This is a genomic window from Novacetimonas cocois (assembly GCF_003311635.1).
Classification (GTDB): domain Bacteria; phylum Pseudomonadota; class Alphaproteobacteria; order Acetobacterales; family Acetobacteraceae; genus Novacetimonas; species Novacetimonas cocois.
In genome coordinates this window covers 57,672-154,309 of the sequence record NZ_QEXL01000010.1, presented here as the reverse complement: position 1 = coordinate 154,309, position 96,638 = coordinate 57,672, and the positions used below count along the sequence as shown (strand labels likewise).

Genomic DNA, 96,638 nt, shown 5'->3' with positions numbered 1-96,638 from the left:
CACATCGCAGCAAGCTTCATCTTCTATCTCAAAGAATGAGTCCTGAGCCTAGGCCTTCTCACCCATGAAGAAAATACCCGGCTCGACGCTGCAGGACTAAAATCAAAAATGCCTGCCAACTGGAATTATTTAGACGTTTTTGCACGCTATCATAACGTTGGGATTGACGCTGGCTGACCGAAATCTCCTCATCTGAGACGGAAAGACACTGCGACATTATTCATTAAAACGGAAATGGTCACGACAGTGGGGCGATAGCGTCCGCCCCGGCTTGTCGTTTCATGCCCACATGATAGCGTACGGCGTGATCCACGATTTCAGGGCAGGCATGATGGGGAACGGGCAGGCGCTTTCCGTGAAAGAAAAGACGGCCTACGGCTGTGGCGATGCTGCCTCCAACATGATGTGGGGCATGACGTCCTCCTACCTGATGTATTATTACACGGACATATATGGCCTGCCGCTGGCTGCCGTGTCGTGGATACTGCTGGTGGCGCGTGTCGTGGATGCCTTCTGCGATCCGGCCATCGGCTATGCTGTTGACCGGGTCGGCGGGCTGATCGTGCCGCGCCTGATCCGCGCGCTTGCCATTCCCTTTGGCATCACGGGTTTCCTGTGCTTTCTGGCCCTGCCGCTTTCGCCTGCGGGGAAAGTCGTGTGGGCAGGCGCGACCTATATCGTGTTCGGCGCAATCTATTCCTGCATCAATACGCCCTATGGCGCGCTGGCGGTCATGATCAGCCGTTCCGCCACCGGACGCGTTGGCCTGAACGCGTTCCGCATGATGGGGTGCCAGGCCGGATCGCTGCTTGTGGCGCTGCTGACCATTCCCGCCATCACGTGGCTGGGTGGCGGGGAAAGCGCGGCGCAGCACCGGTATGGCATGGCGGTCTATGTGCTGGTCCTGTCGGTTCTGGGCAGCATCCTGTGGCTGTGCGTGGCGCGCGGCTGCACCGTGCGGCACCCGCCGGCCCCCGTGCGGCAGGACCTTGTGGTCACGCTGCGAAATCTTTTCGGGAACCGGCAATGGGTGCTGAGCAACCTGCTCTCATTCTTCTATTTCGTGGGGCAGGCGGCCCTGTTCGGGTTTGCCCTGTATTATGCCCGCATCGTCCTTGGGGGGACGGAGCAGCTTGGCGCCAATATCATTACCTTCATCACCGTCCTGCTGTTCGCGGGCGTGCCCGCGTGCCTGCCGCTGGCAAGACGCGTGGGAACCGTCCGCAGCGGGATCATGTGCCTGATCGCGCAGGGCGCGGCCTATCTGGCGATGGCCGTGGCGGGGGCGTCCATGACAGGGTTTTTCCTGTCCGTGGCCCTGCTGGCGCTGGCGCAGGGCGTGATGTCCCCGCTGTATTACACCCTGCTGGCGGACGCCGTGGATGATGGCGATCCGCGGACCTCGACCGGGTCGGCGGGTCTGGCGTATTCGATCAACACATGGGTCACGAAGCTGGCGATGGGCCTGACCGGCTTCGTCCTGGCGCAGTTCCTGTCGCAGGGCCATTATGTCGAGGGCGGGGACGGGGTTGCGCAGCCACCGGATCTGTCATTCTGGATTACGGCCGGATTTGTGTGGCTGCCGCTGGGGGCGGTATGCATGCAGGCCCTGTGCCTTCTGGCGTGGCGGGAGAGGCTTTCGCCCGGTACGCCGGCGAGGCATCCGGCAACCGAGAGAACCTAACTCGGAACTGGGGGCATATTGGGGGCAGGATCAGTCTGCCTGATAATCCAGCTATGATGAAATTCCTGATATTCATCACCGCATTCAAAGTAACCGCGCCCAATAAGACGGGCCTTATCCTTACAAATACCGAATATTTTTTCTGGATCATGTCTGTTTGACGTCTTGGTTGAGTCATGCATCCAATCACGATATTTCTTGGTGAAATATTTTGAAAACGTCAATTTTCCAGCTTTATCCTCGACCCAACAACCATAAACCCCTGAAACTTTTTTTTCCTGAAACAACTGGAGAATTTCTTTCGTCACTGGAAGAAATTCAGCGCTTCCTGTAACGCGCGCCATATAAGCTTTATTGATTATGGCATGACGCGCGAGTTTGCTATGCGTCTTTTCCAAATACGTGATGAATTCGTGTGTCGTAAACCCGAAATCCAAGAATGACCAGTAGGTCAGGAGTAGCGCAATCTTTGACACAGCACGCATTACGACAGGAAACTGTTCCTGTTTTAAGCCGGGATCATCCCCATGCGCGATTTTATTACGAACCTTCTTGGTCAGTGTGAAATCGTCATCCGACAGATTGATGATTTTCATTATATCATCATCGGCATTTAAAGTGGCTATTTTATACTTTCTTTCGAAACTGAAGTCATCCGACCCGAATGCTTTTCTGGCAATCTCAACGACTTTCTCTCGCTCCTCAGCGGATATGACCGGCAGTTCGCTCATAAGATTTTGGCGGAATTTCTTCATCTTCCTCCCAGAAGGTGGCTGAGGTTCAGATGACTTTACTCCATTAAACCCGATGCTCAGGTATCTATCCAAAAGACTGAAATATCCGAGTACCTTGTACTCCCAGAATCCTTCGTATCTCTGCATGCCCGCCAGACGTACCCAACATACCTTTCTGTACCTGGATCGGTAGTAGTGATCGAAGATCGACTGCCACCGTCCGTCCAGATCCGGTTGCCAGATCCGGTTGCTGGATAAAACATGAAGCCCAGAAAGCATTGTTATCTTTGGCACGCTCCGGGCGTTCAAACGTGGGGAAATGGACGCGACAGGGATAACTGGTTCCCTGCGAAACAACGACGTTTGCAATTGTAACTGGATAGGCAAGAAGAATGGAAAGCAAGCATGAAAGTTCATGGCTCTTTGCCTTCACATCCGCGAGGCTGAACCGATTTTCCTTTGCTGAAAAAATGAACACCACATGCTCATTCAGCACAAGATCTTCACCCCGCTGGCCACGAGAGCCATAATACTTGCTTCGTAAATCGAACTGTTCTTCATCTGTTTTGACGCTGACATTGATATCATTCGGCATTTTTTGCCAGCTGAGCGTTTCACCAACCGAGCCATCAATCACCCGCCAGCGGAGAAACCACTCCGATACCTCACTGTAGCGCACCGAAATTGTATCAAACGTTGCCTCGTTCAGGTCGCCATTGATTACATAATCTGCATAAAGATTATTGACGTCAACCTTGCAATCACAAAGACAAAACGTAGTTCCTTGGTCGGTTATTGCCTTGACGAGATCAAATTTTGCGTCGTTCCTGCTTAATTCTTGGGATTTGTCCAAGATCTCGAGAGCGACATAAGCCCATTGATTGCCTCCGAAATACAGGACCCCAGATCCTAGTCGTCCGAGTTGATCATGATATAATTCGACATTAAATTGCTTCTGTTCTGGAATATAATCAGTTTTAGGCACGCAGTATCCTCACTGAGAATTACTTTTCCATGTTGGGAATTAAGTTGATCCAGATCCTCGGGGGAATTCATGATAGCAATTTAAACGTTTTGAAATCGGAATTACTATGCTGCTTTCATGCGGCAACATGCAATGGTCAAATTGCCGCCCAGAGCAACGGCACGATGTGCTTAAGACACCAGATGCCGACTGCATATCCAGGCGCAGATTCCAGATACGGCTCTGCCAAGAACCTGCCAACAAGCTGCCCATTCGCACCAGTATATGTGTCAGTCTGTGCAGGCATAATGGCCCGCAACAGTCATAAACGCGGCATCCGTCGGGGACACCCGGACCGCAGGAATGAACCGGCCCGGCCCGGCACATCCCTGCCAGAAGGGGGGGGATCAGCGGTGGCGGGTGGTCCGGGTGGTCTTTTCCGGCAGGGCCAGCCAGTGGATGCGCGCGTCGCGCAGTTCGAAATTGCGCTTCCCCTGCACGCCCATGTCGCCGAACGGGTCATAGACGATGCCCGTCACCTCGGCCTTGCACTGCGGGTGCATGCCGGTGTCGCCGCACATCTGCTGCGCCCTGTCCAGCGACGCGCCCTCCATCGATGCGCCATCCAGCGGCACGCTGCCGTTCCAGTTCACGTGATCGGGCAGGTCATCGATGCGAAAGGCCGAACAGGCCGCGCCGCCCGAACTGGCCGATGCGATGTAACAGGTCAGCGTCACGCGCCTGCCCACCAGCGACGGCCCCTGCGACAGCAGGGTGGGCACGTCCATGACCGGCACCGTGGCGGGGGTGGGGGCGGCGGCATGGCGGGGGCTGGTGGCATGGGCCACGTCCGCAAGCGTCATCCAGCCCGCGCACAGCGCCGGTGCGACGCCCGCCACACGCCATGCGCGCCCATGAAACAGTCGATTCACCTTGTCTGTCCTCCGTGGGGGTCGATGCAATGATGGGCGGGATTTTTTCCCATCCCATCCGCATTGTCACCACGGGACGACGGGCGAGCTGTCATGCGCTGACCGCGCGCCACCCCATCGCGGCGCGCGAGACGTCAGGCGGGCGCGCCGTCAGAACGGCGTCGCGCGCGCGTCCGGGGCACGGCCAAGGTCGGCGAAGTGGTTGGTTTCCGCGCATCCACGGAAACGGTCCAGCACCGGCGCGCTGCCGGTCAGGTCCATGTTGACCACCGTGCGCGACCCATATTGGACCGAGGCATTCTGCCCCTGTTCCATCCCGTCCAGCAGCGCGGCCATTTCTTTTGGCTTCAGGTCCACCGACAGGGTGGTCGCGTCGTTGGCCTGCATGTGAAAGACATGCTGGTACGCGCCGATGCGCACCGTCATGTCGCCCTTTGACCCCGGCGTCAGGGTCCAGTGGTCATCCGCGCTGCGCAGCTGGAGGGAATCCGCGTCGGCGCGGACCATCAGCACCTCGTTTTCCGCGCCTGCGATGCACAGGTCGGTATGCAGCCCATGATCGGGGGAATGATGGATGGCCACCCATCCGTCATGCCGTTCGTCGATGGTCATGGCCGGGGGCGCGGCCTGCTGCTGTGGCGTGGCGAGGGCCTGCCGCGCGCCGGCGGGGGCCTGCGTCCACTGGGTGCTGTCCTGAAGCTGCCCCGCCTCCTGCGCCGACGCGACCGCCGGCAGCATGGACAGAGCAACAACCCCTGCGAGAAAGCCTGTATGTATCTTCACTTCGTAACAATCCCGTGATTGCGGTCCATGACGCGCGGACATTGACAGCAGGAGCCTGCGGCCCCCCACCGCGCCGTCGTGACATACATTGTCACTTTATCTTGACGGAAAAAGGGCATACCAGAGATAGCCTGCATCCTGCACATGTTTTATAGGTCACGAAACATTACACGTTTATGATGGACGTCGTCCGCCATGTCATTGGCCTGTGGATAAACGGGGCAACGCAAGACCGCCATATTGTGAACGTATTTCGGTCATGATCTTTTGCCATGAACAGGGCGATGAAAAATATTAAACAAGATTTTTCAATCCACGATCCCGTGGCGCATGCGGCCTCCATGATCCGCCTGTTCGGGGAAAAGGCCTCCGGCATTGCGGGGCTGCGTTCGGGGATGTGTTTCAGCGTCGGCGACCTGGAAATGGCCGTGATGTGGGCGCGGGTGCACAATTCCATCAACAACCTCACCGATACGGAAACGGGCCCGCGCTCCGGCGTGCGTCACTGATCGCCCGCGTCCCCTGTCCCGGCACGGGACAGGTTATCTGCGACCGGCGGCCCGCATCAGTCCCCTGAAATCCATGCTTTCCAGAGGTCCGCGACCTTTGGCGGGGTTCAGGGGCAGCGTCCCTGTCCATGATCCCCAACCAAATCACCGTTATACGCGGGCAGGAACCACAGCCCCCTGCGCCCCATGACATCAGGGGCCAGGGGCAGCGTCCCGCGCGGCCTTGCCATGACGCGTCCGCGCCCCACCCCCATTGAGGCATGGCGGGCGGCGGGGTATCATGCCCGCGAAACCAGCGGGATGCTGGCATGGCCACAACACGATCATCACGCGGGGGACACTGGTCAGGATGCGCATTTTATCTGTCGCGGCCCTGACCGTTGGCGTAACCCTGGGAATTGCGGCATCCGGCCCGCACGGTGTCGCCGTGCCGCGCGCGCAGGCGCAGTCCGCAAGCCCCTCCGCCGTCGCGACACAGGACGCGGGATGGTCGTTTTCGCCCGACGGGGCGCAGGGCCAGCCGATGATCATCTCCCGCCAGAAAGACCTTGAAATCATCTTCTACCGCTCCTCCACCTCCGGCTCGCTGGGGATGGCGGTGCATGTCCTGCATCACCGTTACAAAAACCCGTCGGGCGTGCGGACCGCCGGCGTCGTGATCGGCAAGTTCGAACTGGTGCTGCAGATCTTCTCCAGCGGGCGGAAGTGGGACACGGCGGGCGGCGACATGACGCCCGGCGCCGTGGCCGACCTGATGCAGCAGCTGCAGGGCGTCACCACCGGCAACCTTGTGCCGCTGGAACATGACGCGGTGCCATTCTCGCTGGTCGGGGCGGCCAGCGCCCTGTCGCAGCTGGGCAATTTCGCCACCGCCCATGCCCTGTGGATGCCGCCGCCACTTGGCCCCGCCGCGACGCCCGCCAACGCGGCGCCGCCGCCGGATATCGAACAGCTGGCGCATCATCCCTATGACACGCTGCACGGGCGTCCCGTTTCCCTGCCACATTTCGCGATCGCGCAGAACTGTGCGCATGAACATGTGGAGATGGAGGATAGCGGCAATGACTGCGTCGGTTCGGAACAGAAAACCGAGGCCGCGCTGTCCGCCTCGTGGCGTCGTTATGACAGTGACCTGAAGACCGCCTGCATCGCCATGGCGAACGACCCGGAACGGCTGGAGAAATATCAGGCGCTGGACATGTGCCTGTCGCGGTATCAGGATGACCGCACGCAGTGGCAGATCGTCTCCGGCTCCTCCGGCAGCGACGACATCATGCCCCACGACCATCCCAACGCCCCGGCTCAGGCACCGGCCACCGCCGCGCCAGCCGCCACCCATCCCTGATCAGGTACAGCAAAGGGTCCGGCGGGTCTTTTTCCGGGTGCGCCGACAGACGCCGCCTTTTTGAAAAAAGGCGGCACCCAAAAACTTCTGTCACTTTCATCAGCCTGAAAAAACCGGCCCGGCAAATATCCTGAAAGTTTTTTGGTGAAGCTTTTTGCAAAAGCTTCGAAAGACGTCGCCTTCCGGGAACAGGCAACATCTGGAAATCGCCTACGCATCTCCATCAGAATATTGTTTTGAAACAGATTTTTAATGAAGGTCGCCCCCGCCATCGGCACGCGGCGTGACGTCAAGCGACCCGCGCAGAACGCGGCGCACGCGCACCCACGCGATGGCACGACGGAAATCCCCGACGCTGAGGAAGTAACCCGCGCGGGTCGTCGCGACCTCCAGCGCCTGTGGCCCAAGGGTCTTGAGCATATCGGACGCAAATTGCATCGGATCGTCAAACAGCCCCGCGTCAGGTGACGGCTTGGACTGTCCACGATCCCTGGCGTGCTCGGTCATCGGCATCAACCCGGTTCCGCATCTGGGCAGGGCAACAGACCGGCAACCGGGCGACGGAACGCACGGGCCATTCCCACAAAGACACAGGATTGCACCCTGTCCCCACATCAAGTCTAGGGACAGGGGACGTCCATACGTTGATATGTATCAAAGGTGGATTTAAAAAAATTTAACCTCGGCCCCCGGTTGCATGGTCAGGCAACCCTGGCGTGCATCCGCGCCTTTACCATCCGCATCCTGATAAAAGGGCGGATCTTTTTTATTTCCGCGTCAGCGACATGACAAAGAATACCACGCCGATCGCCAGAAGCCCGAACAATACAGCCAGTGGTTGCAGGTAAAGCAGCAGCAGGACCACGAACAGCACAAACAGCGACGCGTATTTGAGACGCCGGTCCTCGTCCGAGAAAAGGTCCCCCACCCCAAGGCGGATCATCGCCAGCGCCTGGCGGGCCTGCGTCGCGGCGGGGTCGGAGGCGATGACCTGAAATCCGGAGCGTTCCAGCCGTTCCAGCACCTCGCGCGCCTGGGCCTGGCGGGCGGCCTCGTTGGTGGCGATGGCGGCGGGTGCTGCGCCCGGCGCGGGGGCAAGGGCATCGGAAAGGGCGGCGACGATTCTGCTATCCATGTGTTTTCCCCACTTTCACGGCGCGATGCCGCCCCGTTCCCACATCGTTTTCCACATTACTGACGGACTTATCCACACGGTTACGCGTATGCCTATCCACCAATCTGTGGGTAACCCGGATCAGGGGCCGCACGCAATGCGCCGCCCGTCCTCCAGCGAGGGATCGACCGTCATTTCCCCACGCGGAACCGGCCCGTCCGCCAGCCTGTGCCCCCGGCCCATATGCCCCGACCACGTGGAATAGGACAGGGTGCGGTAGGTATTGGCGGCGCAGTTGTACAGGACCGAAAACCGGACGGAGGCGAACGGCAGGCCGTGGCTTATCATCTCGTCATCGAAATCCTGCACGAACGTGGCGGAGGCATGGGTCCCGCGCATCCGGACAGAGGAACGGTCGATATATTCCGTCACCTTGTTCTGGTATGGCGGCAGCTTCTGCAGGTTCGGCGGCGGTTCCGCAGCACCGGCGCGCGGACTGGCCGGGGCGGCGGTTTCGACCGAAACGGGGACAGCGGGGACAGCAGACGACGTCCCCGCGATGGCCGGGACGGTGGACATCATCAACATCGACACCATGCTCAGTGCCAGACGATCGTTCATACGCTGCTGTCTCCCTGCGCGCGTGATGACGCGGCATGCCTCATTTATTCATCCGCGCTGTATATCCCATACCCCATCCGGTTCGCATAGGCCCCGTCCCGCAACGCAGCCGGACGGCAGGGGAAATGCGACAGGGGAAACGCGGCGGGGAAAACGCGGCGGGGGAAACGCGGCCGGCCGTCACGTCCCCGACAGGTCGCGAAAGCGCGTCCACGACATCTTGTCGCGAAAGATGAACAGGACATAGTAATCTTTGTGCCGCGTCCGCGTCAGGGCGGCATTGGCGTAAAAGGGAAAGACGTCGAACGGCCCGTCATACCCCGCCGGCACCGGGTCGGAACGCGTCTGGCTGTTGACGCGGAACAGCGGGGAATAGGCATGGCTTGGCCCCGCGTTGCGCCGGACGTGATAGAGGTTCTTGCGAAAGCGGCGCAGCCGGTCGGGCAGGACGAAGATCATGTTGCGTTCGATGAAGCTGTCCACCGGGTCGCGGTTGCGCAGGTACTGCATGTCCGGCGTCATGTCGCAGAAGAAGTTGTAGTCCTGAATGATCATGCCGCTGCCTTTCCCATGCCGCCGGTCCCATGCCACCAGGCCGCACCACGGCCCGGATCGCCCTTCATATATGGGGCGCGGGACGCAAGTGACAGGCCCCGGCGCGCGGGCGCGTGCAATCCGGGCGGGAAACATCATGGGCGACGCGGCACCGCGCGGCCATCGGGGGACGTCTGCGCGGATGCCTGCCTCAAGGGGCCGCCGGGTTCTGTACCGATTGCGCCGCCGCCTTTACAGGCGGACCACGTCTTCTTTCGCGCACGCGAAAACGCCGTCATGGAAATCGCGGCCGTTGAAGGAAATGTTGCGCAGGCAGAGCACGTCGCCCCCGTCCGTAATGTCCTGCGCAACCAGTCGCGTTCCGGGCCGGATGTCAAACAGGCTGGCATTCGTGTCCCTGTCGATCAGGATCAGGCCGTTCCTGAAAAGGACCTCATTATCCATGAACGCCACGCTGTTCGTCGCGGAGATGGAGACACCCCTGTCGAGGCGCCGTCTGAGGAACATGCTCCTGTGATTGTAGATATGGTCCCTGTCGTCGGTTCCGTTGCGGCAGAACCTCTGCACGGACACCATGTTGGAAAATGTTGATTTCGTATTCCCGATGAACCTGGAATGGTTGATGCACAGTTCCATGTCGAGAAGCGATCTTTCGTTCGGCCTGAGCGCGTCATATTCGGACGGCCCGATAAAATCCGATTTGAACATGGAATGGATCCCGTACTCGGCCGACCGTTTTTTTATCACGTCCTTGACGACCGGCATGGCCGGTTCATCAACGCAGATGAACAGGTTGCGGAGATCGGGAAATGTATTCCTGATTTTATACAGTATGGCGTCGTAACCGACGTAAAGTTCGTCGCAGTCGGATGCCGTCTTGCTCAACTCGTTGCGACAGTGGACGATCCAGTCCCGCTCGATCCTGAACTGGCAGGACGCGACCTCCCCCACCCTGTTGCCTATGGCCTCCGACAGCCGCGCGAACAGGTCGGAGCCCGAGATTTTCGGCATGAAGATGTTGATGAGATCCACGAAAATGTCGCGCATCCCATCCGGTCCTGAAAACGGGTCTGATTCAAGGATGTGGAAGGTTTTCCAGAAAAACGCCTCATAACTTTCGTCGAATTCGTTGCCTTCGTCATATTCGACCATCCCTATCGCATGCCTGCGGCAGAACTCCTCGATGCCCTGCCTGTGGAACAGGACGTCAAACCCGTATTTTTCATAGTTCCCGTTGACCTGGTCCATTTCGGAAATGAGCGGGACGGAAAAGGGGATGCCTTTCTCCCTCGCGTTCATGAGGGCGCCCATGATGGCCATTTTCTGGTTATTGATGCCGCCGCCGCCGATCTGGTTATAGGAAGAAACAAGCATGCGATATCCCAAATCCTTGCGCCCCGTCGCGCAACGGCATCGATGATTAGCCGGCAACCGTAAACGAACAGGAAACGGGGCGGCCGGGTCCTGACAGGGCGATCAGGGGAATGGAAGTTTTCGGATGCCGCCTTTTTTCAAAAAGCCTGCGTCCTTCAAAGCTTTTTGAAAAAATCTTCACCAAAAACTTTCTCATGATGCCTGCGCGCGGCATTTCATCCCCACATCCCCACATCCCCACGGCGGCGTGGCTCATATCCATGATGTGTTCGGCCCTACAGGCCGTCATGGTTGCCCGCCCCGGCGAAGGGCGGCATGATCGGCCCGCCCCGACGTGCCCCACGGCAGGCACAGGCATCCCAGGCACAAGCGCAGGAAACAGCCCCATGTCCCATCCCCTCCGTCCCGTCCGCATGGCGCTGGCGGCCCTCCTGCCGGTGGCGGGCATCACCTGCGCCACCCTTGCGCAGGCCGCCCCGGCCGTCAGTTTCGAACGCGCCCCCTTTGGCACGACCGATGACGGGCGGCCCGTCGAACAGTACACCCTGCGCAACGCGCACGGCATGACGGTGCGGTTCATGACCTATGGCGGCATCATCACCGCGATCGAAACGCCGGACCGCCACGGCAACGCTGCCGACGTGGTGCTGGGCTTCTCCACGCTTGGGGGCTATACCCATGACAGCGCGCGCGGCGGCCTGTTCTTTGGCGCGATGATCGGGCGGTACGCCAACCGGCTGGCGCGCGGGACGTTCACGCTCGACGGCCATACCTATCACATCGCGGTCACCGCGCCGCCCAATGCGCTGCATGGCGGCAGGAAGGGGTTTGACAAGCAGGTCTGGACGTTCGAGGGCGAAACGCAGGACGATCATGGCACCAGCGTCACGCTGGGGCTGGTCAGTCCCGATGGCGACCAGGGCTTTCCCGGCACGCTGCATGTACATGTGACGTACCGGCTGGATGATACCAGCGCGCTCAGCCTGCATTACACCGCAACGACCGACCGGCCGACGGTGCTGAACCTGACGAACCACAGCTATTTCAACCTGGGCGGCGAAGGCAGCGGCAGCGTGGAAAACCAGATCCTGCGCATCAGTGCCGATACCTATACCCCAACGGACGCGACCTCCATCCCGCTTGGCCCGATCGCAAGCGTGGCGGGTACGCCGCTGGATTTCCGCACGTCCCACCGCATTGGCGAGCGCCTGCGCGACAATGACCCGCAGATGATGTACGCGCGCGGATACGACCATAACTGGATCGTCAACGGACAGGCCGGGACCACGCCCCGCCCTGCGGCACAGATCAGCGATCCCGCCACGGGCCGCACGATGGAGGTGCTGACGACGCAGCCGGGGCTGCAGGTCTATACCTCCAACTCGCTCGACGGGGGGTATGCGGGCGTTTCGGGACGCGCCTACCGCCAGACCGACGCCGTCGCGTTCGAGGCGGAGCATTTCCCCGACTCCCCCAACCATCCCGACTTCCCGACGACGGAACTCCGCCCCGGCGAAACGTTTGACCAGACGACAATCTTCCGCTTTGGCGTGACGAAGGCCAAGGGCCACTGACCCGCGGGCATCCATCGCGCATGCCGGTATTCAGTACAGATCCGCACGGAACATCTTTTTCTTTTGCCCATGCCTGACTAAAAACGTCACCAGAACGTGAGCATGAGGGATATTCGCGATGTGGACAGGTCTGACACGCGCGCTGTGCGCGATGATGCTGCTGGCGGGACTGGGCGCATGCGCGTCGCACAGCCCCCCCAGCGATCCCAGCGAAAGCGGCGGCGTGGGCGGCATGACCGGATCGCCGGGACAGGACGCGCCGTCCGACGGGCCGGGCGGTTCGGGCGGTCCGGGCATGGGATCATAAGGCGCCATCCCCGGCGGGCCTGCCGGGTGGATGCGCCGGACGGACACGCCCGATGAACGCGCCGGATACCACACGCGACACGCACCCCGACATGTCCCCGGACGCGCACGCGCCTGAACCGGCGACGGCCCCGCCGCCCGCCCCGGCGTGGAGCGCCCTGTTCACCGGGGCGAACGCCCTGCGCACCCTGATCCTTGCGGGCGGCGTCGTGCTGCATGCGGTGAACGTGTATGTCGCGGCCACCATCCTGCCCTCTGTCGTGCATGATATCGGCGGGCTGGAATATTACGCGTGGAATACGACGCTGTTCGTCACGGCGTCCATCGTCGGGGCCGCGCTGTCGTCGCGCGCGCTGGCGCTGTATGGCGGGCGGGGGACGTATGGCGCGGGGGCGGCGATCTTTGCCGTGGGTGCTGTGACATGCGCCCTGGCGGGGTCGATGCCGGTCATGCTGGCGGGACGCACGGTGCAGGGGTTTGGCGGCGGCCTGCTGCTGGCGCTGTCCTATGCCATGATCCGCATCGTCTATGACCCGTCGCTGTGGTCGCGCGCGGTGGGGCTGGTGTCGGCCATGTGGGGGGTCGCGACCCTGATCGGCCCCGCCGTGGGCGGCATGTTCGCACAGGCGCGTTTCTGGCGCGGGGCGTTCTGGTCGCTGGTGCCGGTGGCGGCGGGCTTCGCGCTGCTGGCGATGGCCGTCCTGCCCCGGCGCGCGGCGGCGCGGCCCACGACGTCCACACTGGCGCTGGGGCAGGTCGGGCTGATGGCGGCGGCGGTGCTCGCGCTTTCGGCCGGGGGGATCAGCCATGACGCGCGATCGGCAGCCGTGGGGCTGGCGGCATTCGTGGCGCTGATGGTGCCGTGGGTGTGGCTGGAACGGCGGGGGCGACAGCCGCTTCTGCCGGCAGGGGCGCTGCAGCCACGCAGCCAGCTCTGCGCGCTGTACCTGTCGATGGGCCTGCTGGCGGTCAGCGTCACCACAAGCGAGATTTTCGTGCCCCTGTTCCTGCAGGTGCTGCACCGCCAGTCGCCGCTGACGGCGGGATACCTTGCCGCGTCGATGTCGGCGGGATGGTCCGTCGGCTCCATCCTCAGCGCGGGGCGGCACGGGCGCGCCGTGCCGCGCGCGATGATGGCGGCCCCCGTGCTGGGGCTGATCGGCATGGGCATGCTGTGGGCGCTGCTGCCGGTGCCAGCGGCAGGAGGGTGGCGGGATGTCGCGCCCATCTGTGCCGCGCTGGTGATGGTGGGCCTTGGCGTCGGGCTGGCATGGCCGCACCTGCTGACCCGGGTCCTGCGCATCGCCCCGGCGGGACAGCGCGACCTGGCCTCGACCTCGCTGACGACGGTGCAGCTGTTCTGCACCGCGCTGGCGGCCGCGCTGGCCGGGCTGGTGGCGAACGCCGCCGGGCTGGACGCGCCCGGCGGGATCGCGGGCACCGCCAGCGCGGCATGGTGGCTGTTCGCGGTGTTCAGCCTGTGCCCGCTGGCATGCGTCGCCAGCGTGGCGCGGGTGCTGTACCTGTCGCGCTGACCACACCCGCGCGGTCCCGCGACGCACGCTCATTCCCGTGGCGGCCCCAGCGCGAAGCCCATGCGGTCGAAGTCGATGGCGTATGAACCGAACGCCCCCAGCACGTCCTGACCGATATTGCCAAGCCTGTCCTCGTCCTCTCCCTTGGGCGCGTCCGTCGCAATGGCGAGTTCCGGCAGCGTCAGCGACCGCGCGCCAATCGTGATGGCCACCTGCCTCCATATGGCGGTGTGCCGCACGACGGCCCCGCCCCCCGCGCCCATCAGCGTGTCCACCCCTGTCGGGAATGTCGCGACGAACGGGTGCAGCATGGCGAACCGGCTGGTCAGGCCGCTGCGACCCGCCCCGGTGTCGAGGTGCAGCGCCGTGGCAAATCCACCCACCCGCGCCAGCACATAAAGGTCATTGCCGCTGACGCGCAGGTTGTCCGTATCCAGCGCCGGTCCCGCCGCACGCCCCGCCGCAAAGCCGCCCGCATTATCGAACCGCACGCGGCCAAGCGCGCGGAACACGGGAAAGCCGATGATCGCGCCGATCTGATACCCCCCCGCGACCGGAAAGCTGAGCTGACCGTCATCCATCACCAGGAACACGACATGCGCCAGCGTGACGCCCGCGATGTCCAGCCGGTCGGCAATCGCCACGCGGGTCGCGACCTGACGCGCGGTCACGCTGGCGACGCTGCCGGCCCCGCCCAGGATCCGCAGTCCCAGCCGCCCGGCGGTGGAGGCCGCGACGACCGGCAGGTTGGCGCCGGTATCCAGCACCGCATCCTGCGCCACGCCATTGATGCGCACCATCGCGCGCACCAGCCCCACCCTGTCGCGGGACGTGGGAACCGTGCCGGGCGTCCCGCCGATGACGGCCTGTCGCGGTTGCGCCCGCAGCAGCCGCGCGATGGTCAGGGTCTGCGCCATGCTGGCCTCCTCCCCCGCATGCCATCCCGCGCGGGGCAGGCGCTGCCATGCCTCGATCGCGGTGGCGGCGGCGGCGTAATCACCTGCGGCAAAGGCAGCCTCGCCACGGGTTGCCCATGCGATCGCCTGACGCCGCGGGTCCGTGTCATGCGCGGCGAAATAGGCATCAAGCGCACGCTCCACCCCCGCCCGGTCCAGCCGCAACGCCGCAAGCCGCGCGCGCAGCAGCGCGGCCTGTGCCCCGTGCGCCCGCACCAATGCCCCGGTCAGCGGCGCCGGATCGCCCGCCGCCGCGCCGTCGATCACGGCGGCCACGTCGGTGACGGCGCGCGGATGCGGCGGCCGGGCGGACGCGCACCCCGCAAGCAGCGCCAGCGCCGCCAGACCGCCAATCAGGCGCATGGGCGGGGCGGACCGGGTTGCACATTTCGACCGCATGCCATAATCTCCGAATCGCAATAATAACTTTTCGTAAAACAGAAAGAATGTTTGCGCAATGACGAACCCCGTGGCCCTTGGCCGCTTTGCCCGCCGGCTTCGGCTGGCTGTGATGGCGGCCGGTTTCGCGCTGGTGCTGACGACGCTGGCCGGCGTGCTGTTTCCGGGTGTCGCTGCCATCAGGGTGGAGGCAGGCGGCCTGCCGCGCCCGTGGGCCTGCGCCATTTCGGTCGTGGAGGTCGCGCTGGCGGTGGCAGGCCTTGCCGCGCTGGCGCGGATGCTGCGCGCGGTCGGGGACGGGCATGTCTTTGCCCCTGCCACCACCGGCTGTTTCCGGCGGTTCGCGTTGCTGAACCTGCTGTGCGCGGGCGCGAATATCGCGCTGCCCCCTCTGGCGCAGTTCGCCATCGCCCTGCGGGCGCGGGGCGGGCATATCGACCTGGGCATCAGTGACGGGGGGCTGCTGGCGCTTCTGGTCGGTGTGCTCCTGTTCCTCGTGGCCCGGCTGTTTGACGAGGCCGCCCGCCTCGAAGAAGACAGCCGTTCGATCGTCTGAACCGCCATGGCGATCATTGTCCGCCTTGATGTCATGCTGGCGCTGCGCAAGGTCCGTTCAAAGGACCTTGCCGCGCATGTCGGCATTACCGAAAGCAACCTCTCCCTGCTCAAGTCGGGGAAGGTGCGCGGCATCCGGTTCGAGACGCTGAATGCGATCTGCGCCTACCTGTGCTGCCAGCCCGGCGACATACTGGCCTTTGAACCCGACCCGCCGGAAGATGGGTGAAAACAATAGAAGTTTTTGGTGAAGCTTTTTGCAAAAAGCTTCGTAAGACGCCGCCTTATCCAGACAAAGGCCGGGCCGATTGCGCAGCACCCCCATTTCGTTTACGTTAAGTAACGAGTGCAGGCGCCGGGTCCTGCGCCTGATCCGGCTGCGGGGGAAAGGCATGCTGAAACAGCAAAGAACATCACTTCTCCTTGCCGCGCTGAAGCAGCAGTGGAAATCATTTCTTGTGATCGCCCTGCTGATATCCCTGACCACGCTGACAAATATTGTTGAGCACGTCATGAAGGTCGATAAAAACAGCACGGCATCGGCGATCCCGTATGCATGTATCTGCATCATCGCGATTGGCTGGATGTGGCATGGCCGGGCATGGAAATCAAAAACGGGCGGGCCGTCGGTGAAATAATGGAAGTTTTTGGGTGTCGCCTTTTTTAAAAAGGTGACGTCTTTCGAAGCTTTTTGCAAAAAGCTTCACCAGAAACCTTTATTATTTTCCTGTCGGCGGGTCATTTCCGGACGGTCCCTTGTGATTTCGGGACGTGGCCGCGCATGGCCCCTCGCCAACATGGGGAATGTGGGCTAACTGTCTGGAATGACAGGTGTACGAAAAGGGAACATCGCACGGATCGCCAGGTTGGTGGCCGCCCTGTGCCTGACGGGCGCGCACGGGGCCAGCGCGCAGGCGGCGGCGGAAACGGCCGTGGGCGAAGCGGGCGCGCCCTATCACATCGTCGCCCATGCGCCGGGATGTTCCACCGCCGCCGCCGCGCGGCATCTGGCCCACGGGGCGATGGCGGCGGGATGCCACCGCATGGACGCCACGGCGGAACGCTGGACGCTGCTGTCGCGGGAGGGTGATGTCATCGCCCTGCGTGGGGAAACGCCACGCGCGGGGGCCGGACGCCATGAACGCATCATGTATTTCCGCGCCCGCGATGTCGCCCCTGCCGCCCCCGGCATCGTGGAATGGGCGCGCCGGCGCTGGCATGATGGCAGTACGGCGATACGCGGCCTGCTGTTCCCCGCGTCACCTGCGCCCGTAATGGACGCGACGGCGCGCGCCGCGGGCGGGGGGCCGCGCCACGGGCTGTCGCGCTGGCTGTCGTACTGGCTGTCGTACTGGCGCGGGGTGCTGGCGGCGGGGCTGGCGATGATGGTGGGGTGGCCGGTCCTGCGGGGGATGGTCCGGTGGCGGCGCGGGCGTCGGGCGCGGGCCATATGCGCCGCCCTGATCGCGCGGCATGCCGATACGCTGCGCCTGCGACGGCGGCAGCTGCTGGCGCGCAACAGCTATGGCGTGGCAAAGCCGGAGAAATGGCATCGCGAACGTGACGAATTCGCCGCCACCATCCTGCGGCCCGCCCTGCGCGCGGCGGGGCTGATGGCGCAGTGGCCGCGACTCGGCCCCTGGGTGGCGGCGCGCACTGAACAGGCCGCCGACGGCCCGGTTCCGCGCCCCGATATCGTGGGGCCGGGGATGGACCCGCTGGATTATGAACAGCACTGCGCGGCGGAACTGCGCCATGACGGATGGCGGGCCGACACCACCATCGGCAGCGGCGATCAGGGGGCGGACATCATCGCCACGCGGCGCGGCCTGCGCATGGTGGTGCAGTGCAAGCTGTACAGCCGCACGGTCGGGAACGAAGCGGTGCAGCAGGTCAGCGCGGCGCGTGCCCATTACGGCGCGGCGGTGGCCGTGGTGGTATCGAACGCGCCCTATACCCGCGCGGCGCAGCAGCTGGCGCGCACCAACGGGGTATGGCTGCTGCATCATGATGAGCTGCGGGGCCTGTCGCGGCGGCTGAAGGATGGCGGGACGCGGGCCACATCGGCCTGATGGCCGTATCCGTCACGTCCCGGCCGTCATGTCCCGGTCATCACGTCCCCGTCGCCATGCGGCAGACCGAAGGACGGACGGACATACAACCCGCCAGCGGCAATGTGCCGCCATGCGCCGCGCCAATATGTCAAAGTATGTTTCCGCCCCCCGGAACGCGCGTTATAACACGCACCCCGGGTCCATGTGCCCCCCGCATGCCAGTTTCCCATCGGAACCGGCGGCGCGGGACAGGGCACAGGCGACGGATCGCCCGGTTTTCCGGGCGTCAGTCCTGTTTGCGTGTGGTATCCTTCGGCAGCGGCTTTTCACGCGGCGCGCGACGGATGTTGATAAGAAGGTGGGCAATCATGCGTGCTGAGTTGCTCATGGCTCATGTCTCCTATCTCCTCTATACATATAAAATGCGTGGACAGGAAAAGTTTCATGCGCATCGGGACAAAAAACTTCATCCCCGCTTTGGCGGCCCGCGCATGGCCTGCCGGGCGGCAATCCTGTAAAGCCGACGCGGCACGGGGGCATCGCGCGCCCGCCGGCCACGACGCAAGGATGCCGCAATGCCTTATCTGTACCTGGCCATCGCCATCGGGGCGGAGGTCACGGCCACGTTTTTCCTGACACTGTCGGACGGATTCACCCGCCGGCTGCCATCATGCGTGACGGTGGTGGGATACCTGACCGCGTTTTACGCCCTGTCGCAGGCGCTGCGCGCGATTCCCACCGGCGTTGCCTATGCCATCTGGTCCGGGGTGGGCACGGTCGCGATTTCCGTGGTGTCGTGGATCTGGCTGGGGCAGAAGCTGGACATGGCCGCAATCGTGGGCATGGCGCTGATCATCGCAGGCGTCGCGGTCATGAACCTGTGTTCAGGCATGTCCGGCCACGGCTAGGCCCGGGTCCCTGCATGGCATGCAGAAGATGACGCCTGCCGCAAGGCGGATGGCCGGGAGGCAGGGTGGGCGCAGCGCCCGATCGCCCCAGGGCCGGTCCAGGGCCGGTTCAGTACAGGATCAGGCCGATCGCGCCACCGAACAGGATCATGCCCCAGAGCAGCATGATCACCAGCCTGTGGATCACGGCCCGCTGCGCAAGAAGCGTCATGAGGGGATCGGTGCCCGCGCCGTCGGGGCGTCCCCGGCGCCGGGAATGGCGGTCCCGTTCCTCCACCCCGACGGCGTCCATCCAGCGCGCGCGAAGGGCGAGGAGGTCCTCCCTGCGATAGAGCCTCACGTTCCGCACCTTCAGGGACGGCGCACCGCAGCCCAGCAGGCCGAGCGTGCGCATCATCCGGGGTTCGATCCCAAGGACCCTGCAGGCTTCGGCGCGATCAAGCAGCATCCTTTCGGAAGCCCGCAGCACGACGAGTTTCGAGGTCTCCTGTTCCTCATGCTTCATGACGCGTCCTTCCCTGTCGAGCTTCCCTGTCGCTCTTCGCCCGGAGTGATGAATAAGATGGATGTCCGTTTGCGATGGCACCGTGGCGTGCGGGGGCAATGTCGCGCCGGCATGACCGGCGCGCCCCCATCTCCGGGCATCGGGCGGTTGTCGGCAATACGGCCAAAGGGGTAGGATCGCCCGTCAGGGGGCGCTGGTGGCCCCGGTGCTGAAAAGGGGCAGTAGCGGCCGATGGCTATTTCCGACATGATCGCCGACAGCACTGTGGCCGCCGTGATCAGCAATCCGCGATTGCCGGACAATCCGATCATCGACTGCAACGCGGCGTTCGAGGCATTGACCGGCTATCCCCGGGAGGAGGTCATCGGTCGCAACTGCCGTTTCCTGACCGGCCAGGGCACGGAACCGCAGCTGGTGGAAGCCCTGCGCGCGGGCATCCGCGAACAGCGCCCGGTCATGGTCGAGATCCTCAATTACAGGAAGGACGGCCACCCTTTCCGCAATGCCGTGATGGTGGCGCCGGTATTCGATGGCGAGGGGAAACTCCAGTATTTCCTCGGCTCCCAGATGCGGATTCCCGACGGGCCCGGCGAAAGCCGCGCGGTGGCCGCGCGGGCCAGGGTCGAACGGCTGTCGCCGCGTCAGCGCGCGGTGCTGCTGGCGATGGCGCAGGGGCAGCTGAACAAGCAGATCGCCCATGCGCTGGGACTGTCCGAGCGTACGGTCAAAATGCATCGTGCCGCCATGTTTCGCGCCCTGGGCGTGCAGACGACCGCCGACGCCGTGCGCCTTGCGATCGAAGCGGGATTCTGACGGACGCCTGCCCCTGCTGGCTTCACGCCGGGGCACGCCGGCAATGCTGTCCCCCGCCGGTCAGGTCGAACGTGACCGGTAACACCGTGGCGCCGAAGCCGCCCGCCCCTTTATCGCAGCCATCGTTGCAGGACCGGCCGCACCGGCAAAAACCCGCGATAGGCCACCTCAAGCCCCCACAGGACCGGTGGCAGCCGGGCAAGTTCGCCAAGCGGCCGCAGCGCCGGAATGGCGCGCCACATGGCCGCGAAAGCGGCGGCGCCGTCGTAAATCACGGTGCCTTTCCGCGCATGGAAACGATCGAGCAGCAATTGCCGGTCGAGGGGGCAGGCCTGCGCCGGGTCGGTGAGATCGACGAAGTGGATACGCTTCGCACGGTCCCACCGGCGCATCAGCGCGATTTCGCGCAGGCACAGCGGGCAGCCACCATCGTACCATACGGTCAAGGTATCGTCGGATCTGTCATTCATGACCACATCCTGTGATACCCCGCGCCCTGTGACGACCTGACATTTGGGGAAGGTGACGGGCGACCATGCCCGAAGTGACGTGTTTCCCCTGTTGCGCCCGTACGGGATGATGCGGGACAGGATGATGCGGGCACGAAAACACGATGGAGGCGGCGCGGTGGTTGTTCTGGTGATGGGCGGGTCGCGGGGGATCGGGCTTGAGGCTGTCAGGGCGGCGCTTGGCCAGGGGCACAGGGTCAGGGCCTTTGCCCGCCATGCCTCGGGCATCGAACTGACGCATGACCGGCTTGAGAAATGCCCCGGCGATGCCCTGGCGCCAAAGGACGTGGAACGGGCGCTCGTCGGGGTCGATGCGGTGATACAGGTGCTGGGGATATCCAACCGCGACCTCTTCGGGCCGGTCGATCTGTTTTCCCGGGCCACGGCGGTCCTGTTGCCCCTGATGATCCGCCACGGCGTTCGCCGACTGGCGGCGGTAACCGGCTTTGGCGCGGGTGACAGTGCCGCCGCCGTGGGGCCGTTCCAGCGCCTGCCCTTTCGCATGCTGTTCGGCCGTGCCTATGACGACAAGACCCGTCAGGAAGAACTCATCATCGCGAGCGGTCTGGACTGGACCATCTGGCGGCCGGGCGTACTGATGAATGGCAAGGCCAGCGGCAGGGCCAGAATCCTGGTCGCGCCGTCACAGTGGCGAAACGGCATTGTTTCGCGGGCCGATGTTGCGGCCAGTATGGTATCGCATCTTGAAGATGCCGCGCTGCTGCACCAGAAGCCGGTCATCATACGGTTCTGACAAGGCAGGAAGACACCCCCTGAATCGCGGGAGACCACTGCCGACAGCCATGCCGTCGCGGTCGGGTCAGCCCATTTATCCCACCCCATTTATCCAAGGGGGCAAAACCTGTTTCAGATCCCGTAAGGAGACTGGAAACAAGGGATCCTCATTGGCTGGCGGGCGCGCGGATATCCTCCGCCCGCAGACCCTTTCCCCGAAAAGCCGGCAGGACGTGCGCTGATGACCGCCGCGTCCTGAGCGGGGCCATCCCTGTCAATCGGAACGGTCCGCGCCGGGCGTCGATGCCCCCGTCCGGTACTGCCGGGTGAATTGCGGTAATGCATTTTACCAGACGCCGACATGACCAGCCGGAAAAGGATGGAGGTTCATAAATGCAGATTGGCAGGCACGGGTTCATCCGTGTTTTTCCGTGCCATATTTTAAATAAACAGATGAGGCGCAATCATCCTTACCATACCCCCCATAAACGACTTTAATGAAGTTTTTCATGACAGGGCTATAGATAAATTCATTCCGGGTAAATTCAGGATTTCCCAGCGCAAAAATATTCGTAATCATTTTGCGAGATAAACATTTTCCACTTTTCCTTCCCCTTATGGAAACGAAAACTTCGCTAACATAGGGAGGATTATGGACCTTTAATTCCATTCCACTTAAAATATACCCGTCTGTAGTGTTGATTGTCCTGCTGACACGAGCTATGCCGCCACCTTCATCCCTGTTTTCGTAAAACATGTAAGTACTGTTGGGGGTATGGAATGACAGATGTTCATCAAACTGTCGCGAAAAATCCTCCACCCTTCGTGGCAGGAAAGATCCAGTATCCTCAATAAATTGAGTAACATCCATTTCATTGAACTGAACATCGGAATGTCCGGGCGCAGCTTCAGCAAGGCCCATAAATGCGGATTCGGCAAAAATCAAAAACAACAGTATAAAGGGTTTCATTACGTCACCTTATAGGTCGTTTTAAAATAACCATCTGATAAAAGCATGAAAAGTTTCCGGGCATCGCCTTCTTTCAAAAAGGTGACGTCTTTCGAAACCTTTGAAAAATATTCACCGGAAACCTTCATGACCCGCACGAAAAGAATACGCGGCAAAGGGGACCCATGGAATTTTCCCGAAAACCGGAGGCCGCAAACAGGATGTAGGCGGCGAAAGGGATCAGCGCCCCGAACCGTTCTCCGCCAGCATATCGCATCCTGCGGCGTCTGGGGCTGCATCTGCCACCGCCGCAGTTCAGGGGGAGCGCTGATTTCCTGACCGGGGCCGCGTTCCCTTCGCCGTGGGAATGGCCATTGCGATGGCAGCCTGGGCGGCATCGTGTCCGGCGCCATAATGGCGATCTGTTACAGGCGCGCGCGCATCAGATATTCGCTTCCCCAATGGGATGAATTCCCGTCATCGTAATCCGCCCGCCCTCCAGACCGGACCATCATCAAGCGGCCCGTACTTCCGGGGCAAATCGACGGCCGGCGCGGACCGTTCCGATTGACAGGGATGATCCTGCTCAGGACGCGGTGGTCATCAACCTGCGGACTGCCACGACCTTTCGGGGAAAGGGCCTGCGGACGGGACATCCACGCATCCGTCAGCCAGTGTGGGCCTCTCATTTCCAGTTCCTTCGCGGAAGCCTGAAACAGATTTTTCCCCCGGATCAACGGGGCCTGCCCCTACGCCACGCAATGCAGGCCGGACCAGCACGGCCCGGACAGGGGACCATGCGCGGGTGCCCCGGCCCACGGACGCATGCGACCAGGGCCGGGAACAGGATCGGGACAAGGGGCCGCCGTGCCCCCCTTGCGGGGAGGACACGACAGGCAGGGTAAAGGTCGTCGGTCGCGCGGGATCAGCGGTGTCCACCGCCGCCGTGGCCGCCACCGCCGCCACCGTGGCCACCACCACCCCCGCCATGACCGCCGCCGCCACCGTGGCCACCACCGCCGAATCCGCCGCCACCCGGTCCACCGCCGGGCCTGCCGCCCGGACCACCACCGGGGCCGCCACCATGACCGCCACCGTGGCCACCCCCGCCAAAGCCGCCGGGTCCACCCGGACCACCCGGACCGCCGCGATGATCGCGACCGTCACGACCGCCCGGTCCACCGCGCCTGTCGTGTCCGCCGCCATAGACATAATAGGGGTAACCCCCGTAATAATCGCCGTTGTAATAGCTGCCGCCATAGGCGCCATAGCCGCTGTAATTATCGTATCCGCCGTAATAACCGTCCCCGTATCCATAAGGACCACCCGGTCCGGCACAGGCGCACAGCGTGCCAGCAACTGCCAGCAACTGCCAGCAACTGCCAGAACTGGCACAAGTTTAATGGGATTCATGTCAATATCTTTCTGCTGTCCGTCCCGTATCACTGTAATCATCCGACAGAATGGGGATCGGAACAAGGCACGGACGTGACCATCGCATGGCATTCCCGGGCGGGAAGGCCCGTTCGGTCCCAACGCGCGCCACAACCGCGCGTCGCATGCAATGGCCGCATCCCGCGCGGGTTTTCCGGGCCTGCCGACGCGGGTCTGTCGCGCCTGACGTCCCGCCGCCTGCCCCGCCGCATCGATTATACCGGGCGATTGCATCCGCCCCCCTGCCTGCGACCGGCCATCCCGGCATGCCGCATTGCCGGGACGGGCCACGACATGCCGGGATACAGGGATGCGTGGACCGTGCCATGCGGGACGTGCGCAATGCAGGTCGTGATTGCGATATTTACTGCCCTGACCACGGGTTTCGCGAACATCGCGCCATGCGATCCGCCCTTCACGCTTCGCGGCGGCAGGCGCGCGGGCGCTTCCCAGGGCGGCGGGGGTGTGCCACCCTTTCGCCTGACGGAATGGCGGGGCCGCCGTCCCGCGCCGTACAGGAAAAGGTTGCTGCAATGAAACTCTTCTACACACCGGGGGCGTGTTCGCTTGCCTCGCACATCATCCTGAACGAAACGGGCCTGCCCCATCATCTGGAGCGGGTGGACCTGAAGACCAAGAAAACCGCGAACGGCCACGATTACCTGAAAATCAACCCGCGCGGCGCCGTCCCCGCGCTGGAGATTTCGCCGGGCCAGGTCCTGACGCAGAACGTGGCGGTCCTGACCTATATCGGGCGGAAATCCGACGTCGCGGCCTTTCGCCCCGCGCCGGATTCGGTGGAATTCTTCCGCCTGCTGGAGGCACTGGGCTTTTGCGAGGACGTGCACGGCGCGATCGGCCCGCTTTTCGCGCCTGACGTGCCCGACGTGGTGCGCGAACGCCAGCTTGCCCTTGTCACGCGCCGCATGACGCAGGTGGAGGCGATGCTGAACGCGCGCGACCACATGCTGCCGGTGGGCTTTACGCAGGCGGACGCGCTGATGGCCGTGATCCTGCACTGGACAACGCCGCTGAAGGTGGACATTTCCGCCTATCCCCGCGCCTGCGCCCTGCGCGACCGGGTCTTTGCCCGCCCGGCGGCGCAGAAGGCGCTGAAGGAAGAAGGGCTGGCCTGACCCCACGCCCCGGACAGAGGGAAATGCCCGGATGCCGCCTTTTTTGGAAAAGGCGGCATTCTTTTCCCACCCCCTCCGCCAAGGGGCCGCCTGCAACGGCCGTCCCGACAACACCCTGAAGTCATGAAAGTTTTTGGTGAAGCTTTTTTCAAAAAGCTTTGAAAAACGCCACATTCCTGAAATAAACCCGACACCCGGCAGCTTCTGCCATTCCCTGGCGGCAGGTCGTTTCAGACAGTCTTAAAAACTTTACCTGATCATGACACGATGTCGCGGACAGTCTTGTTGAAACCGACCGGCACGGGGAGCGGGAAGATCGGACAGGGGAAATCCGGACGGGGGAAATACAGGCCGAAGCATCCGTGGCTTTTCGCGGTGGCGGCGGTGCCGGTGCTGGCGTGTGTCGTGCGATATGCGACCGTCCCCGCGCGTCCGCACGGCGCGGCGGCGCGGGAGGTCTGGATGCAGGATGCCTATGTCTGGCAGCGCCAGTGGACGCCCGCCGTCGCGCGCGCCATCGACGACAGTGCGGCGGGGGTGCATGCGTGGCACGTCCTTGCCGCGGAACTGGACCGGACGGGACAGTGGCGCGACAGCAGGGTGGAGGCCGGGCCGCTGCCGCTGTCGGGGCGGCCGGTGATCGCGGTGTTCCGCATGGACGGGCAGCTTGCGGATGCGGACGTGCTGGCGCGCCATGTCGCGACGCGCGTGGACGCATGGGCGCGGCAGGGATGGCAGGTGGCGGGCGTGGAAATCGACCATGACTGCGCCACGTCGCGCCTGTCGGATTATGGCCGGTTCCTCGACCGGTTGCGCCAGGCGATGGGGGGACGCCACGCGCTGTGGATCACCGCGCTGCCGACATGGATGGACGCCCCGGTGCTGCCGGACGTGCTGTCCCGCGCGGACGAGGTCGTGCTGCAGGTCCATGCGGTACAGGACCCGCGCCTTGGCCTGTTCAATGCCGCGCGGGCGATGCGGTGGATGGCGCAGTTCGCGCGCCTGTCCCCCCGGCCGTGGCATGTCGCGCTGCCTGCCTATGGGTCGCGCGTGATCTGGGGGGCGGATGGCGGCATCAGCGCGGTCGAAAGCGAGACGCCGGCCATGATGGGCGACGCACCCGGCCATGACGAACTGGTGGCCGACCCCGCCGATGTCGCCCGCTTCATGACGGCGGCGGAGGACGCGCCGCCGCGCGGGTTCGCGGGATGGGTCTGGTTCCGCCTGCCCACGGGCGACGACCGGCGCGCGTGGAGCCCCGGCACATGGCGCGCCGTCATGGCGCATCGCCCGCTGACATACGCGATGCGCACGCGGGCGCTGCGGGACGCGCCGGGACTGTATGACATCGTGGTGGAAAACACGGGCGACATCGACGCCGCCCCGCCGGGGATGATCCGCGTGGACGGGGCCTGCCGGGGGGCGGGGGGACGCGGCGGCTACGGGCTGGAATATGATGCCCGTGGCCCGTGGCTGCGCCGGCGGGAACGGATGCTGCTTGCGCCGGGTGTTCCGCTTCTGGCGGGATGGGTGCGCTGCGATGGACAGGGGCCGGATGTCCATGCGGCCCCATGACGTACCTCCCCCGGATGGGCGCGCCCCTGATGGACGTGCTCCTGATGGACGCTCCCCTGACGGGCATGTGCCCCGACCTTCCTTCTTCCCCCTCCTGCTGAAAGGCGATCCGTTGGCAAGGATACCTCATGCCGCCGTGGCAAAAGCCATTCCGTTCGTTGCCCTGCCGGCGCTGGTCGCGGCGGGGATGGCGGCGGTCCATGCCTGTGGACCGGCATTTCCGACGCAGCTGCTCGACGACCGGGCGCATACGCTCAAGACCCTGCCGGCCGGGTCGTTCGGTTACGAGGCATCGCGCCTGCTGCCCCCCGAAAATCCCCGCCGCGATACGCCCCCTCCCCCGGCGGATGCCCCTGCCCTCACGCCCGACCATGCGCCGGGCGACGCGCCCCCGCCGGATGACGGGCTGGGGAACACGCCCGCCGGCCGGCTTTATGCCCGGGGGGCGGCGGCCTACCGCGCCGCCCATGCCGCGACCGCCAGCACGGCGGCCCCCGGTGCGGCAACCCCGGATACGGCAGAGCCCCGCACAACGGACCTGGGCACGGCGGAACATGCCGCAGGCGACGCCGGGGCGCAGGCGTTTGCCGCGATTCTGGACCTGCCTGCGGCACAGGCGGCCCCCCGCGCGGTAAAGGCGGCCTTCATGCTGGGGAAAATCCATGCGCAGCGGGGGCTTTCCCTGCCGCCCGACGGGTGGCCGCGCGAACGTGACGCGGCCATCGCGATGTTTACGCGCACGCGCGCCCTTGCCGCGCAGGGCGATCCCGACCCGGACGGGCTGGCCCTCGCATCGTGGGGGGAGCAGGCGCGGCTGTTCACCCGGCCCTTTGCATGGACGGATTTTGCCAGGGACGACCTTCCCACCGCCGCGATCGCGCCCGCCGACCTGTTGCAGGCCATCCACCTGTATGCACGGCAGGCGGCCGAGGAGTCCGTGACGGAGGCAGGCTCCACCGGGGTTGATTCCCTGCGCCTGATCGCGCGGTGGGCGCTGCGTGATTCCAGCCGCGTCGCGATGCTGGTTGACGACCCGCTGGCCCGGCGGCTGATGGTCGCCTATGCGCTGGCGCTGGCGGACGAGGACGACGGCGGCGGGGGGGAGGACGGCGCTGATGGCGCGGATAATGGCGGGGCGGCCACGGCGCGGCCCGCCCCGGTGCGGATGCTGGCCGATGCCATCCGCGCGCGCGGGCTGGTCCATGTGCCCGACGCCGACCGGCTGTCCGCGCTGGCCTATACCGCCGGGGATTACGACACCGCCCTGACGCTGGCGCGGCAGGAGGAGACGCCGCTTTCGGACTGGGTGCGGGCGAAACTTGCCATCCGCGACGGCGACATGGCGGGGGCGGCCGGTTTCTATGCCGCCGCGACCCGTGGCTTTCCCACGCTGGCCGCAACGCCGGAGGCCACGCTGGAGCCGAAGAACGTGGACACCCTGAAGGGGGAACAGGGCGTCCTGGCCCTGTCGCGCGGGGAGTATGTGCAGGCGTTCGCGTTCCTGTACGACGCGGCACGCGATGCCGGTCCCTATGGCGACAGCGGGGTGAGCGGCGACGCGGCCTATGTCGCGGAACGGGTCCTGACGATTGCGGAGCTGAAGGATTACGTGGACGCCCACATCCCCGCGCCCGTCCCGCCCGACGGTCACGACGGCAGCGGGGATGACATGCCGGACCATCCCCGCACGATGCCCGACGCCATCCGCGCGCTGCTGGCGCGGCGGCTGGTGCGCGTGGGCGACGTGGATGGCGCGATCGCCTATTTCCCGGCGGACAACGACCCGCGTTACGCCACCGCGATTATGGACGGCAACGGGCGGTGGACGGGGAAGTACGAACCCTCCATCCGGTCATGGGCGCGGGCGTACGGGGCGGCCCTGCGCCGGGTCGGGACGGCATGGACCGACACCGGACGTGCCGCCGCATGGTTTGACGTGGCGAACATCGCGCGCGCCCACGGCATGGACATCATGGGCACCGAACAGGACCCCGATTACGCCGCCACGGACGGGAATTTCGACTGGGGTGTCGGGCGGTACCTCTATCGTTTCAGGAATGATGACACAGACCTTACCCCCCTGCCGCAGACGGCGGGGCAACGCGCCGCGCAGGCACTGTCGGGGCCGTTCATACAGGACGGCGAACGCAGGCGGTACCTGCACAGCGAGGTCGTCCCCTACCAGCGGTTCCATTACCGCAATACCGCCGTCACGCAGGCACAGCGCGCCGCCGACCTGCTGCCGCCGCGTTCGCAGGCATTCGCCGCCGCCCTGTGCACGGCGGCGGGATGGGAAAGCGGGGATGAGGCCGACCTTTACGCGCGGTATGTCCGGCAGGGGGCCTATGTCCCCTTTGCCCGGCATTTCGGGAAGGACTGCCCCGCCCCCGATTTCCGCGCCGCCGCGTATTTCCCCTATCGCCAGGCATGGCGCAAGGCCCGCCACGACATCCGCCATGACTGGCTGCCCTTCGCGGGCGGGGCGTGCATCGTGGCCCTTGGCGCGGCCTTCGCATGGCGGAAGTGGAGGTGGTAGGGGAGTCAGGTGGGGCTGTCGTGTTGTCGCGAGGGGGATCTGGCGGGGGCTGTTGTGGAGACGGCCTGCGACTTCTTTTCGGAAATACAATGAAAAAATGTATTCATTCTGCCCTGTTTTTCCTTCTGTCTATCTGGTTTGGCATCCCCTTGGCCCGGGCCGAAAAAACAGGGCCATATATCCTTATGCCCGGTCATGCCGCTGATTTTGAGAAGGTCGGTCACACAGGACTGCCGCATGTTCCCTCTTATCTCAATCCACAGTTCTTCGTTATCAAACAGGACAATATGCCAATAGGGTATATTTATTCAGTCGACCCGGATCCGGGAGATGAGGCACATAGGTCAGGCTATCTGAGTGATTGCCAGATAACCTGGCTGGACGCCAAAAGCGGAAAAGTAAAAACCATAAAAACTCTTATCCGCCAGAACTATAATGCAGCGGCCGACTGTAACAGTTTATCTGAAATTGGTATTGTTTATCAAAATAAAACCCTCATAAAGATCGGTTTTATTTATGATGTCTCTTTATTCGCTGCAACGGCCGAAAACCCTTCGGCGGAAGATAAAGAACCGATGGTGATGACGCTTGATCCCCAGACCGGCACATGGGCATTTGACAAAGAAGATGCGGATAAGGTTTTCATGCTACGCGATATAACACTTGCCGGATTGAGGAAAATTCTTGCGCATTGAATGAAATGACCGGGTATGCCGACAACAGGTTCAATCGAATGTAGCGGTATGCCGGTTAATGCTGTTATCTTTTGGGAAAGCGGACAGGCAGTTGTCGCCTCATGCAAGACGTCCCCGAACCTCCTCTGACTTTCCGAAAGCAGACATCGCCCACCTCTGGGCGCCATCCGGAAATGGATGGGGTTATAAAAGGCTGCACGAAACCCGGCATCTGGTATCCGGTTTCAGATCCTGATGTCGCCATTCTGTATGGCGGTGCGTACGGCCTGCGCTGTCGTGGACGCGCCAAGCCTTTTGCGGATGCGGCGCAGGTGGTTCTCTACCGTGCGTTCCGAAAGTCCCAGGATTGCGGCAATATCAACCTGCCGGCGCCCGGCCGCGATCCATGACAGGACTTCCCGTTCCCTCTTCGACAGCCGGATGGCGATCCTCTCGCTCGGGCCGTCAAGCAGGCAACGTATTTTCGTGAATGCGGCGCCCGCAATCATGGACAGGGCAAGACGCGCAGTGACCGAAGCATCGATCCCGATCCCCCCGAGGCTCATCGCGCCTTCCAGCCCGAGTGGCCCGAAAACCGGAATCTGGATACCGTGGATCCCCTCTCCATGCGGCGTATCAACCATCCGATAGCACTCTTCGCTCGCGCCGGACGTCTTGGTCCAGAAAAACGCTTCGCGTGCCTCAAGCATATGGTGCGTGACAGGACAGCGCCGGACATAGCTGGCAGCGTCAACTTCCCTGCCATCGCCAAACCAGTCACCTTCGAGCCAGTAAATGCGATCAACGATTTCCTCCCGTGCGGAAGACGCCGCAAACAGCACGAAGCGATCATAGCCCAGCTTCCGCCCGAACGAGCGGACCTCGTCTTCGACAGCATCCTGCGTTTTCGCACGCAGGATCGTCAGCGCGGTTGTGAACGCGGTCCCGGCGACAGAACCGGTCATGGTTGCGCTCTGTCGTGATGCGGCCCGACCATCATCATATTGCCTTGCGGATAAATCATCACGGTGTTCCACATCGGAATATCCGGGCCTTGCGCCATGCGGATACACCGGGAGCATGCTGGAGGGTCCCACGGTCGCAGGCAACGGGATCTGCCTGCGACCGCGTGGGCGGGTTTATTTCTTGGCAGCCTCAAGCAGGACCTGGGCCGCCAGCTTGCCGAGATTGTTCGACGCCAGCGGGCTATCGCCCGTCAGCAGGTGACGATCACGGTGCACCTGGCCGGTGATCCCCGTATTGACAATCTTTACGTTGTATCCACGAAGTTTTTCACCGACCAGCCACGCCAGCGGACCCGGGATGTAGCCGATTTCGATATTGGCCCCGGTATCCAGACTGTCTGGAAATACGCACATCTCATAGCCTTCGTATGCGAACCTGCCACCATCGACCGCTGTAGCCAGCAGGCTGGCAGGTCCATGACAGAGCGAGATCGTGAAGCGCCCGTTGGTCTGTGCCCAACGCAGGATATCACCGACCTGCCTGCTGAATGGCACACCATTGAGAACGCCATGACCACCCGGAATGAACACGCCGAGATACGGCGTTTCGGCGGTGAAGCCTTCGCCTGTCACGTCAGCAAGCGCCTTCGGCGCCTTGAGCTGCTTTTCGTATTTCTTGTAGATTGACCTGACGGCCTCATCTTCATGCGGGAACGCCCACCACTCGAACTTCACCGGATCGCCGGAGATGGTCGCGATATCGATCTCAAACCCCGCCGCGTCCAGATGATACATGGGCAGAAGCATTTCGACCGGATGATTGCCCGTCGAGAAAAACTCGCCGTCTTTCATCATCAGATACCGCTCCTGCGTGCCGATCATCAGGATCTTCCACTTTCCGCCCGTATAGGGTTCAGGATAGGTGGTGCCATCAAAATCGGTCCTCGAAGACGTATATTGGGTCAGGGAATATTCCGACGGGAAGAAGGCGTTGTCCTCTGCCCGGTCGGGCACCGGCCTGCGGCTCGGCTGTTCATCATTCATGGGTATTCTCCTGTTGTCAGCCTGTCGCGGGCGCCCGGCTTACGGCCAGACCTTGCGGCGTCTCCTCAATCAGAAAGTGCGGCAGGGTATACAGGGAACCATACGTTGCTTCGCGGAAGAGATGAATGAGGGAAATCCCTCAACACCGGATTGTCGCAAAGGGCGCTCATATGACTGTCCGATAGCCGACAGCCTGATCGCCCATGTGCCTTCCAGAAATCAGGATCAACACTATCGCATTGAAACCCTTCATGATCTCCCGAATTCCCTGCGGGTCCGGGGTCATGAAACGCAGAGCGCGTCAGCGATGCCTTGCGGGACGGGACACGGTCGAAACCGGGGCCGCTTCATGGTCCGCCATCCGTTCGCGCGACAGCGCCCCCGGCAGGGCAAGACAGGCCAGAAGTCCCGCCAGCAGCAGTAGAAACAGGCCGGACCACCAGCCATACAGGAACGCCCCGGCAATACCGCCCAGCGTGAAGGAAAGGACGATTGCGGCATGAAGGCCCAGCCGTTCGCATGTACCCGCCCGCCGGGCCGGGCTGACCGGATGAAAGAACCCATCCAGCCAGTCCGCCAGTTCCAGCCCGACATCGGTCAGCATTCCCGTCATGTGGGTGGTGCGGACGCGCGCGCCGGAAATACGCGTGACCGTGGCATTCTGCAGCCCCATGAGAAAGCTCAGCCCATAGGCCAGCGTCGGGCCGCGTGGCTGGACCGAGAACAGCAGGTCCACCGCCCCCAGCAGCCCGAGCAGGCAGCCCTCCAGAAGGATACTGCGGGCATAGATCGACGGCAGGCGGCGACGTCGCCCCGCATTGACCAGCAGCGCCGACAGCACGGCGCCAGCGACAAAGGCCACAACCAGACCACAGCAGGACAGGACCAGTCCCATGCGGCCTTCATGCAGGCCGCCTGCCAGGGCCGAGACATTTCCGGTCATGTTGGCCGAATAATAACCGACGGCAAGAAACCCGGCGGCGTTCACCGCACCGGCAATGGCAGCCAGAGAGCAGCCCAGACGCCTGTCGATGATGGCGTTGCGCTCTTCCGCTTCATGAACAAGCACCCGCCCCTCCCGCTTTTGCCAGCCACGACCGAAGACACCGTGCATATCCGCCCTGGCCGGCACAATGCCCCGTTTTACAAATCCATTTTACAGAAGCATTACCCGCGTATCCGCACACGGCAGGACCGCCAATAAAAAACGGGGCCGGACCCAGTGGATCCGACCCCGTTCGCGTCATGCCGGAAAAGGCATTCAGGCGACGGTGCGACCGTCTTCCTTCGCCAGTTCCTTGATGCGGCGCAGGAACGACACCGCGTAATCCTCGCCTTCCATCTTGGAGGAGAAGCCGCCGATCGTCGCCGTCACGCCACCCACGCTGACCGCGAGGGAGAACTTGCCCTGGGCGTCGGGGCCCTGTGTCTCGGCTTTTGTGCTCATGTCCGTTATCCTTGCAACTTAAGGTGCCGTATCATTCACGGCGTCGGTCATAGTATGGGGATGATCCCACCATGCTTCCATAGGCGCGTGCTGCATGACTGTGCGGTGGGATGGGCATGCGCATGTTTGACCGAAATCATGGCACGGGGAACCGGACACCCGGTACCCGCCGCCGTCATGGCGCACGGCGCGCGCCTATTTCCACACCCACTTGCCCACAACGCGGCCATTGATGACCAGGTCCTCGGCATTGACCTCGTCCATGGGATAGGTCTGGTTGACGCTGATGATGCGGATGCGCGGCGGGTTGGAATGCGGCACCAGCATCAATTGTTTCAGCACGACGCCCAGCCCGTTCCACAGCACGTACACCCCGTCGGGCGAGGGCACGCGGTGCGCGGTATCCACCAGCACCCGGTCGCCCGCCATGAAATCGGGCTCCATCGAATTGCCCGACACCCGGATGATCGCAAGCGATGACGGGTCGGAGACATAGTTTTCGACAAACGCGCGCGGCATGTGCCACGCCGCCACGCTGGGGTGGCTTTCGCCCGACCCGCTGGCGGTTTCCTCCACGATCGCGCCGCTGCCGGCGTGGGGGGTGATGTCGTATTCGTTGATGGTGATCGTCCCGTCGGCGTTGCGGCGCGGGGCCTGCGCGCGGGTGGCGCGCGCGATGCCGTCATTCAGGTCCGACCCGCCGGGAATCACCCCCGACAGGGCCCAGACCTCGCTTGCGGTAATGGGCGGGTCGCCGCGTTCACACAGCAGCGGGACAAGCCGGCGCACCAGGTCAACCGGCAGGTATTCCTTCTTCAGCTTCTGTTCGTAAAAGGAATAGCTGGAGAATTTGTGCCCCATCCCCAGATCCTGCGCCAGCGCGCGGATGCTGTAGCCGGCGCGTTCGCGCAATGCCTTGAGCCGCGCGGACACCGGCTGCTGTTCAGGGAAAGGCGGGGGGGATGAGGATACGGCCATGGGCAATGTCTTGTCGGCAGGGGGCGGGAAATGTCCAGACCTTTGTTGCGGTACAGGGTTCGGGCCTTCGCGCATCCTTTCACCCGGCGGCGTCCTTCGCAAGGGTCATGGCCCCGCGCCACGCCCGTCCGGGCGGCGGGCGGGCGTGGCGCGGCGGGGGATGAACTTTCTCCCCGCCGGGGGGCGTGATAGGATGGGACGGCCCGCCACCGGCACGGCGCGCGCCTTGCGGACCGCGCATGGGCCGCCCGCCTGTCCCCCTGAACCCCAGCCCCCTTTCCTCCCCAGAGTCCCAGACCCCCGTTCCAAGGATTGGATGCGCCCGATGATGACGCGCCTGCCCGGCCTGTTCCGGATTTCCCACCTGTTCGACCTGTTCGAGGAAGGCGTCATGCTGGTGCTGACGCTGCTGATCATCATCATCGCGGGCACGTCGCTGGTGCATGTCGTGATCGCGGTGGGGGAAATGCTGCTTGGCACCGGGCTGACCCCCACCAGCCCCGAAGTGATCCAGAGCATATTCGGCATGTTCTTTACCGTGCTGATCGCGCTGGAATTCAGGCATTCGATCCTTGTCCTGCCCGATGCGCAGCCACACAGCATGATCCGCATGCGCTCCGTCCTGCTGATCGGCATGCTGGCGACGGTGCGCAAGTTCATCGTCCTTGACCTCAAGGAGGTGAACGTCATGGAAATGCTGGCGCTGTCGGCCTCCATCCTGTCGCTGGGCATCGTTTACTGGCTGGTGCGCCCGCAGCCCGCCCCCGTGGTCGAGGACGCCCCACACGACCCCGCGACACATGAATGACGGGCCGTGACGAACCGGGGGGCATGCCTTCCGCCGCCGCGACATCGACGCAGGGACGCCGCCGCTGATCCCCTGCGGAAAAGGGCACGGCCCCCTGGCTGACCCTGCCCCATGCGGGGGCGCGATGGGGAAATGGCCCCGCGCCTGACCGCCACGGGCGGGGCGCGGCCATGCGATCACGCCTTCTTGACGCGGCGGCGGGGGGCGGCTTTCCTTGGGGCAGCGGATCAACCACAGATGAGAGGGACAGGATGGCTTTCAAGGACGGGGATGTCGTCGTGGTGCGCAAGGATGCGGTGTCCGACCCCCATTGGGAGGGCGCGCGCGGCACGGTCGTGGAAATCATCGATAACGGACAGATGCGCGTCCGCAGCGACCAGACCGGCGATGACAAATGGTTTACCCCCGATCAGCTCGCGGCGGGCTGAAGGCTGCCTTTCCTGCCCCGCCCACAGGGTCGAGCACTGCGCCGCGCGGATGCGCGCCATGTTGCGCATGCGGGTCGGTTTGGACGTGGGCCGCGCCGTGGTGATAGGGTGGTCGAGGTTGCCCGGTTTCCGGGCCGACCGTCGGAGGCGTAAGGCAGGAATACAATGAATCGCGGCAAGATCGTAAAATGGGGCACCATCCTTTCGCTGTTGCTGATGGTCGGCAGCATCGGCGTGCTGGTGCGCGGCATGACGGCCGAAGGCATCGGCCCGATGGCATGGATGGTGGCCGAGGGACTGGCCGGGCTTGGCCTGCTGGGCCTCGGGATCATCAACATCACCGGCGGCCGCGACAAGCAGTAACGCCCACCCGTCATCGCGTGCGTTTCAGGGGTGGGCCGGGGATGCCCCAAGGCATGGTCCGCCACACAGCCCGCTGTCCATATCCTGCAAGATATCGTCGCCATGTCCCGCCATCGCGCCACGCGGGTGCGCAGCGTGCGTTGCAGGGGTGGCCTGAAAATATCCTGCCGATAAAATAACAACAGTTTTCTGCTGTCGTCCTTTATCTAAAAAGGCGATGTCCTTTCGAAGCTTTTTGCAAAAAGCTTCACCAAAAACCTTTATGATTTCACGGTATTCCTGAGGCTGTCTTTCCGAACACGGATCGGTCGGCGGCCTAGACCGCCATGCCCGCCGGGTCGTCCGACAGGATGGCCCAGCGTTCGTGGTCGCGCCATGCGCCGTCGATGAACAGGTAGCGCGGCGAAAACCCCTCGCACCGGAACCCCACGCGCCGCACCAGCGCGATGGAGGGCTGGTTGGCGGGCTGGATGTTGGCCTCCAGCCGGTGCAGGCCCAGCAGGTCAAAGGCATGGCGCACCGTCATGCGCAGCGCCTGCGTCATCAGGCCCCGCCCCGCCTGCGGCTGCATGGCGTAATATCCCAGATAGGCGCTGCAGAACGTGCCGTGGGTAATCTGGCTCAATGTCAGGACGCCGATCACCGCCCCGCTTAGGCCATCGCCCGGACCATCGGCGGCCTGCGCGTCGGCGCGGCGGGCCACCAGCGCGACATTCGCCCCGGTCACCACCTGCTGGAACCATGCGTCGAACCCGTCGCGGTCGGTAAACGGGGCGACCCACGGGGCGTGGAAATCCCGGCTGGCGCGGTTGCCCGCGATCAGGTCGTCCGCATCCATGCGCGTGACGGGGGACAGCATGACCCCCACCTCCAGCGCATCGGGGCGGACGGATTCAGCCACGGCCGCCACACCCCGCGCCACTCCCCTTTGCGGCGTCCATGTCCGGGCCGGGCGTTTCGCCGGACGGGGCGGCATCGCGCCGTGGCATCGCGCCCAGGTGGGACTGCCCCCGCGCCGCCGCCAGACGGGTCTGGCGTTCGCGTTCGGCATACCGCGCGCGGCGGGTCGCGTCGCGCCGGTCATGGCAGGCGGGACAGCTGACGCCCGGCACGTAATGGGGGGATGCCTGGTCCGCCACGCTGACGGGCATGCGGCAGGCATGGCACAGTTCGTGCGTGCCGCGTTCAAGGTCGTGGGTGACCGTCACGCGCTGGTCAAAGACGAAACACTCGCCCTCCCACAAACTCTGCGCCCTTGGCACGGTCTCGAGGTATTTCAGGATGCCGCCGCGCAGGTGGAACACGTTGTCGATCCCTTCCGCCCGGACAAAGGCGGTCGCCTTTTCACACCGGATCCCGCCGGTGCAGAACATCGCGATTTTCGGCACGCGCCCCTGCGACAGCAGTTCCGCGCGGCGGGCGCGGAACCAGTCGGGGAATTCGCGGAACGTCCGGGTGCGCGGGTTGATCGCCCCGGCAAAGGTGCCGACCGCGACCTCGTAATCATTGCGGGTGTCGATCACGATGGTATCGGGGTCCGAAATCAGGTCGTTCCACTGCGCCGCCTCCACATAATGGCCCGCGTCGTGGCGGGGGTCGATGCCGGGCACGCCCATCGTCACGATCTCACGCTTGAGCCGTACCTTCATGCGATGGAACGGCAGGTTGGCGGCGCGGGTTTCCTTGACATCCAGATCGGCGCAGCCCGGCAGGGCACGGATATGCGACAGGACATGGCCGATGCCCGCATCACTGCCCGCGATGGTGCCGTTGATTCCCTCAGCCGCCAGCAGCAGCGTCCCGCGCACGCCCTGGGCGACGCATTCGCGTTCCAGCACGCCGCGCAGGGCCACGGGATCGGCCATGGGGGTGAACTGGTACAGCGCCGCGATCCGCACCGGCAGGTCCGCGTCCGATGCGACGTCATGGAGGGCGGCGTCATGGGGCGCGGGGCTGTGGGGCAGGGCTGGCGCAGGGTCGCGCGCGGGGTCAGTCACGGGGCAAAACCATCCGAACGGTCTGTGGGGCACGGTCCCCCGCCATATCAGGGCGGGGGACGATCGCCAAGCGGCGACATGCGCGTAGGCGCCCCGACACCCGCAAAACATGGCGCGTGATGTAAAAAGGGTTTTTGGTGAAGCTTTTTGCAAAAAGCTTCAAAGGACGCCGCCTTTTTGGAAAAAAGGCAGCACCCAAAAACTTTTATTCCTTTTATATCAGTTTGTTATGACATCCCCACCCCCGCATGCCACACCCCGGCGGGACACCATCGCGCCGGGCGGGCGATATTGCGGAACGTTTCAGTCCCCCCGTCCCCATTGCGCATCCGTGACGACACATGCTGTCCTGCGGCAAACTTCATCGCCGGGTCCATGACAGCCGCCTCCATCCTTCGCAGGTTCACGCACGCACGCCATCGGGATTTCGGGTTCTGGATCCTTGTCACGCTGGCGCTTTCGCCCTCCGTCCTGTCGCTGCATGGCATCATGCGCAGCGTCGCGATGGAGATGCTGCTCATGGCGCTGCTGGGGCGGCGGCTGGTGGTGGCGGCGATGCTGCCGGCGCTGCTGCTGCTGCCGATGACGCTGTATTACGTCCACCTGACCGGCCACCTGCCGGGGGTGCAGCTGTGGCTGGTGCTGTTCTACTGCTCCGTCCCGGTCATCATCGGCTACCTGCATACCTTCGCGCCGTGGCTGCTGGCGTGGGCGGTGGTGTGCCTTGGCGGGGTCGGGGTCTATCTGTCGCGCCCGCGCGGGCCGGTCCTGCCGGGGGGATGGGGACGCCATGGCTGGCTGCGGTGGTTCACGCTGCTGCTGGCGCTGCCGATGGGCGCGCGGGTCATGCAGTTCAACCGCGAGGATTTCCACAGGGCCGTCAACTACAACCCCTTTTACGGGATGGAGGATTACTACGACCATTCCTATCCCTGGAACCTGGCGACGGGATACATGGCCGGGCGGCACGAGACACGGCGCGTGACCGACATGGCGCGGCGGATGAACCACCAGCCGGTGCGTTTCGCGGCCCCGCCCGAAAGCGACCCGCCGCATGTCGTGGTGCTGGTGATTGGCGAAAGCGCGCGGCGCGATCACATGCACCTGTATGGTTACGGCGTGCCCGACACGCCGGAGATGGAGCGCGAGGACGGACTGCTGCGCTTTGGCGACATGGTGACGCCCTTTGACTATACGGTCGGGGCGGTGCCGGTCATCCTGTCGCAATATGACCGGGTGCTGACGTCGCGCATCACGGAACATGACCTGATTTCGGTGTTCAACGCGGCGGGATACGACACATGGTGGATCAGCAACCATCCCCGGCTTGGCCCGTATGACAGCGTGATCGGGGCCTATTCCGAACAGGCGCGGCACATCATCTATACCACCGCCAGCGGCGGGATGATGAGCCGCCCGCAACTTGACGAAGTCCTCCTCCCCCACGTCGCGGATGCCATACGGGGGGCGCGGGGCAATACCTTCATCGTCGTGCATGTCTTTGGCAGCCACGAATATGTGGGCGACCGCTATCCCCCGTCCTTTGCACATTTCGGGTCGGAATATGACAACAGCATCGCCTATGGCGACCATATCCTGGCGCAGGTGACGGACATGCTGCGGGCCGCGCCGGGGGAAAACATGCTGTTCAGCGTGGCGGACCACGGGGTCCGGGTGGATGAATGCACCCCCGGCCACCCGCAGCATGGCGACCTGAAACAGTCCTATGCCGTGCCGTTCCTGATGTGGCTGTCACCGCAGTGGATCGCCCGCCACCCGGCGCAGTACGACACCGTGCGCACGCATCTGGACGCGCCGCTGATGACGTGGAACCTGCCCGACAGCATCACCGAGGCGGCGGGACTGCACCTTGCGGACGCGGATGCGACGAAATCCGTGTTCTCGCCCCTGCTGGCGCGTCCGCGCCGGATGGTGCATGGCGATGGCGACAACCTCAATGTCGATTACGACCACAGCCACAACACGGCGCAGTGCCATATCATGCCGGACTGATCGCCATCATGCCGGGGTTACGGGCGCGGTGGGCATCGACGCCGGCATAACGGACGCCGGGGCGCGCCTTACGGCTGGTGCGCGGCCTCAGGATGGGTGCGGACATAGGCGTCATAGCGACGCTGGTCCACGCAGAAGGCAAGGTTCTTGTAAAGCTGGATATGGCGCTGCGTCGTGACCTGCTTCTGGCAGGCCACCTTGTCCGCGTCGCGGTATTCGTCCCATACGCCGCGCAGGACGGCGGCCTTTTCCTTTTCCGCCGAAACGCAGGCGTACTTGATTTCATCGCCAAATTCGTTGTTGCAGTCGGCGTCGATGTCATATTCGGGAAAGGCCGGGCTGGCCGCCGGCAGGTGGACCGACGGGTCGATATACAGGGAATCCAGCATCGCCTCCGACACCGCATGGGCGGGATGCGCCCCCGCCATCAGCGAAACCGCCACAACCGACAGCACTGCCGCCACGCCACCTGTTTTCCTCATGTCCGCAACATCCCTTTTACGCACATTCCGGCTGACCCCATGCGGGCCGGCCGCGCGGCGCACTGTGATGGAGTTCGGGGAAATTGAAAAGCCCAAAATCCATCCGGCGGCCCATGCCGCCATGATGCCCGCCACGGACGGGACCCGCCCCGTCCCGGCGAACACGCCCGTCAATGCACCCGTGGACGCGCCCGCCACGCGCGCGGTTGCGACTGGACAGCGCGGGGCGTTGCCGCGATGATGCTGGCCGCCCGGGGTGGGCCGGAACCATGCGATGGAAACCATGCAGTAGCCGGGGCCACGACCCGGCCCGCGCCATGAGGGAGCCGACCGCAATGACCGCATCCCCCCGACCGCCGCCCTCCGCCATTCCTGCCGCGACACCCACGCGCGCCGCGCCGCCCATCCGCATCGCCATCATCGGCACCGGGACGATCGCCCATACGCAGCATGTGCCGGTCATCCGCGCCCATGCGGGATTCGAGCTTGTGGCCGGGGTCAACCCCACGCCCGTCGCATGGTGGGCAGAGGCGACCGGCGGCCTCAAGCTGTTTTCATCGATGGACAGCCTGATACGATCGGGCATGGCGGTGGACGCGGTGGCGATCTGCACGCCGCCGGCCACCCATTACGCGCTGGCGGCGCAGGGGCTGGCGGCCGGGTGGCACGTGATGCTGGAAAAACCGCCCACCCCCATCCTGGCCCAGGCGATGGACCTGCACCGGCTGGCGCACGCGGCGGGGCGCACCCTGATGACGTCGTGGCATGCCGCCTGCGCCCCGGCCATCGACCCGGCGCGGCAGATCCTGGCGTCGGGCGGCGTGCGGGGCATGCGCGTCACGTGGCGCGAAAACGTGCGCAAATGGCATCCGGGCGCGGACTGGTTCTGGAAACCCGGCGGCCACGGCGTGTTCGACGCGGGCATCAACGCGCTGTCGATCGCATGCGCCGTCATGGACGAACCCCTGTTCGTGACCGGGGCCACGCTGGACATCCCGGCGGGGGCCGCCACCCCCTGCACCGCGCAGGTGCGGTGGGCCACGCCGTCCCTGCCGGACGGGGTGGAGGGGATATTCGACTGGACCCATCGCGGGACCGAGGTCTGGGACATCGCATGGACCCTGGACAATGGCCGCAGGCTGCTGCTGTCGCAGGGCGGCGGCGGGCTGTCGCTGGACGGGGTGGCGGTCACGCTGCGCGGGGCGCATGAATATGAATGCGTCTACAGCCGGTTTGAAAAGCTGGTCCATGCGGGCGCGTCCGACATCGATTACCGTCCCGTCGCCCTGGTGGAGGATATCCTGTCGGCGGGACAGCGCCGCCCCGCCGACCCGTCATTCCGCATCCTTCCCTGACGGCGGCCCCCGCCATCGGGCAGGGCGCGCGCGCCCACAGCCATAACGCCGCGTGATGGAGGCCCTGCATCACGGGTGCTGCCATGTGGGGGAAAACCGTTCTATAACCCCGCGTGCGATACGCGTACGACACTGCGGACCCAACTGGCGAAATGGACGGCAATTCAGGTGACTTGGGTGACATGGGGAGAGTTCCAGGCAATCGTGCAGCTTTCCGCGGGGCTGAACATGGCGATCCTGAGCTTTGTGGACATCAGCCTGCCCGCGATAAAGGAACGCCGCCGCGTCTTTGAAAAGGCGCAGCAGGAACTGGAACGCCACAAGAAGACCACGCGCCACCAGGACGAGGAATCGCAGGCCGCGCACGTAAAACGCGTCAGCGAGATGGACCAGAAGATGTACCTGCTGTGGAAGGAGGCGTCCGCCTTCAGCAACGAGGAGGACTCCCTCCTCAAATCCACGGGCGTGATGGGGGTGGTCGGTTCCGTCGTCAGCCTGGTGCTGCTGTGGTATTCGGCGCAGCATTACAATGACCCGATCTCCACGCTGGGCAAGGTGCTGGTCGCGCTGTCGTTCGGTTCGCTGATCGGGGCGTTCGTCATCAATTTCATGACCGCATCACAGGCGGGAATGCTGACGCGCAAATGCAACGCCATCCGCAGCGAAATGCACGACCGCCTGTAAAAATCACATCAAAACAACCCACTGACAAAAAGAATAAAAGTTTTTGGGTGCCGCCTTTTTCCAAAAAGGCGGCGTCCTGCCCCCCACTTTCCACACATAACGCCCCCCGACGACAGCCCTTCCCCACGGGCCGGGGTGCGCAAATTCGCCCCGCGCCGCCGGACGTGGTATCGCCCTGTCACCGCCCGCGCGGCATGCGCCGCGTGGCGGACGACCATCCCCGCCCCAAGAAAGGCATTCCTGATGAACGCAACCGAAATCCGCACGCGCTTCCTTGCGGCGCTGGACAACATCCTGTCCGATGACGAGGTCCCGGCCGAAGGCCGCGCCCTGCCGACCGCCCTGTCGGAGGCGCTGATCGATTACCGCCTGTCGGCCGCAAAGCCGGGGCAGGACCTGACGGTCGCCGACATCACCATGCCCGACATCACGCAGATCGACCGGCTGAAGGCGGGCACCGACGCCACCGCCGCAACCCTGCGCAAGATCACGCAGGGGCAGGATGACCGCGCGCTGCGCCTTGCCTTCCTGTATTACTGCCAGGCCATCACCCGCATGACGTCCTGATCCCCCCGTTTCGTATCCCGGCCGGGGCCGCGACCGGTGCGCCCCCCTCGCCACGCGCGGCCAAAGGGACTAGACCGAAACGACATGAGGGAGGGCAGGCACGCCTGCGTGCCGCACGGACAGGACTTTCGCCAAGATGACGCATTTTCCGCACAGGGCGCGCCCGTCGCGCATTTTTCCACGCTCCCTGGCGGGGGGCATGCTGGCCCTCGGGCTGGTGGCCGCGACGGGTCTGGCCACCGGCACCGCCCATGCGCAGCAGGCGCGGCAGGTCCAGACGCGTTTCGGCACCGTCGCCATCCGCAACGACCGCATCACATGGCGCGGGCATGTCGTCCATCCCACCCTGGCGGGCAACAGCGGCCTGATGCTGGCGCAGGTCCTGCCGATGGGCGACAGCGACATCGTGCTGGTGCAGAGCATCGGCGGTTCCCTGTGTCCCGCGACCTATGCCGTGATGCAGGTCAGCGGGAAAAAGGAACGCCACACCAATTTCTTCGGCACCTGTTCCGACACCCCGCGTGCCAGCGTGCAGGGCGATACGCTGACGATCCGCATGCCGTCGGTGCATCATGACGGCATGCAACACACCTATACCTACCACGCCGGGCTGGTGAGCAAGGACGGAGTTCTGCTGAATTCGCAGTGTACCAAAGGAACATGTGAAAACTACTTTGGCGATGACTGAGGATTCTTACATTATGGCAACATAAAGTTACAGTCAGTTACATAGCCACGTTTCCCCGGACATGCGACAAGACGCCGTCATCATGCACGGAGAACCCGATGAACAAGCTTGTCCCGCTGCTTGGCGGTATGGCGCTGCTGGCGGGATGCGCCGCCAGCCCCAAGGACGTCCAGCCCACCTATGTTCCCGATTCGGCCTATTCCAGCCTCAGCTGCCAGCAGCTGGGCGAGGCGGAACTGAAGGAAGGCGACGTACTGCAGACCCTGACGGACAAGCAGCACCGCGCGCACAAGACCGACACGTGGGGCGTCCTGATGGTGGGGCTGCCGCTGTCGGAAATGACCGGCAGCGACGTCAAGGGACTGCTGGCGCGTGAAAAGGGCAAGATGGAGGCCCTGCACCGTGTTCAGGAGGCCAAGGGATGCGCGGGCACGACAGGCGCGGGCATCACGGGCGCGCGGACGACGGGCACGGGCTTTCCCGGTTACGGGTCCGGCGTCACCACGGGATACGGCACGACGGGATATGGCGCCACGGGATACGGCACCGGGACAAATGGCACCGGCGCCGGGACGGGTGCGTATGACGGCGGCGGCGCGTATGGCGCGGGGTCGTCGGGCGCGTCCACCACAGGTGGCATGATCAACGATCCGGGCGGGATCGGCACGACCACCACGCCGGCATCGAACCTGCCGGGCGCGGCGGACTTCCGCCACTGATCCGTCGGGGGCAGGATGGCCCGGTTCCCCTGCCGGACAGGATCCCGGCGGGCCGGACCGGCAGGCATCCCCGCCCCCTGTTCGCGCAGGCCCCGACGCCGCGATACATCACGTCGCAACAGGCCGGGGCGGTATTCACGTCCGGGATTTGTATGAAAATGAGGAAATATTTCCTGCTCCTGCTCTCCGCATGCGTGCTTCCCACGCTGGCGTCGTGCTCCTCCGGCCCGACACAGCAGCAGCGCGTGCAGGAACAGCTGTCGATCATGCGTGGCAAGACCATTGCGTGCAAACAGCAGTTCCCCCCCATCAAGGGCAATTTCGAACGCCGCGCAACGTGCGAGGCATCCGCCATGTACGAGGCCGGGGCCAATGCGGGGATCAGCTATGACGCGATCAACGAACTGGCCGGGACGATGAAACGGCTGGGGGCGGAGCTGGATCAGGGCACCATTTCGCGCGAGGACGCGAGGAACCAGCTGAACGAGGCGGTGCACAAGGCCTATGCCCATGCCGCGTCGGATGCGCAGGCGCAGAACCTTGAACTGCGCGAACATCAGGAACACTGCACTTCCATGCCGCTTGCCGACGGGCTGGTCACAACCGACTGCTCCCCCTGAGCAGGGCCCGGGGGGCAGGATTCCCTGAAGCTTTCCGGGGAAAGGGTTTCACCAGAAACTTTTCTGGATCTGTCTGGAAAGAAGTCGCTGACAGAACGCAGTAAAAGTTTCCGGGTGTCGCCTTCTGTCTGGACAGGGCGACATCTTTCGAAGCTTTTTGCAAAAAGCTTCACCAAAAACTTTTATGATTTCAATGTATTATCTGGGCTGCCTGAAAAGGCAGCCTTCTGGATGACGTGGCATGGCGGGCGTCAGGCATCCGGGTCGTCGGGATCCGCGATGTCCTCGTCGCCGTCCACGTCTTCGTCCTCGCCGCCTTCGTTATCCCACGTATCCACGTCCGTATGTTCCGGCAGCTGCAGGGGCTCGGGCAGGTCGTCGTCCTCCCCACCTGGCGGAAGGGCAGGATCCTGGTCTTCGGGATGCGGGTCGGGCGGGGCCTCCGGCGGGATGCCAAGGCCGGGACCGGGACGGTTCGCAAGAAAATCGATGGATGATGCAGGGCGCATGGGCGTTGTCCTTACCACTGTGCCGGGACAACCCGCCATGCGCGGCAAAGTTCCCGCACGACCGTGCGCGTACCGGACGGTTGGCAATACCGCCGCCATGACGTGAATCCTTTGGCACGGGACCGGGAACTTCGCCGTTCCTGTGGGGTTATCGCGGGACGAGGTCGCCACGCATGCCGATGCGGCGACGCCCCCATCCCGAAGGTCCGAACAATGAACAACATCCTTCTTGTCGTCATCGTCATCCTGCTGATCGGGGCCCTGCCGACATGGCCATACAGTTCGGGATGGGGATATTACCCCTCGGGCGCGCTGGGCCTTGTCGTGCTGGTGCTGGTGGTGCTGATGATCATGGGGCGAATATGACGCCCGCCGCCACGGCGCGGACAGGCAAAAGGCGGCGGGACCATTCCTGCCGCCTTTTTTCGTGACAGGCCACGCGATGACGGCGGCCGATCCGGTGTGTACCGTTCGGGACAGGACGGGGCCGCGCATCAGGCACCGCGCGTCCGGCACAGGGGGCATGTCCGGACATGATGCAGGCTTCCCGATGCTTTCTGGCAGGGAGGCTTCTGCCGGAAACTTCCTTGACGATCATGGGACATTTCGTGATTACATGACAGCGGCGGGTGCAACCGGGCGGCGGAATCGGTTATGATTGCGTATCATGACCGTGACATGCGGCCAGGACACCCGGACGGGACCGGGCGGCGTGTCACGACGCCGACGCGTCCAAACCATGCCGGGAATGCCAGCACCGATGCCACAGCCCATCACACTCCACACCAGCGCGCCAATCCCCGCCCCCGTGTCGCTGCCGGACGGGCATGTGGAATTCGTCATCGGCGACGTGCATGGCGAACGCGCGCACCTGACGGCGCTGCTGCGGTTCTGCGCCGAACATTTTCCCACCGCGACCTGCACCTCGCTCGGCGATGTGATCGACCGGGGACCGGACAGCATCGGCTGCCTTGTCGATACGCTGGAATACGCGCGGCGCGGACGGCTGCCGGGGACGGACATCGCGTTCTTCGCCCTGCCGGGCAATCATGAACAGATGCTGTTCGCGCCGATGTTCAACCGCGATTATCCCAAAATCTTCTTCCGCAATGGTGGCGGCTGGCTGACACCGTGGATCAGCACGCCCGACGACCGGCGCGGCGCACTGATCCGTGCGGCGGTCAGCACCGGCCTCGGCGCGGAGGAGGCGCGTTCGCTGATCGATTATGGCATTTCCCGATGGCGGCCCGGCGCGGACGGGCGTCCGCCCATCGCCGTCTTCCGCGCCATCGGCTCGCTTCTGGTGATGCATGCCGGCATCGACCCCACCGTGCCCGACCCGGTCGCGTGGGCGCGGGCCTATAACCCGCTCCTCCTCGATGACGAGGACAATCCCCTGTGGGTCCGCGAGGCGTTTTACGATGCCCCCACCCCGTGGCCCGGCAACTGGTTCGTGGTGCACGGCCATACGTTCGAACACCGGATTCCCGTGGGGCCGGACCATGTCTGCAAGGAAATCGGGGACCTGCGCCCCGAAGGCCACCGCCTGGGCCTGGATGCGGGGTCGAGCGTGACGGGAATCGTCGCCGCCGCCGCGATCACCAACGGCGCGGTGCGGATCATCACCGCGCGGGGCGGCGGGACGAATCTGGAAAAGAAGCGCCCCCACGCGGGCTGAAACACCCACAGAGAGAGACTGCCGACAACAGAAATAAAAGTTTTTGGTGAAGCTTTTTGCAAAAAGCTTCAAAGAACGCCGCCTTTCCAGAAAAAAGGCGACACCCAAAACCTTCATCATTTCAAGGAATGACCGGGACCACCTTTTCCAGACAATCCCTGAATCGCCGCGCCGCCGTCAGGCGCCAGAGGGCGCGGCGCAGGGCCGTTCGGCGCACAGCGCCTGTTCCATCACGTCCTTGACCACGGTACGATTCGGCCATTCCCGCAGGGCGGGCCGGCCGGTGCGATTCCAGGCATGCACCAGCGTCTGTTTCCATTCGTCGCGGATTTCGCGCGGAATCTGTCGGATCGAGCGTTTCATGGCGTAACCTCCGTCATGCAGCGGTAACCAGCACTGTATGAAAGGCAGCATATCGCAATCGCCCATCCTACAATGTGGATTTTTCATGAATTCGCGTCGCCGCCGATCATAAGAATGTCATGGCGACAGTGACATAAGCCGCATTGACAGGGACCGCCACGCCGTGGGCGCGATATTGCGGACGCCGTCATCCGGTCATCCCCGCCGCACGCATGTTTCCATGATGCAGGGCCCCATCACACGGGGCACATCCGGCCGCATCACATTCCGGGGCCACCCGCGCTACCGGGGCCGCCGCCCGCCTGCTGTGGCGATCCGCTGACGCCGCCCATGCCGTTGGGGGCGCTGCTGCCACCCGGCGGGGCGGCATGCCGTGCGGAACAGGCGGCCACCCCCACCAGCATGAGGATACATACAATACGCGTCATCGCGTGGTGCATCGGGGCGTGGCGCATGGGGACATGGCGCATCGGGCACTCCATAATTTTTTACTGACCGGGAAATCCCGCCGCGCAGCGCGTACGCGCCATCCATCGCCGGATACCGCCTGTCGCGATACCGGACGCGTCGAAAGCAGATGGGGACGGGATGAAAGCAGGATGGAAAAGGGGGGGGAAAATTATCCCCTATTGCGGCGCCGTGCCGCCATGGGTGCTGACGCCGGGGCCGCCCCCGTCATCGGACCCGCCGCCATGCGGCTTGGGCTTGTCACACGCCGCCAGGGCGCCCAGCAGGGCGAAAGCCGCCGTGATTTTCGTGATGCGTCCCATAAAACGCCTCTCCTTCAACCGTGTTGACATGGGTAATTGCTCACCCCATCCATAAGGTGCCAACAGATCGCGCCGGGGGGAGTTGCGTATAAAATCCGGCCGGTTTCACAAAGGACATCTTCATGACAGGACAAACCCACAGATTTTCTGGCAAGGTGGCGGTCGTCACCGGGGCGGCAGGCAATATCGGGCTGGCATGCGCAAAACGGCTGGCGCAGTCGGGCGCGGCGGTGGCGCTGCTGGACATGAATGCCGACGCGCTGAAATCCGCCGTGGCGGATGTCGCGGCGCATGGCGTGGCGGCGCGTCCGTACATCTGCGACGTGACCGACATCGGGGCGGTGCGCGACACCATCGCCGCCGTCGTGGCCGATTTCGGCGCCATTGACTTCCTGTTCAACAATGCCGGGTACCAGGGCGCGTTCGCACCGGTACAGGATTACCCCGAGGACGATTTCGCCCGCGTCATGGACATCAACGTGCGCGGCGCGTTCCATGTCCTGCGCACCGTGGCGCGGCACATGATCGACCGTCGCTTCGGGCGCATCGTCAACACCGCCAGCATGGCCGGCGTGCAGGGGCCGCCGAACATGGCGGCCTATGCCGCGTCGAAATTCGCGATCGTCGGCCTGACGGAAGTGGCGTCCAAGGACCTTGCGCCCTACAACATCCGCGTCAACGCCATCAGCCCCGCCTTCATGGGGCCGGGCATGATGTGGGACCGGCAGGTGGAACTGCAGGCGAAGGTCGGCAGCCAGTATTTCTCCACCGACCCCAAAGAGGTCGCGAAACAGATGATCGGCAGCGTGCCGATGCGCCGTTATGGCAATATCGACGAAATCCCCGGCGTGGTGGAATTCCTGCTGGGCGAGGATTCAAGCTACATGACCGGCGTGAATCTGCCGATCGCGGGCGGCATCCTGTAAGAGGCTGTCTGAAAACAGCCCGCTGATGAAAAGCGATACGAGCTTCCACGTGTCGCTTTTTCACGAAAGGCAATGTTTTACGAAGCTTTTTGCAAAAAGCTTCACCAGAAACCTTTACAATTTTCAGGATATTGCCGGATCTGTATCCCCAGACGATTTCCAAGGATACAGCCCGGCAGTCATGTCGTGACGAAAAGCCGGTAAAGGTTTTCGGGTGCCGCCTTTTTTCAAAAAAGCGGCGTCTTCGCAAAGCATCACCAGAAACTGCTTTTCCGTTTTCACCCGCCCCCGGAACAGGGAAACCGGTTTTTCGAAACCTTCCGTCCATAACGGGAACGTTTCCTTCTGTGCCATCCTGTCCGCATGCCCGTCGAACCCGCTGTTGCGTTATGCGTTGGGCACCCGAACCCAGTGATTGTGACCTGATCGGGACGGGCATGCGACGATTTCCATTTCTGATGACCGCGATGCTGCTTGGCGGCGTGCTCGGCACGTTTCCGGCAATGGGCAGGGACAACGCCACCCGCCAGCGACAGGCCAGCGCGTGCCAGGGCGACGCGCTGCGCCTGTGCGCGACGTCCATCCCCGACGAAGGGCGGATCGCCGCATGCCTGCAGCGCAAGAGCGATCGCCTGTCACCGCGCTGCCGCGCCATGTTCCATCCCGCCACCCCCGACAGCACGATGCCCCCCGCCCCGGCGCAGAAGGCGCCCTCCGGCGATCACGTCTGACGTGACGGGGGGCACGCGAAAACCCCGCCCCGCAGGCAACCGGATGTCAGGGCAGGCGTTTTGCGTACTCCTTTATCTGGAGCCAACCCAACCATGAAAACCACACGCGCCATGACCATCCTGACGCTGTCGCTTACGCTGGCGTGTACCGGCCTTGCCGGATGCAAGCGGCATCATGAAACAGCGGGGGAAAAGGTGGACCACTTCGGAAACAAGGTTCAGGACACCCTTGACCCGCCCAAGGGACCGGCGGAAAAGGCGGGGCGCAGCCTCGACCGCGCCACAGGCAACGACTGACCTTCCCCCTCCCCCACCCGCGCGCCGGATATCGCATTCGATGGCGGGGCGACATCATGGACGGTCGCGACAGCCTTTTGGCATCATCGCGGCCATCCATCCCCATCCGGCCTGGCGTACCGTCCGTTCCGGCGGTTTTTTCATCGCGCCATCAACATGGCCGAAATCCGCCACATTTCCCCGGCACCTCATGTTCCTGCCCCGTTCGTCTCCGCCCTGTGCAAGGGGGGAACGGGGCGGACCCATGCCACGAAAAGGGGGAATGGAGGATCATGCGCAGGACAGGCAACCCTGCATCCGGCCATCCGTTCCCTTTCATGAATCCGGGCGCGTATCCACATGCGCCTGCGTTTGGGGCCCATGACGGGCCACGGGACATATCATCATGACAACATCCGGCCCATTCCCCACCATCGCGCAACGCCATCACGCTGTCATGCGCGCGCATGTCCGCCGGGGAAGCATTTTCATGACATGGCTGCGCCCGATTGCGATTTTCGCGTGCTTCATGTCGCTGGCGGGCTGTTACGGCGGCCGCGACTGGCATCACCACCACCGCGACGGATATTATCGCGACGGGTATCATGGCGGTGGCCAGTATGGCGGCCGTCCCGGCGGTCCCTCGCCCGGCCGGGGGTGGTAGGGCACGGCCCGCCGCACCGCGCCCCACCGGCACATGACGACCCACCGGCAATACCCCGCCTTGTCACCTGTTTCGCGCGACCTTAATGATCTGCTGAAAAAACCTTCGGCAGATCGGGAAGGAAACAGGGATGAAGGAACAGCTTATCGAGGGGATGGTTTCCCTTGCCGTCGCAATGGCATTCCTGGTGGCGCTGCGCCTGATGCTCGGCTGACCGCCATCAGGACCGTGCCCCGTTCCCTCCCCACTGTTGCCGCAATCGTTCTGTCGGATGGCACATGACCGACCCGTTGTGGAGATTGACGATGAACAGGAAAATACTCGGCGCGCTGGCGCTGCTGCTGGTCGGGATGTCGCCCGTCCTTGCGATGGCGCGACCCCCCGGTTATTACTACGGCCCCCGCCATGAACGGCGATGGCACCGGCCCCCGCCGCCAGTCTGGCGCAGGCCGCCGCCGCCCATCTGGGGCTATGGCCCGCCACCGCCTCCACCGCCGCCGCCGGTCTATCCCTACTGGTAAGGAGGCATTGCGACGGGCGAAGCATCCCGCCCGTCGCGACGATGTTCCCGCTGTGGGAATTTTCCGGAAAACCGATATGGACGCCGTGTTTTTCAAAAATATGGAAACCGGGAACCTCCGCCGTTTTCCTTCATGACGGCCACCGGGCGGGCGGGATGGATGTTCCGCCCGCCCTATCCGCACAGCGGCATGGTGCTGCATGAACAGACATTGTCATGTTTCAGGTTTTGTCCTGAAACAGGCTGCCGATCGAAACAGATGTTTCTTTTTTGAAAGATGTCATGTCTTTCGAAGCTTTTGCAAAAATCTTCACCAGAACCTTTTATGATTCCGGGATACTGTCGGGTTCAGTATCGCAGATATGTGTAAATAAATCATGAATAAAGATTCATGAAATACATGGAAACGGACAGTAAATTCGGATTATTTTTTGTCGGTCCACATGCAACCCCGCATCGGGCACGACGTTTGAACCATATGGCCGACCGATCCGGTCCGGTCATCGGACATACTGACCGACGTATCGGCGCGAACGCGCTGGCACGGGCAGGCCCGGTCCGAACATAATGGAATCAGGAATCGCAATCATGGGTGAATTCACCGACAAGATGAAGGGCACGGCCGACAGGACCGTTGGCTCCATCAAGGAAAGCGTCGGCAAGGCAACCGGCAACGAGGAACTGGAGGCCAAGGGCACCGCCCAGAAGCTGAAGGGCAGCGCCGAAAAAGCCGTCGGCGGCGTCAAGGGCACGATCAACAAGATCTAGCCCCCCTGCGACCGGAGGAGACGGATCGTCAATTCCGTCCCCCCTGTTGCCCGTGTCCCCGCCATCCCCCACGGTGCGGGACAGCAGGGCCGGGTCCGGCCAACCGGGGCGCAGAAATTACTTCACGCATGTCATGGTCCCCCCCCGTGGCATGCGTTTTTTATGCCCTCCATCGTCGGGACGTTCCGGACACCACCCCCAAAAACCCCGCATCATCACAAAAGAAGTTTTTGGTGAAGCTTTTTTCAAAAAGCTTCAGAAGAACATCACATTTCCAAAAAACGGCAACACCCGGAAACCATCCCCCCCTTTTCCACCAGGCTCAGGCCCGCGCGACGCAGGCACTGCCCGATGGCGCGGGAACATCCGTCGCCCCCAGCCATTGCCCGTCCCGCGCCACCCGCCCGGCGGACACGTCCAGCGCGCAGTTGACGACAATGCGCCCGTCGCCCGGCGGGATCACCGCATCGAGGCGGATGGTGTCCGGTCCGCTCATGACATCGAACGTACCGATCGGTCCATGCGCCTGACGCAGCCACGCCGTCGCAGCCCCCTGCCCCGGCAGCAGGCGCACGTCCCCCGCCCGCACCAGCAGTTCCGCCACGCCATCCGGCCCGCCCGCCATGACGGGCCGCACATCGGGCAGGTCCGCGATGAAGCGTCCCCCCACAACCCGCCCGGCAAGGCGCGTGACCTCGCCCATGAACTCCATGGCAAAGGGGGTCGCGGGCGTGTCGAGCAGCTGTTGCGGGCTGCCGGCCTGCACGATCCGCCCGTCGCGCATCAGGGCGATGGCATCCGCCAGCTCGCACGCCTCGTGCCGGTCGTGGGTGACAAGGATGGTGGTCAGGCCCAGACGGTCATGCAGATCACGCAGCCAGCCGCGGATCCGCCGCCGCACCAGCGGGTCCAGCGCGCCGAACGGTTCATCCAGCAGCAGCACGCGCGGCCCCGTCGCCAGCGCGCGGGCCAGCGCCACGCGCTGCCGCTGTCCGCCCGACAGTTCGTGCGGATACCGTCCCCCCATGCCCGGCAGGTGCATCAGTTCCAGCAGTTCCTCCACCCGCGCGGCGATGCCCGCGCGATCGGGCCGCAGGGCGCGGGGACGGATCGACAGGCCGAATCCGATGTTGCGCGCGACCGTCATATGATCGAACAGGGCGTAATTCTGGAACACGAAACCGATGTTGCGCGACCGTGCCTCCATCATGTCCACGCGCTGCGCATTGATGAACACGCGCCCGTCGCAATGCGCGTCCAGCCCGGCGATGATCCGCAGCAGCGACGTCTTGCCCGCGCCCGACGGCCCCAGCAGCGCGGTAAAGCTGCCGTCCGCGACCTCCAGCGAGACGTCATCGACAATCGGGCGGCCATGCCGCGCGACGCGGCGCGTCAGATGTTCAAGGCGTAAGCTCATGCCATGTCCCCAATCCCGCGGGCCGCGACGTCCCCGCCGCTCCTGCCCATGCGCCCGACCACGCCGCGCGCCGCGACGACACCCATCGCCATAAGCGCAAGCAGCGCCGCCATCGCAAAGGCGGCGACCGTCTGGTACCCGTTATACAATGTCTCGATATGCAGGGGCATCGTTTCCGTCAGGCCGGGAATATGGCCCGACACGACCGACACCGCGCCGAATTCGCCCATCGCCCGCGCCGTGGTCATCAGCACCCCCGACAGCAGCGCCGAACGCGCCCCCGGCAGGGTCACGTGCCACAGGACCCGCCACATCCCGGCCCCCAGCATCACGGCGGCCTCCTCCTGCGCGCGGCCCATGTGGCGCAGCATCGGCATCATCGTGCGCGTGACATAGGGGAAGGTGACAAACAGCGTCGCCAGCAGGATGCCCGGCGGGGCGAACATGACGGGAAAGCCCAAGCGTTCCAGCACCGCCCCCCACCATCCCTGCGTCCCGAACACCAGCAGCCACACCAGCCCCCCCACCACGGGCGATACGCTGAGCGGCAGTTCCACCAGCACGATCAGCAGCCCGCGCCCCGGAAAGGAAAACCGCGCCAGCGTCCATGCCGCCATCACGCCAAAGAACGTGTTGATCGCCACCGCCAGCCCCGTCATCACCAGCGTCAGGCGGATGGCCGACAGCGCATCGGGATCGCGCAGGGTATCGAGCGCGGCAACCAGGCCGTGGCGCAGCGCGGTGGCGAACACCAGCGCGGGCGGCAGCACCACCATGACCCCCACCAGCAGCCACACCAGCGCGGCAAAGGCCCAGCGCCCGGCCCGCGTCGTCATGTCGCCCGTCCTTATCATACGCCACCCCCCGGCCCGCCCCGCGCGACGCGCCGGCGCAGCCATGCGATCCCCCCGAGCGAGGCCAGGGCCACCGCCACCAGCACCACCCCGATCAGGCTGGCGCCCCGCGTGTCATATTCCTGCAGGCGGATGACAATCAGCAGCGGCGCGATTTCGGTATGGTACGGCTGGTTCCCCGCGATGAAGATGACCGACCCGTATTCGCCCACCCCGCGCGCGAACGCCATGGCGAACGCCGTCAGCAGCGCGGGATACAGCGCGGGGACGATGATACGCGCGATCACCTGCACCCGCGTCGCGCCAAGGGTGCGGGCCGCCTCCTCCGCCTCGCGCGGCAGGGCGCGCAGCACGGGGGCCACGGTGCGCACCACGAACGGCAGGCCCACGAACATCAGCGCCACGACAATCCCCGCCGGGGTGAACGCGACCTTCAGCCCCAGCCGCGCCAGCGGCCCGCCGATCCAGCCATGCGGGCCATACAGCGTCGCCATCGTGATGCCCACCACCGCCGTCGGCAGCGCAAAGGGCAGTTCGATCAGCGCATCGATGACCCGCCGCCCCGGAATGTCCCCACGCGTCAGCGCCCATGCGATCACCACGCCGGGCAGCAGGTCCGCCGCCGCCGCCACAAGGGCGGAGACGAAGCTGACCCGCAGCGCGGCGAGCATCCGCCCGTCATGCAGCATGTGCCAGAACACGGCGAGGCCACTGCCCATCCCATCCGCCCACGGCCGCGCCAGCAGTGCCGCCAGCGGCAGGACCACCAGCGCCCCCAGCCACGCCAGCGTCAGCGACAGCCCGACCCGCAGGCCCGGCAGGCCATCACGCCCGCGCGGGGCGATGCGGGCCCGCGCCCACGCCGCCGTGGCGGTCATGGCGTTACGCGCCGTCATCGGGGCGACATCATCGGGCATAGATGCCGTCAAAGACGCCGCCTTCGGCGAAATGCGTCCTGTGCACCTGCGCCCACCCGCCCAGCGAGGCGATGTCGAATGTCGCGGTATCGGCAAAGGTCGCGCGGTTTTCCGACAGGATGGCGGGCGTGACGGGCCGGAAATAATGTTTCGCCCCGATCCGCTGTCCCGCGTCGGTGAACAGGAAATCCAGGTACGCCCCCGCCAGTTCCGTCGTGCCATGCGCCTTCGCATTGCGGTCCACCACCGCGACCGGCGGTTCGGCAAGGATGGTCAGCGGCGGCACCACGATATCGAACTGGTCCGGCCCGATGTCGCGCGTCGCCATCAGGGCCTCGTCCTCCCACGCCAGCAGGACATCGCCCGATCCGCGCTGAACGAAGCTGTTGGTCGCGCCGCGCGCGCCGGTTTCCAGCACCGGGACATGCGAAAACAGCGACCGTAGGTACGCCCGCGCCGTGTCCGGCGTGCCGCCCGGCTGGCGCAGCGCCCATCCCCACGCGGCAAGGTAGTTCCAGCGCGCCCCGCCCGATGTCTTGGGGTTGGGGGTGACGACCTCCACCCCGTCACGGATCAGGTCGGGCCAGTCATGGATGTTCTTCGGATTGCCCTTGCGCACCAGAAAGACGATCGTGCTGGTGAACGGCGTCGAATTGTGCGGCAGCCGCCCCTGCCAGTCGGCGGACAGCAGGCCGCTGGCAGCCAGCATGTCGATGTCATAGGCAAGGCCCAGCGTCACCACGTCCGCGGGCGCGCCCTCCAGCACGGAGCGGGCCTGCGCGCCCGATCCCCCGTGGGAGGTCCGCACCATGACCGCCGCGCCGCCATGCGCGCGCGCCCACTGCGCGGAAAATGCGCGGTCAATCTCCTGATACAGTTCGCGCGTCGGGTCGTAGGAGACGTTGAGCAGCCCCGTCGCCGCCCGCGCCGCGCGCGGCCGCCACGCCAGCAGCGCGGCCCCGCCCAGCCCCGCGCCAAGCACATCGCGACGTGTGAAAAAGGACGATGGTTTCATGATAGGATTTTCCCGTCGGCATCCCGCGTGGCGCGTCCCGTCCCCGCGCGCCGCCTATGGGCCGCGCCACCGGGATCGGGAGGGTGGATAATAAACCATATTCAATCGTTTAATACCCTAATTTACACGCCGGAAACCTGTCAATAATCATCTTTCAGGTTCGTGTTTCGTGTAAATTACATATGTATGTGTGGTATATGCGCCACGGGGATGGCGGCCCAGATGTTCATGTTTATTGTTATATATCATATAGTTATTTTCATTTCATGATTCCGGCCTCGGTAGCGTTTTACGTAATTACTTTCATTGTGTTGTGTTTCATAAACTAACGTCGTTGACCGTATTATAAAAACACATTACGGATATCCCTGCCTTTCCATTCCCCCTTCGCAAAGATGGCCCGTCCCCCCATGGCACCTTTTCCACGGTCAGCAGCGACAGGCCCGCAGGCCATCATTTCCCACACCGCCAATGGTCCCGTCGCCAATGGGGGCATCACCAGTGGGGACATCGCCAGCAGACACATCGCCAGCGTCCCCTTTGCCGGCGTTCGCGGCGCGCGGGGCCTGCTTGTCCGGCCGGCGGCGGCCTTCGCGCTGGTCCTGCCGCTGGGGGCCATGGGCACGATGGCGGGCACGCGCGCCCACGCGGCCACGGACGTGACGCCCACCCACCGCCTGTCCACCCATGCGGCACCGGGCGCACGCGAGGTTGCGAAAACATCCGCCACGGCGACGCCCGCCCCCGCGACGCCGGGCACGTCCGCCGGGACACAATCCACCGGGGGACAGCCCGAAAACCTGACGGTGCATGTCGGCCCACGTCCGCCGATCCAGACCTATCCCCACGCCAACCCGGTGGGACAGCCGATCGTCATGACCGGGGCGCAGAACCGCATCAACGGCCATCCCTATGACTGGGGCGTGTTCAATCGCGGCAATGGGGAGGCCGCGGGCTTTGGCCCGGTGGGCCAGTACGGCGTCGCCCCCTGGGCCGAGGACTGGAGCCGTCTGCGCAACAGCACGAAACATGGCGACCCGTTCGACGTGCTGAAATACATCCCCCTCAATTCCAGCGGGTCGGTGTGGATCAGCTTCTCGGGGGAGACGCGGCTGCGCAACTGGTTCGAATCCCGCCCCAACCTCGGCACGCAGAAACCCAACGATTCCGGGCGCTTTGGCGTGCGCAACCTGTATGGCGCGGACCTGCATATCGGCACGCACCTGCGTTTCTTCGGACAGCTGATCAATGCCGATGCGGCCGGGTGGGGCGGATACGGCTATGGCTCCACCTATCGCAAGCGGCTGGATGCGCAGCAGGCGTTCGTGGAGACGAAGTGGAACCTGCTGGGGGCCAAGACAGGATTCATGTTCGGACGCCAGCAGTTCCTCGATGCGCCGTCCTACATGCTGTACAACCGTGAAACGCCCAACGTGCCACTGTCATGGGACGGGTTTCGCGCTTATGCCATCTGGAAACGCATCCGCATTGATGCGTGGGATTTCGTGCAGACGAACGACAGCGAAAACAAGATGTTCCATGATACGGAAAATTACGCCACGCGCCTGTACGGCTTCGACACCACATGGGCGCCGCCGGATTTCCGCTTCCTTGGCGAACGGGGCTATTCCTTCGTCGATGCGTTCTATATCGGCTACAAGCTGTCGGGCTCGGCCGGGGCGATTTCAACGGCGACCGGCACGGCGCAGGGATCGAACACGCGCAACAATTTCGGCGTGCGCTGGCACGGACAGGCCGGGCCGATCGAATTTTCAGTCGGCGGCATATGGCAGGGCGGCGTCTTCCGTTACGCCGGCACCAACGTCGCGCGCAATGTCAGCGCCTATGCCATCAACTCCATCGTCGGCTACCGCGTGCCAAAGGACCACCTGCATACGTTTGCCGGGATCCAGACGGACGTGTATTCGGGCGGCAATGACGCCCGGAAAAGCGGGGATATCGGGACCTACATCTCGCCTTTCAATCCGCAGACGAACTACCTCGACACCACGACCTACATGACGGCGTCCAACCTCATCAGCTTTGCGCCGCTGGTGCGCATCACGCCCTTCAAATCCGTCAGCATCCAGATCAAGTATCCCCTGTTCTGGCGCGACAGCACGAACGACCGGGTTTACAAATCCTCTGGCGCATACAGCTTTTCTGGGAATTTCGGGGGAAAGTTCATCGGCATGGCGCCGCAGGCGTCGCTGGCGTGGCAGATCAATACCCACCTGTCATGGACGCAGTATGTCTCGCGCTTCATGACCTCGCGCGCCCTGAACGCGGCGGGCGGGTCAAGCGGAACCTATTACCAGTCCAACCTGGTGTTCCGGTTCTGACGGCACGGTGACAAAGCATCGTGTCATCACAAAAGTTTTTTGGAAAACTGCCCGGAGACCGCCTGAAAAGATCGGCCTGACAATACCCTGAAATCATAAAAGTTTTTGGTGAAGTTTTTTCAAAAAAACTTCGAAGAACGTCGCCTTTCTGAAAAAAGGCAACCCCCGGAAACTTTTGTCGTTTTTATCTGAGGCCGGTATCTGGGGCCGGTCATCCGCAGCATGACTGGCAGCGGATGACCGACACCGTACATTGATTTCATGTTGCGCCGGACAGGGATTATCCTGAACGGGACAATCCGGCCCCGCTCAGGGCGTGGTGGCGCGGAACAGGCGGGCCACGCGCCGGCGCAGGCTGCCAAGGTCGGGCAGCACGGCGTTATGCAGGGCGCGCACCCGGTCGTGGGTGGCGTAAAACCGTCGGCCCGCAACGTTCGCCAGCACGATCGCGGTTCCGACAAAGATGCCGTCAATTTCAATGATTGTTGATTCAAGCATGATCTGTAATCCGAAAAAATCCTGTGCCATTCCGGGACGATTCCGACAGATCCGATGACTGCCTATCGCGCCGGGGGGGAATATCCGGGGTGTGCCCGCATGACGGGTCCCCAACATCGGCCATAGCCACGCATGCATATCGTCATGATGCTGATCCCTGGATGGAAAATACCGTCCTGATGACGTCCGCACCCTATCAGCGGGGGATGGGATGTCAAGCATAAAACGAATCTGTGATGTTTTATTTAAAAACAACTATTATTTTTGTTGTTTTTGAAATCATGATTTTATTGTTTATATATAACAATATATCAGAAACACGTGTTTCATGACAGACTTGTGCCCGACAGTCATTCTGGCGGGGAATGACGAATCCCCCATCACGGGAACAAACATACAAAATGCGGCGTGATTTCGTGGGGTCCCGCCGCGATACATGCGCGATGATACATTCCCTGACATCCCGCCCCCCTGACAGGAACGGGCGGAACGGGTATGCATGTCACCGTGCGCTGTCCCGTTCCTGCGGCGGCGCATCCGTCACCATCATGGAATAAATCTGTATATCATAAGCATGTTTTACTTCTCGCATGTTGCGCTAGACTTGCCACGCATGTCCATGAACCCATCCCCCCGCGCCGGAACTGATCGCCCGTAATGGCCGCCACCCCGATGCAATCCGCCACCCGTCTGCTGCTGCTGGAACAGGCATGGCCCCTGGTCGCGCAGCGGGGCTTTGCCAGCACCAGCATCAATGACGTGCTTGCCGCAGCCCACGTGCCCAAGGGATCGTTCTATTACTATTTCGCGTCAAAGGACGTGTTCGGACAGGAACTGCTGCGGCACGGCATTGCCGAACATGTGGCGACGCTTCGCGGGTTCCTGTCGCGCACCCACCTGTCGGGGCGGGATCGGCTGATGGAATACTGGTCATCATGGGTGGCGTGCGAAACCGGCCCCGACCCGCGGCAGAAATGCCTGATCGTCAAGATCGGTGCGGAGGTCAGCGAGTTTTCCGAAGACATGCGCAGGGTGATGGTGGACGGGATCGAAATGCTGGTCTCGCTCCTCGACGGGGGGATCCGCGCGGGGGTGGCGGACGGATCGATCTGTCCGGTCACTGACCCGGCGGACGTGGCGCGCGAACTGTTCCATTACTGGCTGGGAAACGCGGTGGCGTTCAGGATCCACCGCGAACCGGGCCGCCTGGCCCGCGCGTTGCGGACAACGCGGGACATCCTGATGGGCGTGCGCCCCTATCGCACGTCGGCGGTGGCGGGCTGAACGCACGCGATGTCGCGACATTCGCCATGCCCCAGCGTGGTGAAGGCATCGGGCGGCAGTCCCGCCGCCGCCACGGCGCGCGCCAGCCTGCGCACGGGTTCGTCCATCGGTTCGTCCGTCAGGCGGAACGTGCCGAAATGCATCCCCACGCCCCGCCGCGCGCCCAGTTCCATGAACCCCGCGCATGCCTCCTCCGGTGTTGCATGGACGGACGCCATCAGGTCGCGCGGGTCATAGGCCCCGACCGGCAGCAGCGCCACGTCCGGCGCGTCCAGCCGGTCGCGGATCATGCCCCAGTGACGGCCATGCGCCGTATCCCCGGCAAAGAATGCCTGCCGCACGCCCTGCGGCCCCGCCACCCGCAGCATGAAGCCCGCCCACAGGCTGCGGTTGCGGTCGAACGGCGTGCGGGCGGCGGCATGACGCGCGGGCGTCGCGGTGATGCGCGTATCCGCAAGCTCCACACTGTCCCACCAGTCCAGTTCGACCACGCGCCGCAGCCCGGTGCGGCGCAGGTGCCGCGCGTTGCCCGACGGCACGACCACCAGCGGGTCATCCCCCCGACGCGCCAGCGCGCGCAGCGACGGCAGGTCCATATGATCGTAATGGCAGTGGGAGACGAGGATGACGTCAACCGGCGGCAGGTCCGCCATCCGCCGCCCCGGCGCGCGCACGCGGCGCGGCCCGGCCCATTGCACCGGCGAACAGCGCATGGAAAAGATCGGGTCCGTCAGGACCGTCAGCACCGACCCGTCGGCCCGCGCGATACGCAGCAGGAAGGTGCTGTGGCCGATGAAGGTCACCTGAATCGCGCCTGCCGGCGGTGGCTGGCGCGGGTCGCCGGTGGGAACGGGATTGTCGATCCATGCGGGCCAGTCGGAGGGCGGGCGATTGCGCTGCCATTTCCAGATGTCCCACGCCCGCAGCCCGCGCGGACGCCATCCGGGCGGCAGAATGCTGGCGGGGTTATAAAAACGGGCTCCGTCACAATGGTCGGACACGCGAAACAGGGACATGCAGGCACTCTCCGGCGAAGGGGACAGTATGTCGCCTGCATCGGGGGCATGGCAAATCCTGTCGCCAGCCCTGTCCACAAAACCCTGAAATCATGAAAGTTTTTGGTAAAGCTTTTTTCAAAAAGCTTTGAAAGACGTCGCCTTTTTGAAAAAAGGCGACACCCAAAAACTTTTATCATCAACAGGTTGTTTTGAAATAGCCCTTCCCAGCCGGGCGCGGCCGTCAGTTACGCGCCGGCTGCATCAGCCATCCACCGACGCGTTTCCACACCGTTTCCGACAGGACCCAGTGCCCGTGCTGCGACGGATGGGTGTAATCCGCGAACCAGTACGTCCGGTTGCCCACGTCGGCCATCGGCTGCCCCGGCGCAAAGGGGTCGATTTCCGCGTCCACCGTGATCATGTGGCTGTCGATCGCCTTCTGGATCTCCGCGCGCGGCGCGCCGGTGGTGTTCGCCTCCGCGATGATGACGACATGGAATCCCGCCGCCTTCAGCCGCCGCGTGATCTGCGCAAGGTTGCGCAGCGTCTCGTCCACCGGGATGTGGTTGTATGGCAGGTGGTCGTTCACCCCGCCGAACACCACCGCGACCCTGGACGACGCGTTGCGTCCCGCCGCCTCGGCCGCGGGCAGCATGCCCACCATCTGCCGCGTCGTCGCCCCCGACACCCCGAAATCATAGCTCTGGTACCGGCCGTGGCGCTGCATCAGATAGGGCCAGTTGCGGCCATCCGCCAGCAGGAATCCCTCCGTCCGGCTGTCGCCGATCGCAACGAACACCGAACGCAGCTGCGGCATGTAATCGCCCGCCACGGCGGCGGCGGCCTGAAACGCGCGGACCTGCTCGCGGCGCGGCGCGACATCGGCGATGACGATGCCCGTCCACTGCCCGGTGTTGCGGCCCTGCACGAACCATTCGCCCCCGTCGGCATTGTATCCGACATACCCGCCCGACAGCATCCCCGTGGGCATCGCGCCGCGCATGTACGTGCCGGCCGAGTTCGCGGCATCGAGGTGATAGCCGTCATGGTCGCCATACACGCTGACGGCGGCGGGGGAGTTCATGACCACAAGGTCCGTGCGGTGGTCGGGGTCCATCCCGTCGGCCACATGCGCGAAGCCGTCAAGGCTGTAGCTGCCGAAAAACAGCTTGAAGGTGTTTTTCTGTCCCGCCTCGCCCAGCAGGACCGGCACGGGAAACGCCGAGAACCCGGAATTGGAGGAGGCATAGGTCCCCGTCGTGCCGAAAAAGAAGCCATCGCCGCGCACCCGCACCCCGGCAGGCAGGATGAAGCCGCCGGGGCCGTTGGCCTCCCCCCACGAAATGGCGTCATGGCCCGCGATGCGGACCTCCCCCACATGCACGACATGCTGCGGCGTTGCCACCAGGTGGTTGCCATGCCCCGACTGGTCATACACCCGCACGACATTGGCGAACGTCCCGCCGTCGCGCCGCGCCAGCGCCGCGCGCAGGGCGGCATGGTCCAGATCCCCGTCCGCGCCGATGCCGATCGTGACCACGGCGGGCTGTCCGCCCTGCGTGACCTCCACATCCAGCGCGGGACCGTGATAGCCCGAGACCATCTGCATCGGCCCGCCGGCGAACAGGGCGTGCGCGCCGAACGTGTCGGCGGGGCGCGTGGGCGTCATGCGGGTCCAGCGCGCCTGCCCCGCCGTCACGGTTTCCGCCTGCCAGACCTGCCCGTGCGCCTGCCACAGGTCACCCGCGCGATATCCCGCGCGCGCGTCGTCGCGGGCAGTCGGCGCACGGTCCATCCCGGCGGATGCCGCATCGGTGGCGGGCATGCACAGGCCCTGCGTGCCATCGCCCGCGTCGGGGCATGCCTGCGCCCACGCGACCTGCGGCAACGCCGCCAGCGCAAGGGCTGCGAACAGGGTGGTGCGGCGTTGCGCCATCTTTTTCATCGCGGTGGCCTTTTTACGCGTCCGTGTCATGCAGCAGGCTCCTTACTGTCCGTCGAATGCGTAGTGGAACAGTAGCATCCCGTCCGATTCAGACCATGTTCCCGCGCGGGTGTATCCCCCCTCCAGCCCGATGCGGAAACGGTGGTCCACCTGATAGACCACGCGCCCGCGCACATTGCCCGCCAGTCCGCTGGCCCCGTACCCGCCATAGGAATTGGGGGTCGAAACCGTCGTCTGCAGCAGGGAGCTTGTCGGGTAATAGGGCGCGCCGTTGCTGTGGTAATTCTGGTATCCCGCCTCCCCCCGCAGGAACCAGGTCCAGTGTTCGGTGTGGCCCGACCATTCGACCGGCACCATCGCCCCGAAATAGTCACGCGGGGAGAAGTAGCCCCCCTGCCCCCATGTGAAGAAGTAGCTGTCGCGCTTGTAGCCGAAATACATCAGGTCCCCACCGACACGCAGGCGCTGACGACCCTTTTCCTCCCACACGGTGGCGCTGCCGCCGGCCCCGGCCTCGGTCTCGGTATTGCCGATGACGTTATGCCCCTCCAGATAGGCAAAGCCGCCCCCGGCATAGACGTTCCATCCCGCCTCGGACCATTCCAGCGCGCCGTGGCCGAAATTGCGCGTCACCCCGCCCCATGTCCGCCCGGTGCCGGGGTCGCGTTCCCCGGCATAGGACAGTTCGCTGTCGGTCACCATGCGCCGCCCGCCGCTGACACGCAGCGTCAGGTTACGCGTCAGGTGCGGGGCGAATTCGACCCCGCCCACCACGTTGGTGATGGGGAAGCCAAGGGGTGAGGACCCGACATCCGCGCTGAACCAGCGGTTGAAATAGCTGAGGTTCAGGCCCACGCCCTGCGTATAGTAATGATGGTATCCCCACGGCCGCGCGCCGTTGACCGCCACGGTCCCGAACTGCCGCGCCGAATTGGGATTGCGCAGCGGGTCGCCGGTGAACAGCAGCGTCGGCGTCACGGAAAATGACAGCCGGTGGTCCCACGTCCCGAACGGGATGGTCCCGGTGATGGGAACGGCGAATTCCGTCAGCTGCCCCAGCCCCACGCGACCGGTGCGGCTGCGCACGAAGGTGTTGGCGTCGATCTGCGGCGACACCGAATCCCGCAGATAGACCATCTGCCGGGTGGTCGCCTGTATCTGGTCGTCCTGCTGCAGGTAATGGTACGTATCGGGCAGCGTCGCGCCACGCAGGTTGACATATTCGCTGTCGATGTCGGGCCAGCGGTAATCGGCGCGAAAGTTTTCATGCGGGGCGCAGTTCACGGTGCCGGGCATGTCGCACTGCTGTTCATGCACGTGGTCAAGGTCCGCCAGCTGCGTGCGCGAATCGCGGTCGATGCGGGCCATTTCCGCGCGGATTTCCCACGTGACGGGGGCATCGGGCTGCAGGTCGGACAGATGCCGGGCATAGCCGCGCGCTGCCGCCAGTTCGCCCGCGCCGCCCGCGTCGCGCGCCGCCGACGCCAGCGCATAGACGTTGTTGGGCCGGATCGCCAGCGCGGCCCGGTCTTCGGCCAGCGCGCGCTGCGCCTCGCCCCGGGCCTGGTACACGCGGCCCATCGCAAGGTGCACGTCCACCGAATCCGGATACCGCGTCATCAGCGGCGCCAGCACCTCTTTCGCGCGGGCGGGATGGCCGTGATTGTCCATCTGGTCCGCCGTCAGGATCTGCGCCGCCAGACCCAGCTGTTCACGCAGGCGCGCCTGATCGGCGGTGACCTGCGCGCCAGGCTGCTGGCCCAGCCGGTCGAACGCGTCAAGGCAGCGGCGCGCGTCGGCAATGTCGTGTACCTGAAGGTACAGCCCGGCATAGGACAGCATTTCCTGCGGCTGGGGCGCCTGTGTCATGCGTTCTTCCGAAAGCAGCACCTCACGCACGGACTGGGGCATGTTGTGATCGATCAGGGCGTTGCCGATCATCGTGCCGCGCACGCCGGTCGGGTCGGCGCGGTCCGCCAGCCCCATCAGCGCCTTGCGGTCGAAATGGTGGGCCGCCTCGATATCGTGCACCTCCTGCGCAAGGTCGGCCTGCTGCGACAGCGCGTCGATGTCCACCGTGCGCTGGCTGTCGGGGATGCGCGCCAGCAGGCGCTGCGCCGTTGCGGTGTCATGCTGGCTCAGCGCATAGATCACGCCCGCCTGCAACGCCTGCACGCCCGCGCGCGGCGGGGCGGTCAGGTCGTTCATGATGCGCGCGGCCTCCGCCCGGTTGGCGGCGTCTTCGGTGTTGTACAGCGTCTGGGCAAGGCGCAGGCGCAGCCACGGGTTGCGCGGATCGGTCGCCACCGCGCGGCGCAGCAGGTCGATGCGCGCCGCGTCGGTGGGGGCCTGCGCCGCCTCCGACGCCAGAAGCTCGGCCTGCAGGTGATCGACCATCGCGCGATGCCCGCTGCCAAAGCGCGGCAGCATGGCGCGCGCCTCCTCCCCGTGGCCGCTGGCGATCAGCAGGTCGGCAAGGTTGAACAGCGCGTCGGTATTGCCCGGCCAGCGGGCAAGGATCGCGCGATAGGCCATCATGGCCTCCGCCGTGTTGCCCTCGCGCCGTGCCAGCGCGCCCTGCAGCGACAGCAGCGTCAGCGCGCTGTTGCGGCGACGCGCCAGACGTTCCAGCCCGGCATGCGCCTGGGCGAAGTCCCCCACGGCGATGTCATGGGCGATCCCCGCCACCAGCGGGTCGCTGCGCATGCCGCCGGACATCTTCCAGCTGTTCAGCCCCTGGATCGCCTTCTGCCAGCGGTCGGCATGGTCGGGATCAAGGCTCAGCGCCTTTTCGAAATAGGCCCGCGCCTGATCGCGCTGCCCGCGCGCCTGCGCCACGAGGCCCATGCCGCCCAGCGCGTCGATATCGTTGGGATCGACCGCCAGCGCCTTGCGGAACAGGGATTCCGAATCCCCGAACCGCCGCTGCGCCATCAGGGTGTATCCCTCCATCCGGTCATTGGCCGCATCGAACGTGGCCTGCGTCTCCAGCGCCTTGATCAGGCGGGCATGCACCTCCGCGTCGTCGGGATGCCCCGACAGCCATTCCTTGTACAGCGGGACCGTATCGCCGATGATCGGCTCCCACAGCAGCGCCTCGCGCCAGGCGCGCAGGGCCTCTTCATGGATGCCGGTGGGCACATGGCCGTTGATCAGATGCTCCAGCCCGGTCATCCCCTCGGTGCGCGAGGTCACGCGATAGGTCAGCACCCGGTAATAGGTCAGCGCCGCGTCAAGATCGTGCGGATTGTGCGCGACATAGGCCGCAAGCTTGGTCCGCGCCTCCTGATAGCCAAGGATGGTCGCGCCAAGGACGCGGTAATATTCCAGCGCCATGTCCGGCGGCGGGTCGCCGTTCTTGAACAGGGCCTTGTACTTGAACATCGCGGGCATCATCTTGCCCGACGCGGCCAGTGCCCGCGCCTCCGCCAGCAGCTTGGGATCCACCGGCCCGGCCTTGATCATCCCGCGCAGCTGCGCCACCTCGTCCGACATGCGCCCCGACTGCGCCAGCCGGTCCGTCAGCGCCTGCGCCTGCGCCATCTGCCCCATCGAAATGTCGATCCGCGCCTGAAGGTACAGGGCCTCCGGGCTGGTCGGGTCGATCTGCAGCGCGCGGCTGACCGCCTCGTGCCCGCGGCGCAGGTCGTGATGCGTCAGCCAGTAGCTGCCTTCATCGAGCAGCAGGTCGAACACCTCCGTCGCGTGTGCGAGGCGCTGCACGCTGGCATCGACCGCCTGCGTTTCCGACGGGTTGGACGGGACAAGGTCGGTCGGCGGCGCGGCCACGGGGGCGTCGGCGGGTTCATCCACGTCGGACACGGCATAGGGATGCGCCGCCTCCTCGTCCTGGGGCGTGGGATGGGCGGCGCGTTCGATCGCCTCGTCCTCCGCATCGGGGGCGGCGGGCGATGCGACCGGCGGGGCGGCCGCGGGCTGCGAGCGCGCCCATGCGCCATGCGGCACGCAGAGCAGCCCGACCGTCGCCACCCCCCACAGCGCCGTAACCCCCAGCAGGCCGGCACGGCCAGGCATGGACCTTATGCAGGGCAGCCCTGTCATGGCTTTATGTTGCCGCATCATGTCCCCGCCCGCAGGCATTGCACGATAGAAAGATGTGTTTCAGTGAACACGCGAAACATACGAAACATACGCAAGCACGCTGGCGAGCAGCCCGCAGGCCGCAACCAGCGCGACCGCGCCGCGATTGCGCACCGCAGGCGTCACCCTGCCTTCGTAATCAAGGAAGACGCGCTCGACGAAAACGTAGCTCAGCAGGCTGATGACCATGACAAGGCCCAGCACGCCGGCCATCGTCGCGCCAAACACCTGGAACGACAGCAGGTAGTTCGCCATCACGATGGCGGGCCAGTGCCACAGGTAGATCGAATAGGAAATCACCCCCACCGGCGATACCGGCACAAGGGTAAAGCGCGCGACATCCGTCTGCGGCAGCATGATGATCCCCACCACCGCAAGGCAGGGGAACAGCATCATGTACGACGGACAGGCGAATTCCAGCACATAGAACAGGCACGATCCCACCAGCACCGCCAGCGCCAGCAGGTACAGCACGTTGGCCAGCGCCCGCGACAGCTGCGGACGGGGGAAGATCCAGATCATCGTCCCCATGGAAAACTGCCACATGCGGTCAAGGATGTTGTAATATCCCTGCGTGTCGCCAACCACATGGCTGTAGATGCTGTAGCCCAGCGACATGGCGAAGATGCCGCTGATCGCAAGCTTGCGGTGCCGGGTGAACGGCAGCACCAGCGCCATGAGGAAAATGATCGTATAGAACTGCATTTCCAGCGACAGCGACCATGTATGCAGGAACGGATAGGCGATGGCCTGCCCCTGGAAATATCCCACATGGCCCGATGCCCAGAAATTGGACAGGTACACCAGCGCGTACGCCCCGTTGATCGCGATGTCGGCGCGGTCGCTCTGCAGCACCCACCACAGCATGCTGGCCGATACGATGGCGATCATGCAGAACAGCGCGGGCAACAGGCGGTACAGGCGGCGGCAGACAAAGCGCGCGGGCTGGAACGGCTGCTGCATCAGGGCGGAGCGCCCCATGAAATAGCCTGAAATGACGACAAAGATGTCAACGCCGACAAAACCGCCCTTCAGCCAGCCGGCATGAAACAGCACGACCGCGATGATCGCGAGCGCACGCAGCCCGTCGATGTCGCGGCGGCGGTCCTTGGGAAAGAACTCATGCTGGAGCATATGTTGCCATTTGCTCTGGGCGGGCATGACGGCTGTAGTCTGTTGCATCGGGCAGTTTTCCACGTGTGATGCCGTAAATACCACCGGCATCTGCGTGGCGGCATATCGATACCGCCACACATCTCTGTTTTATTGAATGATTACTGCGCGGCAGCCGGGGCCGCGTCCTTCATCTTTTCCAGTTCGGGGGTCGTCGCCTTGACGATCGCGTCACCCCATTCCTTGTAGCTGGCGGGCGTCGCATGGATGCCGTCGATGGTGTTGACGCTGCCCTGCTTCATCAGCTGCGTGCCGTCGATATAGGTGCACGGCGCGACCTCGCTCTTGAGCAACGTCGCCATTTCGGTCGCGCGCTGGTCGGTCTTGCCATAACGGGGGCTGTACTGGCCCCATGTCGGGCCGACCCAGATGCATGACGTCTTGCCGATGGCATAGGTCAGGGTCTTGACCTGTTCATCCAGCCAGTCCTTGGACACCGCGTTCTGACCGTAAGAGGCCATCGTGTCGCCAAGGATGACCATGACCACGTTCGGATGCCACTTTTCAATCAGGCCGGTGACCGGCGGCGGCGACGCGGGCTTCATGTTCGGCGCGCCGATCGGTTCGTCACCGATGCGCTGCGCCGCGCCACAGCCGTTGTTCGGGTTCGGGACCACCCAGTCCGCCGCCGTGGACGAACACACGCCATAGGTCACGACCTTGGCGCCCTGCTTTGAAAATTCCTCAGGCAGCACGGACAAAAGCGAGTCCTTGAAGGTGACATGGCTGTCGCCAATAATCAGCAGCGTAAGGCCGGCAAGAAGTGCACTCATTTCTATCAAAACTCCACAATACGTACGAATAACGTCAGTTCTGGCGGCAGCCATTTCTTCGGAAGTGGCAGGGATACTTACATCCCCGCGCCACAATTCCGGTGGCATGCCGCCCCTGCACCGGTTTCTAGTCCGTTTCGGACGGGGTTTCCTTGATCTGTTCCCCTTCTTCCATCCGTTTACGGGCACGACGACGCAGCATGCGCACCACGGCTGCGGCCAGCATTCCCGCACCGGCAAGGCCCAGCACATAGACGGTCAGTGGACGCGTCCCGAGGTACCAGTCCATCCACATCCACCACGGCAGCGAGCCCATCGTGTAGGTCGGCGCCGTGCGGTAGCTGGTCAGCTTGTCACCGTTGCGCAGCACGAGGTCACCCTGGATGTGCGGGACGTCGTCCTTGTTACGCAGGCCCATGACAAGGTCGTGCATGCGCGCGGGCGTGTCGCCCATCAGCGCCACGACGGAGCGGTGCGACTGGAACGGCGACTGCGCGCCAAGCAGCACGCCCGCCCCCGCGATCGGCGCGTTCAGGTTGGCCTGCACGCCGTCCTTGACGCCGTTATGGTCATGATCCTGGAACAGGTACCAGATCCCCTGCAGGCCCATATGTTCGCCCACGCGGATGTGCCCGTCCGACAGGACATAGGGAGAGCGCGACAGCAGGTCGTCGAATTTCGGGGCGTTCGACGCGGTCGAAAGCACCAGCACGTCGCCATCGGGCGGGTGGGAGGACACTTCGTTCACATCCATCAGCTGCACGCCGGCGGCCGGATACCATGTCGTCGCGCCGAAAAAGCCCATCAGGTCCATGAAGGTGCCTGCCGTGCCCGCATCCATCTGGTGCGGCAGGACCACCGTGGTTTCCGACAGGTCGGCCATGCGGGAGAAGGGAAAGCCCGCCTCCGCGAAATAGGACAGGTTCGGCAGCGTGGTGAAGTGATAGGCGCGGCGGAAATCCAGCGTCGAATCCGAATCCACGCTCATGTGGATGTCGCCGGGGGTGCGGCGGCAGACGCCACGGTCGATCGGGCGGGCGTCAAAGCCGAACTGGACCTGGTTCTGCCCGAACAGAAGCCATGACGGCAGGGAGGCCATATGCTCCACCGCGCCCGCATGCTGGTTGACCATGCGTTCGGACCACGAGGTCCACAGCCCCGGCGGCTTGAGGGTGAAGCTGGTGAGGTAGTTGTTGTTCAGGCTGACATCCAGGCGCGACGTCTCCAGGTCCACCACGGGACCACCCGGCGCGCGGATCCACAGGTCCATCGGATACGGACGGTTGCGCCAGGTATAGAGGTCGGGCGGCATGTGGAACGGCAGCGCCATGACCGGCGGGGCGAAACCGCCCGCCTGAAGGTCGCTTGCAGCCACCAGCTCGCCAAAGCGTACCGGGCGGTTCGTGGGCACGAAGGCGGGCGCGTCATAGGGCTGGCGCGGCTCCAGCGTCACGTCGTTGACCACCTTGCTCGACACCGCGCCCAGCGTATCGGACGAAAAGGCCAGCACGCGGGCCGCGACCTCGACCTCGGCCGCGTTGCGCCCCGTCACCACGAGGATGGTGCCCAGGCGGTCGTTGGGGTTTTCCACTTCCGACAGGGTCGGCCCCGCCGGACGGTTATTGTGCGCATCCACCGGCAGGTTCTCGCCAATCGCGATCGCGTTGCCCGATGCCGGCAGCGTGGTGGAAACGGGGAACGACACCTTGCGGAAATCGGCCAGCTTGCCAAACCACGACGCCACCAGCGCGGATGCCTTCAGCGCGCCGTGCGAATTGGGATTGGGCATGACCACCGGCACGCGCAGCGGCGTGCGCAGGTTGGGGTCATAGAACGGCGCGGGCAGGTACGACAGCTTGCGGTCAGGCGCGATGCGCGTGGTCGTCAGCGTCACCGTGGAAAAATCCGAAATCCGCGCCCACAGGACCTCGTTGTACAGGTCGTTGCAGTCACGGCGGTATTCGCCGGCGAAATGGAAGTTCAGCTTGTTGTCGCCGGTGAAATACAGCGGATCGATGTCAAAGGTGATCGGCCCGAAACGCGGGTGGTCGGGATCGACCCTGATCGTGCCGACATACTGTTCGTTCAACGTAACGCTGACCGCGCTCGCCTCCGGCAGGAGGGACGGCGACAGCGCGCCCGACAGGGTGATCTTGGCATGCGTGACGACGCGGTTGGCCGGCACGATGACATCCAGCCCCTGCAGCGGGGAGAAGCCGCGCAGCGTCAGCGGCCCGGTGGACAGGCCAAGGTCGCGGAAGGTGGAGGTCCGGGTGATTTCCCCGTCCGCGACGCGCGCCGCGTCCGCCGGGTCGATCGGGGGGGCCGTCGGGTCGGCGGGCAGCGCGCCGGTATTGGTGTCGCCAAAGGGGGCCGCAGGCGACACGCCGGTCCGTTCGGACAGGCGTTCGCGCGCCTGCAGCGTCGCGGGGCCGGGCGGCAGCACGACGGCGGGCGACGGGGCCGGCGCCGCGTCGGTGGCAGCGGCAGCAGCAGGAGCCGGCGCATCCCCGCCACCCGTCGCGGCAGGCGCGGCGCCCGGCGTCGCGGCCACGGGCGCGTCATGGGAAGGAACCTGCGCAAAGGAAGGCGCACTTGCGATCGGCAGTCCCAGCAGCACGATGAGGGAGGCCGTGGCGCCACATTGAGCGCCCCGTCGGACGGGTTTCAGCACGAGGCTCTTCTTCTCCAGTTTCTCTTCTTTGACTTGGGGGGCTGCCGCCGCGGACGGCGCTTCCTGCGGGGCCTGCCAGCGGAACGGCCTTTCGCCCCGGCGGAACAGGCCACCAATGCTGCGCAGGACCATCAGGAAACTGCGCAGGGGACGGTCGGGCTGGAAATCGTCCCAGTTGCTCCACGCATCGTTGCGGCCAAACATGAACTCGACGATCTGGCGTTCGACTTCCAGGTTGTCCACGCACCACTGCAGGTGAAGCTGGTCGGCCTTGGCAAACAGGATGACGGCCGGGATGCGCACGTCGATGCCGTCCTTTTCATCATGGAACAGCATGGTGACGCGCGAATGCGGCGTCAGCCCGTGCTCCACCGACACATGCGCCGCGATGCCGCCAAGCGAGATGTCGCTTGTATGGGCGTGGTAATGCTGCCCGTCCTCATCCACCAGGGTGATCGGCAGGCGGGCGCGCACGCGCGGCTTGTGGCGGATCTGGCGCGTCTCGCGTCCCACGGCGATGGAGGCGAGGACGATGATCAGGCTGATGGCGACCCACAGCGTGTTGAGGATGAAGGACTGCAGCGCCAGCCGGTCGTGGAATTCCCAGAAGATGCCGCCAATCCCGCGCAGCATCGCAAGCCCCAGCACCCCGGCGAGGAAGACGTTGGGATAAACCGCGTTCAGGTCGAAATACCCGCTCTGCAGCAGGCCGCCCTTGTCCGTCACGTTGAACTCCCCCTTGTGAGGGTTCAGCAGCGTCATGATCGTCACGCGCACAAGGAACAGCGCCAGCGTGGTCTCGTAAATCTCGCTCCAGAAGGAATAGCGCCAGCGTCCCTCGATCCGCGAAAGCGTCGCGATGGAGTGGTAGATGTGCGGCAGCGCATAGACCATGATCGCAAGCGGAGAGGCGGCGATGATGTTCTGGCCCAGGAACAGGTAAGCCAGGGGCGAGGCGAGGAAGACCAGCCGCGGGATCGCGAACAGGAAGTGCGACATCGCCGACAGGTAGCACAGGCGCTGTTCCCACCGCAGTCCGGGGCCCAGCAGCGGGTTGTCCACGCGCATGATCTGCAGCATACCGCGCGCCCAGCGCACGCGCTGCCCGATATGCAGCATCAGGCGTTCGGTGGACAGGCCCGCCGCCAGCGGTTCGCGCAGATAGGCCGTCCGCCATCCCTCGCGCTGCATCTTGAGCGCGGTATGCGCGTCCTCGGTCACGGTTTCGGTGGCGAACCCGCCGATGCTCAGCACCGCCGAGCGGCGGATCGCGGCACACGACCCGCAGAAGAAGGTCGCATCCCAGAAATCATTGCCGTCCTGCACCAGCCCGTAGAACATGTTGCCCTCTGGCGGGACATGCTGGCCGGATGCGAGGTTACGCTGGAACGGGTCGGGGGAATAGAAATGGTGCGGCGTCTGCAGCAGCGCCAGCTTGGGATCGGCCATCATCCAGCCGATCGTCTTTTTAAGGAATCCGCGCGTGGGAATGTGGTCGCAGTCGAAAATGACCACGAATTCCCCCTCCGTCACGCGCAGGGCGTGATTGAGGTTGCCGGCCTTGGCATGATTGTTCTGCGAGCGGATGATGTAGCCCGCGCCCGCCTCCATCGCGAATTCGCAGAAGCTTTTGCGCCGCCCGTCGTCAAGGATGTAGACGTTGAGCTTGTCCTCCGGCCAGTCGAGGGCCAGCGCGCCCAGCACGGTCGAACGCACCAGCGACAGTTCCTCGTTATACGAGGGGACATAGACGTCGACCACGGGCCAGTCGGCCGTGTCCTCCGGCAGTTTCAGCGGCTTGCGCCCCAGCGGCCAGGCCATCTGGAAATAGCTGAGGCACAGCGTCATCAGCGCGTAGAGTTCCGCCAGCACCAGCAGCAGCGACAGCACGGCCTGCAACGGTGAATGCAGCTGCAGCGTGGAACTGAGCCGCCAGAACATGTAGCGCAGAGACACCATCAGCGACAGCATCATCAGGAAACAGGTGATGCCGCGCCCCTTGCGGCGGTTCAGCACAAGGAACAGCCCGACGGTCCCCACCGACACCATCGCCTGACGTTCGGGCGACATCGTGACGCCGCCCACCATCATCAGCAGGAAGATCCCGCCCGCCATCAGCAGCGCCGTGCCCCCGACGATCGCCAGTGACGATTGGGCCAGAGACTCAAGACCCAGGCGTTTCAGGATCGCCTTGTACATCGTTGCGAAATTCCAATAATCCAAAACAGACGGTCGCTCCCGGTCCATCATGGAGATGACGGCCGCTTTGCACGACCGGGAACACCCCACACGGCACCGGCGGCGCTTCCCGGATCAGCCAAAAGGTATCATGCTGGAATCAGGGACGATTCCATCACCAGAAATCTCAATTACAACAGGACGTCGAAACGGGTTGGGGACGGTCACAATCAGCATGACAGATGGTTGTGAACATCGTTAATATTGCACGCAAAACCATCTACCGATCGTCTCGAAACGTGTCAAGCACCACACCCCCAAAAAAGGCGCCTCGGTCATAGTGTGAACACAATTCGTCATCATTCTGAAAGCATCTTTATATCAGGCTGCCCCGTGCCGCATGGGGCAGCCCCATGTTCACGCACAATTTGAGGAATATATTCCTCTTCCCCCTCATGGACTTAGGGGCGATGACCATGCTTAAAGGATGAATAATCATGTTTCAGGATTCATCTCTCCCCCTTGCCGACCCGACCTTTCCTGTTCCGCGATCGCGGGACGTGCGTTCGTGGCGCCGGCCCGCCACAATTCCGCCACGATATCCGTCCGGGAAAGTATGGGGCATGCCACAGATCAAACTTAACCATTTTTTACAGGAATAAGGCGTAGGAACCATACACGCGCCAGAAGCAGACGACGGCCGCGCCATATGCTGGCATATAAACAGGACAAGGCGCAGGCAAACATCCGTTCCCGCAGGCGTTACAGGATACCCGGACGCAAGGTCACGCAAAGTTACCAACATGCAAAAATCCGCTGCCAGAGATGTGATATCTGAAAAAAGCCCGGCTTCCTCATGGCCGCGTCCGATGGTGCGCGCCTATCACAAGGGCAATGTGGCGGAAGATCTGCGGCTGACCACGCTGCGCATCCTGCAGACGGAACGGCTGGAGGATCTGTCGGTCCGCCGCCTGACGCGCGAGGTACGGGTCGCGCCAGCCAATTTCTACAATCATTACGATTCGCTCAATACGCTGCTTCTGGAAATCGCGGCCGACTGCCTGGAGGATTTTGCCACCACGATCGGCCATATCGCCCGCCGCAGCCCCAACCGCCATGACGCCCTGAAGCGCACGGTGACGCATTATGTCGAATTCGCCTGCCGCCATACGCAGCTCTATCGCGTGGTGTTCGGCTACCTGACCGATTCGGCGCAGCATTCCCGTTATGACGCGGCGACGCAGCGCACCTTCGACCGCCTGCGCGCGCTGGTGGAGGGGGAGGAATTCCCCCGGATCGAATCGGACGAGACCGACCCCGAGCCCCCCGCGCGGGACACGGCCCATATCGGGCACTGCATTTTCGCCATGGCCCACGGCCTTGCGGGAATGATCGCCCACGGCCATGTCAACGTGCCGCATGAAAACGACACGAGGATCCAGGACTTCGTCGAACGGATCATCGACCTGTTCACCCACAATCCCCTGACCCGGCGCCAGACCACGGCCTGCGCGTTCGGTCACTGAGGTCCGCAGGCAACCGCCACCCCCTGCCATCCGTGCGGGGTCGCGCCCTGATAATCATGCCGATGTAACAGCACGTTACCGGGCGGCGGCTGGAAAAACGGCTTTTTTCTTAAAATCCGTTTTACCCGGGCAGGTATGTTCCGAAAATCCTTAAATAAAAATACATATTTTATTGACACATTACAGGCACGATGCTGATATCCAGAGGTCTGTCCGTGGTCGATTTCCTCCCTTTCCTGCCGCCAGTGGGGCGACAGGGCGCCCAGGATGCTTGCGATGTCCGGCATGGCGCGGCCCGCGGGTCCGCATCATCCAGCGACAACAGGAACAGAAGACGCGCCACCGCCATGAAAGGCATGCTCCCCCTTTCCCCAGGCAGAAGAAGACAGCATCGTGACGCCTCCCCTTTCCCATCACCATTCCCCGGCGGATCACACCGGCCTGCCGTCGCTTTCCCCCATGCCTGACCGCCTGTGCCACGACATCGTGAATTTCTGCACCAAGCACCACGCCACCTGCCGGGAGGCACGCTTCGCCCCCCGAAGCATCATCATCGAGGAAAGTGCCACCGCCCATTACACCTTCCTCGTGCGGCGCGGCACGGTGAAACTGTCGAAATCCATGCCCAACGGGCGCAGCCAGATCGTCGGCTTTGTCGGCGCGGGGCACATCCTGGGCACCAGTTCGCAGGAACTTTACATGTTCCGGGCGGAGGCGATCACCGATGTCACGGTCAACCGGCTGAGCCGCACGATGTTCGAGGACATACTGGTCAACGCGCCCGACATCCTGTCGCGCCTGCTGGAGGAAACGACGGCGCAGCTGGTGACGATCCAGGAACGCCTGCTGGCGCTGGGGCGCAAGACCGCGCGGGAGAAGCTGGCCTCCTTCCTGCTGCGCGAGGCCACGCGCAATAACGGCGCCAACGTCCACCTTCCGTTCTCGCTCCAGATGTCGCGCGCCGACATCGCGGACTATCTGGGCCTGTCCACCGAGACGGTGTCGCGGCTGATGAGCATTTTCCATCAGGAAAAGATGATCCACCGTTCCCGTCAGGAAGTACGGCTTCTCGCGCCCTCGCGCCTTGCCTCCATGGCCTGCACGATCCTGTAGGCAACGCGGCTGCCGCGCGCCTGTCGGGCCGTCCACGAACACAGGTGGAACACCGCCGGGGAACAAAGCGGGAAATACGGCGCGATACCCCCCGCGATCCCCATGACCGACAAACTATACACAAAGTTATCCACAGACCTCTCCCGGAATCTGTGGGAAACGGATGGGCGGCGGCTGGAAACGCGACTCTGAAAAATGGCGGAAAACAGCCAAGGAATCGTATCGCCTGCGAAAAAGGGAACGGTTATATGGCCTGACAGGCCAATATACGAGTCCCCATTGTCAAAAAGAATCCACACCCGTGGCGCGACGGCTGGCGAAGCGGCAACGACTCGTGATGGCAGCTATGTCCACCCCCTTTCGTGCGGGGTGGAATCACATGACCCGTCACCCGTTTTCCCCATCCCCGGTCATCGGCGTCCGCACGGGGCGCGCCGCCCGCGCGCATGGCCCGGATGGCATGGGCGGGGCACGCGCACGTCACCCCACATGCACGTCACCCCTGCCGCGACGACGCTGGCGAGGGAGCGGGGGAATCGGGCATCCTGTTCCCGACGCGCAGGATGCGCATGACAGAAGGAAACACATGATGAACCACGACGTCAGTCACAGCTTTGGCGATACCCGCCTGCGCGCCACGGTGAACCTGCACGGGGCGGAACTGTGCGCCCTGCGTGACGCGGTGGCGGGCTGCGACCTGCTGTGGGATGCCGGGCCGGCCTGGAAACGCCATTCGCCGGTGCTGTTCCCCATCGTGGGGCGGCTGGACAATGACACGGCGGTGTTCGATGGCCGTCCGTATCGCATCACGCAGCATGGCTTTGCCCGCGACATGGATTTCCGCTGGATCGAACGCAATGCCGACAGCTGCGTGCTGGAACTGTCGGACAATGACCGCACGCGCGCCCTTTTCCCATCCGCCTTCAGGCTGAAGATCGGATACCGCATCGCCAATGGCGGGCTGACGGTGACGTACCGCGTCATCAATCCCGACCCGGCGCGCACGCTGTCGGCGTCGCTGGGGGCGCATCCCGCCTTTGTCTGGCCGCTGCGTCCCGGCGTGGCAAAGACCGACCATGTCATCGAATTCGACCATCCCGAACCCGAAAAGGTCCGCCGGATCAGCGGCGGCCTGCTGTCGCCCGACCTGTTCCCCACCCCGATCCGGGGCCGCGAGCTGCCCCTGTCCGAGGATCTGTTCACGGCGGACGCGCTGATCCTGGACCATCCCGCCAGCCACGGCCTGACCTATCGCATCATCAACGGCCCCGGCCTGCGCGTGACGTGGAAGGGATTCCGCCAGCTGGGCCTGTGGATGAAGCCGGGGGCGGATTTCCTGTGCATCGAACCGTGGTACGGCATGACCAGCCCGCAGGATTTCAGCGGCGAATTCGCGAAAAAGCCCGGCCTGTTCCACCTGCCGCCCGGACAGGAATGGCACGCGGAATGGTCTGTCGCCCCGGTCTGAGAAAGGGTCCGGCGACAGCCCTGCAAAAACATCATGGGACGGGGCCGACCGCTGCGAAAATATCATATTGCGCGGGGCTGAATCAGGCGTAGCGTCCGCCGCAGGAGCAGCTTGCGGCAATCGTGCCCGCCAAGGCTCATGGAAATCACTCAGATGGGTACTTTTCACCTTGTCCCCGCCACCGGCCTCCCCCCCGGCACGCAGCAGACCCGCCATGCGGGCGACAGCATCGCCGCATGGTTCGCCGCCGCCTTCAAACGTCGCGGCATGATGGAAATCGCGACGCTCAACAGCGTCGCGGTGCCGGAGTCCGCCCGCACGGCGATCGAGGCGACCGGGCGCGCCTGAACGCCGCGTCCGGCGTCCCGACGGGCACGCCGGCGCGATATGGCGCATCGGATAATGCTTTTCCCTGTCCATGATGCCATAATGGTGGCGGCGCAGCGATGCGCCGCCACATCTGTTTTTGCAATCTGCATCGGGGGAGGAGAAAACCGGCGTGACCGATCGAAACAGGCACGGGCGCACCTGATGGGACAGCCCTTTCGCCGCCGCCCCGCTGCGGGCGCGCTGACGCTGTTCATGGGGAGTGTCCTGATCACGGGCGTGACCATGCTGCCTTCCCCCGCCGCCCGCGCGGCGAGCGAGATCCCCGGACTTGGCGAATATGCGCAGTTCGGGATGAGCGTGACCGGCAACGGGACGTTCGGGCGCTGCACGGTGCGCGTCAGCTTCGACGCCGGGCGTTTCGCCGGCAGCGCCAAGGTGCTGGACAGCATGGGCATCCTGGATAACGTCGATGCCACCATGCTGCGGCGGCGGACGAATTACTACATGCGCGTCACGGCGGAAGAGCTGGCCCCCATCGTGGTCGATCACGCCTTTCAGCGTTTTGGCCATTCCGACCTCTGCCACTTCGAATTCGCCTCGCAGGACAGCTGGATGTATGGCGCGGGCCAGAAGACGGTCTTCATGAAATTCACCATCACCGGCCGCACCGCAACGCAGGTGGACTGGTACAAGGCCAGTTTCGACGAACTGCATGAGGTGGCGAGCGGATTCTGGGAGGACGTGGGCTTCACCGGCCCGGCCCCGAATGACCCCGCCCAGGGGGAGGAGACGTCCTATGCCCATCGCGGACTCACGGCGGAGGATCCGCTGCAAAGGATACGGCCATGACCCCGCCCGGCTTTTCCCCCGCCTTTGACGCCGAATTCCACGACCTGCTGCGCTGGCGGCGCGACGTGCGGCATTTCCGGCGCGACCGCGTCCCTGGCCCCGTCCTTGACGGGCTGCTGGCGACGGCCTGCCTTGCCCCGTCGGTGGGGCTGAGCGAGCCGTGGCGCTTCGTCCGGGTGGACGACCCGGCGCGGCGGCGCGCGGTGCGTGACGATTTCGCGCACTGCAACGCCCGTGCCCTGGCCGCGCGCGACGGGTCGGACGCCAGCGATTACGCGCGGCTGAAGCTGGCGGGGCTGGACGATGCGCCGCACCATGTCGCGGTATTTTCGGACAACGACCCGGCACAGGGACGCGGGCTGGGGCGTGGCACCATGCCGCAGACCACCACATGGTCCACCGTCATGGCCATCCACACCTTCTGGCTGGCGGCGACGGTGGCGGGCGTGGGCGTGGGGTGGGTTTCCATCATCGACCCGGCACGGGTCAGCGCCATGCTTGACGTCGATCCGGGCTGGGAACTGGTGGCCTATCTGTGCGTGGGTTATCCGCAGGACCCGTCCGATACGCCGGAACTGCAACGGCGCGGGTGGGAACGCCGCGCCCCCGAACGCCAGCACTGGATCGAACGCTGAACGCGCCGCGCACATGCCGCGCCGGACGTCACGTTCCCTGTTCCATCGGCACAATGTCCATCGGCGCGATCGCGGCCCTCGCCACGGTCCTGTCGGCCTGCGCCACCGCCGCGCGGGCACAGGCATGGGGAAATGCCGGATGGCCCGGCGCGGTTTCCTCCCCCATGGCGGGCATCATGCACCAGCAGTCGCAATCGGGCGCGGGCGCGTGGCACGACACGCTGTCGCACATGCGCGCGCAACGTGACGGCGCGCGCGCGTCATGGGCCGCCGGGGCCGCCGCCGACCGCGCGGCCCGCGCGGACATGAACCGCCCCGCGCCCGAGCTGGAGGACCCGCACGCCACCGGCGCGGAAAGGCGCACGGAAGAAGGCGGCCCGGTGCAGCGGGGCGAGGACCCCTATGCCCGCGACTGGTCGCATTTCGAGCGGGAAGAGGCGCGCGTGCGCCAGCAGATGCAGGCGGGCCATCCCGCGCCATGAGCGGGGGGAGCGGAATAACCTTCTGATATGAATAAAAGTTTTTGGGTGTCGCCTTTTTTCAAAAAGGTGACGTCTTTCGAAGCTTTTTGCAAAAAGCTTCACCAAAAACTTCTTTACAATATAATGGATGTTTCATGGGCGACTGTGACGCGATGCGGGTGGGCGCGACGCCATCGCATATCGATCACAGGTATGATACGCTGAAATGCTCGCGCCCGGCCCCCGCCGGTCCTGCCCCAGTCTGGAGAGTTCCCGCGTGTCGGCTGCCGTTCCGTCCTGCCACCCGCCTTCATTCTCATCATCGTGCCTGCCTGATGTCGCGGCGGTCTATGACAGGCGTCCCGCGCTTGCGGCGTTGCGGCGCAGCGGGGCCATCGCGGACGCGCACGCCATCACCGCCGAATTCTGGGCCACCGATTACATGATCGGGTTCATGGGCCACAACGACCCCTTCATGGAACGCGACCCGCGTGGCCGCACGACACATGATGGACCGTCCCGCAGCCGGCTGGGCGCGATCGAGCGGTACAAATACATCCGCGCCGCCATCGGTGGCCGGTGCGAGAAACTGCTGATCCTGCTGATGGTGGAGGGACGTTCCATGCCCGCCATCGCCAGCCATTTCGGCACGGAACAGACACATGTCGCCGGCGCGCTGGCGCTGCTGCTGGACATGCTGATGGACCATTACGATGAAATGCCCGGCCCCCTGTGGAAGGGATAGGACACAACGCCATGGACACGACCATTACCGGAAGCTGCCTGTGTGGCGGCGTCGAATACGAAATCACCGCGCCGCCGCTGGATTTCGTGCTGTGCCACTGCAGCCGCTGCCGCAAGGCCAGCGGTTCGTCCTTTGCCGCCAACCTGATCGTCCGCCCCGCCGACCTGCACTGGCGCACCGGCGCGAAACAGGTGCAGCGGTGGGACCTGCCCACGGCCCGCAGCTTCGCCACCGCGACATGCGCCACCTGTCACACGCCACTGCCACATCGCACGCGCGACGGAACGCGCATGATCGTACCGGCCGGTACCCTGGACACCGATCCGGGCCTGACGCCGCGCCACCAGATCTTCAGCACGTCAAAGGCACGCTGGTGCATCGACGTGGAGGATATCCCCGCGACGTCATGACACGCCGTCGGCCTGCTGCGGGGGATCGTGGTGTTCGCAGGCATGGCGGTTTGGCGGTAGTGAGCGGAAGGTCGGCTATGGGATTCCTGAATACCGGAAGCTGACAGGTAGCATCGCACCGCAGACAGCAAACGCCTTCCAGCAACCGGGTTCAGGGTCGAGATGTCTATTTGCCCGGTGCCATATTGTTCCTGATAATATTACAGGCGGCCTCGGGACGGTTATGATTTTCAAAACCACCCGCGCACATACTGGCGACATAGTCAGTATTGGCATGTTCAGCCTCGGTTCTGTAAAAAGGGGCAACTTTTTCTGCACAGTGGCCGCCATTGCGCAGGTCCATATCAACCGCGCTCAGGAATATTTGGGTGGGAACCATACCAGCATAGAGTGAGTCGTAGGGTTCCTTGCCTTTCCTGATGATATCAAGATATTTTACAGAAAATGCACAAAATGGCGCATAGAGTCCACGATGATTGAGGAGATGTGCATCAAGCCGCTTTCCTGCCCTTACAAGCCGACCTGTTCCCGTAATGCTGGCAATACCGTTTGCCTCGCCTGCCTGATAAAGTGCTGCATTACGGACAAGATAATCGAGAAGGATCATGGACTTGCAGTCTTCCGTCCTACAATGCAAGGCCTTGGCTTGTGCTGCGGCCCCTTCCAGCGCTTCGAACGTGGAGGGGATGGGAACATTTACCGGCGCAGGGGATAATGTGTCTGCGAGGGCGGCAGGCATTACCATCAGAAATGACAAAAGAAGGAATAGATATCGCATATCTTGTTACTCTTTATAGAACTTGAATTTGTATTCTGGAATGCCTGGCGTAAAGATGCGTCTCGCGGGATAGGCCCAGCTTGGAACATAATTCCTGATGGGTTTTCCGTTTTTGCTTACCCCATCAACTGTTTCCAATCCTCTTTGAGTATCATACTTGGAGAGATCTGTTTCTTTCTCCTTTGGCATACTGATTGGCGAATAGAAAAGGGTCGCGCCCTGGCTGATATCAGGTGCCTGACCAGACAGCAGGCTTGCTGCGATACGTCGACTCATGGCCGTGCCGGACTGATTGTGTGCATAGTTGCCGTGCTGCCAGACAGTTGACACCGACTTGAGATGACGGCGCTTCATCCTGTTGATGACTGTCCACCCGACCATGAGTTGTGCTGTCTCATTCGAATTACTGGCTTCCGAAGCGATAATACGGGCGAGATCCTCAATATTTTTCCTGGCAAGTTTTTCATCATGAGAACAGGACAGAGAAGAAGACGAACGACCAAAAGCAGGTTTTAAGGAGGACATGCCGCCTGCCTTTCCCGAATGTTATTGCATCTTCAAATGTTTCTAATTTGTTCCTGATAAGGTATCAAGAATCATCGTATATGTACTCCTGAGTATGAGAATGTTTAGCCGACAGGCGGTTACCATGTCCGCTTTAAGGAATAATGCCGAGGTGTTTTCCATCTCAGATGAAGGCGCAAGCAGACATCCCTGCCGATGGTATATGATCCCCACCTCCCTTTCCCATGACAGGACCTTCTTTCATGACCATGTCCCCCATGGATGCTCGCCCGCCGGGCCATGTCGCCATCGTTGGCAGCATCAATGTCGATTTCGTCTGCCGCGTCGCGCATTTCCCCCACCCGGGGGAGACGATGCATGTCCGCGACACGACGACCGGGCCGGGTGGCAAGGGCGCGAATCAGGCCATTGCCGTGGCGCGTCTGGGCATGCCGGTCGAACTGGCGGGACAGATGGGTGATGACCCGCTGGCGCAGGTGGCGCGCGACGCCCTGTCGGATGCGGGGGTCGGCACCCGTTTCGTGCGGGTGCAGCAGGGGGGCGGGACAGGACGCGCCTTCATCACCGTCAACGACGCGGGCGAAAACCAGATCCTTGTTCATGGCGGCGCCAACATGGCCCTGCATCCCGATGACGTGCCCGGCCTGGCCCGCGTGCTGGACGGGGCGCGGGTGCTGATGGTGCAGATGGAAATCCCGGCCGACATCGTGGTGCGCATCTGCGATCAGGCACGGGCGCATGACATCGTCATCATTGTCGATCCCGCCCCCGTCCCGCCCGATGGCATCCCCGACGCGCTGTTCACGCTCGCCACCGTCATGACCCCGAACGAGACGGAGACGCAGGCCCTGACCGGCGTGCTGCCCACCGATGCCGACAGCGCCCGCGCGGCGGCGGATATCCTGCACGGGCGGGGCGTGGAATGCGCGATCATCAAGATGGGCGCACGCGGCGTGTTCCATTCCACCCGCGACGGCGCATCGGGGTTTGTCCCGCCCTTTGCGGTCACGGCCATCGACAGCGTCGCGGCGGGCGACTGTTTCGGGGCGGGGCTGGCGCGGATGCTGGCGGCGGGCGCGCCGATGGACCGGGCCGTGCGGTACGCGGCGGCCTGTGGCGCGCTGGCGACGACACGCCCCGGCGCTGCGGACGCCGCCCCCACGGCGGCCGAGGTGGAGGAACTGCTGGCGCGGGAATAGGCGGCCCCGTGGCCCGATGTCGCGGGCGGGTTGCACGCCAAAGTGAATTCCCTGCCCCTTCCCCGGTCGGTAGGCTTGACGGGATGAAGCACGCACCCGCCGCATCCTGATGCAACGGACCGGACGCCCGATCCGCGCATGGCGGTTACGCCGCCGTCGGCCCCGCCAGCCCGGTACGGGCGGCACAGATGGGGAGGGGCAGGCATCCACTCCCCTTTCCCACGCACGAACCGCCGGAACGCGCGGTTGCCGGGATGTCCACCATGCACGACAGGGCGACGCGGCGGCGGGCAACATTGCCATGTCCCGACCGGACCGTCGCCATGATGGCGGCATGGCGGGAAACCGCCATGGACGTGCCTTAACGATGTCCCGCCCGGCCACGCGCGGGCGGGATCGCAACCACCCCGACCACCAGAGGAACAAGCCCCATGATGATGGACTGGAACACCTATCGCACGCAGCTGGAACAGGGATTTGGCAAGGTCGCGACCCTGTCGCCCGGCACGGTGGAGGGCGTCGTCACCGCCAGCGAGGCCGGGGCGAAAACCGGGCATCTGGATGCGAAAACGCGGGAACTGATCGCCCTTGCGGTCGCGGCGACGACGCGTTGCGATGGCTGCATCACCGTCCATTCGGCCGAAGCGGTCAAGGCCGGCGCCACGCGGGAGGAAATTGCCGAGGCCCTGGGCGTGGCCGTGGCGATGAACGCGGGCGCGGCCCTTGTCTATTCCGCGCGCATCCTTGATGCGGTGGACGCGCTGAAGGGCTGATCCCCTCGCCCTGAAAACCGTTTCAGGACACCGCCTTTTTTCATGAAGGCGGTGTCCTGCCGGGGAACCGTTTGAAAACAACAAACAAAAGTTTCTGGGTGTCGCCTTTTTTTAAAAAGGCGACGTCTTTCAAAGCTTTTTGCAAAAAGCTTTACCAAAAACTTCTTTACGGTCACGGGATGAACCCGCCGGTCCCGTCCTGCTATCGCGATCGTGCGGTCATAAACATGGCGGCAGGTGCATATGGCCGGTTGCCTGCGGGCGGGCGCGGGCATATCCCTGTGCGCCATGACCATACGCCTTCGCCATCCCCGACTGGTTGCCCTGTGGGCCAGCGTGGCCCTGCTGTCATGGGGCAGCGCCTATCCCATCGTCCGCATCGTCATGCACGATATCGCGCCGGTGCCCCTGGCCGCCGTGCGCTATGCCATCGCCGCGCTGCTGTCGGTGGTGTGGCTGCTGGCAAAGCGCGCGCCGCTGCCGCGCATGGCCGACATCCCGCGCCTTGTCGCGTGCGGGGGCATCGGCATCAGCCTGTACAACGTGCTGTTCAATACCGGCGAACTCAGCGTTTCCGCCGGGGCGGCCAGCCTGCTCATCAGTTCCGCGCCCCTGATGGCCGCCGCCATCGCCGTGGCGGTGATGGGCGAACGGCTGACGCCGTGGGGATGGGCAGGCTCGCTCATCAGCTTTGCGGGCGTCATCACCATCGCGGGGGGCGAACCGGGGGGACTGTCCTTTGGGTCCGGCACGACGCTTGTCCTTGGCGCGGCACTGGCAAGCGCGCTTTACACCACGATGCAGAAACGCCTGATCCAGACATATGGCGCGATGAACACGACGGCATACGTGCTGATCGTCGGCGCGCTTGTCCTGCTGCCGTGGCTGCCCCGCGCGCTGGCGACCGTGCCGCACATGCCGGTGATGGGCAGGCTCGGGATCCTGCAGCTTGGCGTCCTGCCGGCCTTTGTCGGGTACGCGGCATGGACATGGGTCGTGGGCGAAATGGGCGTCGCGCGGGCGTCGGGGCTGCTGTACCTGCTGCCGCCTGTCACGCTGGTGGAATCGTTCGTGCTGGTGCACGAGGTCCCGGAACCGCGCACCCTGCTGGGCGGCGGCGTGGTGATGGCGGGCGTGTTCCTTGCCAACACGCTGGGCCGCGCGCCGGTGCGACGGCTGCCGCCGGGCGGGGAATGACGCGCCCCGCCATCGCGGTCGGGCCACAAGGCGATGCGCGGGCGATGACAGGTCATTCCGGATTGGAATGACTACAGTTCCGAATATCGTTTTGCACCGCATCCGATCGAAAATACCCTCCCCCCGCCGCGGCCATGAAACCGGCGGGGCCACAGGAAAACCGGCCCCCGGAACTCATGGCCTGAACATCACGGCCACAGGGCGACGGCCACAGGGGGAATGTGCATGCAGAACGACCCGCGCAGTCACGGTCTTTGGGAACTGACCGCGCCACCCGCGCCATCGACGACGCTTCTGTACGGACATGTGGATACCGATGTCGCCATCATCGGCGCGGGCTATACCGGGCTGTCGGCGGCGCTGCACCTTGCGCAGGAATCGCACGATGTCGTGGTGCTGGAGGCCGAGGAAATCGGCTTTGGCGGGTCGGGTCGCAATGTCGGGCTGGTGAATGCGGGGCTGTGGGTCATGCCGCAGGACCTGATGGCGACGCTGGGGGCGACGATGGGCCGGCGCGTGCTGGACCTGCTGGGCAACGGGCCGCGTCTGGTGTTCGACCTGGTGGAAAAACACGCCATCGCGTGCGAGGCCACGCCGACCGGCACCCTGCACTGCGCCGTGGGGAATGGCGGGCTGGAAAACCTGCGCGAACGCGAACGCCAGTGGCAGGCGCTTGGCGCGCCGGTGCGCCTGATGGACGCGACCGAGGCCGCGCGCCATATCGGCAGCACCGCCTATACCGGCGCGCTTCTGGATGAACGCGCGGGCACGATACAGCCGCTGGCCTATGCCCGGGGGCTGGCGCGCGCCGCGATCGGGGCGGGGGCGCGCATCCACACCCATACCCGCGTCACCGGCGCGCAGCAGGCGGGCGAATGGTGGCACCTGCGCACCAGCGGCGGCGGGTCGGTGCGCGCGCGCTGGATCATCGTGGCAACCAATGCCTATACCACCAACATGTGGCCCGAACTGCGCGCGGAACTGGTCCACCTTCCGTATTTCAACCTTGCCACGCGTCCCCTTCCCCCCCGGCTGCTGGAGACGATCCTGCCCCAGCGGCAGGGCGCATGGGACACGCGCGAAATCCTGACCTCGTTCCGGCTGGACCAGGCGGGCCGCATGGTCCTTGGCAGCGTCGGCGCCCTTGACCGCGCGGGGCGGGCCATCCACCATGCGTGGGGACGCCGGGCGCTGGGCCGGATTTTCCCGCAGCTGAAGCACGAACCCTTTGAAACCGAATGGTACGGCAGCATCGGCATGACCACCGACGCGGTGCCGCGTTTCCATCAGCTGGCGCCCAACGTGGTGTCCATCAGCGGCTATAACGGGCGGGGGATTTCACCGGGGACGGCCTTTGGCATGGTGCTGGCGCAACTGATATGCGGCCAGATCACCATGGCCCAGATGCCCCTGCCCCGCAGCACGACGCAGCCGGCCCGCGCCCGCGCGGCGCGCGAGGCCTTTTATACCGTGGGCTCGGCCGTTGCCCACGCCGGGACGGGATGGCTGTAGCCGCCGCGCGCACATCCCGCACAGGACTGAAGAAACAGGAAGACATATGACCATCGTATCCGACGTACATGCCCTTTTGCAGAAGCTCGGCGTCCCGCGTGAGGCCTATACCGGCGGCGACCTGATCGTGCGCACCCCCATCACGGGGGAGGAGATCGCGCGCGTTCCCACCGTGTCCGTCAAAGAAGTGGAGGGCGTGATCGCCCGCGCCGCCGACGCCTTTGTCGCATGGCGCAGGATGCCCGCCCCCCGGCGTGGCGAACTGGTGCGCATCCTGGGCAACGTCCTGCGTGAAAACAAGGAGGCGCTGGGCCGTCTCGTCTCGTTCGAGGCGGGCAAGGTCGTGTCGGAAGGACAGGGCGAAGTCCAGGAAATGATCGACATCTGCGACTTCGCCGTCGGCCTGTCGCGCCAGCTTTACGGCCTGACGATCCAGTCCGAACGCCCCGACCACCGCCTGATCGAGCAGTGGCACCCCGCGGGCGTGGTCGGCATCATCTCCGCCTTCAACTTCCCCGTCGCCGTGTGGTCGTGGAATGCGGCGCTGGCGCTGGTGTGTGGCGACCCGTGCATCTGGAAGCCGTCGGAAAAGACCCCGCTGACCGCCCTTGCCACCCATGCCCTGTTTGACGAGGCCCTGCGCCGCTTTGGCGCGGATGCGCCGGCCGGGCTGTCGGCGCTGGTCATCGGTGATGGCGCGATCGGGCAGATGCTGGTCGATGACGGGCGCCTGCCGGTCATTTCCGCCACCGGATCGACCCGCATGGGCCGTATCGTGGGCGAACGCGTGGCGCGCCGCTTTGGCCGTTCCATCCTTGAACTCGGCGGCAACAACGCCTCCATCGTCACGCCGTCGGCCGACCTTGACCTGACGCTGCGCGCGGTGGCGTTCGGCGCGATGGGCACGGCGGGACAGCGCTGCACCACGCTGCGCCGCCTGATCGTGCATGAAAGCGTGTATGACGCCCTGATCGGGAAGCTGAAGCAGGTGTACGCGAACATTTCCGTCGGCTGCCCCGTCACCGGCGACGCGCTGGTCGGTCCGCTGATTGATCAGGCCGCGTTCACCGCGATGCAGGACAGCCTGAAGGCCGCGAAAGCCGCCGGCGGCACCGTCCATGGCGGCGAACGCGTGGACGTCAACGGTCCGGGATCGTTCTATGTCCGCCCCGCGCTGGTGGAAATGCCCGCGCAGGTCGGCCCGGTGGTGGAGGAAACCTTCGCCCCGATCCTGTACGTGCTGAAATACAGCGACCTTGACCAGGCGATCGCGCTGCAGAACGACGTGCCGCAGGGCCTGTCCTCCTCCATCTTCGGCACCAACCTTCTGGAGGTGGAGCAGTTCCTGTCCGCCGCCGGGTCCGACTGCGGCATCGCCAACGTCAATATCGGCCCATCCGGCGCGGAAATCGGCGGGGCGTTCGGCGGGGAGAAGGAGACCGGCGGCGGCCGCGAATCCGGATCCGACGCATGGCGCGGCTATATGCGCCGTCAGACGAACACCATCAATTACGGCCGCACCCTGCCGCTGGCGCAGGGCGTGAAGTTCGACGTGGGCTGAGGCCATACGCAGGGGCGCTGCCCCTGCACCCCGCCAGAGGTCGCGGACCTCTGGACACCATGACCTGAAACGGCAGAAACCTCCGGGCGTTGCCTTTCGATGCCTTTCCCGGGCCTGCCCTTCAGGTATCAGGGTGCAAGGAGCCGCGCTCCCTGCCGGGTCCGGGCAGCGCCCGGATATCCCCGCACGCAATGGCGTCACACATTCAGGGGCTTTGCCCCCGAACCCCCACCAGAGGTCACGGACCTCTGGACACCATGACCTGTCGGGGATCCGCCGCTTCGCCGCGAAGCCAGTCGCGGAACGCCACCAGCGGGGCGTAGCGTGCGCGGTTGACGGGCCAGACGAGGTAATAGGCTTCCTCCGCCATGTGCGGCGCGGGGGGCGCGACCTCCACCAGTTCGCCGCGCGACAGTTCTTCCGCAATCAGGAAGCGCGGCAGCAGCGCCAGCCCCGCGCCCGCGCGCGCCGCCTGCGTGATGGTCGCGAACTGATCGCACAGCATGCCATGAATCTGGCGCGCATCGACATCATGGGCATGGAACCAGCGTTCCCACGCATCGGGCCGCGACACCAGATGCAGCAGCGGCGCGCGCAGCAGGTCCGCCGGGGCGCGAAAGTGGAAATGTCCCGCCATGTCGGGGCTGCACACCGGGACGACCTGTTCATGCATCAGGAATTCCATCTCTGCCCCCGGCCAGTCGGCAAGGCCGTAATGGATGGCCGCGTCCAGCATTTCCGCCGCGAATTCAAACGGGACGGGACGGGTGAACAGGTTGATGGTGATGTCCGGATGCAGCCGCTGGAACACGGGCACGCGCGGGGCCAGCCATCGCGCGCCAAAGGTCGGCAGCACCGCAAGGTTGAAGGTGCCGCCACTGGGGCTGGCGCGAAAGCCCAGCGTCGCGGTGGAGATGTGTTTCAGCGCCTCGCGGATTTCACGGGCATAGACCTCGCCCGCGATGGTCAGGCGCACGGTCTGGCGTTCGCGGATGAACAGTTCCGCGCCAAGCTGTGCCTCCAGCGCGCGGATATGGCGGCTGATGGCGCTTTGCGTCAGGTGCAGTTCGGTCGCCGCCGTGGTGAAGTTCTGGTGACGGGCCGCCGCCTCGAACGAACAGAGCAGCGAAATCGAGGGGAGAAACCGTCTTGCCAGCGCCACGTCGCCACACCGTCCACGTCAGGAACACCGGCGGCGATGATATGGCATTCCCGTCCGCCCGTCACGCCGGACCGTCACGGGAACGCCGGCGGCGCATCGGCTGGCGCGATGGCTGGTGCCATTATTGCACACTGTTACCCCCTGCGCCGATGGGATATAGGTGCGCCCCATCATGTCACTGCCCGCCCTGCCCGCGCATCACAGGAGACGTTCCGGCGCCCCTGGCACCGCCGCCGGAAAATGCGCGGCGGCCATCGGGTCCCTGCCCGCCATGCCAGCCGCCGGGACACGCCAGAGGTGAAACCGCGCCCATGACCCGCCGCCTGCCCCCCTGCCCGCGCGGCGGCATTTCCCGCGCCGCCCTGCTGACGATACTGGCGGCCGCAGCCTGCGTGCTTGCGTCGCCGGGCGTGTCCGCCCATGCGCAGGTCCCGCGCACGCAGGTTGCGCAGGGACGCGCACGGCTGGGCAATTCCACCCCCCTGATTTCGCAGATCGATCCCGCGACGGTGCACGATTCGACCGCCGCCCCGGCGGAAGGGGACGTCGACACGCTGGATACCAGCGGCAACCTGCTGGGCAACATGGGCGGATTGCGGCCGTGGCTGTACAAACATGGCATCACCTTCGGCCTTCAGGACGTGGAGGAGCTGTGGGGCAACGCGACCGGCGGCGCGCCCAGCGGCAACGACGCCGGCAGCGGGTCGGGCACCGGCCCGGCCTATGACGCGGTGACCGCGCCGACCCTGACGGTGGACCTTGAAAAGCTGTTCGGGCTGAGGGGCGGGCTGTTCAATGTCAGCGCGCTGCAGACGCGCGGCCGTTCGATTTCGCAGGACCATCTTTACGACTACAACCCCGTCAGCGGGTTCGAGGCCGACCGTTCCACCCGCCTGTTCGAGCTGTGGTACCAGCAGTCCTTCCTGAACGGGAAGCTCGACGTCAAGGTCGGGCAGCAGGACCTCGATACCGAATTCCTCATCAGCGATTACGGGTCGCTCTACCTCAACGCCAATTTCGGCTGGCCGATGGGGCCGTCGCTCAACCTGTATGCGGGCGGCCCGTCATGGCCGCTGGCCTCCCCCGCGGTCCGGCTGCGTTACCGGCCGACCGACGCCTTTACCTTCATGTTCGCCGCAGCGGACGACAACCCGCCAGGCAACCGGCGGGACTCCTTCACCATCCAGAACGGCGGCAATACGGCCGACCCGACAAGCCAGACCACCAATGACGGCAGCGGCACCCGGTTCAACATGGGCACCGGCGCGCTGCTGATCACCGAACTGCAATACGCGCTCAACCCGCAGCCCGCCGACATGGCGCACGCCACGAAAAATCCCGGCCTGCCAGGGGTGTACAAGCTTGGCGGGTATTACGACACGGCGAAATTCCCCGACTACCGCTACAACACGCAGGGGGGATCGCTGGGGGGCGCGGTGCTGGCGGGGGGCGATACCACGCCACGGTGGGACCGGGGGAACTGGCTGATCTATGGCATCATCGACCAGATGCTGTGGCGGCCGTCACTGACCTCGCCGCAGTCGGTGGGGGTCTTCGCACGCGCCACCGGCAATGGCGGTGACCGCAACCTCATCAGCTTTGCCATCGACGCGGGCGTCAACCTCAAGGCCCCGTTCAGGGGACGCGACAACGACACGGTGGGACTGGGCTGGGGCATCGGGCGGGCCAGTCCGGGCATGCGCGATTATGACCGCGCGTCCCACACCATGAAGCAGGGAAGCGAGAACCATCTGGAACTGACCTATCAGGCGCAGGTGACGCCCTGGCTGGTGCTGCAGCCCGATTTCCAGTACGTCTGGCACCCTTCGGGCGACGTGCAGGACCCGCGTTACGCCACCCCCCACCGGGTAGGCGACGAAGCGGTCTTCGGAATCCACACGAACGTCACCTTCTGAGGGGATGCCTGAAGACTGCTGATAAAAGACATGACAGTTTTTTTGGTGAAGCTTTTTGCAGAAAGCTTCGAAAGACGTCGCCTTTCTGAAAAAAGGCGACACCCGGAAACTTCTATGGTTTCAGGGTATTATTGAGCCCGCCTTGTCAGGCAGCCCCCGATATCACCGGATCGGAAACAGCCGGAACCGGGGGGAAACGCCCCAGTTCTGGCACGTGCGGGTTCTAGTTGCGCAGGCGAATGGTCAGACGTTCCACCGAGAAGGCAAGCCGCGCGCCCGTACTGCGGGAGGTGAACTTGATCCGCACGCCGTTATTGTTTTCCATGACCGCGCCGCCCGTGCCCGCGCCCATCGTGGCCTCCCCCTGGACGGACCAGTACGTACCCTCCAGATCCTGCGCGCGATAGAGGTTGAAGACGGTCCCCTTCGCATGGATGTGTGAAAACCCGATGGCCGCGCCGGACCCGCCACGAATGCCGAAATTATAGGTATGTCCCTGGAATGTCAGGGTTCCCTTTCCCCATGACATGCCCGCGCCAAGGTCGGCGGCCGACAGGGTGAAGACGACCTCGCCCGTGCGTTCGCCAAGGGCGTCGGTGGCCGGGGCGGCATGGGCATGAACGGGAAAGAGGGCAGGCAGAACAGCGACGGCCGAAAGGGCGGCAACAGATGCAAGACGCAACGTAAACTCCTTCTTCACGCGGTGTCGCCCGACAGTTTCAGCTGGTGGTAGGCCACCAGCCTGGAAACGCGCACGGGGAGTGGGTCAATCCGGTCCGGGCCATGCGGATATGCGATATCATACATGTAATCCGCGAAACGCGAAGCGGATTGTTCCGCCTGCAGTTTCATCCGTTTGCCGTGCCGCGTTCACCGTGACTGCGCCGAAAGCTGTGCCCGTGCCTCCCCATTGGGATAGGCATCGGTATGCAGGTTGACATAGACCTGTCCCGTCATCAGGGCGTGCGCCTGTTCCGACGACAGCAGCACCGACCCGCGCAGGGGAGAGACATATGGCCCCTCCACCGGGGCCAGCACGTCGGCCTCCTGCCCCGGGGCGGCGGGGCCGTGGAAATGGATCGCCGTGACCTTGCCGCTCAGCCCCGTCCATTTGATCGTATAGGTCACGAGGTTGGTCTTGGGATTGAGCCATGCCATCACCCCGCCCGACGGCGTGGTGGTCGCGCCATGTTCGGTCGCGAACTGCCCCGATATATGAACACTGCGGGCCTGTGCCGGGGCAATGGCGGCCACCGTGATGGCACAGCCCAGCCCCATCGCGGGCAGGATGGATGAACGCAACATCAGCGCTTTCTCCGTCATGGGCGTTGACCGCCCTGTTATTCCACGCATCCCGCAACGGGAACGGAACGCGGCACCCCTGTCCCGCGCGGGGATGGTGCGCCATCCATCAGATGCCGAAAATGCGGCCCCGCGCAACCCGAATCACGATTCTGCCCCCTGCCACGGGCCCATGACCCGATATCGTGATCAGATATCCAGCGGGCGCGGCCGTTCCAGCGCCGCCATTTCACGCGCCATCCACCCGGCATGCCGCCGGCCCGGCGCGCGCGACAGCAGCGCGCACGCACGGCCCAGCCCGATACCCGCCACCAATGCCACCGCCATTGCCATCGTGCCCATGTCCATCCCCGTTCATCCGTCCCTGTTGCGCGTCGTCATGATCGCGATCGTCAGGCGCGGCTGTGATGAAATGATGGCGGGAATATTACTTTTGTGCAGCACGCGGCAGGGGTGGCATACAGGGGCGGCGGGCGGTTCACCACGGATGCGAATTGGCGACGTCGCGGCCCGTCTGCATCGCCATGTCAAGGACCATGTAGCAGAACATCGCCGCCAGCAGCATCACGCAGATTATCAGGACATAACGCATGCCCCCTGTGTGCCAGCATGCGCGGCGATGCGAAAGCCCCGATGCCGCGCCATGCTGGCGCATGACGTGCCTTGGGGGCCATTTGGTCATGGCAGGTTCGATAATGTCCCGGGATCAATGACAGTTTCTGATCAATGACAGTTTTCTGGGGACGCCTTTTCTCTGGAAACGTCACAGGGACGTCGCCTTTTTGGAAAAAAGGCGACACCCAGAAACTTCTATCCGTTTACCGACAGTCTGTTTTCAGACGGTTTCCTATCCCACGCCGGTGCCGCCCGATGCGGCATAGACCTGCCCGGTGATGTAGCTTGCCTCCGCCGAGGCGAGGAGCACATAGACCGGGGCCAGTTCGGCGGGCTGTCCCGCGCGGCCCATCGGGGTTTCGGCCCCGAACTGGTGGATATGGTCCTGCGTCTGTCCGCCGCTGACCTGCAGCGCGGTCCAGAACGGGCCGGGGGCGACGGCGTTGACACGGATCCCCTTGTGCACCATCTGCTTCGCCAGCGATTTGACCAGCGCCACGATCGCGCCCTTGGTCGCGGAATAATCCAGCAGGATTTCCGACGGGCTGAAGGCGTTGACCGACGCGGTCGCGATGATCGCGCTGCCGGGCGGCATCAGCGGGATCGCCGCGCGGGCAAGGAAAAACAGGGCATAGATGTTGGTGCGGAACGTCTCGTCAAACTGTTCCGTGGTGATGTCGACGATGGATGCCTGATGCACCTGCCGCCCCGCATTGCTGACAAGGATGTCCAGCCCGCCCAGCTCCGCATGCGCCTTCGCCACCAGATCCTTGCAGTACTGTTCGTCACGCAGGTCGCCCGGAATTGCCACCGCCTTGCGCCCGGCCTCGCGGATCAGGGCGATGACTTCCTTTGCATCGGGTTCCTCCTGCGGCAGGTAGGCGATGGCGACATCCGCCCCCTCACGCGCATAGGCGATGGCCGCCGCCCGCCCGATACCCGAATCGCCGCCGGTGATCAGCGCCTTGCGCCCTGCCAGACGGCCTGAACCGCGATAGCTTTTTTCCCCGTGGTCGGGACGCGGGTCCATCTTCCCCGCGAGGCCGGGCCAGGGCTGGGACTGTCGTGGGAAAGGGGGACGGGGGTACCGGGTTTCGGGATTGACCAGCGGCGCCGCCGTGGGGGCCGCGTCACCGGGACTGTCGGCGGCATCCGCCGCCGCAGGTGCCGCCGCTGCGGCAGTGACAAGGCCTGCCGCCATGCCCTGAAGCACGTTGCGACGCGAAGAAGGGGGGGAACTGATATCGTCGGCCATGGGGCGTCGTCTCCTGTCATGTATCGTCCCAACATAACAGCCCCCGCGCCCCGGGGTTGCCTCCTACGTCCGTGCGACGGGCGGCAGGGCGGCGATTCCGGTCATTTCCACCCGCCAGCGCGGATCGGCCAGCCGTGCCTCCACCGTGGCGCGGGCGGGCTTGTTCGCCGTGTCCAGCCACGCATCCCACGCCCGGTTCATCGCCGCCATGTCGCCCATGTCGGCAAGGAAAATCTGCATGGAAATCAGGCGGCTCCTGTCCGTGCCCGCCTCCGCCAGCAGGGCATCGACCTGGCGCAGGATATCGGCGGCCTGCCCCTCGGCATCGGCGTCCGGGTCATCGGCGACCTGCCCGGCAAGGTGGACAAGGCCGTTATGCACCACCGCGCCCGTCAGGCGTGCCTCGGGCTGCAGGCGTTTGATCGACATGTGGCGTCTCCTTGGTGTTCAGAGAAAGAGAAAGAAGTTTTTGGTGAAGCTTTTTGCAAGAAGCTTCACAAGACGCCGCCTTTTTAGAGAAAAGGCGGCACCCAAAAACTTTTGTATGTTTATCAATGATTTGTTGTGAAACCCACGCCCGGGATGTCATTCCCCCCGCGGGCGCGACATTTCATACAGTGCGACGGCAGCGGCGTTGGAGACGTTGAGGCTTTCCATATCGCCCGACATCGCAAGGCCCGCGATTTCGTCGCAATGTTCGCGCGTCAGGCGGCGCAGGCCCGCGCCCTCCGCCCCCAGCACCAGGGCCACGCGCCGCTGCCGGAAGGACGCGCCGTCAAGGATGCCGCCCCCCGCGTCCAGCCCCACCGTCCACATGCCGTGGGATTTCAGCGCGTCGATCGTGCGCGACAGGTTGACCACGCGCACCAGCGGCACGACCTCCAGCGCGCCGGACGCGGCCTTGGCCAGCGCGCCGGTTTCCTCCGGCGCATTGCGGTCCTGCACGACGACCGCCGCCGCGCCAAAGGCCGCCGCCGAACGCAGGATCGCCCCGATATTGCGCGGG

The 96,638-nt window shown here is 64.4% G+C and carries 107 protein-coding genes (1 of these 107 only partly in view); 53 read left to right on the top strand and 54 right to left on the bottom strand.

Going from position 1 to position 96,638, the window contains the following annotated elements; translation table 11 throughout:
* Positions 1-331 precede the first annotated feature (331 nt).
* Complete coding sequence (locus NJLHNGOC_RS09180; RefSeq protein WP_113596134.1) at positions 332-1,684, top strand: MFS transporter; 1,353 nt, start codon at positions 332-334, stop codon at positions 1,682-1,684.
* Here NJLHNGOC_RS09180 and NJLHNGOC_RS16165 read toward each other — a convergent pair.
* The 4 genes from NJLHNGOC_RS16165 to NJLHNGOC_RS09165 all read right to left on the bottom strand — a co-directional run bounded on the left by NJLHNGOC_RS16165 (position 1,681) and on the right by NJLHNGOC_RS09165 (position 5,097).
* Positions 1,681-2,439 (bottom strand): HEPN domain-containing protein, encoded by a 759-nt coding sequence (locus NJLHNGOC_RS16165; protein WP_206059752.1) that lies wholly within the window; start codon positions 2,437-2,439, stop codon positions 1,681-1,683. The genes NJLHNGOC_RS09180 and NJLHNGOC_RS16165 overlap by 4 nt on opposite strands.
* Before the next feature lie 64 nt (positions 2,440-2,503).
* Complete coding sequence (locus tag NJLHNGOC_RS16160; protein ID WP_206059751.1) at positions 2,504-3,403, bottom strand: ApeA N-terminal domain 1-containing protein; 900 nt, start codon at positions 3,401-3,403, stop codon at positions 2,504-2,506.
* A gap of 386 nt (positions 3,404-3,789) precedes the next feature.
* Entirely contained in the window at positions 3,790-4,314 is a 525-nt protein-coding gene (locus NJLHNGOC_RS09170) for a hypothetical protein (RefSeq protein WP_239021437.1), read from the bottom strand.
* A gap of 150 nt (positions 4,315-4,464) precedes the next feature.
* Entirely contained in the window at positions 4,465-5,097 is a 633-nt protein-coding gene (locus NJLHNGOC_RS09165; protein ID WP_113596104.1) for a hypothetical protein, read from the bottom strand.
* 284 nt (positions 5,098-5,381) lie between these two features.
* On the opposite strand from NJLHNGOC_RS09165, the gene NJLHNGOC_RS09160 reads away from it, so the two are divergent.
* Together NJLHNGOC_RS09160 and NJLHNGOC_RS09155 are read left to right on the top strand one after the other, a co-directional pair.
* Positions 5,382-5,606 (top strand): hypothetical protein, encoded by a 225-nt coding sequence (locus tag NJLHNGOC_RS09160; protein WP_133258721.1) that lies wholly within the window; start codon positions 5,382-5,384, stop codon positions 5,604-5,606.
* 280 nt (positions 5,607-5,886) lie between these two features.
* Positions 5,887-6,951, top strand: a complete 1,065-nt coding sequence (locus tag NJLHNGOC_RS09155) for a hypothetical protein (protein ID WP_206059750.1) — start codon at positions 5,887-5,889, stop codon at positions 6,949-6,951.
* On the opposite strand, the gene NJLHNGOC_RS15685 is transcribed toward NJLHNGOC_RS09155, so the two are convergent.
* From NJLHNGOC_RS15685 to NJLHNGOC_RS09125, 7 genes are all read right to left on the bottom strand, one after another.
* Positions 6,909-7,223 carry a hypothetical protein gene (locus NJLHNGOC_RS15685; RefSeq protein ID WP_133258720.1) on the bottom strand — a complete coding sequence of 105 codons (315 nt, stop codon included), beginning with the start codon at positions 7,221-7,223 and terminating at the stop codon, positions 6,909-6,911. The genes NJLHNGOC_RS09155 and NJLHNGOC_RS15685 overlap by 43 nt on opposite strands.
* On the bottom strand, positions 7,201-7,464 hold the full coding sequence (locus NJLHNGOC_RS09150) for a hypothetical protein (protein WP_113596102.1): 264 nt from the start codon (positions 7,462-7,464) through the stop codon (positions 7,201-7,203). Before NJLHNGOC_RS09150 ends, NJLHNGOC_RS15685 begins: the two co-directional genes overlap by 23 nt.
* A 253-nt stretch (positions 7,465-7,717) precedes the next feature.
* Positions 7,718-8,086 (bottom strand): hypothetical protein, encoded by a 369-nt coding sequence (locus tag NJLHNGOC_RS09145; RefSeq protein WP_113596101.1) that lies wholly within the window; start codon positions 8,084-8,086, stop codon positions 7,718-7,720.
* Between the two features lie 120 nt (positions 8,087-8,206).
* A complete protein-coding gene (locus NJLHNGOC_RS09140; RefSeq protein ID WP_239021436.1) occupies positions 8,207-8,686 on the bottom strand; it encodes a surface-adhesin E family protein in 480 nt (159 codons plus the stop codon).
* A gap of 180 nt (positions 8,687-8,866) precedes the next feature.
* The gene (locus tag NJLHNGOC_RS09135) at positions 8,867-9,241 is read right to left on the bottom strand and encodes a hypothetical protein (RefSeq protein WP_113596100.1); all 375 of its coding nucleotides are present in this window, start codon (positions 9,239-9,241) and stop codon (positions 8,867-8,869) included.
* 231 nt (positions 9,242-9,472) lie between these two features.
* Positions 9,473-10,615 carry an O-fucosyltransferase family protein gene (locus tag NJLHNGOC_RS09130; protein ID WP_113596099.1) on the bottom strand — a complete coding sequence of 381 codons (1,143 nt, stop codon included), beginning with the start codon at positions 10,613-10,615 and terminating at the stop codon, positions 9,473-9,475.
* Between the two features lie 46 nt (positions 10,616-10,661).
* Entirely contained in the window at positions 10,662-10,871 is a 210-nt protein-coding gene (locus tag NJLHNGOC_RS09125; RefSeq protein ID WP_206059756.1) for a hypothetical protein, read from the bottom strand.
* A gap of 130 nt (positions 10,872-11,001) precedes the next feature.
* On the opposite strand from NJLHNGOC_RS09125, the gene NJLHNGOC_RS09120 reads away from it, so the two are divergent.
* From NJLHNGOC_RS09120 to NJLHNGOC_RS09110, 3 genes are all read left to right on the top strand, one after another.
* Positions 11,002-12,189: an aldose epimerase family protein gene (locus NJLHNGOC_RS09120; RefSeq protein WP_338045545.1), complete on the top strand. Its 1,188-nt coding sequence runs from the start codon at positions 11,002-11,004 to the stop codon at positions 12,187-12,189.
* Positions 12,190-12,307: 118 nt separating this feature from the next.
* Positions 12,308-12,496, top strand: coding sequence for a hypothetical protein (locus NJLHNGOC_RS09115; RefSeq protein ID WP_110530159.1), 189 nt, complete (start codon positions 12,308-12,310; stop codon positions 12,494-12,496).
* A gap of 52 nt (positions 12,497-12,548) precedes the next feature.
* Positions 12,549-14,030, top strand: a complete 1,482-nt coding sequence (locus tag NJLHNGOC_RS09110) for an MFS transporter (protein WP_206059749.1) — start codon at positions 12,549-12,551, stop codon at positions 14,028-14,030.
* A gap of 29 nt (positions 14,031-14,059) precedes the next feature.
* Here the strand turns inward: NJLHNGOC_RS09110 and NJLHNGOC_RS09105 are convergent, their stop codons facing one another.
* Positions 14,060-15,385, bottom strand: coding sequence for a retropepsin-like aspartic protease family protein (locus NJLHNGOC_RS09105; protein WP_133258719.1), 1,326 nt, complete (start codon positions 15,383-15,385; stop codon positions 14,060-14,062).
* A 58-nt stretch (positions 15,386-15,443) separates the two neighbouring features.
* On the opposite strand from NJLHNGOC_RS09105, the gene NJLHNGOC_RS09100 reads away from it, so the two are divergent.
* From NJLHNGOC_RS09100 to NJLHNGOC_RS09080, 5 genes are all read left to right on the top strand, one after another.
* Positions 15,444-15,941, top strand: coding sequence for a DUF2975 domain-containing protein (locus NJLHNGOC_RS09100; RefSeq protein WP_113596095.1), 498 nt, complete (start codon positions 15,444-15,446; stop codon positions 15,939-15,941).
* A gap of 6 nt (positions 15,942-15,947) precedes the next feature.
* Positions 15,948-16,169, top strand: coding sequence for a helix-turn-helix domain-containing protein (locus tag NJLHNGOC_RS09095; RefSeq protein ID WP_113596094.1), 222 nt, complete (start codon positions 15,948-15,950; stop codon positions 16,167-16,169).
* Positions 16,170-16,332: 163 nt separating this feature from the next.
* On the top strand, positions 16,333-16,578 hold the full coding sequence (locus tag NJLHNGOC_RS09090; RefSeq protein ID WP_113596093.1) for a hypothetical protein: 246 nt from the start codon (positions 16,333-16,335) through the stop codon (positions 16,576-16,578).
* 231 nt (positions 16,579-16,809) lie between these two features.
* Positions 16,810-18,012 (top strand): restriction endonuclease, encoded by a 1,203-nt coding sequence (locus tag NJLHNGOC_RS09085; RefSeq protein ID WP_165837906.1) that lies wholly within the window; start codon positions 16,810-16,812, stop codon positions 18,010-18,012.
* Between the two features lie 557 nt (positions 18,013-18,569).
* Positions 18,570-18,902, top strand: a complete 333-nt coding sequence (locus tag NJLHNGOC_RS09080; RefSeq protein ID WP_110530143.1) for a DMT family transporter — start codon at positions 18,570-18,572, stop codon at positions 18,900-18,902.
* A 109-nt stretch (positions 18,903-19,011) separates the two neighbouring features.
* Here the strand turns inward: NJLHNGOC_RS09080 and NJLHNGOC_RS09075 are convergent, their stop codons facing one another.
* A complete protein-coding gene (locus NJLHNGOC_RS09075; RefSeq protein WP_113596091.1) occupies positions 19,012-19,407 on the bottom strand; it encodes a hypothetical protein in 396 nt (131 codons plus the stop codon).
* Positions 19,408-19,638: 231 nt separating this feature from the next.
* Between NJLHNGOC_RS09075 and NJLHNGOC_RS09070 the strand changes: the two genes are divergently transcribed.
* A complete protein-coding gene (locus tag NJLHNGOC_RS09070) occupies positions 19,639-20,220 on the top strand; it encodes a PAS domain-containing protein (RefSeq protein WP_165837905.1) in 582 nt (193 codons plus the stop codon).
* 110 nt (positions 20,221-20,330) lie between these two features.
* On the opposite strand, the gene NJLHNGOC_RS09065 is transcribed toward NJLHNGOC_RS09070, so the two are convergent.
* Positions 20,331-20,690, bottom strand: coding sequence for a thiol-disulfide oxidoreductase DCC family protein (locus NJLHNGOC_RS09065; RefSeq protein WP_113596089.1), 360 nt, complete (start codon positions 20,688-20,690; stop codon positions 20,331-20,333).
* A gap of 121 nt (positions 20,691-20,811) precedes the next feature.
* On the opposite strand from NJLHNGOC_RS09065, the gene NJLHNGOC_RS09060 reads away from it, so the two are divergent.
* Positions 20,812-21,483: an NAD(P)-dependent oxidoreductase gene (locus NJLHNGOC_RS09060; RefSeq protein ID WP_206059748.1), complete on the top strand. Its 672-nt coding sequence runs from the start codon at positions 20,812-20,814 to the stop codon at positions 21,481-21,483.
* 396 nt (positions 21,484-21,879) lie between these two features.
* Here the strand turns inward: NJLHNGOC_RS09060 and NJLHNGOC_RS15680 are convergent, their stop codons facing one another.
* The gene (locus NJLHNGOC_RS15680) at positions 21,880-22,434 is read right to left on the bottom strand and encodes a hypothetical protein (protein WP_133258718.1); all 555 of its coding nucleotides are present in this window, start codon (positions 22,432-22,434) and stop codon (positions 21,880-21,882) included.
* Positions 22,435-23,016: 582 nt separating this feature from the next.
* Entirely contained in the window at positions 23,017-23,625 is a 609-nt protein-coding gene (locus NJLHNGOC_RS16685; RefSeq protein ID WP_206059747.1) for a hypothetical protein, read from the bottom strand.
* A 755-nt stretch (positions 23,626-24,380) separates the two neighbouring features.
* Here NJLHNGOC_RS16685 and NJLHNGOC_RS09045 point away from each other — a divergent pair.
* From NJLHNGOC_RS09045 to NJLHNGOC_RS09030, 4 genes are all read left to right on the top strand, one after another.
* Positions 24,381-24,983: a glutathione S-transferase N-terminal domain-containing protein gene (locus NJLHNGOC_RS09045; protein WP_113596087.1), complete on the top strand. Its 603-nt coding sequence runs from the start codon at positions 24,381-24,383 to the stop codon at positions 24,981-24,983.
* 285 nt (positions 24,984-25,268) lie between these two features.
* Complete coding sequence (locus NJLHNGOC_RS09040) at positions 25,269-26,558, top strand: DUF3142 domain-containing protein (protein ID WP_165837904.1); 1,290 nt, start codon at positions 25,269-25,271, stop codon at positions 26,556-26,558.
* A 136-nt stretch (positions 26,559-26,694) separates the two neighbouring features.
* Entirely contained in the window at positions 26,695-29,094 is a 2,400-nt protein-coding gene (locus NJLHNGOC_RS09035) for a hypothetical protein (protein ID WP_113596085.1), read from the top strand.
* Positions 29,073-29,789, top strand: a complete 717-nt coding sequence (locus NJLHNGOC_RS09030) for a hypothetical protein (protein ID WP_133258717.1) — start codon at positions 29,073-29,075, stop codon at positions 29,787-29,789. Before NJLHNGOC_RS09035 ends, NJLHNGOC_RS09030 begins: the two co-directional genes overlap by 22 nt.
* Before the next feature lie 224 nt (positions 29,790-30,013).
* On the opposite strand, the gene NJLHNGOC_RS09025 is transcribed toward NJLHNGOC_RS09030, so the two are convergent.
* The 6 genes from NJLHNGOC_RS09025 to NJLHNGOC_RS15960 form a co-directional block, all read right to left on the bottom strand.
* Entirely contained in the window at positions 30,014-30,733 is a 720-nt protein-coding gene (locus NJLHNGOC_RS09025; RefSeq protein ID WP_113596083.1) for a PA1136 family autoinducer-binding transcriptional regulator, read from the bottom strand.
* A gap of 174 nt (positions 30,734-30,907) precedes the next feature.
* A complete protein-coding gene (gene hchA / locus NJLHNGOC_RS09020) occupies positions 30,908-31,777 on the bottom strand; it encodes a glyoxalase III HchA (protein ID WP_113596082.1) in 870 nt (289 codons plus the stop codon).
* A 301-nt stretch (positions 31,778-32,078) separates the two neighbouring features.
* Positions 32,079-32,846, bottom strand: coding sequence for a YoaK family protein (locus NJLHNGOC_RS09015; protein ID WP_113596130.1), 768 nt, complete (start codon positions 32,844-32,846; stop codon positions 32,079-32,081).
* 192 nt (positions 32,847-33,038) lie between these two features.
* Positions 33,039-33,224 (bottom strand): hypothetical protein, encoded by a 186-nt coding sequence (locus NJLHNGOC_RS09010; protein ID WP_113596081.1) that lies wholly within the window; start codon positions 33,222-33,224, stop codon positions 33,039-33,041.
* 195 nt (positions 33,225-33,419) lie between these two features.
* Complete coding sequence (locus NJLHNGOC_RS09005) at positions 33,420-34,202, bottom strand: S24 family peptidase (RefSeq protein ID WP_113596080.1); 783 nt, start codon at positions 34,200-34,202, stop codon at positions 33,420-33,422.
* A gap of 79 nt (positions 34,203-34,281) precedes the next feature.
* Positions 34,282-34,443 carry a hypothetical protein gene (locus NJLHNGOC_RS15960; RefSeq protein WP_165837903.1) on the bottom strand — a complete coding sequence of 54 codons (162 nt, stop codon included), beginning with the start codon at positions 34,441-34,443 and terminating at the stop codon, positions 34,282-34,284.
* Between the two features lie 84 nt (positions 34,444-34,527).
* On the opposite strand from NJLHNGOC_RS15960, the gene NJLHNGOC_RS09000 reads away from it, so the two are divergent.
* The 3 genes from NJLHNGOC_RS09000 (at position 34,528) to NJLHNGOC_RS08995 (ending at position 35,801) form a co-directional block, all read left to right on the top strand.
* Positions 34,528-35,010 carry a phosphate-starvation-inducible PsiE family protein gene (locus tag NJLHNGOC_RS09000; protein WP_113596129.1) on the top strand — a complete coding sequence of 161 codons (483 nt, stop codon included), beginning with the start codon at positions 34,528-34,530 and terminating at the stop codon, positions 35,008-35,010.
* A gap of 251 nt (positions 35,011-35,261) precedes the next feature.
* Positions 35,262-35,438 carry a hypothetical protein gene (locus NJLHNGOC_RS15955; RefSeq protein ID WP_165829167.1) on the top strand — a complete coding sequence of 59 codons (177 nt, stop codon included), beginning with the start codon at positions 35,262-35,264 and terminating at the stop codon, positions 35,436-35,438.
* Positions 35,439-35,603: 165 nt separating this feature from the next.
* Positions 35,604-35,801 carry a hypothetical protein gene (locus NJLHNGOC_RS08995; RefSeq protein WP_110530111.1) on the top strand — a complete coding sequence of 66 codons (198 nt, stop codon included), beginning with the start codon at positions 35,604-35,606 and terminating at the stop codon, positions 35,799-35,801.
* Positions 35,802-36,117: 316 nt separating this feature from the next.
* Here NJLHNGOC_RS08995 and NJLHNGOC_RS08990 read toward each other — a convergent pair whose 3' ends face one another.
* Positions 36,118-36,702, bottom strand: a complete 585-nt coding sequence (locus NJLHNGOC_RS08990) for a GNAT family N-acetyltransferase (protein ID WP_239021435.1) — start codon at positions 36,700-36,702, stop codon at positions 36,118-36,120.
* Positions 36,695-37,765 (bottom strand): oxygen-dependent tRNA uridine(34) hydroxylase TrhO, encoded by a 1,071-nt coding sequence (trhO, locus tag NJLHNGOC_RS08985; protein WP_113596128.1) that lies wholly within the window; start codon positions 37,763-37,765, stop codon positions 36,695-36,697. Before trhO ends, NJLHNGOC_RS08990 begins: the two co-directional genes overlap by 8 nt.
* Positions 37,766-38,173: 408 nt before the next feature.
* Between trhO and NJLHNGOC_RS08975 the strand changes: the two genes are divergently transcribed.
* A complete protein-coding gene (locus NJLHNGOC_RS08975; protein ID WP_113596078.1) occupies positions 38,174-39,811 on the top strand; it encodes a phosphoethanolamine transferase in 1,638 nt (545 codons plus the stop codon).
* Positions 39,812-39,879: 68 nt separating this feature from the next.
* Here the strand turns inward: NJLHNGOC_RS08975 and NJLHNGOC_RS08970 are convergent, their stop codons facing one another.
* A complete protein-coding gene (locus NJLHNGOC_RS08970) occupies positions 39,880-40,293 on the bottom strand; it encodes a hypothetical protein (RefSeq protein ID WP_113596126.1) in 414 nt (137 codons plus the stop codon).
* Here NJLHNGOC_RS08970 and NJLHNGOC_RS15950 point away from each other — a divergent pair.
* From NJLHNGOC_RS15950 to NJLHNGOC_RS08940, 7 genes are all read left to right on the top strand, one after another.
* Positions 40,292-40,534, top strand: a complete 243-nt coding sequence (locus NJLHNGOC_RS15950; RefSeq protein WP_165837902.1) for a hypothetical protein — start codon at positions 40,292-40,294, stop codon at positions 40,532-40,534. The two genes, NJLHNGOC_RS08970 and NJLHNGOC_RS15950, sit on opposite strands and share 2 nt — an antisense overlap.
* A 94-nt stretch (positions 40,535-40,628) precedes the next feature.
* Entirely contained in the window at positions 40,629-41,648 is a 1,020-nt protein-coding gene (locus tag NJLHNGOC_RS08965; protein WP_165837901.1) for a Gfo/Idh/MocA family protein, read from the top strand.
* A 228-nt stretch (positions 41,649-41,876) separates the two neighbouring features.
* Positions 41,877-42,332 (top strand): hypothetical protein, encoded by a 456-nt coding sequence (locus tag NJLHNGOC_RS08960; RefSeq protein ID WP_206057820.1) that lies wholly within the window; start codon positions 41,877-41,879, stop codon positions 42,330-42,332.
* Between the two features lie 243 nt (positions 42,333-42,575).
* Positions 42,576-42,899 carry a hypothetical protein gene (locus tag NJLHNGOC_RS08955; protein ID WP_113596076.1) on the top strand — a complete coding sequence of 108 codons (324 nt, stop codon included), beginning with the start codon at positions 42,576-42,578 and terminating at the stop codon, positions 42,897-42,899.
* Positions 42,900-43,035: 136 nt separating this feature from the next.
* Positions 43,036-43,587, top strand: coding sequence for a hypothetical protein (locus tag NJLHNGOC_RS08950; protein WP_113596075.1), 552 nt, complete (start codon positions 43,036-43,038; stop codon positions 43,585-43,587).
* A gap of 98 nt (positions 43,588-43,685) precedes the next feature.
* Positions 43,686-44,306 (top strand): hypothetical protein, encoded by a 621-nt coding sequence (locus tag NJLHNGOC_RS16330; RefSeq protein ID WP_239021434.1) that lies wholly within the window; start codon positions 43,686-43,688, stop codon positions 44,304-44,306.
* Between the two features lie 158 nt (positions 44,307-44,464).
* Entirely contained in the window at positions 44,465-44,926 is a 462-nt protein-coding gene (locus NJLHNGOC_RS08940) for a hypothetical protein (RefSeq protein WP_113596074.1), read from the top strand.
* A 251-nt stretch (positions 44,927-45,177) separates the two neighbouring features.
* Here the strand turns inward: NJLHNGOC_RS08940 and NJLHNGOC_RS08935 are convergent, their stop codons facing one another.
* On the bottom strand, positions 45,178-45,435 hold the full coding sequence (locus NJLHNGOC_RS08935; protein WP_113596073.1) for a hypothetical protein: 258 nt from the start codon (positions 45,433-45,435) through the stop codon (positions 45,178-45,180).
* Between the two features lie 213 nt (positions 45,436-45,648).
* On the opposite strand from NJLHNGOC_RS08935, the gene NJLHNGOC_RS08930 reads away from it, so the two are divergent.
* Together NJLHNGOC_RS08930 and NJLHNGOC_RS08925 are read left to right on the top strand one after the other, a co-directional pair.
* Entirely contained in the window at positions 45,649-45,801 is a 153-nt protein-coding gene (locus tag NJLHNGOC_RS08930; RefSeq protein WP_110530085.1) for a DUF3309 family protein, read from the top strand.
* A gap of 394 nt (positions 45,802-46,195) precedes the next feature.
* The gene (locus NJLHNGOC_RS08925) at positions 46,196-47,113 is read left to right on the top strand and encodes a metallophosphoesterase (protein ID WP_165837900.1); all 918 of its coding nucleotides are present in this window, start codon (positions 46,196-46,198) and stop codon (positions 47,111-47,113) included.
* 177 nt (positions 47,114-47,290) lie between these two features.
* On the opposite strand, the gene NJLHNGOC_RS15945 is transcribed toward NJLHNGOC_RS08925, so the two are convergent.
* The 3 genes from NJLHNGOC_RS15945 to NJLHNGOC_RS15940 all read right to left on the bottom strand — a co-directional run bounded on the left by NJLHNGOC_RS15945 (position 47,291) and on the right by NJLHNGOC_RS15940 (position 48,246).
* Positions 47,291-47,476, bottom strand: a complete 186-nt coding sequence (locus NJLHNGOC_RS15945; RefSeq protein ID WP_165837899.1) for a hypothetical protein — start codon at positions 47,474-47,476, stop codon at positions 47,291-47,293.
* A gap of 260 nt (positions 47,477-47,736) precedes the next feature.
* Complete coding sequence (locus tag NJLHNGOC_RS08915; RefSeq protein ID WP_239021433.1) at positions 47,737-47,946, bottom strand: hypothetical protein; 210 nt, start codon at positions 47,944-47,946, stop codon at positions 47,737-47,739.
* A 156-nt stretch (positions 47,947-48,102) separates the two neighbouring features.
* Positions 48,103-48,246: a hypothetical protein gene (locus tag NJLHNGOC_RS15940; RefSeq protein ID WP_165829164.1), complete on the bottom strand. Its 144-nt coding sequence runs from the start codon at positions 48,244-48,246 to the stop codon at positions 48,103-48,105.
* A gap of 122 nt (positions 48,247-48,368) precedes the next feature.
* On the opposite strand from NJLHNGOC_RS15940, the gene NJLHNGOC_RS08910 reads away from it, so the two are divergent.
* Positions 48,369-49,172: an SDR family NAD(P)-dependent oxidoreductase gene (locus NJLHNGOC_RS08910; RefSeq protein WP_113596070.1), complete on the top strand. Its 804-nt coding sequence runs from the start codon at positions 48,369-48,371 to the stop codon at positions 49,170-49,172.
* Positions 49,173-49,295: 123 nt separating this feature from the next.
* Here the strand turns inward: NJLHNGOC_RS08910 and NJLHNGOC_RS15675 are convergent, their stop codons facing one another.
* A complete protein-coding gene (locus tag NJLHNGOC_RS15675) occupies positions 49,296-49,526 on the bottom strand; it encodes a hypothetical protein (RefSeq protein ID WP_133258716.1) in 231 nt (76 codons plus the stop codon).
* Between the two features lie 83 nt (positions 49,527-49,609).
* Between NJLHNGOC_RS15675 and NJLHNGOC_RS08905 the strand changes: the two genes are divergently transcribed.
* The 5 genes from NJLHNGOC_RS08905 (at position 49,610) to NJLHNGOC_RS08880 (ending at position 52,131) form a co-directional block, all read left to right on the top strand.
* Entirely contained in the window at positions 49,610-49,903 is a 294-nt protein-coding gene (locus tag NJLHNGOC_RS08905; protein ID WP_408890741.1) for a hypothetical protein, read from the top strand.
* A 93-nt stretch (positions 49,904-49,996) separates the two neighbouring features.
* Positions 49,997-50,200 (top strand): hypothetical protein, encoded by a 204-nt coding sequence (locus tag NJLHNGOC_RS08900; protein ID WP_239021432.1) that lies wholly within the window; start codon positions 49,997-49,999, stop codon positions 50,198-50,200.
* 385 nt (positions 50,201-50,585) lie between these two features.
* On the top strand, positions 50,586-50,843 hold the full coding sequence (locus NJLHNGOC_RS08890) for a hypothetical protein (protein ID WP_113596066.1): 258 nt from the start codon (positions 50,586-50,588) through the stop codon (positions 50,841-50,843).
* A gap of 305 nt (positions 50,844-51,148) precedes the next feature.
* Complete coding sequence (locus NJLHNGOC_RS08885; RefSeq protein WP_113596065.1) at positions 51,149-51,364, top strand: hypothetical protein; 216 nt, start codon at positions 51,149-51,151, stop codon at positions 51,362-51,364.
* Positions 51,365-51,951: 587 nt separating this feature from the next.
* Positions 51,952-52,131, top strand: a complete 180-nt coding sequence (locus NJLHNGOC_RS08880) for a CsbD family protein (protein ID WP_113596064.1) — start codon at positions 51,952-51,954, stop codon at positions 52,129-52,131.
* Positions 52,132-52,453: 322 nt separating this feature from the next.
* Here NJLHNGOC_RS08880 and NJLHNGOC_RS08875 read toward each other — a convergent pair whose 3' ends face one another.
* Genes NJLHNGOC_RS08875 through NJLHNGOC_RS08860 form a run of 4 tightly spaced genes read right to left on the bottom strand, consistent with a single transcriptional unit; the run spans position 52,454 to position 56,334 of the window.
* On the bottom strand, positions 52,454-53,548 hold the full coding sequence (locus NJLHNGOC_RS08875; protein ID WP_113596063.1) for a sulfate/molybdate ABC transporter ATP-binding protein: 1,095 nt from the start codon (positions 53,546-53,548) through the stop codon (positions 52,454-52,456).
* The gene (locus tag NJLHNGOC_RS08870) at positions 53,545-54,384 is read right to left on the bottom strand and encodes a sulfate ABC transporter permease (protein WP_113596124.1); all 840 of its coding nucleotides are present in this window, start codon (positions 54,382-54,384) and stop codon (positions 53,545-53,547) included. The genes NJLHNGOC_RS08875 and NJLHNGOC_RS08870 overlap by 4 nt, the downstream gene beginning before the upstream one ends.
* Before the next feature lie 14 nt (positions 54,385-54,398).
* On the bottom strand, positions 54,399-55,280 hold the full coding sequence (gene cysT, locus NJLHNGOC_RS08865; RefSeq protein WP_113596123.1) for a sulfate ABC transporter permease subunit CysT: 882 nt from the start codon (positions 55,278-55,280) through the stop codon (positions 54,399-54,401).
* A 28-nt stretch (positions 55,281-55,308) separates the two neighbouring features.
* Positions 55,309-56,334: a sulfate ABC transporter substrate-binding protein gene (locus NJLHNGOC_RS08860; protein ID WP_113596062.1), complete on the bottom strand. Its 1,026-nt coding sequence runs from the start codon at positions 56,332-56,334 to the stop codon at positions 55,309-55,311.
* A gap of 875 nt (positions 56,335-57,209) precedes the next feature.
* On the opposite strand from NJLHNGOC_RS08860, the gene NJLHNGOC_RS08855 reads away from it, so the two are divergent.
* Positions 57,210-58,676: an alginate export family protein gene (locus NJLHNGOC_RS08855; RefSeq protein WP_113596122.1), complete on the top strand. Its 1,467-nt coding sequence runs from the start codon at positions 57,210-57,212 to the stop codon at positions 58,674-58,676.
* A 309-nt stretch (positions 58,677-58,985) separates the two neighbouring features.
* Here NJLHNGOC_RS08855 and NJLHNGOC_RS08850 read toward each other — a convergent pair whose 3' ends face one another.
* A complete protein-coding gene (locus NJLHNGOC_RS08850; protein ID WP_206057819.1) occupies positions 58,986-59,174 on the bottom strand; it encodes a hypothetical protein in 189 nt (62 codons plus the stop codon).
* A gap of 657 nt (positions 59,175-59,831) precedes the next feature.
* On the opposite strand from NJLHNGOC_RS08850, the gene NJLHNGOC_RS08845 reads away from it, so the two are divergent.
* Positions 59,832-60,458 (top strand): TetR/AcrR family transcriptional regulator, encoded by a 627-nt coding sequence (locus NJLHNGOC_RS08845; protein WP_113596061.1) that lies wholly within the window; start codon positions 59,832-59,834, stop codon positions 60,456-60,458.
* On the opposite strand, the gene NJLHNGOC_RS08840 is transcribed toward NJLHNGOC_RS08845, so the two are convergent.
* The 6 genes from NJLHNGOC_RS08840 to bcsA form a co-directional block, all read right to left on the bottom strand.
* On the bottom strand, positions 60,431-61,474 hold the full coding sequence (locus tag NJLHNGOC_RS08840) for an MBL fold metallo-hydrolase (RefSeq protein ID WP_113596060.1): 1,044 nt from the start codon (positions 61,472-61,474) through the stop codon (positions 60,431-60,433). The two genes, NJLHNGOC_RS08845 and NJLHNGOC_RS08840, sit on opposite strands and share 28 nt — an antisense overlap.
* 223 nt (positions 61,475-61,697) lie before the next feature.
* Positions 61,698-63,431 (bottom strand): SGNH/GDSL hydrolase family protein, encoded by a 1,734-nt coding sequence (locus NJLHNGOC_RS08835; RefSeq protein WP_239021431.1) that lies wholly within the window; start codon positions 63,429-63,431, stop codon positions 61,698-61,700.
* Between the two features lie 12 nt (positions 63,432-63,443).
* Positions 63,444-67,436: a cellulose biosynthesis protein BcsC gene (locus NJLHNGOC_RS08830; protein WP_165837898.1), complete on the bottom strand. Its 3,993-nt coding sequence runs from the start codon at positions 67,434-67,436 to the stop codon at positions 63,444-63,446.
* Positions 67,437-67,523: 87 nt separating this feature from the next.
* On the bottom strand, positions 67,524-68,684 hold the full coding sequence (locus NJLHNGOC_RS08825; protein WP_113596120.1) for an acyltransferase family protein: 1,161 nt from the start codon (positions 68,682-68,684) through the stop codon (positions 67,524-67,526).
* Between the two features lie 92 nt (positions 68,685-68,776).
* Complete coding sequence (locus tag NJLHNGOC_RS08820) at positions 68,777-69,448, bottom strand: SGNH/GDSL hydrolase family protein (RefSeq protein WP_113596058.1); 672 nt, start codon at positions 69,446-69,448, stop codon at positions 68,777-68,779.
* A 127-nt stretch (positions 69,449-69,575) separates the two neighbouring features.
* Positions 69,576-74,237 carry a UDP-forming cellulose synthase catalytic subunit gene (bcsA, locus tag NJLHNGOC_RS08815; protein WP_408890758.1) on the bottom strand — a complete coding sequence of 1,554 codons (4,662 nt, stop codon included), beginning with the start codon at positions 74,235-74,237 and terminating at the stop codon, positions 69,576-69,578.
* Positions 74,238-75,169: 932 nt separating this feature from the next.
* Between bcsA and NJLHNGOC_RS08810 the strand changes: the two genes are divergently transcribed.
* On the top strand, positions 75,170-75,826 hold the full coding sequence (locus tag NJLHNGOC_RS08810) for a TetR/AcrR family transcriptional regulator (RefSeq protein ID WP_165837897.1): 657 nt from the start codon (positions 75,170-75,172) through the stop codon (positions 75,824-75,826).
* Here the strand turns inward: NJLHNGOC_RS08810 and NJLHNGOC_RS15670 are convergent.
* Positions 75,820-76,113, bottom strand: a complete 294-nt coding sequence (locus NJLHNGOC_RS15670; RefSeq protein ID WP_133258715.1) for a hypothetical protein — start codon at positions 76,111-76,113, stop codon at positions 75,820-75,822. The two genes, NJLHNGOC_RS08810 and NJLHNGOC_RS15670, sit on opposite strands and share 7 nt — an antisense overlap.
* A gap of 106 nt (positions 76,114-76,219) precedes the next feature.
* Between NJLHNGOC_RS15670 and NJLHNGOC_RS08805 the strand changes: the two genes are divergently transcribed.
* The 8 genes from NJLHNGOC_RS08805 to NJLHNGOC_RS08765 all read left to right on the top strand — a co-directional run bounded on the left by NJLHNGOC_RS08805 (position 76,220) and on the right by NJLHNGOC_RS08765 (position 81,837).
* Positions 76,220-76,939, top strand: coding sequence for a Crp/Fnr family transcriptional regulator (locus NJLHNGOC_RS08805; protein WP_113596056.1), 720 nt, complete (start codon positions 76,220-76,222; stop codon positions 76,937-76,939).
* A 589-nt stretch (positions 76,940-77,528) separates the two neighbouring features.
* On the top strand, positions 77,529-78,407 hold the full coding sequence (locus NJLHNGOC_RS08800; RefSeq protein WP_113596118.1) for an aldose 1-epimerase family protein: 879 nt from the start codon (positions 77,529-77,531) through the stop codon (positions 78,405-78,407).
* 153 nt (positions 78,408-78,560) lie between these two features.
* A complete protein-coding gene (locus tag NJLHNGOC_RS08795) occupies positions 78,561-78,755 on the top strand; it encodes a hypothetical protein (RefSeq protein WP_133258714.1) in 195 nt (64 codons plus the stop codon).
* A 54-nt stretch (positions 78,756-78,809) separates the two neighbouring features.
* The gene (locus NJLHNGOC_RS08790; protein ID WP_133258713.1) at positions 78,810-79,586 is read left to right on the top strand and encodes a hypothetical protein; all 777 of its coding nucleotides are present in this window, start codon (positions 78,810-78,812) and stop codon (positions 79,584-79,586) included.
* Entirely contained in the window at positions 79,583-80,221 is a 639-nt protein-coding gene (gene bluB / locus NJLHNGOC_RS08785) for a 5,6-dimethylbenzimidazole synthase (RefSeq protein WP_113596053.1), read from the top strand. The genes NJLHNGOC_RS08790 and bluB overlap by 4 nt, the downstream gene beginning before the upstream one ends.
* 53 nt (positions 80,222-80,274) lie before the next feature.
* A complete protein-coding gene (locus NJLHNGOC_RS15935) occupies positions 80,275-80,703 on the top strand; it encodes a hypothetical protein (RefSeq protein WP_165837896.1) in 429 nt (142 codons plus the stop codon).
* Between the two features lie 256 nt (positions 80,704-80,959).
* Positions 80,960-81,427, top strand: a complete 468-nt coding sequence (locus NJLHNGOC_RS08770; RefSeq protein ID WP_133258710.1) for a hypothetical protein — start codon at positions 80,960-80,962, stop codon at positions 81,425-81,427.
* Between the two features lie 11 nt (positions 81,428-81,438).
* On the top strand, positions 81,439-81,837 hold the full coding sequence (locus NJLHNGOC_RS08765) for a GFA family protein (protein WP_113596049.1): 399 nt from the start codon (positions 81,439-81,441) through the stop codon (positions 81,835-81,837).
* A gap of 166 nt (positions 81,838-82,003) precedes the next feature.
* Here NJLHNGOC_RS08765 and NJLHNGOC_RS08760 read toward each other — a convergent pair whose 3' ends face one another.
* Both NJLHNGOC_RS08760 and NJLHNGOC_RS08755 read right to left on the bottom strand, forming a co-directional pair.
* Entirely contained in the window at positions 82,004-82,444 is a 441-nt protein-coding gene (locus NJLHNGOC_RS08760) for a hypothetical protein (protein ID WP_113596117.1), read from the bottom strand.
* A gap of 177 nt (positions 82,445-82,621) precedes the next feature.
* Positions 82,622-83,140 (bottom strand): cell wall hydrolase, encoded by a 519-nt coding sequence (locus NJLHNGOC_RS08755; RefSeq protein WP_113596048.1) that lies wholly within the window; start codon positions 83,138-83,140, stop codon positions 82,622-82,624.
* Between the two features lie 242 nt (positions 83,141-83,382).
* Here NJLHNGOC_RS08755 and NJLHNGOC_RS08750 point away from each other — a divergent pair, with 242 nt between their 5' ends.
* Positions 83,383-84,339 carry a ribokinase gene (locus NJLHNGOC_RS08750; RefSeq protein ID WP_239021430.1) on the top strand — a complete coding sequence of 319 codons (957 nt, stop codon included), beginning with the start codon at positions 83,383-83,385 and terminating at the stop codon, positions 84,337-84,339.
* A gap of 145 nt (positions 84,340-84,484) precedes the next feature.
* On the opposite strand, the gene NJLHNGOC_RS08745 is transcribed toward NJLHNGOC_RS08750, so the two are convergent.
* Positions 84,485-84,691, bottom strand: coding sequence for a hypothetical protein (locus NJLHNGOC_RS08745; RefSeq protein WP_113596047.1), 207 nt, complete (start codon positions 84,689-84,691; stop codon positions 84,485-84,487).
* A gap of 82 nt (positions 84,692-84,773) precedes the next feature.
* On the opposite strand from NJLHNGOC_RS08745, the gene NJLHNGOC_RS08740 reads away from it, so the two are divergent.
* The 4 genes from NJLHNGOC_RS08740 to amaB all read left to right on the top strand — a co-directional run bounded on the left by NJLHNGOC_RS08740 (position 84,774) and on the right by amaB (position 89,382).
* Positions 84,774-85,112 carry a carboxymuconolactone decarboxylase family protein gene (locus tag NJLHNGOC_RS08740; protein WP_110530222.1) on the top strand — a complete coding sequence of 113 codons (339 nt, stop codon included), beginning with the start codon at positions 84,774-84,776 and terminating at the stop codon, positions 85,110-85,112.
* A 288-nt stretch (positions 85,113-85,400) separates the two neighbouring features.
* Positions 85,401-86,309 (top strand): DMT family transporter, encoded by a 909-nt coding sequence (locus tag NJLHNGOC_RS08730; RefSeq protein ID WP_113596115.1) that lies wholly within the window; start codon positions 85,401-85,403, stop codon positions 86,307-86,309.
* Positions 86,310-86,534: 225 nt separating this feature from the next.
* Positions 86,535-87,821 carry an NAD(P)/FAD-dependent oxidoreductase gene (locus tag NJLHNGOC_RS08725; protein ID WP_113596114.1) on the top strand — a complete coding sequence of 429 codons (1,287 nt, stop codon included), beginning with the start codon at positions 86,535-86,537 and terminating at the stop codon, positions 87,819-87,821.
* 46 nt (positions 87,822-87,867) lie between these two features.
* Entirely contained in the window at positions 87,868-89,382 is a 1,515-nt protein-coding gene (gene amaB / locus NJLHNGOC_RS08720) for an L-piperidine-6-carboxylate dehydrogenase (RefSeq protein WP_113596045.1), read from the top strand.
* Positions 89,383-89,620: 238 nt separating this feature from the next.
* On the opposite strand, the gene NJLHNGOC_RS08715 is transcribed toward amaB, so the two are convergent.
* Positions 89,621-90,544, bottom strand: a complete 924-nt coding sequence (locus NJLHNGOC_RS08715) for a LysR family transcriptional regulator (protein ID WP_113596044.1) — start codon at positions 90,542-90,544, stop codon at positions 89,621-89,623.
* Between the two features lie 311 nt (positions 90,545-90,855).
* Here NJLHNGOC_RS08715 and NJLHNGOC_RS08710 point away from each other — a divergent pair, with 311 nt between their 5' ends.
* Positions 90,856-92,460 carry a carbohydrate porin gene (locus tag NJLHNGOC_RS08710; RefSeq protein WP_113596043.1) on the top strand — a complete coding sequence of 535 codons (1,605 nt, stop codon included), beginning with the start codon at positions 90,856-90,858 and terminating at the stop codon, positions 92,458-92,460.
* 223 nt (positions 92,461-92,683) lie between these two features.
* On the opposite strand, the gene NJLHNGOC_RS08705 is transcribed toward NJLHNGOC_RS08710, so the two are convergent.
* The 8 genes from NJLHNGOC_RS08705 to rlmB form a co-directional block, all read right to left on the bottom strand.
* Positions 92,684-93,142, bottom strand: a complete 459-nt coding sequence (locus NJLHNGOC_RS08705) for a hypothetical protein (protein ID WP_239021429.1) — start codon at positions 93,140-93,142, stop codon at positions 92,684-92,686.
* Positions 93,143-93,156: 14 nt separating this feature from the next.
* A complete protein-coding gene (locus NJLHNGOC_RS16150; protein ID WP_206059746.1) occupies positions 93,157-93,312 on the bottom strand; it encodes a hypothetical protein in 156 nt (51 codons plus the stop codon).
* An 18-nt stretch (positions 93,313-93,330) separates the two neighbouring features.
* Entirely contained in the window at positions 93,331-93,765 is a 435-nt protein-coding gene (locus tag NJLHNGOC_RS08700) for a CHRD domain-containing protein (RefSeq protein WP_165837895.1), read from the bottom strand.
* 186 nt (positions 93,766-93,951) lie between these two features.
* Entirely contained in the window at positions 93,952-94,104 is a 153-nt protein-coding gene (locus NJLHNGOC_RS15930; RefSeq protein ID WP_165832059.1) for a hypothetical protein, read from the bottom strand.
* A gap of 136 nt (positions 94,105-94,240) precedes the next feature.
* Positions 94,241-94,417 carry a hypothetical protein gene (locus NJLHNGOC_RS15665; RefSeq protein ID WP_206059745.1) on the bottom strand — a complete coding sequence of 59 codons (177 nt, stop codon included), beginning with the start codon at positions 94,415-94,417 and terminating at the stop codon, positions 94,241-94,243.
* Between the two features lie 192 nt (positions 94,418-94,609).
* Positions 94,610-95,632 (bottom strand): SDR family oxidoreductase, encoded by a 1,023-nt coding sequence (locus tag NJLHNGOC_RS08695; protein WP_239021428.1) that lies wholly within the window; start codon positions 95,630-95,632, stop codon positions 94,610-94,612.
* A 63-nt stretch (positions 95,633-95,695) separates the two neighbouring features.
* Positions 95,696-96,061, bottom strand: a complete 366-nt coding sequence (locus tag NJLHNGOC_RS08690) for a RidA family protein (RefSeq protein WP_113596042.1) — start codon at positions 96,059-96,061, stop codon at positions 95,696-95,698.
* Between the two features lie 156 nt (positions 96,062-96,217).
* Positions 96,218-96,638: the final stretch of a 23S rRNA (guanosine(2251)-2'-O)-methyltransferase RlmB gene (rlmB, locus tag NJLHNGOC_RS08685; protein ID WP_113596041.1), read on the bottom strand. 455 nt of this gene lie beyond the right edge of the window; only the last 421 of its 876 coding nucleotides appear in the window; the start codon falls outside the window, past its right edge — the gene reads right to left on this strand; its stop codon occupies positions 96,218-96,220.

Excerpts from the sequence above, each read along its gene's own strand:
- NJLHNGOC_RS15950 (WP_165837902.1), top strand. The coding sequence starts at position 40,292 with ATGTCCGCAACATCCCTTTTACGCACATTCCGGCTGACCCCATGCGGG.
- NJLHNGOC_RS09155 (WP_206059750.1), top strand. The coding sequence starts at position 5,887 with ATGCCCGCGAAACCAGCGGGATGCTGGCATGGCCACAACACGATCATC.
- NJLHNGOC_RS08860 (WP_113596062.1), bottom strand. The coding sequence starts at position 56,334 with ATGAAACCATCGTCCTTTTTCACACGTCGCGATGTGCTTGGCGCGGGG.
- NJLHNGOC_RS09070 (WP_165837905.1), top strand. The coding sequence starts at position 19,639 with ATGGCTATTTCCGACATGATCGCCGACAGCACTGTGGCCGCCGTGATC.
- NJLHNGOC_RS09075 (WP_113596091.1), bottom strand. The coding sequence starts at position 19,407 with ATGAAGCATGAGGAACAGGAGACCTCGAAACTCGTCGTGCTGCGGGCT.
- NJLHNGOC_RS08820 (WP_113596058.1), bottom strand. The coding sequence starts at position 69,448 with ATGAGTGCACTTCTTGCCGGCCTTACGCTGCTGATTATTGGCGACAGC.
- amaB (WP_113596045.1), top strand. The coding sequence starts at position 87,868 with ATGACCATCGTATCCGACGTACATGCCCTTTTGCAGAAGCTCGGCGTC.
- bluB (WP_113596053.1), top strand. The coding sequence starts at position 79,583 with ATGACCCCGCCCGGCTTTTCCCCCGCCTTTGACGCCGAATTCCACGAC.
- NJLHNGOC_RS08835 (WP_239021431.1), bottom strand. The coding sequence starts at position 63,431 with ATGACACGGACGCGTAAAAAGGCCACCGCGATGAAAAAGATGGCGCAA.
- NJLHNGOC_RS09100 (WP_113596095.1), top strand. The coding sequence starts at position 15,444 with ATGACGAACCCCGTGGCCCTTGGCCGCTTTGCCCGCCGGCTTCGGCTG.
- NJLHNGOC_RS09095 (WP_113596094.1), top strand. The coding sequence starts at position 15,948 with ATGGCGATCATTGTCCGCCTTGATGTCATGCTGGCGCTGCGCAAGGTC.
- NJLHNGOC_RS08810 (WP_165837897.1), top strand. The coding sequence starts at position 75,170 with ATGGTGCGCGCCTATCACAAGGGCAATGTGGCGGAAGATCTGCGGCTG.
- NJLHNGOC_RS15960 (WP_165837903.1), bottom strand. The coding sequence starts at position 34,443 with ATGCGCGGTCCGCAAGGCGCGCGCCGTGCCGGTGGCGGGCCGTCCCAT.
- NJLHNGOC_RS15935 (WP_165837896.1), top strand. The coding sequence starts at position 80,275 with ATGTCCATCGGCGCGATCGCGGCCCTCGCCACGGTCCTGTCGGCCTGC.
- NJLHNGOC_RS09160 (WP_133258721.1), top strand. The coding sequence starts at position 5,382 with ATGAAAAATATTAAACAAGATTTTTCAATCCACGATCCCGTGGCGCAT.
- NJLHNGOC_RS15945 (WP_165837899.1), bottom strand. The coding sequence starts at position 47,476 with ATGAAACGCTCGATCCGACAGATTCCGCGCGAAATCCGCGACGAATGG.
- NJLHNGOC_RS09030 (WP_133258717.1), top strand. The coding sequence starts at position 29,073 with ATGGCGGAAGTGGAGGTGGTAGGGGAGTCAGGTGGGGCTGTCGTGTTG.
- NJLHNGOC_RS08875 (WP_113596063.1), bottom strand. The coding sequence starts at position 53,548 with ATGAGCTTACGCCTTGAACATCTGACGCGCCGCGTCGCGCGGCATGGC.
- NJLHNGOC_RS09120 (WP_338045545.1), top strand. The coding sequence starts at position 11,002 with ATGTCCCATCCCCTCCGTCCCGTCCGCATGGCGCTGGCGGCCCTCCTG.
- NJLHNGOC_RS09080 (WP_110530143.1), top strand. The coding sequence starts at position 18,570 with ATGCCTTATCTGTACCTGGCCATCGCCATCGGGGCGGAGGTCACGGCC.
- NJLHNGOC_RS08830 (WP_165837898.1), bottom strand. The coding sequence starts at position 67,436 with ATGCCTGGCCGTGCCGGCCTGCTGGGGGTTACGGCGCTGTGGGGGGTG.
- NJLHNGOC_RS15680 (WP_133258718.1), bottom strand. The coding sequence starts at position 22,434 with ATGAAACCCTTTATACTGTTGTTTTTGATTTTTGCCGAATCCGCATTT.
- NJLHNGOC_RS16685 (WP_206059747.1), bottom strand. The coding sequence starts at position 23,625 with ATGTCTATGGCGGCGGACACGACAGGCGCGGTGGACCGGGCGGTCGTG.
- NJLHNGOC_RS08730 (WP_113596115.1), top strand. The coding sequence starts at position 85,401 with ATGACCATACGCCTTCGCCATCCCCGACTGGTTGCCCTGTGGGCCAGC.
- NJLHNGOC_RS09110 (WP_206059749.1), top strand. The coding sequence starts at position 12,549 with ATGAACGCGCCGGATACCACACGCGACACGCACCCCGACATGTCCCCG.
- NJLHNGOC_RS08740 (WP_110530222.1), top strand. The coding sequence starts at position 84,774 with ATGATGGACTGGAACACCTATCGCACGCAGCTGGAACAGGGATTTGGC.
- NJLHNGOC_RS08725 (WP_113596114.1), top strand. The coding sequence starts at position 86,535 with ATGCAGAACGACCCGCGCAGTCACGGTCTTTGGGAACTGACCGCGCCA.
- NJLHNGOC_RS08690 (WP_113596042.1), bottom strand. The coding sequence starts at position 96,061 with ATGTCGATCAAACGCCTGCAGCCCGAGGCACGCCTGACGGGCGCGGTG.
- NJLHNGOC_RS08750 (WP_239021430.1), top strand. The coding sequence starts at position 83,383 with ATGACCATGTCCCCCATGGATGCTCGCCCGCCGGGCCATGTCGCCATC.
- NJLHNGOC_RS08930 (WP_110530085.1), top strand. The coding sequence starts at position 45,649 with ATGAACAACATCCTTCTTGTCGTCATCGTCATCCTGCTGATCGGGGCC.
- NJLHNGOC_RS09115 (WP_110530159.1), top strand. The coding sequence starts at position 12,308 with ATGTGGACAGGTCTGACACGCGCGCTGTGCGCGATGATGCTGCTGGCG.
- NJLHNGOC_RS08825 (WP_113596120.1), bottom strand. The coding sequence starts at position 68,684 with ATGCAACAGACTACAGCCGTCATGCCCGCCCAGAGCAAATGGCAACAT.
- NJLHNGOC_RS09130 (WP_113596099.1), bottom strand. The coding sequence starts at position 10,615 with ATGCTTGTTTCTTCCTATAACCAGATCGGCGGCGGCGGCATCAATAAC.
- NJLHNGOC_RS08915 (WP_239021433.1), bottom strand. The coding sequence starts at position 47,946 with ATGCGCCATGTCCCCATGCGCCACGCCCCGATGCACCACGCGATGACG.
- NJLHNGOC_RS09010 (WP_113596081.1), bottom strand. The coding sequence starts at position 33,224 with ATGAGCACAAAAGCCGAGACACAGGGCCCCGACGCCCAGGGCAAGTTC.
- NJLHNGOC_RS08965 (WP_165837901.1), top strand. The coding sequence starts at position 40,629 with ATGACCGCATCCCCCCGACCGCCGCCCTCCGCCATTCCTGCCGCGACA.
- NJLHNGOC_RS16165 (WP_206059752.1), bottom strand. The coding sequence starts at position 2,439 with ATGAAGAAATTCCGCCAAAATCTTATGAGCGAACTGCCGGTCATATCC.
- NJLHNGOC_RS15930 (WP_165832059.1), bottom strand. The coding sequence starts at position 94,104 with ATGGGCACGATGGCAATGGCGGTGGCATTGGTGGCGGGTATCGGGCTG.
- NJLHNGOC_RS08850 (WP_206057819.1), bottom strand. The coding sequence starts at position 59,174 with ATGCTTGAATCAACAATCATTGAAATTGACGGCATCTTTGTCGGAACC.
- NJLHNGOC_RS08885 (WP_113596065.1), top strand. The coding sequence starts at position 51,149 with ATGAACAGGAAAATACTCGGCGCGCTGGCGCTGCTGCTGGTCGGGATG.
- NJLHNGOC_RS08960 (WP_206057820.1), top strand. The coding sequence starts at position 41,877 with ATGGCGATCCTGAGCTTTGTGGACATCAGCCTGCCCGCGATAAAGGAA.
- NJLHNGOC_RS09145 (WP_113596101.1), bottom strand. The coding sequence starts at position 8,086 with ATGGATAGCAGAATCGTCGCCGCCCTTTCCGATGCCCTTGCCCCCGCG.
- NJLHNGOC_RS08890 (WP_113596066.1), top strand. The coding sequence starts at position 50,586 with ATGACAACATCCGGCCCATTCCCCACCATCGCGCAACGCCATCACGCT.
- NJLHNGOC_RS16330 (WP_239021434.1), top strand. The coding sequence starts at position 43,686 with ATGAACAAGCTTGTCCCGCTGCTTGGCGGTATGGCGCTGCTGGCGGGA.
- NJLHNGOC_RS08755 (WP_113596048.1), bottom strand. The coding sequence starts at position 83,140 with ATGTCCTCCTTAAAACCTGCTTTTGGTCGTTCGTCTTCTTCTCTGTCC.
- NJLHNGOC_RS15670 (WP_133258715.1), bottom strand. The coding sequence starts at position 76,113 with ATGCCGGACATCGCAAGCATCCTGGGCGCCCTGTCGCCCCACTGGCGG.
- NJLHNGOC_RS09090 (WP_113596093.1), top strand. The coding sequence starts at position 16,333 with ATGCTGAAACAGCAAAGAACATCACTTCTCCTTGCCGCGCTGAAGCAG.
- NJLHNGOC_RS09065 (WP_113596089.1), bottom strand. The coding sequence starts at position 20,690 with ATGAATGACAGATCCGACGATACCTTGACCGTATGGTACGATGGTGGC.
- NJLHNGOC_RS08940 (WP_113596074.1), top strand. The coding sequence starts at position 44,465 with ATGAGGAAATATTTCCTGCTCCTGCTCTCCGCATGCGTGCTTCCCACG.
- NJLHNGOC_RS09045 (WP_113596087.1), top strand. The coding sequence starts at position 24,381 with ATGAAACTCTTCTACACACCGGGGGCGTGTTCGCTTGCCTCGCACATC.
- NJLHNGOC_RS09105 (WP_133258719.1), bottom strand. The coding sequence starts at position 15,385 with ATGCGGTCGAAATGTGCAACCCGGTCCGCCCCGCCCATGCGCCTGATT.
- NJLHNGOC_RS08880 (WP_113596064.1), top strand. The coding sequence starts at position 51,952 with ATGGGTGAATTCACCGACAAGATGAAGGGCACGGCCGACAGGACCGTT.
- NJLHNGOC_RS08935 (WP_113596073.1), bottom strand. The coding sequence starts at position 45,435 with ATGCGCCCTGCATCATCCATCGATTTTCTTGCGAACCGTCCCGGTCCC.
- NJLHNGOC_RS08905 (WP_408890741.1), top strand. The coding sequence starts at position 49,610 with ATGCGACGATTTCCATTTCTGATGACCGCGATGCTGCTTGGCGGCGTG.
- NJLHNGOC_RS15940 (WP_165829164.1), bottom strand. The coding sequence starts at position 48,246 with ATGGGACGCATCACGAAAATCACGGCGGCTTTCGCCCTGCTGGGCGCC.
- NJLHNGOC_RS08695 (WP_239021428.1), bottom strand. The coding sequence starts at position 95,632 with ATGGCCGACGATATCAGTTCCCCCCCTTCTTCGCGTCGCAACGTGCTT.
- NJLHNGOC_RS15665 (WP_206059745.1), bottom strand. The coding sequence starts at position 94,417 with ATGCGCCAGCATGGCGCGGCATCGGGGCTTTCGCATCGCCGCGCATGC.
- NJLHNGOC_RS15685 (WP_133258720.1), bottom strand. The coding sequence starts at position 7,223 with ATGGCGGGGGCGACCTTCATTAAAAATCTGTTTCAAAACAATATTCTG.
- NJLHNGOC_RS09140 (WP_239021436.1), bottom strand. The coding sequence starts at position 8,686 with ATGAACGATCGTCTGGCACTGAGCATGGTGTCGATGTTGATGATGTCC.
- NJLHNGOC_RS08955 (WP_113596076.1), top strand. The coding sequence starts at position 42,576 with ATGAACGCAACCGAAATCCGCACGCGCTTCCTTGCGGCGCTGGACAAC.
- NJLHNGOC_RS16150 (WP_206059746.1), bottom strand. The coding sequence starts at position 93,312 with ATGAAACTGCAGGCGGAACAATCCGCTTCGCGTTTCGCGGATTACATG.
- NJLHNGOC_RS08710 (WP_113596043.1), top strand. The coding sequence starts at position 90,856 with ATGACCCGCCGCCTGCCCCCCTGCCCGCGCGGCGGCATTTCCCGCGCC.
- NJLHNGOC_RS08950 (WP_113596075.1), top strand. The coding sequence starts at position 43,036 with ATGACGCATTTTCCGCACAGGGCGCGCCCGTCGCGCATTTTTCCACGC.
- NJLHNGOC_RS08760 (WP_113596117.1), bottom strand. The coding sequence starts at position 82,444 with ATGATCCTTCTCGATTATCTTGTCCGTAATGCAGCACTTTATCAGGCA.
- NJLHNGOC_RS08900 (WP_239021432.1), top strand. The coding sequence starts at position 49,997 with ATGAAAACCACACGCGCCATGACCATCCTGACGCTGTCGCTTACGCTG.
- NJLHNGOC_RS08840 (WP_113596060.1), bottom strand. The coding sequence starts at position 61,474 with ATGTCCCTGTTTCGCGTGTCCGACCATTGTGACGGAGCCCGTTTTTAT.
- NJLHNGOC_RS08975 (WP_113596078.1), top strand. The coding sequence starts at position 38,174 with ATGACAGCCGCCTCCATCCTTCGCAGGTTCACGCACGCACGCCATCGG.
- NJLHNGOC_RS15675 (WP_133258716.1), bottom strand. The coding sequence starts at position 49,526 with ATGGCACAGAAGGAAACGTTCCCGTTATGGACGGAAGGTTTCGAAAAA.
- NJLHNGOC_RS08855 (WP_113596122.1), top strand. The coding sequence starts at position 57,210 with ATGACCGGGGCGCAGAACCGCATCAACGGCCATCCCTATGACTGGGGC.
- NJLHNGOC_RS09025 (WP_113596083.1), bottom strand. The coding sequence starts at position 30,733 with ATGACCGGTTCTGTCGCCGGGACCGCGTTCACAACCGCGCTGACGATC.
- NJLHNGOC_RS08745 (WP_113596047.1), bottom strand. The coding sequence starts at position 84,691 with ATGGCGGTTTCCCGCCATGCCGCCATCATGGCGACGGTCCGGTCGGGA.
- hchA (WP_113596082.1), bottom strand. The coding sequence starts at position 31,777 with ATGAATGATGAACAGCCGAGCCGCAGGCCGGTGCCCGACCGGGCAGAG.
- NJLHNGOC_RS15955 (WP_165829167.1), top strand. The coding sequence starts at position 35,262 with ATGGCTTTCAAGGACGGGGATGTCGTCGTGGTGCGCAAGGATGCGGTG.
- NJLHNGOC_RS08790 (WP_133258713.1), top strand. The coding sequence starts at position 78,810 with ATGCTTTTCCCTGTCCATGATGCCATAATGGTGGCGGCGCAGCGATGC.
- NJLHNGOC_RS08970 (WP_113596126.1), bottom strand. The coding sequence starts at position 40,293 with ATGAGGAAAACAGGTGGCGTGGCGGCAGTGCTGTCGGTTGTGGCGGTT.
- bcsA (WP_408890758.1), bottom strand. The coding sequence starts at position 74,237 with ATGGCGGGCGGGATCTTCCTGCTGATGATGGTGGGCGGCGTCACGATG.
- NJLHNGOC_RS09180 (WP_113596134.1), top strand. The coding sequence starts at position 332 with ATGGGGAACGGGCAGGCGCTTTCCGTGAAAGAAAAGACGGCCTACGGC.
- NJLHNGOC_RS08845 (WP_113596061.1), top strand. The coding sequence starts at position 59,832 with ATGGCCGCCACCCCGATGCAATCCGCCACCCGTCTGCTGCTGCTGGAA.
- NJLHNGOC_RS09150 (WP_113596102.1), bottom strand. The coding sequence starts at position 7,464 with ATGCCGATGACCGAGCACGCCAGGGATCGTGGACAGTCCAAGCCGTCA.
- NJLHNGOC_RS08795 (WP_133258714.1), top strand. The coding sequence starts at position 78,561 with ATGGGTACTTTTCACCTTGTCCCCGCCACCGGCCTCCCCCCCGGCACG.
- NJLHNGOC_RS09000 (WP_113596129.1), top strand. The coding sequence starts at position 34,528 with ATGATGACGCGCCTGCCCGGCCTGTTCCGGATTTCCCACCTGTTCGAC.
- NJLHNGOC_RS09135 (WP_113596100.1), bottom strand. The coding sequence starts at position 9,241 with ATGATCATTCAGGACTACAACTTCTTCTGCGACATGACGCCGGACATG.
- NJLHNGOC_RS08765 (WP_113596049.1), top strand. The coding sequence starts at position 81,439 with ATGGACACGACCATTACCGGAAGCTGCCTGTGTGGCGGCGTCGAATAC.
- NJLHNGOC_RS08870 (WP_113596124.1), bottom strand. The coding sequence starts at position 54,384 with ATGACGACGCGGGCCGGGCGCTGGGCCTTTGCCGCGCTGGTGTGGCTG.
- NJLHNGOC_RS09060 (WP_206059748.1), top strand. The coding sequence starts at position 20,812 with ATGATGCGGGCACGAAAACACGATGGAGGCGGCGCGGTGGTTGTTCTG.
- NJLHNGOC_RS09125 (WP_206059756.1), bottom strand. The coding sequence starts at position 10,871 with ATGAGCCACGCCGCCGTGGGGATGTGGGGATGTGGGGATGAAATGCCG.
- NJLHNGOC_RS08995 (WP_110530111.1), top strand. The coding sequence starts at position 35,604 with ATGAATCGCGGCAAGATCGTAAAATGGGGCACCATCCTTTCGCTGTTG.
- NJLHNGOC_RS08700 (WP_165837895.1), bottom strand. The coding sequence starts at position 93,765 with ATGTTGCGTTCATCCATCCTGCCCGCGATGGGGCTGGGCTGTGCCATC.
- NJLHNGOC_RS09005 (WP_113596080.1), bottom strand. The coding sequence starts at position 34,202 with ATGGCCGTATCCTCATCCCCCCCGCCTTTCCCTGAACAGCAGCCGGTG.
- NJLHNGOC_RS08800 (WP_113596118.1), top strand. The coding sequence starts at position 77,529 with ATGAACCACGACGTCAGTCACAGCTTTGGCGATACCCGCCTGCGCGCC.
- NJLHNGOC_RS08910 (WP_113596070.1), top strand. The coding sequence starts at position 48,369 with ATGACAGGACAAACCCACAGATTTTCTGGCAAGGTGGCGGTCGTCACC.
- cysT (WP_113596123.1), bottom strand. The coding sequence starts at position 55,280 with ATGACCGCCACGGCGGCGTGGGCGCGGGCCCGCATCGCCCCGCGCGGG.
- NJLHNGOC_RS08925 (WP_165837900.1), top strand. The coding sequence starts at position 46,196 with ATGCCACAGCCCATCACACTCCACACCAGCGCGCCAATCCCCGCCCCC.